Annotated in this window: 93 protein-coding genes and 1 tRNA gene (2 of these 94 cut by a window edge); 48 read left to right on the forward strand and 46 right to left on the reverse strand. The window is 61.4% G+C overall.

The window, feature by feature from the left end; all coding sequences use genetic code 11:
- The 3 genes from BSZ35_RS07285 to BSZ35_RS07295 form a co-directional block, all read right to left on the reverse strand.
- Window positions 1-1,278 carry the 5' portion of a glycoside hydrolase family 3 N-terminal domain-containing protein gene (locus BSZ35_RS07285; RefSeq protein WP_105011815.1) on the reverse strand. Its footprint begins 1,185 nt before the window's first position, so 1,278 of the gene's 2,463 nt are visible here — the first part of the coding sequence; the start codon lies at window positions 1,276-1,278; its stop codon lies off the left edge, out of view.
- A gap of 477 nt (window positions 1,279-1,755) precedes the next feature.
- A complete protein-coding gene (locus BSZ35_RS07290; RefSeq protein WP_105011816.1) occupies window positions 1,756-3,738 on the reverse strand; it encodes a RagB/SusD family nutrient uptake outer membrane protein in 1,983 nt (660 codons plus the stop codon).
- Between the two features lie 60 nt (window positions 3,739-3,798).
- Window positions 3,799-7,023, reverse strand: coding sequence for a TonB-dependent receptor (locus BSZ35_RS07295; RefSeq protein WP_219846604.1), 3,225 nt, complete (start codon window positions 7,021-7,023; stop codon window positions 3,799-3,801).
- Window positions 7,024-7,665: 642 nt separating this feature from the next.
- On the opposite strand from BSZ35_RS07295, the gene BSZ35_RS07300 reads away from it, so the two are divergent.
- On the forward strand, window positions 7,666-9,216 hold the full coding sequence (locus tag BSZ35_RS07300; protein WP_105011818.1) for a VCBS repeat-containing protein: 1,551 nt from the start codon (window positions 7,666-7,668) through the stop codon (window positions 9,214-9,216).
- Window positions 9,217-9,220: 4 nt separating this feature from the next.
- Here the strand turns inward: BSZ35_RS07300 and BSZ35_RS07305 are convergent, their stop codons facing one another.
- Window positions 9,221-10,225, reverse strand: coding sequence for a LacI family DNA-binding transcriptional regulator (locus BSZ35_RS07305; RefSeq protein ID WP_105011819.1), 1,005 nt, complete (start codon window positions 10,223-10,225; stop codon window positions 9,221-9,223).
- A 306-nt stretch (window positions 10,226-10,531) separates the two neighbouring features.
- Here BSZ35_RS07305 and BSZ35_RS07310 point away from each other — a divergent pair, with 306 nt between their 5' ends.
- The 4 genes from BSZ35_RS07310 to BSZ35_RS19225 all read left to right on the forward strand — a co-directional run bounded on the left by BSZ35_RS07310 (window position 10,532) and on the right by BSZ35_RS19225 (window position 15,702).
- A complete protein-coding gene (locus BSZ35_RS07310) occupies window positions 10,532-11,821 on the forward strand; it encodes an MFS transporter (protein WP_105011820.1) in 1,290 nt (429 codons plus the stop codon).
- A 189-nt stretch (window positions 11,822-12,010) separates the two neighbouring features.
- Window positions 12,011-13,030 (forward strand): AFG1/ZapE family ATPase, encoded by a 1,020-nt coding sequence (zapE, locus tag BSZ35_RS07315; RefSeq protein ID WP_105011821.1) that lies wholly within the window; start codon window positions 12,011-12,013, stop codon window positions 13,028-13,030.
- A gap of 1,157 nt (window positions 13,031-14,187) precedes the next feature.
- The gene (locus BSZ35_RS07320) at window positions 14,188-14,877 is read left to right on the forward strand and encodes an outer membrane beta-barrel protein (RefSeq protein ID WP_105011822.1); all 690 of its coding nucleotides are present in this window, start codon (window positions 14,188-14,190) and stop codon (window positions 14,875-14,877) included.
- A gap of 183 nt (window positions 14,878-15,060) precedes the next feature.
- Window positions 15,061-15,702 carry a hypothetical protein gene (locus tag BSZ35_RS19225; RefSeq protein WP_146110025.1) on the forward strand — a complete coding sequence of 214 codons (642 nt, stop codon included), beginning with the start codon at window positions 15,061-15,063 and terminating at the stop codon, window positions 15,700-15,702.
- A 467-nt stretch (window positions 15,703-16,169) separates the two neighbouring features.
- Here the strand turns inward: BSZ35_RS19225 and BSZ35_RS07330 are convergent, their stop codons facing one another.
- Together BSZ35_RS07330 and BSZ35_RS07335 are read right to left on the reverse strand one after the other, a co-directional pair.
- On the reverse strand, window positions 16,170-16,682 hold the full coding sequence (locus BSZ35_RS07330) for a hypothetical protein (RefSeq protein ID WP_105011824.1): 513 nt from the start codon (window positions 16,680-16,682) through the stop codon (window positions 16,170-16,172).
- A gap of 614 nt (window positions 16,683-17,296) precedes the next feature.
- Window positions 17,297-19,291, reverse strand: coding sequence for a carboxypeptidase-like regulatory domain-containing protein (locus BSZ35_RS07335; RefSeq protein ID WP_105011825.1), 1,995 nt, complete (start codon window positions 19,289-19,291; stop codon window positions 17,297-17,299).
- A 1,858-nt stretch (window positions 19,292-21,149) separates the two neighbouring features.
- Here BSZ35_RS07335 and BSZ35_RS07340 point away from each other — a divergent pair.
- The 4 genes from BSZ35_RS07340 to BSZ35_RS19500 all read left to right on the forward strand — a co-directional run bounded on the left by BSZ35_RS07340 (window position 21,150) and on the right by BSZ35_RS19500 (window position 25,511).
- Window positions 21,150-22,208 carry an SDR family oxidoreductase gene (locus BSZ35_RS07340; RefSeq protein ID WP_258096125.1) on the forward strand — a complete coding sequence of 353 codons (1,059 nt, stop codon included), beginning with the start codon at window positions 21,150-21,152 and terminating at the stop codon, window positions 22,206-22,208.
- A 499-nt stretch (window positions 22,209-22,707) separates the two neighbouring features.
- On the forward strand, window positions 22,708-24,012 hold the full coding sequence (locus BSZ35_RS07345) for an ammonium transporter (protein ID WP_258096126.1): 1,305 nt from the start codon (window positions 22,708-22,710) through the stop codon (window positions 24,010-24,012).
- Between the two features lie 44 nt (window positions 24,013-24,056).
- A complete protein-coding gene (locus BSZ35_RS07350) occupies window positions 24,057-24,776 on the forward strand; it encodes a TorF family putative porin (protein ID WP_181149228.1) in 720 nt (239 codons plus the stop codon).
- 573 nt (window positions 24,777-25,349) lie between these two features.
- Window positions 25,350-25,511, forward strand: coding sequence for a hypothetical protein (locus BSZ35_RS19500; RefSeq protein WP_181149229.1), 162 nt, complete (start codon window positions 25,350-25,352; stop codon window positions 25,509-25,511).
- On the opposite strand, the gene BSZ35_RS07355 is transcribed toward BSZ35_RS19500, so the two are convergent.
- The 3 genes from BSZ35_RS07355 to BSZ35_RS07365 form a co-directional block, all read right to left on the reverse strand.
- Window positions 25,508-26,266, reverse strand: a complete 759-nt coding sequence (locus BSZ35_RS07355) for an SDR family oxidoreductase (protein ID WP_105011829.1) — start codon at window positions 26,264-26,266, stop codon at window positions 25,508-25,510. The two genes, BSZ35_RS19500 and BSZ35_RS07355, sit on opposite strands and share 4 nt — an antisense overlap.
- A gap of 105 nt (window positions 26,267-26,371) precedes the next feature.
- Window positions 26,372-27,538 (reverse strand): DUF2914 domain-containing protein, encoded by a 1,167-nt coding sequence (locus tag BSZ35_RS07360; protein ID WP_105011830.1) that lies wholly within the window; start codon window positions 27,536-27,538, stop codon window positions 26,372-26,374.
- A 92-nt stretch (window positions 27,539-27,630) separates the two neighbouring features.
- Window positions 27,631-28,206, reverse strand: coding sequence for a DUF2480 family protein (locus BSZ35_RS07365; RefSeq protein WP_105011831.1), 576 nt, complete (start codon window positions 28,204-28,206; stop codon window positions 27,631-27,633).
- A 132-nt stretch (window positions 28,207-28,338) separates the two neighbouring features.
- Between BSZ35_RS07365 and BSZ35_RS07370 the strand changes: the two genes are divergently transcribed.
- On the forward strand, window positions 28,339-29,007 hold the full coding sequence (locus BSZ35_RS07370) for a dienelactone hydrolase family protein (RefSeq protein ID WP_105011832.1): 669 nt from the start codon (window positions 28,339-28,341) through the stop codon (window positions 29,005-29,007).
- Window positions 29,008-29,043: 36 nt separating this feature from the next.
- Here BSZ35_RS07370 and sulP read toward each other — a convergent pair whose 3' ends face one another.
- Complete coding sequence (sulP, locus tag BSZ35_RS07375; protein WP_105011833.1) at window positions 29,044-30,822, reverse strand: sulfate permease; 1,779 nt, start codon at window positions 30,820-30,822, stop codon at window positions 29,044-29,046.
- 731 nt (window positions 30,823-31,553) lie between these two features.
- Here sulP and BSZ35_RS07380 point away from each other — a divergent pair.
- The 3 genes from BSZ35_RS07380 (at window position 31,554) to BSZ35_RS07390 (ending at window position 34,893) form a co-directional block, all read left to right on the forward strand.
- Complete coding sequence (locus tag BSZ35_RS07380; protein WP_181149230.1) at window positions 31,554-33,467, forward strand: SLC13 family permease; 1,914 nt, start codon at window positions 31,554-31,556, stop codon at window positions 33,465-33,467.
- Window positions 33,468-33,514: 47 nt separating this feature from the next.
- Complete coding sequence (locus BSZ35_RS07385) at window positions 33,515-34,195, forward strand: NUDIX hydrolase (RefSeq protein WP_105011835.1); 681 nt, start codon at window positions 33,515-33,517, stop codon at window positions 34,193-34,195.
- Window positions 34,196-34,353: 158 nt separating this feature from the next.
- Entirely contained in the window at window positions 34,354-34,893 is a 540-nt protein-coding gene (locus BSZ35_RS07390; protein ID WP_105011836.1) for an OmpA family protein, read from the forward strand.
- Between the two features lie 41 nt (window positions 34,894-34,934).
- Here the strand turns inward: BSZ35_RS07390 and BSZ35_RS07395 are convergent.
- From BSZ35_RS07395 to BSZ35_RS07405, 3 genes are all read right to left on the reverse strand, one after another.
- Window positions 34,935-35,008 (reverse strand) — tRNA-Pro (locus tag BSZ35_RS07395).
- Between the two features lie 207 nt (window positions 35,009-35,215).
- Window positions 35,216-37,108 carry a long-chain fatty acid--CoA ligase gene (locus tag BSZ35_RS07400; RefSeq protein WP_105011837.1) on the reverse strand — a complete coding sequence of 631 codons (1,893 nt, stop codon included), beginning with the start codon at window positions 37,106-37,108 and terminating at the stop codon, window positions 35,216-35,218.
- A gap of 122 nt (window positions 37,109-37,230) precedes the next feature.
- Window positions 37,231-38,331 (reverse strand): quinone-dependent dihydroorotate dehydrogenase, encoded by a 1,101-nt coding sequence (locus tag BSZ35_RS07405; RefSeq protein ID WP_105011838.1) that lies wholly within the window; start codon window positions 38,329-38,331, stop codon window positions 37,231-37,233.
- Window positions 38,332-38,481: 150 nt separating this feature from the next.
- On the opposite strand from BSZ35_RS07405, the gene BSZ35_RS07410 reads away from it, so the two are divergent.
- Entirely contained in the window at window positions 38,482-39,288 is an 807-nt protein-coding gene (locus BSZ35_RS07410) for a PhzF family phenazine biosynthesis protein (protein ID WP_105013771.1), read from the forward strand.
- Window positions 39,289-39,489: 201 nt separating this feature from the next.
- On the opposite strand, the gene BSZ35_RS07415 is transcribed toward BSZ35_RS07410, so the two are convergent.
- Window positions 39,490-42,621, reverse strand: coding sequence for a peptidase S9 (locus BSZ35_RS07415; RefSeq protein ID WP_258096127.1), 3,132 nt, complete (start codon window positions 42,619-42,621; stop codon window positions 39,490-39,492).
- A gap of 461 nt (window positions 42,622-43,082) precedes the next feature.
- Here BSZ35_RS07415 and mrdA point away from each other — a divergent pair, with 461 nt between their 5' ends.
- The 3 genes from mrdA (at window position 43,083) to BSZ35_RS07435 (ending at window position 49,003) form a co-directional block, all read left to right on the forward strand.
- Window positions 43,083-45,026 (forward strand): penicillin-binding protein 2, encoded by a 1,944-nt coding sequence (gene mrdA, locus BSZ35_RS07425; protein ID WP_105011841.1) that lies wholly within the window; start codon window positions 43,083-43,085, stop codon window positions 45,024-45,026.
- 27 nt (window positions 45,027-45,053) lie between these two features.
- On the forward strand, window positions 45,054-46,316 hold the full coding sequence (gene rodA / locus BSZ35_RS07430; protein WP_105011842.1) for a rod shape-determining protein RodA: 1,263 nt from the start codon (window positions 45,054-45,056) through the stop codon (window positions 46,314-46,316).
- A gap of 959 nt (window positions 46,317-47,275) precedes the next feature.
- A complete protein-coding gene (locus tag BSZ35_RS07435; RefSeq protein WP_105011843.1) occupies window positions 47,276-49,003 on the forward strand; it encodes a sulfatase-like hydrolase/transferase in 1,728 nt (575 codons plus the stop codon).
- Window positions 49,004-49,042: 39 nt separating this feature from the next.
- Here BSZ35_RS07435 and BSZ35_RS07440 read toward each other — a convergent pair whose 3' ends face one another.
- Entirely contained in the window at window positions 49,043-49,744 is a 702-nt protein-coding gene (locus tag BSZ35_RS07440) for a hypothetical protein (RefSeq protein ID WP_105011844.1), read from the reverse strand.
- Between the two features lie 144 nt (window positions 49,745-49,888).
- Window positions 49,889-51,127 carry an MFS transporter gene (locus BSZ35_RS07445; RefSeq protein ID WP_105011845.1) on the reverse strand — a complete coding sequence of 413 codons (1,239 nt, stop codon included), beginning with the start codon at window positions 51,125-51,127 and terminating at the stop codon, window positions 49,889-49,891.
- A 261-nt stretch (window positions 51,128-51,388) separates the two neighbouring features.
- Here BSZ35_RS07445 and BSZ35_RS07450 point away from each other — a divergent pair, with 261 nt between their 5' ends.
- Window positions 51,389-52,105: a hypothetical protein gene (locus BSZ35_RS07450; RefSeq protein ID WP_105011846.1), complete on the forward strand. Its 717-nt coding sequence runs from the start codon at window positions 51,389-51,391 to the stop codon at window positions 52,103-52,105.
- A gap of 46 nt (window positions 52,106-52,151) precedes the next feature.
- On the opposite strand, the gene BSZ35_RS07455 is transcribed toward BSZ35_RS07450, so the two are convergent.
- Together BSZ35_RS07455 and BSZ35_RS07460 are read right to left on the reverse strand one after the other, a co-directional pair.
- Window positions 52,152-53,696 carry an outer membrane protein transport protein gene (locus BSZ35_RS07455; protein WP_219846606.1) on the reverse strand — a complete coding sequence of 515 codons (1,545 nt, stop codon included), beginning with the start codon at window positions 53,694-53,696 and terminating at the stop codon, window positions 52,152-52,154.
- A 210-nt stretch (window positions 53,697-53,906) separates the two neighbouring features.
- Entirely contained in the window at window positions 53,907-55,046 is a 1,140-nt protein-coding gene (locus BSZ35_RS07460; RefSeq protein ID WP_146110026.1) for a hypothetical protein, read from the reverse strand.
- Between the two features lie 449 nt (window positions 55,047-55,495).
- Between BSZ35_RS07460 and BSZ35_RS07465 the strand changes: the two genes are divergently transcribed.
- The 6 genes from BSZ35_RS07465 (at window position 55,496) to BSZ35_RS07490 (ending at window position 60,052) form a co-directional block, all read left to right on the forward strand.
- A complete protein-coding gene (locus BSZ35_RS07465) occupies window positions 55,496-56,071 on the forward strand; it encodes a carboxymuconolactone decarboxylase family protein (RefSeq protein ID WP_105011849.1) in 576 nt (191 codons plus the stop codon).
- A 45-nt stretch (window positions 56,072-56,116) separates the two neighbouring features.
- Window positions 56,117-56,638, forward strand: a complete 522-nt coding sequence (locus BSZ35_RS07470) for a carboxymuconolactone decarboxylase family protein (RefSeq protein WP_105011850.1) — start codon at window positions 56,117-56,119, stop codon at window positions 56,636-56,638.
- A 147-nt stretch (window positions 56,639-56,785) separates the two neighbouring features.
- A complete protein-coding gene (locus BSZ35_RS07475; RefSeq protein ID WP_105011851.1) occupies window positions 56,786-57,943 on the forward strand; it encodes a glycosyltransferase family protein in 1,158 nt (385 codons plus the stop codon).
- 119 nt (window positions 57,944-58,062) lie between these two features.
- Window positions 58,063-58,395 carry a metalloregulator ArsR/SmtB family transcription factor gene (locus BSZ35_RS07480; protein ID WP_105011852.1) on the forward strand — a complete coding sequence of 111 codons (333 nt, stop codon included), beginning with the start codon at window positions 58,063-58,065 and terminating at the stop codon, window positions 58,393-58,395.
- Between the two features lie 29 nt (window positions 58,396-58,424).
- Window positions 58,425-58,862, forward strand: a complete 438-nt coding sequence (gene arsN2 / locus BSZ35_RS07485) for an arsenic resistance N-acetyltransferase ArsN2 (RefSeq protein WP_105011853.1) — start codon at window positions 58,425-58,427, stop codon at window positions 58,860-58,862.
- An 80-nt stretch (window positions 58,863-58,942) separates the two neighbouring features.
- The gene (locus tag BSZ35_RS07490) at window positions 58,943-60,052 is read left to right on the forward strand and encodes an endonuclease/exonuclease/phosphatase family protein (RefSeq protein WP_258096128.1); all 1,110 of its coding nucleotides are present in this window, start codon (window positions 58,943-58,945) and stop codon (window positions 60,050-60,052) included.
- Between the two features lie 93 nt (window positions 60,053-60,145).
- Here the strand turns inward: BSZ35_RS07490 and phoU are convergent, their stop codons facing one another.
- The 3 genes from phoU to BSZ35_RS07505 form a co-directional block, all read right to left on the reverse strand.
- Window positions 60,146-60,841: a phosphate signaling complex protein PhoU gene (gene phoU / locus BSZ35_RS07495; protein ID WP_105011854.1), complete on the reverse strand. Its 696-nt coding sequence runs from the start codon at window positions 60,839-60,841 to the stop codon at window positions 60,146-60,148.
- Window positions 60,842-61,121: 280 nt separating this feature from the next.
- Window positions 61,122-62,291 (reverse strand): glycosyltransferase family 4 protein, encoded by a 1,170-nt coding sequence (locus BSZ35_RS07500; protein ID WP_105011855.1) that lies wholly within the window; start codon window positions 62,289-62,291, stop codon window positions 61,122-61,124.
- A 60-nt stretch (window positions 62,292-62,351) separates the two neighbouring features.
- Window positions 62,352-63,599 (reverse strand): glycosyltransferase family 1 protein, encoded by a 1,248-nt coding sequence (locus BSZ35_RS07505; RefSeq protein WP_105011856.1) that lies wholly within the window; start codon window positions 63,597-63,599, stop codon window positions 62,352-62,354.
- Between the two features lie 420 nt (window positions 63,600-64,019).
- On the opposite strand from BSZ35_RS07505, the gene BSZ35_RS07510 reads away from it, so the two are divergent.
- Window positions 64,020-65,423: a TIGR01777 family oxidoreductase gene (locus BSZ35_RS07510; protein WP_105011857.1), complete on the forward strand. Its 1,404-nt coding sequence runs from the start codon at window positions 64,020-64,022 to the stop codon at window positions 65,421-65,423.
- Here the strand turns inward: BSZ35_RS07510 and BSZ35_RS07515 are convergent.
- The 7 genes from BSZ35_RS07515 to BSZ35_RS07545 are packed head-to-tail and all read right to left on the reverse strand — an operon-like array spanning window position 65,413 to window position 73,065.
- Window positions 65,413-65,955 (reverse strand): Na+/H+ antiporter subunit E, encoded by a 543-nt coding sequence (locus BSZ35_RS07515; protein ID WP_181149231.1) that lies wholly within the window; start codon window positions 65,953-65,955, stop codon window positions 65,413-65,415. The genes BSZ35_RS07510 and BSZ35_RS07515 overlap by 11 nt on opposite strands.
- A gap of 13 nt (window positions 65,956-65,968) precedes the next feature.
- Window positions 65,969-67,477 (reverse strand): Na+/H+ antiporter subunit D, encoded by a 1,509-nt coding sequence (locus BSZ35_RS07520; protein ID WP_105011859.1) that lies wholly within the window; start codon window positions 67,475-67,477, stop codon window positions 65,969-65,971.
- 25 nt (window positions 67,478-67,502) lie between these two features.
- Window positions 67,503-67,871, reverse strand: a complete 369-nt coding sequence (locus tag BSZ35_RS07525; RefSeq protein ID WP_105011860.1) for an NADH-quinone oxidoreductase subunit K — start codon at window positions 67,869-67,871, stop codon at window positions 67,503-67,505.
- A gap of 12 nt (window positions 67,872-67,883) precedes the next feature.
- Entirely contained in the window at window positions 67,884-70,712 is a 2,829-nt protein-coding gene (gene mbhE, locus BSZ35_RS07530) for a hydrogen gas-evolving membrane-bound hydrogenase subunit E (protein WP_105011861.1), read from the reverse strand.
- 46 nt (window positions 70,713-70,758) lie between these two features.
- Window positions 70,759-71,139, reverse strand: a complete 381-nt coding sequence (gene mnhG, locus BSZ35_RS07535) for a monovalent cation/H(+) antiporter subunit G (RefSeq protein WP_181149232.1) — start codon at window positions 71,137-71,139, stop codon at window positions 70,759-70,761.
- Window positions 71,140-71,146: 7 nt separating this feature from the next.
- Window positions 71,147-71,419 (reverse strand): monovalent cation/H+ antiporter complex subunit F, encoded by a 273-nt coding sequence (locus BSZ35_RS07540; protein WP_105013773.1) that lies wholly within the window; start codon window positions 71,417-71,419, stop codon window positions 71,147-71,149.
- A 14-nt stretch (window positions 71,420-71,433) separates the two neighbouring features.
- On the reverse strand, window positions 71,434-73,065 hold the full coding sequence (locus BSZ35_RS07545) for a universal stress protein (RefSeq protein ID WP_146110027.1): 1,632 nt from the start codon (window positions 73,063-73,065) through the stop codon (window positions 71,434-71,436).
- Window positions 73,066-73,562: 497 nt separating this feature from the next.
- Between BSZ35_RS07545 and BSZ35_RS07550 the strand changes: the two genes are divergently transcribed.
- Both BSZ35_RS07550 and BSZ35_RS07555 read left to right on the forward strand, forming a co-directional pair.
- Entirely contained in the window at window positions 73,563-74,813 is a 1,251-nt protein-coding gene (locus BSZ35_RS07550; RefSeq protein ID WP_105011864.1) for an NAD(P)/FAD-dependent oxidoreductase, read from the forward strand.
- A gap of 28 nt (window positions 74,814-74,841) precedes the next feature.
- Window positions 74,842-75,273, forward strand: coding sequence for a hypothetical protein (locus tag BSZ35_RS07555; protein WP_105011865.1), 432 nt, complete (start codon window positions 74,842-74,844; stop codon window positions 75,271-75,273).
- 74 nt (window positions 75,274-75,347) lie between these two features.
- Here BSZ35_RS07555 and BSZ35_RS07560 read toward each other — a convergent pair whose 3' ends face one another.
- On the reverse strand, window positions 75,348-79,364 hold the full coding sequence (locus tag BSZ35_RS07560; RefSeq protein WP_181149233.1) for an ATP-binding protein: 4,017 nt from the start codon (window positions 79,362-79,364) through the stop codon (window positions 75,348-75,350).
- Window positions 79,365-79,968: 604 nt separating this feature from the next.
- On the opposite strand from BSZ35_RS07560, the gene priA reads away from it, so the two are divergent.
- Window positions 79,969-82,449: a primosomal protein N' gene (gene priA / locus BSZ35_RS07565; RefSeq protein WP_258096129.1), complete on the forward strand. Its 2,481-nt coding sequence runs from the start codon at window positions 79,969-79,971 to the stop codon at window positions 82,447-82,449.
- A gap of 354 nt (window positions 82,450-82,803) precedes the next feature.
- Window positions 82,804-83,184 (forward strand): fluoride efflux transporter CrcB, encoded by a 381-nt coding sequence (gene crcB, locus BSZ35_RS07570; protein ID WP_105011867.1) that lies wholly within the window; start codon window positions 82,804-82,806, stop codon window positions 83,182-83,184.
- A 231-nt stretch (window positions 83,185-83,415) separates the two neighbouring features.
- Here crcB and BSZ35_RS07575 read toward each other — a convergent pair whose 3' ends face one another.
- From BSZ35_RS07575 to BSZ35_RS07595, 5 genes are all read right to left on the reverse strand, one after another.
- Complete coding sequence (locus BSZ35_RS07575; protein ID WP_105011868.1) at window positions 83,416-84,138, reverse strand: TonB family protein; 723 nt, start codon at window positions 84,136-84,138, stop codon at window positions 83,416-83,418.
- A 95-nt stretch (window positions 84,139-84,233) separates the two neighbouring features.
- Window positions 84,234-85,067 (reverse strand): L,D-transpeptidase family protein, encoded by an 834-nt coding sequence (locus BSZ35_RS07580; RefSeq protein ID WP_181149234.1) that lies wholly within the window; start codon window positions 85,065-85,067, stop codon window positions 84,234-84,236.
- A 131-nt stretch (window positions 85,068-85,198) separates the two neighbouring features.
- On the reverse strand, window positions 85,199-85,951 hold the full coding sequence (locus BSZ35_RS07585) for an HAD family hydrolase (protein WP_105011869.1): 753 nt from the start codon (window positions 85,949-85,951) through the stop codon (window positions 85,199-85,201).
- Window positions 85,952-86,004: 53 nt separating this feature from the next.
- Complete coding sequence (locus BSZ35_RS07590) at window positions 86,005-86,844, reverse strand: enoyl-ACP reductase (protein ID WP_105011870.1); 840 nt, start codon at window positions 86,842-86,844, stop codon at window positions 86,005-86,007.
- Window positions 86,845-86,931: 87 nt separating this feature from the next.
- Window positions 86,932-87,768: an inositol monophosphatase family protein gene (locus BSZ35_RS07595; protein WP_105011871.1), complete on the reverse strand. Its 837-nt coding sequence runs from the start codon at window positions 87,766-87,768 to the stop codon at window positions 86,932-86,934.
- A gap of 282 nt (window positions 87,769-88,050) precedes the next feature.
- Here BSZ35_RS07595 and BSZ35_RS07600 point away from each other — a divergent pair, with 282 nt between their 5' ends.
- The 3 genes from BSZ35_RS07600 to BSZ35_RS07610 all read left to right on the forward strand — a co-directional run bounded on the left by BSZ35_RS07600 (window position 88,051) and on the right by BSZ35_RS07610 (window position 90,606).
- A complete protein-coding gene (locus BSZ35_RS07600) occupies window positions 88,051-88,830 on the forward strand; it encodes a hypothetical protein (protein WP_258096130.1) in 780 nt (259 codons plus the stop codon).
- 127 nt (window positions 88,831-88,957) lie between these two features.
- Window positions 88,958-89,758 carry a biotin--[acetyl-CoA-carboxylase] ligase gene (locus BSZ35_RS07605; RefSeq protein WP_105011873.1) on the forward strand — a complete coding sequence of 267 codons (801 nt, stop codon included), beginning with the start codon at window positions 88,958-88,960 and terminating at the stop codon, window positions 89,756-89,758.
- A 65-nt stretch (window positions 89,759-89,823) separates the two neighbouring features.
- Window positions 89,824-90,606, forward strand: coding sequence for a type III pantothenate kinase (locus tag BSZ35_RS07610; RefSeq protein WP_105011874.1), 783 nt, complete (start codon window positions 89,824-89,826; stop codon window positions 90,604-90,606).
- 9 nt (window positions 90,607-90,615) lie between these two features.
- Here the strand turns inward: BSZ35_RS07610 and udk are convergent, their stop codons facing one another.
- From udk to BSZ35_RS20200, 3 genes are all read right to left on the reverse strand, one after another.
- Window positions 90,616-91,251: a uridine kinase gene (gene udk / locus BSZ35_RS07615; RefSeq protein ID WP_105011875.1), complete on the reverse strand. Its 636-nt coding sequence runs from the start codon at window positions 91,249-91,251 to the stop codon at window positions 90,616-90,618.
- A 146-nt stretch (window positions 91,252-91,397) separates the two neighbouring features.
- A complete protein-coding gene (gene yaaA, locus BSZ35_RS07620) occupies window positions 91,398-92,222 on the reverse strand; it encodes a peroxide stress protein YaaA (protein ID WP_105011876.1) in 825 nt (274 codons plus the stop codon).
- Between the two features lie 74 nt (window positions 92,223-92,296).
- Window positions 92,297-92,638, reverse strand: coding sequence for a YtxH domain-containing protein (locus tag BSZ35_RS20200; protein WP_105011877.1), 342 nt, complete (start codon window positions 92,636-92,638; stop codon window positions 92,297-92,299).
- Between the two features lie 500 nt (window positions 92,639-93,138).
- Here BSZ35_RS20200 and BSZ35_RS07630 point away from each other — a divergent pair, with 500 nt between their 5' ends.
- Together BSZ35_RS07630 and BSZ35_RS07635 are read left to right on the forward strand one after the other, a co-directional pair.
- Window positions 93,139-93,954 carry an alpha/beta hydrolase gene (locus BSZ35_RS07630; protein WP_105011878.1) on the forward strand — a complete coding sequence of 272 codons (816 nt, stop codon included), beginning with the start codon at window positions 93,139-93,141 and terminating at the stop codon, window positions 93,952-93,954.
- A 504-nt stretch (window positions 93,955-94,458) separates the two neighbouring features.
- The gene (locus BSZ35_RS07635) at window positions 94,459-94,986 is read left to right on the forward strand and encodes a single-stranded DNA-binding protein (protein ID WP_105011879.1); all 528 of its coding nucleotides are present in this window, start codon (window positions 94,459-94,461) and stop codon (window positions 94,984-94,986) included.
- 105 nt (window positions 94,987-95,091) lie between these two features.
- Here the strand turns inward: BSZ35_RS07635 and BSZ35_RS07640 are convergent, their stop codons facing one another.
- Complete coding sequence (locus BSZ35_RS07640) at window positions 95,092-97,827, reverse strand: PVC-type heme-binding CxxCH protein (protein WP_105011880.1); 2,736 nt, start codon at window positions 97,825-97,827, stop codon at window positions 95,092-95,094.
- Between the two features lie 370 nt (window positions 97,828-98,197).
- Between BSZ35_RS07640 and BSZ35_RS07645 the strand changes: the two genes are divergently transcribed.
- The 6 genes from BSZ35_RS07645 to BSZ35_RS07670 all read left to right on the forward strand — a co-directional run bounded on the left by BSZ35_RS07645 (window position 98,198) and on the right by BSZ35_RS07670 (window position 103,386).
- Window positions 98,198-99,730 carry an acyl-CoA dehydrogenase family protein gene (locus BSZ35_RS07645; protein WP_105011881.1) on the forward strand — a complete coding sequence of 511 codons (1,533 nt, stop codon included), beginning with the start codon at window positions 98,198-98,200 and terminating at the stop codon, window positions 99,728-99,730.
- A 194-nt stretch (window positions 99,731-99,924) separates the two neighbouring features.
- Window positions 99,925-100,638, forward strand: a complete 714-nt coding sequence (gene purQ, locus BSZ35_RS07650; protein ID WP_105011882.1) for a phosphoribosylformylglycinamidine synthase subunit PurQ — start codon at window positions 99,925-99,927, stop codon at window positions 100,636-100,638.
- Between the two features lie 39 nt (window positions 100,639-100,677).
- A complete protein-coding gene (locus BSZ35_RS07655; RefSeq protein WP_105011883.1) occupies window positions 100,678-100,896 on the forward strand; it encodes a hypothetical protein in 219 nt (72 codons plus the stop codon).
- Window positions 100,897-101,062: 166 nt separating this feature from the next.
- A complete protein-coding gene (locus BSZ35_RS07660; protein ID WP_258096132.1) occupies window positions 101,063-102,487 on the forward strand; it encodes a DUF2851 family protein in 1,425 nt (474 codons plus the stop codon).
- 218 nt (window positions 102,488-102,705) lie between these two features.
- Window positions 102,706-103,038, forward strand: coding sequence for an antibiotic biosynthesis monooxygenase (locus tag BSZ35_RS07665; protein WP_105011884.1), 333 nt, complete (start codon window positions 102,706-102,708; stop codon window positions 103,036-103,038).
- 69 nt (window positions 103,039-103,107) lie between these two features.
- Window positions 103,108-103,386, forward strand: a complete 279-nt coding sequence (locus tag BSZ35_RS07670; RefSeq protein WP_105011885.1) for an Lrp/AsnC ligand binding domain-containing protein — start codon at window positions 103,108-103,110, stop codon at window positions 103,384-103,386.
- Window positions 103,387-103,548: 162 nt separating this feature from the next.
- Here the strand turns inward: BSZ35_RS07670 and BSZ35_RS07675 are convergent, their stop codons facing one another.
- The 3 genes from BSZ35_RS07675 to BSZ35_RS07685 form a co-directional block, all read right to left on the reverse strand.
- Entirely contained in the window at window positions 103,549-104,232 is a 684-nt protein-coding gene (locus tag BSZ35_RS07675; protein ID WP_105011886.1) for a sulfite exporter TauE/SafE family protein, read from the reverse strand.
- An 82-nt stretch (window positions 104,233-104,314) separates the two neighbouring features.
- Entirely contained in the window at window positions 104,315-104,809 is a 495-nt protein-coding gene (locus BSZ35_RS07680; protein ID WP_105011887.1) for a copper chaperone PCu(A)C, read from the reverse strand.
- Window positions 104,810-104,811: 2 nt separating this feature from the next.
- On the reverse strand, window positions 104,812-105,441 hold the full coding sequence (locus tag BSZ35_RS07685) for an SCO family protein (RefSeq protein WP_181149236.1): 630 nt from the start codon (window positions 105,439-105,441) through the stop codon (window positions 104,812-104,814).
- 255 nt (window positions 105,442-105,696) lie between these two features.
- Here BSZ35_RS07685 and BSZ35_RS07690 point away from each other — a divergent pair, with 255 nt between their 5' ends.
- From BSZ35_RS07690 to accD, 4 genes are all read left to right on the forward strand, one after another.
- Entirely contained in the window at window positions 105,697-106,194 is a 498-nt protein-coding gene (locus BSZ35_RS07690; RefSeq protein ID WP_105011889.1) for a DUF411 domain-containing protein, read from the forward strand.
- 19 nt (window positions 106,195-106,213) lie between these two features.
- Window positions 106,214-106,846: a DUF1684 domain-containing protein gene (locus tag BSZ35_RS07695; protein ID WP_105011890.1), complete on the forward strand. Its 633-nt coding sequence runs from the start codon at window positions 106,214-106,216 to the stop codon at window positions 106,844-106,846.
- A 142-nt stretch (window positions 106,847-106,988) separates the two neighbouring features.
- Window positions 106,989-107,693 (forward strand): tRNA (adenosine(37)-N6)-threonylcarbamoyltransferase complex dimerization subunit type 1 TsaB, encoded by a 705-nt coding sequence (tsaB, locus tag BSZ35_RS07700; protein WP_105011891.1) that lies wholly within the window; start codon window positions 106,989-106,991, stop codon window positions 107,691-107,693.
- Window positions 107,694-107,925: 232 nt separating this feature from the next.
- Complete coding sequence (accD, locus tag BSZ35_RS07705) at window positions 107,926-108,771, forward strand: acetyl-CoA carboxylase, carboxyltransferase subunit beta (protein ID WP_105011892.1); 846 nt, start codon at window positions 107,926-107,928, stop codon at window positions 108,769-108,771.
- Between the two features lie 60 nt (window positions 108,772-108,831).
- On the opposite strand, the gene BSZ35_RS07710 is transcribed toward accD, so the two are convergent.
- Window positions 108,832-109,602 (reverse strand): tetratricopeptide repeat protein, encoded by a 771-nt coding sequence (locus BSZ35_RS07710; protein ID WP_181149238.1) that lies wholly within the window; start codon window positions 109,600-109,602, stop codon window positions 108,832-108,834.
- Window positions 109,603-109,642: 40 nt separating this feature from the next.
- Here BSZ35_RS07710 and BSZ35_RS07715 point away from each other — a divergent pair, with 40 nt between their 5' ends.
- Complete coding sequence (locus BSZ35_RS07715) at window positions 109,643-109,897, forward strand: GIY-YIG nuclease family protein (RefSeq protein WP_105011894.1); 255 nt, start codon at window positions 109,643-109,645, stop codon at window positions 109,895-109,897.
- A 30-nt stretch (window positions 109,898-109,927) separates the two neighbouring features.
- Here the strand turns inward: BSZ35_RS07715 and BSZ35_RS07720 are convergent, their stop codons facing one another.
- Together BSZ35_RS07720 and BSZ35_RS07725 are read right to left on the reverse strand one after the other, a co-directional pair.
- The gene (locus BSZ35_RS07720; RefSeq protein ID WP_105011895.1) at window positions 109,928-110,293 is read right to left on the reverse strand and encodes a hypothetical protein; all 366 of its coding nucleotides are present in this window, start codon (window positions 110,291-110,293) and stop codon (window positions 109,928-109,930) included.
- 20 nt (window positions 110,294-110,313) lie between these two features.
- Window positions 110,314-110,577 (reverse strand): hypothetical protein, encoded by a 264-nt coding sequence (locus tag BSZ35_RS07725; protein ID WP_258096134.1) that lies wholly within the window; start codon window positions 110,575-110,577, stop codon window positions 110,314-110,316.
- A 235-nt stretch (window positions 110,578-110,812) separates the two neighbouring features.
- On the opposite strand from BSZ35_RS07725, the gene BSZ35_RS07730 reads away from it, so the two are divergent.
- Window positions 110,813-111,823: an alcohol dehydrogenase gene (locus BSZ35_RS07730; protein WP_105013777.1), complete on the forward strand. Its 1,011-nt coding sequence runs from the start codon at window positions 110,813-110,815 to the stop codon at window positions 111,821-111,823.
- Between the two features lie 30 nt (window positions 111,824-111,853).
- Here the strand turns inward: BSZ35_RS07730 and BSZ35_RS07735 are convergent, their stop codons facing one another.
- Window positions 111,854-112,702, reverse strand: coding sequence for a DUF5694 domain-containing protein (locus BSZ35_RS07735; protein WP_146110030.1), 849 nt, complete (start codon window positions 112,700-112,702; stop codon window positions 111,854-111,856).
- Between the two features lie 167 nt (window positions 112,703-112,869).
- Between BSZ35_RS07735 and BSZ35_RS07740 the strand changes: the two genes are divergently transcribed.
- Window positions 112,870-114,162 carry an MFS transporter gene (locus tag BSZ35_RS07740; RefSeq protein WP_105011897.1) on the forward strand — a complete coding sequence of 431 codons (1,293 nt, stop codon included), beginning with the start codon at window positions 112,870-112,872 and terminating at the stop codon, window positions 114,160-114,162.
- Window positions 114,163-114,229: 67 nt separating this feature from the next.
- Window positions 114,230-114,952, forward strand: coding sequence for a 7-carboxy-7-deazaguanine synthase QueE (locus BSZ35_RS07745; RefSeq protein ID WP_105011898.1), 723 nt, complete (start codon window positions 114,230-114,232; stop codon window positions 114,950-114,952).
- Window positions 114,953-115,091: 139 nt separating this feature from the next.
- On the opposite strand, the gene BSZ35_RS07750 is transcribed toward BSZ35_RS07745, so the two are convergent.
- A protein-coding gene (locus tag BSZ35_RS07750) for an arylsulfatase (protein WP_105011899.1) crosses the window boundary here: on the reverse strand, window positions 115,092-115,343 show its end. The gene runs 1,203 nt beyond the window's last position; the window shows 252 of its 1,455 coding nt (coding positions 1,204-1,455); its start codon lies off the right edge, out of view; its stop codon occupies window positions 115,092-115,094.

A 115,343-nucleotide genomic window follows, 5' to 3' on the forward strand; every position in this document is an offset into this window, starting at 1 on the left:
ATCTTCGAACAGGCCCAGGGCAAACTTAACTGAGAGAATACGGCGCACGGCCTCGTTGATGCGCGCCTCCGGGACCTCGCCGTCCCGCACGAGGTCGAGCAGGTGGGTGTAGAAAGAGTAGTCCGACGGCACCATGCTCATGTCGACCCCGGCCATGACGGCCTGCTTCGTCGCCTCCCGCTCGGTGGTCGCCGTGTGGTGAAAGTCGACCAGCTTCTTGATGTCGCGCCAGTCGGATACGACAAGCCCCCGAAAGCCCAGCTCCGTCCGCAGTAGGTCCGTCAACAAATAGTGGCTGGCGTGGGCCGGCACGCCGTTCACCTCGCCGGAGTTGACCATGATGCTGAGTGCTCCCGCATCCACCGCTTCGCGAAACGGCGGCAAGAATTTCTCCCGCAGTTCCGATTCGGTGAGACGGGCGGGCGTGCGATCCATGCCTGTCTCCGGCCCCGAGTAGCCGACGTAGTGTTTAAGTGTGGCGGCCACCTTGTCGGGGGCCGATGTGTCGGTTCCCTGATAGCCCCGTACCATCGCCAGTCCCAGCACGTTCGACAGGTACGGATCTTCGCTGAAGGTCTCGTAAAGGCGGGGCCATACCGGCTCCCGCCCCACGTCCAGCACCGGCGAAAAATTCCACGGGATGCCCGAGGCCCGCACGTCGCGTGCCGTGATGGCGGCGGCTTGCTCCACGAGCCGCGGATTCCAGGTGGCCCCCATGCCCAATTGTTGCGGAAAGAGCACTGACTCCTGCGTGTAGTTGGCCCCGTGGACAGCGTCGATGCCGTAAATCACCGGAATCTGTAGACGCGTCTCCTGCGCAGATTCCTGAATGGCGGTGATCGTTTCGTGCCAGTGGTCCAGTGAGTACGCTCCTGCTCCGACATTTAAAATGGAGCCAACGTGATAATCCTGAACGGCTTTTTCGAGCTTCTCGGGATCGATCGTTTCCGGATGCTCTCCCCCCGTCACCATCCCGATTTCAAGCTGAGTCATCTGACCGACCTTCTCTTCAAGGGTCATCCGGGCCAGGACCGAATCGACCCGGCCCTGGACATCGTCCGGCCAGTCGGCCGAGCCCCCAGCCCGATAATGATCGACAAACTCACTACTGGTACGAATGGTGTCGTTGGCAATGCCGAACGGGGCGCCTCCCCATTCCCCCGACGGGCGCAAACCGGTCCCTCCCACGAGAAGGACCAGTCCGAGAAGACAGGCCCCGACAAGGCCTGTCGCCCGAAACGAGAAGAACGCGAGACCAGAAGAGATGTGCTCGTTCATGAGTCCAATGTATCTATCGAAAAAGATGTGTGGGTCGTCTGTGTCTCCGTGAGACCTCCGACCGGCGTATTTCCTTGGTGGAACGCCTCAATGAAACCGATTTCAATCACCGTACGCGAACGAAATTTTCGCTCTATACAAGTCAGGCTGTCCGGGATTACTTCCTCACTTCGTTCGGGGCGCAGCCCTAAACTACTTCCTCACTTCGTTCGGGGCGCAGCCCTAAACTACTTCCTCACTTCGTTCGGGGCGCAGCCCTAAACTACTTCCTCACTTCGTTCGGGGCGCAAAAGAAGCCGTGCCCGCCTCCGCGCTCCTTGTGAGGGGGGCGCTCCGTGCCGAACGCCCATCCCGCCCTCCAAACAACGAAAAGGAGGCCCCAAGGGCCCCCTTTCCGGTTTGGAAACAAGATACATACTCCCTCGCCCGCCCGGCTGGAGCGATCCAGCCGGGAACGGGGAAGGAGGAGCTCCACCTCTAGTATTGCGGGTTTTGCTGCAGAATCTGTTCTCCATCGACGGTACTGATGGAGATCTGCGACTGCGGAATCGGGAAGATTCCGGCCCCACGATAGGTGTCTGAGGGGTCCACGTCCGTAGTCTTCTCTCCCTGATAATCGAAGTACTCGTTCATCCGCGTTTCGGCTCGATCCCATCGGACGAGGTCGTAGAAGCGATGTCCTTCCATCGCCAGCTCGAGCTTCCGCTCGAAGTGGACCTTCCGCAGAGCCCCAACACCGGAGGTGAACTCCGCCATCGTGTACGGCTCGATGTTGTAGTTCGACACCGGGTTCGGATACTCATTCCAGTTGTCGATATTGCCCGCCCCGCCGCCGTTCACGTCTCCAAGGTACATGAACGTGGAGTTGCGATCGGTGCGCACGACCCAGTCGAATGCGCTGGGACTCGTGTCCAGCATATCCGCCTCGTTATCCACCACGGCGAGGGCGTAGGCCTCATTCATGCTGTTGTTCACGTACCCGTTGCTGTTGGCGGCGCGGGTCCGAACGTCGTTCACGTACTGGCGCGCCTGCTCCACCGACCCGTTGCCGGCCTGGAGCTCAGCCTCGGCCGCCATCAGTTTCACGTCCGCGAAGCGCATGGACGGATAGTCGACGCCCGTACCCGGCGCCCAGGAGTTCGGGTTATTGGCGATGTCCGTGTTTGCCCGGCGCCACACGTGCTTCTTCGCCGTATACACTCCGGCATAGCTTTCATCGGCCCGGATGTACCGGGTGCCCGGGTGCGGGCCGTGGTCGTGGAACGGAACGCCGCGGCGCCCGACCGTCCAGTCGAGCCGGGGGTCGAGGCTGGCATTTGTCGCCGGCGTGAATTTATCCGTCGGCGCATCGCCCTGCGTGTTCTTCAGGTACTTGTCCATGCCGTTGAAGGCCGTATTGAAGCCGTCCGGCCTCGGCAGACCGTCACTGTCGGTCTTAAAGGAGTTGACCAGGTCGTAAGAGCCGAGGAAGAAGCCGCAGCACCCGAAGGGCGCAACGCCCTGCGGATAGTTCAGCTTATATCCGGCCCAGGAGTTCGCCATGTCGCCGCTGCCGTCGGTTCCGGTCATCTCCACGGAGAAGATGATCTCCGAGTTGTCGCTTCCCTGCGTGGCGGCGTTGAAGTTCGTGGAGTACTGCTCCTCCAGCGCGTAGGGGACGCCGCTGGCCGTGGCTCCATCCTGGATGATGTTCTGTCCCCCGAGCAGTTCGGGACTTCCGTTGAAGAGGGCCTTTGCCGCTTCCCAGTCTTTCTGATACACGTGCGCCTTCGCGAGGAAGGACGCCGCCGCCCACTTGTTGGCTCGGGCCTGGTCGGGCATTTCCACCGGCAGGTTCTGTGCAGCAAACTGGAGGTCGGCCTCAATCTGCGGCCAGATGATCTCGTTCTCGATGTCGTTGGGCTGGTTGAGATTCTCCGTGGTGTCGGTCACCAGCGGAACGTTCCCGAAGTTCTTCTTCAGGTCGAAGTAGAAGTACGCTCGAAGGAACCGTGCCTCCGCCCGCATGCGGGTAGCCGTTTGCTCCGGAATGCCCTCCGCATTGTCGAGCGCCTGCAACACGCTGTTGGCGCGCGCAACCCCTTCAAACCGGTTTTGCCAGAGGCCGTTGAAGTACCCGTTGGTCGGGGTCCACGTGTGGTCCATCAGGCTGTTGGCCTCCTGCTGGTCCGTGGGCTCCGATCCTTTTTGGGCCACGTCGCTCGCCACCGCGCCGTAGGGCCAGTGGGCGGGGTCGGCCGTCCAGGCCAATCCCCCCGCAATCGCGAGCGTTCCCCCGTCGGTCGGGCTCAGGGCTGAGTATGCCCCAATCAGAAGCGTCTCCACGCCCTTCTCGTTCTCGACGACCCCTCCGCTCAGTGATCCCTTCGGCTCTTCGGAAAGAAAGCTGTCGCAGGAGGTCAGAAGTCCCCCGACCGATAAGGCGACGAGGATGGTGAGTGTTGTCTTCAGGTATGACATATTTATGATCTCAGTATGTGCTCGTATCGTGTACAGTGGGGTGCAGGGGAGAGGAGACCGTTAGAAAGAGAGGTTAACCCCCACCGTAAAGGTCTGCGGTCTCGGATATGCACCTCCGTCGATCCCAAAGTTGGTGCTTCCCGCACCGCCAGAGTTGTCGGCGCTCTGCGTGAAGCCAATGTCCGGATCGAGCCCACTGTAACCAGTGATGGTCAGGAGATTCTCGGCCTGAGCGTATAGCCGCAGGCTTTGGATCCCAGCGTTGCCCACGAGAGACGACGGCAAGGTGTAGCCGAGGCGAACGCTCCGGACGCGGAGGTACGACCCATCCTCCACGAAATACGAGTTCGGCACACCACCCGTAGCAAAGCCGAAGTAGTCGGCCTCCTGAATCGGAGCAGAGACATCGGACATCGTGTCCCCTTCCTCTTGCCAGGAATCGTAGAGCGCGGTCTTGCTCTTCGCGCCCTCAAAGCTGGAGCGGAAGTCGGTCCACCACTTCGTCTGGTTCCAGATTTCCTTTCCTTGCTCCCCGTACAGCTGCATCGAGACGTCGAAGTTGCTGTACGTGAAGTTCAGGTTCAGGCCGTAGGAGAAGTCGGCGTGCGGACTGCCAAGGTGCACGCGGTCCTCATCCGTAATCTGGTTGTCGCCATTCGTATCCACGTAGCGGAAGCGGCCCGGGGCGGCCCCGTCCATGTACGTCGCACTGGAATTTCCGGTCGCCTCCTGTGCCTGAGCATTGGCCTGATCGATCTCCTCCTGGTTCTGCCAGAAACCCTCGATCTTGAACCCATAGAAGGAGGAAATGGGGTGTCCCACCTCATTTCGAATGATGGGCAACCCAAAGCGACGGAAATCCTGACTGAAGAAGTCTTGTCCCTCGGCGATGGACTCGATCTCGTTGTTGTACGTCGTGAACGTCAGGCGTCCACTCAACGAGATGTCGTCGGAGAAGTCCTGAGAGCCCCGAAGGGAGAGGTCGATGCCCCGATTGCGCATGCTCGCCACGTTGCGGAAGGGCGCATCCGCCGCACCGGCCGTCGCGGGCAGTGAGGGGTTGTACAGAAGATCCTCAATACTCTTCTGATAAAAGTCGACCGTACCCTCCAACTGACCGTCCAGGATGGCAAAGTCGACGCCGATGTTGATGTCCTCATTGCGTTCCCACTTCGCATCCGGGTTTCCAATCCGCACCTGCCGGAAGCCCTGCTGGACGCTGTTGTTGGTGCCCCCGATCGCGTAGTACGAGTTGTTGATCGTCCCGCCGTAGAGGGTGTAGGCGTTGTTGGGATCAACGTTCAGCTGATTCCCCATGACGCCGTATCCTCCACGGAGCTTCAGGTCGGTGAGCCACCCGATGTCCTGCAGCGGCCCGAGGTTCGACAACCGCACGCCCGCCGTCGCGGCAGGGAAGGTACCCCACTGATTGTTCAGAAACTTCGACGAGCCGTCGCGTCGAACGGTGAGGCTCAAGAGATACGTGCTGTCGTAGTTGTAGTCGACATTTCCGACAATGGAGAGCAACTGGTTAATGGAGCGGTCGGACCCGTTGATGGTCGTCGTCCCCGATCCCGTCGCCAGCTGCGTGTAGTCCGGATTGAAACTGAAGTATCCCTGTCGCCCCACGGCGTCGAACCGCGTGACGTTCTGAACGGCTTCAGCGGCCGCCAGCACCGTCACGTTGTGATTCTCCGCAAAGGTCCCGTCGTAGGTGACCTGATTAGACCACGTCCAGCTCCGGTCGTTGTAGACCTGCTCGGTGTACGCGTTGGTGGACGTGTTCTCGGAGTTCTCGTACGTCGGATAGGTAAAGTACTTGAAGTACCCCGAGTTGATGTCGGCGCCGAAGTTGGAGCGGGCCGTAAAGTCCTCGAGGAAGTCCACTTCCATAAACACATTTCCGAAGAGGCGCCGATCCTCGTCGTCGTCGGTTCGGGCCCGGTGGCGAATGGCAACCGGATTGGACGCATTTCCGAGACTGGCATTCGCGACGGCCGTTCCGGCGAAGTTCCCCTGGATGTCCCGTACCGGAATAATGGAATGCTGGCGGTACGCCATCCCGAGGGCCTGGCCCTCCTGAAGCGTCCCCGCCTGCAGGTTTTCACTCACCGTAAACGCGAGGTTCTCTCCAATCCGGAAATTATCCGTAATATTGAACTCCGTGTTGGCCCGAATGGAGTACCGTTCGAACGAGGTGTTCATCACGGTTCCCTCCTGGTTCGTGTAGCTCACCGAGGTGAAGTAATTCCCCAGATCGCCGCCGCCGCCCACGCTCAGGTTGTGGGAGGTCTGCATCGCCGGATCGGTGATCTCGTCGAACCAGTTGGTCCCGTCTTGATTCGAGCGTACGTACTGCGTGAAGTTGCCGAGCGCGCCTGGATCCGTGTACTGCGGGTTTACGAAGTAGTCGTCCGTGTTCGGATCCTCCGCCCCGACCGGCTCAAGCCACGTGGGCACTCTCGGCTCGTCGCCGTCGCCCCACACGGTGGAGGACGGGTCCTGGCCGGCGTTCCGCTGGGCCATGAAGACGAGCTCGCCCTGCTCCTGCGGAGACAGAATATCGTACACGTTGCCCGACTCCGGAACCTGGTAGCCAACACTGGCACTGTAGTTGACGGAGACATCCTCGTCACCCCCGCCCTGACTGGTCGTAATCACGACCACGCCGTTGGACGCACGAGCACCATACTGCGAGGCAGCTCCGGCATCCTTCAGTACCTGAAGGGACTCAATGTTCTGCGAGTTTAAGAACGAGATGTCCTGCGTCGGCACCCCGTCGACCACAAACAGTGGCTGGTTGTTGCCGAAGGTGTTGAAGCCGCGAATGTTAATCTGCGGCTCGTCGCCCGGCTGGCCCGACGTCCGAACCGTCACCCCGGCGAGCTGCCCCTGCAGCTGTTCGGTCACCTGCGCGGAGCTTAGCTCCTGCATCTCGCCGACGTCGGCCACATCGACCGATCCCGTGAGGTCGGCGCGACGCTGCTCGCTGTACCCAACCACGACAATTTCCTCACCGGTCAGGGTCGACGGCTGCAGGGTCACGTCAATCGTCGTCCGCCCCTCCACGTCAACGGTTCGCGTATTGAATCCGACGAAGGAAAACTGAAGCGTCGAATTCTCGCTGGGTACCGTGATCTCGTAGCCTCCATCCGCTCCCGTGGTCGTTCCGATTTGCGTTCCCACGACCTGAATGTTTACCCCCGGAAGCGACTCCCCGCTCTCCGCATCGGTGACCGTCCCCGACACTGTGGGACCATCCTGCGCCCGGACGGCACTCGGCACTGTACAAAAGGCAAATAAAACCGCGATCCCGAGGAGCAAGACCCCGCCCCCTCGCGAAGCGGCTTTGAATGAAAGGAAAGGTTGTAATAATTGCTGCATGTCATCGTTGCTGGCTGGAAGAAAACTAGATGGCCCCCGACGAACACGGCGAGGCATTTGTGCAACCGGTTTCAGCAGGAAGAGCCGTCCCGACACGTCCTTGGGACCGGTTCCAAATGTCCTCCGTCCAAAAGGGAATACCTCTTCCGCTTGAGATGGGAAATTCCCGTTTTTATGGACGAAGAATATTCAACCAGGGTGTGAGAAACCGTTTTCAGTTGCACCGCGCTCTAAATGAACGTATGAAGTTACGCAAACTCAACGCTTTATTATAACAATATATGAAGTTTTATCGAACAAAAGGAGGGTAGTGTCATTTTCCGCCCCTCCAGGGTCGGTATTTTCTCCCGGTTCTGCCCCTTCTGCCGTCCGTTTCTCCCCAGTCCAATTTAAACCATCCCTTCCAGTCACTGTAGAGTCCTCACGACTCTGACCCTCAAAGGATCGACGCTTTCATTCCGATGTTACTTTCACTGTCGTGCTTTCTCCATATAGGGTCTTTGACCCGCGAAACCGATTTCTTTTGACTTCTGCTGGAGACCGATGCGCCTGCATTCTCTTCTCTTCCTTCTTTTCCTGCTCTCCTGTACCCAGCCAGATCCCTCCGCCAACGAATCACAAAGCGTGCGGGACGGCCGTCGGCTCGCCAATCAGCATTGCTGGACCTGCCATACGCCGGCCTCTCCTTCCACCCTGGACAAGGAGACGTGGACAAACGGCGTGCTCCCCGCCATGGCCCCAAAGTTGGGCATTCAGGTGATGTGGGACGATAACTACTACAAGCCCGACGCCCGCCCCGACAACACCCCCCGCGACTCGGTCCTCAGCCTGCAAGAATGGCGCAAGATCGTAGCGTACTTTCGTGCCCAGGCCCCCGACTCGGTCACCCTTCCTCCTCCCCCCGCCACCCTGCGCCGCTCTCTTCCGCTCTTCTCCATACGGACACCGCCTCCCAATCGCCGCCGCTCGCCGTCCACGGCAATGGTCGCAATCGACACCGCCCGGCACCGCCTGTACACCAGCACCGTGTCGGCTGGACGTCTGGCCCGGTGGAGCCCGTCGTTTGAGCGCACCCCCCTGGAACTCCCACCACTGAAGGGGGTCGAAACGCAGTTCGTCCGGGACTCGACGGGGGCCCGGCAAGTCGTGTTTACGGGCATCGGTACCATGCGCGCCGTCAACTCTGCCCGCGGACGCGTCGAAAGACTGAACGTGGAAACGGGACGTCACCACACCATTGCCGACCAGTTGCCGCGGCCCGTCTGTGCGCGTCCTGGCGACTTCAATCAGGACGGACGCCGGGACTGGCTGGTCTGCGGCTTCGGCCACGACCGCGGTGGACTCTACCTCTTTGAGCAGCAGCCCGACGGGACGTACCGGAAACGTGTGCTTCGCTCCGTCCCTGGAGCCGTTGACGCCCAGATCGGCGATTTCAACGACGACGGGTGGACGGACGCCATGGTCCTCTTTGGCCACTCGAAGGAAGGCGTCTGGCTCTTTTTGAACGACGGCACAGGCCACTTCGTGCAGAAGAGCGTCGTGCGCTTTCCGCCACACTATGGGTCGTCCAGCCTTCAGGTCGTCGACTTCAACGGCGACGAGCGCCCAGATCTGCTATACACGAGCGGAGACAACGCCGACTACTCCACCATTCTCAAGCCCTTCCACGGCGCGTACATTTACATCAACACCGGAGATTTCCAGTACGAGAAGCGATTCTTCTACCATTTCAATGGAGCCACCGAGGCCGTTGCCCGAGACTTTGACGAGGACGGCGACCTAGACATCGGGATGATCGGGTTTTTTGCCGATCTCCGATCGGACGCCGCGCAGGATTTCGTGTATTTGGAGCAGGATGGCCCCCTGGAATTTACTCCGCATGCCCCCCCTATTGCGCACAAAGGACGATGGATCAGCATGGATGCCGGCGATTACGATGGCGACAACGACGTGGACCTCGTCCTGGGCAATTTCCCTCGACGCTATTCATCCTCACGCCGCACGACCGACTCCACATCTTCTCGTCCTCCCTTCCTCATTCTGGAAAATCAACTCCGGGCCCCCACCCCAACCGACGCCCCGTCGGCCGAATAGGAGATTAGCGCGTGCTCGACGCCCGAATGCGGAGAACCGGATCCAACTGCTTCACCCGGCGTGCCGATTGACCATCGTCCGACGTTTTGATGAGATCGAGGAGCATGGTAATGGCCTCGGAGCCGAGATCCCGCATCCGGGCATCGATCGCCGACAGCGACGGGGTGAAGTACTCGGCGCTCGGGACATCGTCGAACCCAACAATTGCCATATCGTCCGGCACGTGGAGGCCTCGCTCTCGGAGAACACGAACGGCTCCCATCGCCATGTAGTCGTTCGATGCGAACACGGCTGTCGGCCGCGGATCCGCCTCCAGCACTTCACAGATGGCCTCCCCGCCCGACTCCCGCGTGAAGTCGCCGGTCGCAATCCACTCGTCCCGCCCCGACAAACCCGCTTCCGCCATCGCCGAGTGGTATCCGCCCAGACGCTCGCGGGCCTCATAGTTGGCGAGGCTCCCCGTCAGGATCCCAATCCGTTCGTGACCCTGCTCAATGAGATGGCGCGTCGCCATCCGCCCCCCTTCGTGGTTGTCAATCGAGAGCACGTGGAATTGGTGTCCCCCGGGAGCACAGTTTAGGAGTACGACCGGGAGATCGTCCGAAAGGTAGGCCTCAAAGTCCGACGCCGAAAGCTGTGGGAGCATGAGGACGAGGCCGTCCACACGTCCATACATGGAGCGAAGTGCCTGCTGGAGATCCTTGGACGTATGATGAGAACTCGAAAGCAGGAGAAACCGGTCGTGTCGCTGGGCTTCCTCATCGAGGCCCCGAATCACCTCGGGAAAATACTCCCCCGTTAAGTACGGCATCAACACCCCAATCGTCGCCGTCTCTTTGATGCTCAAACTTCGAGCCGTTGCGTTCGGCACGTAGCCCAGTCGCTCGGCGGCGTCGAGAATGCGCTCCCGAGTAGACTCCTCGACAGGCGCTGTATCGTTAAAAACACGGGACACGGTTGCAGGCGATACATCGGCTTCCTCTGCCACCGCTCGGATGGTTGCCGCCATAGCATCGATGGTTTTCGTTTGCCTTCACTGGGCTGAAATCGATTTCATCTATCGCTTGCAGAAAATATTGTTCTCCTTTTTCACCATTACCCCTCGTTTTCTATTTCTTTTGGAAGATAAGAGAGTCGCCGCTCTCCCTCCTCCCCATACTCACATTTCAGATTATTGCAATGGTGAACGAGCCCGAAACGCTCCACTTCGGTTGAAAGCGCTTGTAGAGGAGGGAATCCTTTCTTAACGTATGGGGTCCGGCGTTATTCATGCGATTTCCCACCCTCGCGTTATTCATAGACTCCCTATCCTCTTATGAATCGTACGATTCAGGCTCGCCTCAGCGCGATGATGTTTCTGGAGTTCTTCGTCTGGGGGGCGTGGTACACCACCGTCGCGGTTACGATGACAGCTCACGGCATGGAGGGACTCACCCACTGGCCCTTCACCGTGAACCCCATTGCGGCGCTCGTCGCTCCCTTCTTCGTGGGCCTCGTGGCCGATCGGTACTTTGCCACGCAGCGTGTGCTCGGGGTTCTTCACCTCCTGGGAGCTGCCTTTATGTTTGCGGCTCCGTCCGTCATTGGATACCCCACGATCTTCATCCTGCTCCTGCTGGCGTACAACCTATGCTACATGCCCACCATGAGCCTGGCAAACACGCTGGCGTTCCACAACATGACGGACCAGGAGTCGCAGTTTCCGGTGATCCGCGTCTTTGGAACGATTGGCTGGATCGTCGCCGGGCTGCTCGTCAGCTTTGCCGGAGCCTACTTCGTGCCTGAAGGGGTCATTCCGGAAGAAACGACCTTCCCGCTCTACCTCACGGCAGGTGTAAGTGCCATCTACGGCCTGTACAGCTTCACGCTCCCCCACACTCCTCCCCCCGCCAAGGGCGAAGAGGTGTCCGTCCGGAGCATTGCCGGCATTGATGCCCTGAAGAAGCTTGGAAGCCCCTCGTTCTACGTCTTTCTCGCCAGCTCCTTTCTGATTTCCATTCCCCTGGCGGCGTACTACAACTTCACGCAAACCTTCCTCGCCAACTCGGGCTTTCAGGACGTTGCGGCCGTTCAAACGGTCGGGCAGGCCTCCGAGGTCATCTTCATGCTCCTCATGCCGATTTTCTTCATCCGGCTGGGCGTAAAGTGGATGCTGGGTGTAGGCATGCTCGCGTGGGTCGTCCGCTACGGGCTCTTCGCGCTCGGCGCTCCGGATGCCGTCACGTGGATGATTATCTCCGGCATTGCCCTGCACGGCATCTGCTACGACTTCTTCTTCGTCACCGGGCAGATTTACGTCGACAAGAAGGCAAGCGATGACATTCGGGGACAGGCGCAGGGCCTCATTATCCTCCTCACCTACGGCGCTGGCATGCTGATCGGCGCCCAGCTCGCGGGCTGGCTCTTCAACTTCATCCGCACCGGCGAGCAGCTGTCTCCCGACCAGTGGCTGACCTTCTGGTGGGTCCCGGCCATCTTTGCGGGCATTGTCTTCCTGCTCTTCATGTTCTTCTTCGACGACGAGGTGGAGGTGTCCGACCAGTCCGTCGCCTCCGTGATGGGCGCTGAATCCGAAGAGGAGACAGAAAAAGAACCGGCGGCCTAACAAGCCAGTAGGGAGGTCCCCTCGATTCCAAATTCGTACCTCGGCGGCGGCCTGCTTCACGGCGGGTCGCCGCTTTTTTTGATTCCCGTGGCCTGATTCTCGAAGGAGCGTCGGGCAGCAAACACGTGTCTCTGTGCCGCGTGTCTCTTCTTCGCATATTGCCGTGATCGTCGTCTTCGCGTCCCCGAAATGACGCCTCCCGACCGTTTTCGCTCGGCCACATTCGACACGTATACCCCCATCACGCCCAGCCAGGCCGAGGCCCTAAGCACCGTGCGCTGGTTTACCGCTCGCGTTCTCACCTCCCCGACGCTCTACGAACGGACCAAACGGTTCTTCGGGCTATCGGCTGCGTCGGCGCCGAACGGGCTCTATCTGGTCGGCCCCGCCGGAACGGGCAAAACGCACCTGCTCGCCGCCACCTACCACGCACTCTCCCCTGAGGTGTCCTGCGCCTTTCTGCACTCCAGCACTCTCTTTCGGCAAACGGAGCCCCCGGCCGATTTCGCGCACGCACTGGCCGACCAGCATACGGTCTGCTGTCTCGATGAGGTCGAGATCGACGATCCCGCCAATGAGATGCGCCTCGTGCAGTTCATGAAGACGCTCGCCGCGCGCAACGTCCCCCTCCTGGCCACGAGCAACATTACGCCGGACACGTCCCTGTCGTCTCAGCTCAGCAGCGGTCGCCTGCATCGGTTTCTCCAATCGGAATTTTCGGAGCGGTACCACATCGTGGAGGTGAAGGGCGCGGACTATCGACGGACACAAGACGTTGAGCGGACTGGGGAAGGATGGGTCGGCCCTCCAGAGCATACCCGCCCTGCGATGCAGCAGGCCTACCGGGCAACCGACGATGCCTCCCGCTGGTGGTCGTTCGATGACCTTCGGCGGGCGTCGACCGAAATGTCCCACCCTCGGCTTATCGATACCCTCTCGGCAGTCGACCACCTCTTCATCGCCGACATCTCGATCTCGAACACCGACGACGCATTGCGATTGCTCCGCGTGATCGATGCGCTTTACCTCCGCGAGGACGCCCCTGCACTGTACTTTACAGCGACAGCCGCCCCTGATGCCTGGTTTGCCCCCGATGCCCACGCCGGCGTCGCGCAGGCTGTGGCCGAAAAATTTGCACGAACCGTGTCCCGCATCTATGCTTTGTGCTCGGTCCACACGGTCGACCCCACGCCGTCTGAAGCCTGCTGAGGCCGTTTTTCAGATGAGTCATCTGAGACACTCAGTGCACTCACGTCTGAAGGGGATACCGAGTCCTGCTGCAGACTTCAAATAGGAGGTACAGCGGTGCAATACGCAACTCCCTCTCGTATCGTCGGCGCCGTCAAGGAGGGCACCAGAAGCGTCGTTGGACTCCACCGGCGATACGGACGCCTGCGTCCTACCTGAATAGAGAGAGTTCCCGGAGTTGGTATGAAGCCTCCGCTTTGCCGTATCGAACACGTTTCGAGACGAACCCGCCGCGAGGTGTCCCTCGGGGCGGGGATTCCCAACTCCGACCAAGGGACTCCTTTCGATCCCGACGGTTGCTGTTGCCATCCCGTAGTACCGGCAAGAAACTCATCCCAGATGCCGAGGATGGTTATGCAGTTTGCTGGAAGAGTTTCGAAACGAAAGGGTCACGAGACGTGCCTCGTGGCAGACTTCCGTTTTGAACGGGGACATCGATCCTTCGGAGATGGTATCAGTCCGAAAGCATCACGCCCCCTCTTGTCGCCTTTTGCCTAGTGAACGTCGCACCTACGACAACCGCAGCGGCTCCCGTACACAGCTCGCCATATTGCAAAGAGATAATCGCGCTGATCCCTCCACTTTTTTCTTCAATTTGATGTACCCCCGAAGAGGAAATGAACCATGAGGAAACAGGAACCATCTCACTCTAGCTCCTTCGGGTAGCAGCCACACGGCGTCAGATCGACTCATTTTGGTTCGTCTCGCCGCTCCCAATTCGGCGTCCAACCGCCTTTAGCCCAACAGAACGACGGTACAGCCCGGATTTTGGCCTTCGAGCGGACGGTTACTGCCGAACAGAAGAGATGCCTTTTCCCTGTCCCCTGCCCGGACATTCGACCAGGGCGGCTCCCCTTTCTCTAGGTGTTCTCTTCAGGCTCATTTTTTCGATTCAAACGGAAAAGCATGTTCTGATTTTTCGCTGGCGTGCCTGTAAAATTCCTTGGGATAGACGTGTATTGACTATTGGCCCAAAGATTGCAAAATAATCCAGAGGATTCACACCAGAACAGGGAGGGCTGCTTGCCTTTCCCTTCGTTCTTGGGTTACGTATCGACACTATATGCATGTGAACGTCTCCAGCATCGCTCTTTCTGCAATCAAAGAACAGTTTACCCATGAAATTCAACTCTCGCCTCCTTCCAACAGGGTTGTTTTGCGCGGTCCTCGCCTTGTTTTTAGCAACTCCTGCGAGTGCCCAGATCCCGACCGGACAAGTGGGGGTTTCCATCGGTGGAAATTTTGAAACGCTCGATGACGTTAGTGGAGGAAATACCGAGGCATCCTTCAACAGTGCGGTCGGATTTCACGCTGGCATTACGTACGATCAGCCTGTTTCTACTACGGAGCCGCTCAGCAACCTAAGCGTGCGCCCGGGTGTGTTTGCCCGTCGGGTGGGCCAGTATGGATTCCCTGGCTCAATTGAGGGCAGTGGGGCCGGCCTTCTCGAGAACGAGGAGTTCACCCTCTGGATGTTCGAGGTGCCCGTCGACCTCCGGTATCAGATTCCAGTCGAGACCGGCCCGGTTTCTCTTTACGGTCTGATTGGGCCCCAAATCTCGATTCCGCGGGCGGACAGCGACTTCGAAGCCACGCTGAACGACGTCTCCTACGCAGTGAATCTCGGCGTGGGTGGGGAAATCAGCCTTCCCGCAGGCCTCACGCTTATGCCGGAGCTCCGCTATGAGCTCGGCGTGACCAATGCCTTCAAAGACGAGTTCACCTATCGATTTCGGGAGTTCTCGATCGAGGACTCTCCCAGCTTCGGTGGACCGCAGCTTCGCGTTCACCTGACGTATGGGCTTTAATCCTCTCACTCCTCTTCTCAAAAAGGCAGCACGAGCCGACGATCGGCTCCGTGCTGCCTTTTGTATGTAAACAGCTTTTTTCGTCGACCCAGCTCTAGTCCAATTATTCGATTGACTCGGTCTCTTCTTTCCATCGTCTTCTGTTTGTGCCTAATTGGGAGCGGGCCCGTCTCTGCCCAAGAGGTGTCTCCGGATACCACGGAGGAGAAGAGAAACACAGCGTACGTAGCCGCTGGAATTGCGCATCCCCGCATTGTCCTTCTCAACCAAACCCTAAACAGGGCAGGATACCCTATCTTCAGCGCAACCGCTCCTTCGGTGGGCGTACGGGTCGACCGCAGAATCGGCCCTCATACTCGCGTCGGGGCAACGGGGCAGGCGTACCTGTGGGGAAGTGGGATAAGCCAAACCGGACGGGCCACCACGTTGCAGGGAGGATATGGACTCTTGACGGTCGGATACGAGTTCCGTCCGCTCTCCGCCCTTCCAGCGCTCCGAATCACACCACGGGTGGGCGCTGGGGCCGGCCTCTTGCAGCTCCGCATCTCGGGCGTGGCCTCCTCTGTTACGGAGGCCCTTCTGTCTCCAGAAAGCAGCTCCGGAAGCACCATCCGCCGACGAAGTCTGCTCGTGTCCGCAGGGGGCACCGTCGAATACCATCTGTTCCGCAACACGGCCGCCCACCTCCGCCTCGGCCTCGAGGGCGGCTACCTGGCGGCCCCGTCGTCAACGGCATGGGGTATCGATGGCCGCACAAGCTCTCCCGGCCCCGACGCCGGGCTTGGCGGACCGTTCGTGCATCTCGTGATTGGACGCAGCTGGTAGTCGGACCTGCCAACCCTGAACCGATCCTGTGGGGCAGTGGCGCAGGGGACACAGATGAATAGCCGGTGCTATTGGATCCGGCTTGGAAGAACCCAAAAAATGTTAGACACGGTATCGTCGCTCTGAGCGTAACTCAGGGTCTACCTGACGATCGCCGAGTCCTCCTCATTCGGCTGCAGGGACTCTGCAATCTAGATTGCCTAGATCAAGTCTGGACACCTGAGATGTCCAGGAGCGACGATGATGGCCGTTTCTGGCGGCTGAAAGCAGATACACGTGCAATCCACACGTAGCACAGCCCGTTCTGAGACGAACGGTGAAGCACAAACGATAGGAGCCGCTCTTCGAGGCATTGCGGGCCGAAGCGCAATGCCCGTAAGCCTCGGACGTCCGGTCCATTCCCTTACGCTCACAGAAAGGCCGTCAAACGTCGAACGCCCCCAATGTCCAGCCAATTGCAGGGGGGGTTATTGCTGAGTGGACCGAAACACCGTAAACTGAACGAGTGTGGAGTCCGCCTCTGTGTTTTGGTATTGCTGGTCCAGTGTCCCGCGCACCCGAATGGAGTCGCCCCCTGCAACGGTGTCCCGCCCGAGCCGAAACTGGTACTCCGTCTGGAACGAGTCGGCGTCGACGGACACAAACGGGGTTACCAGGGTATCGGTCGTCATTTCTTTCGGCTCGCCCGTCGTTCGGGCGCCGCGAGAAGCTCCGTTCTCTTCCCAGGACAGCTCAAGCGGCTTGAGCGATGAGTCGCGGACCCCAACGGTAAGGGTGGGTTCGATGTCGATGGGCGCACTCGACCGCGGTCCGTAGTAGTCCGTCTCCTGGCCGGTGCCGTCATACGTGCCGGTCCAGGCCACGGCCAGAGGCGACGCCCCACCCGGCCCGTCGCCCTCACTTCCCCCAAAGGCGTCGCAGCCTGCGAGAACAAGTCCAATGCCGAGAAGGAAAAGCAGAGGGAGTCGTACGCGATCCATTGGACGAGTAAGGTCTGATATGAAACCGAGGGGCTCTCCTCTTGAAAAGAAAGGAGCGACATGAGACTAGAGAAAGCGTACGGCTCACGACAACACGGTTCCTCATGGACGCCATACCCCGACCGGACAGGCCCGCAAAATCTTGAAAAAACGGCCCCGGCTACTTCTCGCTTCCGAACGGAGGAGACATCGGAATGCTCAGAAAACGCCTACGAGCCTGTAAGCAGGCGAAAATGAGCGCCGCGCGTCGCCTCCAAGGCGCGCGAAACAGGCGATGCGAAGCAAGTGCTTTTAGAGACTGTTTTGACACACGATGGCAGTTCGGGGCGAGCGCGACGACCACCCACCGGGATCCCCTGCTGAACAACGGACGGCCATCCACTCCCTGCGACATATCTCGTCGACTCTCAACCCGCTCAACAATCAAAACAGTCTCTTAGAGTGCGGAATGATGGAAGCGCCGTGCAGAGCCATTTGCAGCCTTTCCGATTCTGTTTGAATACAGGCTCTACATCCCCCATAAACAAAAAAAGGGCCTGAGCCGGCGACGGCTCAGGCCCTTAGTCGTGTACTGTTTACTGAACGGAGACATCCCGCTCAGACGGATGGGAGGTTTAGAGGTCCACCGCGTTGTCGTCGTCGCCGGTCGTCGACGGGTCATTATCACCAACCTCAACCGGGGTGCCGGAGAGATCCGTCACACCGGTGTCGACGATCACGCGGTCATTGGCAGTGTTGCTACCGTCGTCGGTAACCTCAACGACAACCGTGGTTCCACCATCAACCTCAAGGACATCACCAATCGAGGTCGCGGTCCCGCTACCGGTCTCGTTGATCGTGAAGTAGTCCGAGGCGGAATCACCGCGCCGGATGTCGGCAACCGGCTCATCGAACTCCACAACGAGCTCATCGCCGTCAACCTCGCTATTCTCGTCGCGGTACTCGGTGCTGGCATCGACAACACCCAGCGAGTCGGTGTCCGAAAGCGTCTCGGTCGCCAGCGAGCTCTCAACCTCGTTCAGGCTTGTAACCTTCGCGGCGATCTCGATGTCTCCGTACTCGTCCGCGTCGGCCTGGAAGGGGAAGCCACTGATGGTCACCGACTGAACGGAAGACTCACCAAAGTCCATGTCGGATGCGGGGATCGTCGCCACCGACGTAAACTGATTATCTCCCGCCGCCTTGTAGAGAACCTCGGCGGCCGCTCCGGTCTGCTTGAGATCAATGTCGGAGGTGTTGTTCACCCGGACATCAAGACTGACCGATCCGTCGGTAAAGTCGAGGGGTGTGTTTTGCACGTTCTCAATCACGAGCTCCGCGCTCGGCTGCCCCATCTCTTCTCCAACATCAAAGGCAATCGTGTTGTAGCCGCCGAAGTTGTTGAATGGAGGCACATTAGGAACTGTCGGGGACACCCCATACTTCGCATCCACGGCAGCATTGAGAAGGTCTTGCAAGCCCTGCAGCTGGTAACCTTCCGTACCATCGGAAAGCGATTCGGTGGCCGTCAGGGTGAGCGTGTCCCGATCCGCATCGAAGCTTGCTTCGAGCGTCGGGTTCCCGTTTTCGTCGAAGGCCTTCTCTGTTGCACCCGCGACATTGAGAGAGACGATTTCCTCAACCGTTTCGGCCGTAACCGCCTCCGAAATCGGACGGTTGAACCCATGGACGAACTCGGGGGTCGTGCTCTTGTTCTCGAACGTAGGCGGCACCACGAGTTCGAAGGCCGGCACGCTCACAGAAAGCTCTCCGAGTGAAATGTCCGGATTGCCCGCGTTGGAGAACGGTACGGGCTGAAGGCTGGGGCTAGAGTTGAACGTCGTCTCCGCTCCTTCGACGTTGAAATCAAGCGTGTAGTCGTTTGCTTGAAGTCCCTCCGGAACCGCATCGAAAGCAAAAGAGCCGTCCGCAGCTGTCGTCGTGGAGTCGACTACAACATTACCCTCGGTGTCGCTCACACTTCCGGAAGCGTTGTACTCAATATCGAGGTCTCGCTTGAGCGCGACGGACGCCCCCTCGATGGGTACCTCTCCAAACGAGAGAGCCATACCGGAAATCGACCCACTGAGCTCGGCGAGGGGAATCGTCACGCTGGCACTAATGCCGGTGGCGTCCCCGTCACCGCCTGCTTCATTCTGAGGATAATACAGCGTAGCCTCAGCCCGAAAGTTTTCCGGATAATTACCGTCGGCTTCTGCCGTATTGAAGTGAATGGAGTAGTCACCCGATGCACCGATAAAAGAACCCTCCTCTGACTGAGCCGGAACGTCCGTAAAGACAAACTCGCCGGCCTCGTTCGTCGAGTCCGAGAGCGGCTCGCCGTCGGCGTTCACGGCGTCGATGGTCACGGCCACGTCGGCAATCGGTTCGTTAGAGGCCTTATCGACCAGACGGCCCGTGATGTTGCCGGTGACGTCGTACGGCCCCGGCGGCGGATTATTAATGGTTGTCGATGCATCGGTTGAGTCACCCGCAACCGATACGGGGTCGCCTTCCTCGTTCACCGTCGTGTCGCACCCGGTGAAGACGAGAGACGCCGCAAGCACAAAGAGTCCTACCGTCGTCCCAAGACGACCGAGGACCTGCTTGTCTGGTGAGCGTAATCTCATAATTCAAGTCGTAGATGTGTTTTCAAGAAAAGCGAGTGTAAGGAAAGAGCTAAGAGGAGTGAAGGGCGTGCCCCCCTCTTGGTCGTTCCCTAATGGAGCATGTCCCAATATTCCCGAAACGGAAGCTATTGTCAACCAAGCATAGATGTTCTTCTGCGAAGAGTACAGAAAATGAACATTAATGTAGCGAGGAAAAATCTCTCCTCTGTGCATCGCCGTCCATTTTCGCGGCCGGGAACAAAACCAGGCAATGTCCTCGCATGATGATCCTCGCGTCCGGGATTCGCTACTGGGACTACACAACTGCTCGGTACTATCACGTATCAAACTTTGCGCCAAACCGATTCTTTCGTGCTCCTCATAGAATGGCCTTTTTTAAGAAAACGATTTGGGTGTCGAATATGCGACATAACCGACCCAAAATGCGCCTCACATCCAGAGACTTTTCGTCCCATCGGGTTTTGGCAATGTCTGGAGTATTCTCCTATCGGCCCGCACGCGTTATAAAGACGGATTTTGCAAACGCGACCAGCATATCCGATGTGCGCCACCCCGAGTCGTTGTCCCCTTCTGTACTCTCGTCCATTCTAACCGGTTTTTTTGACACTAATCGTTTCGAATACTCATGGAGGCCCCGGAGCCCTGACCTGTAGAAACTGACGCTTCCTGGCATCGACTTGTAACATCCCTGTTGCCTTTCCCCGAACGGGCGACCCCCTTCCCAGAGGGCACCGCTCGGATCCTCCTTCGTCCTAGATGCTTCCCTCATCACCTCATATATACTGTCTGCGCCCGTAGGCGTATATTCGCGACTCAATATTTCTCTGTGACTGTCCGTCGTTTCTGTTCGGAAAATCCCGAAGCCCCTCAGGTCGCCCTTTGCCTCCGCCAGCCATGCATCCCTGTATAAGTCCCTCTGTGAACCGTCTCCATGAGACGGATGTCCACGCCTGCTGAAACCGTCTTCTCGTACTTAGAACCTGTTTTAATTTACACCCGTCTCCACATCCGATGCCGATATTTTCGTAGACCAAAAGCACATCGGAGCGTATACGCCTGCATCCCCGGCGGGGAGAAACGGGTCCGCAGTCGTAGCGTCCTGCCGAACTCACAGCGTGTGAAATTAAAACAGCTTCTTAGAGTCCCCGCTTCTTCGCCAACCGCGCACTAGTTCACGCCGGCTCGGAGACCCCAGACAGAACCGGAGACTCGTTCTGCGTCAGGATTACCACAACTGGGTAAAACCTTCTCACTGTCCTAGCTTCGGCTGCCACCAGAAGTCCCGAATTGCCTGCCCTCCCTGAAGCAACCCTTAGTCTTCGTCGACGTTGAAGCATAACCCTTCCGCTCGCGATGTACTTGACCTCTCCGGTACACATCCAGGCGAGGTCGACCTCGCTCAAAACAAACGTTTCCTCTCCCTACCAAATGTCCACAGTCTGTCTCCGCTGATCTCCCCAATTTTGAGCTCCCAAACAACGCTGCTCTTGAATCCAATGCCCTCGGACATCACTGTTGGTCTCCAGACGTCGCGGACCGGTGCTCGGCCCCTCTCAGCACCGTTGTGCCACGTATCGATGACATGTGCGGCCCCCTGACCACGAAAACACACCACGTTCGTCACTCCTGGACATCTAGATGTCCCAAAGCGACGATATGGCAAAATTTCGGGGATGGCGACAACTTCATAGACAGACCCTCAGATGGCCTGGGCAACGAGAATGATGGTTTTTATTTTTAAGGACTGCACATCTCAATACTGGACAGGGACTGAAGGACGCCCCCACTGCGATAATTGATGTCGAGGATTCGACATTTTCTCCTCGTCTCGTTCACTCCGCTTTTTCCCTTCCCGCTCATGATATTTCTCACCGGCGTCCCCGGCTTCCTCGGCACCCGTCTCCTCCGCTCGCTCGCGGCTGAATATCCGGACCGATCCCTCGGCCTCCTCGTCCAGCCCAAGTTCGAGAGGACCACTCGGCAGGTTCTGCGCAATCACGCCCTTGCAGACCGCACCACCGTCCTTCCGGGCGACATCACCGAACCGGACCTCGGCCTCGGGGACCGCTACGACGATATTGCCGACCGGATCACGATGGCGTGCCACCTGGCCGCCGTGTACGACCTCAGCATTCCGCGGGACGTGGGGTGGCGCATTAACGTGGACGGCACGCGCCACGTCCTCGACCTGCTCGCCCAGTGCCCCAACCTAGAGCGATTCGGCTACGTGAGTACTGCCTACGTCTCCGGGCAGCGAACAGGCACGCTCTACGAGAACGAGCTCATCCACAACACCGGATTCAAGAATTTCTACGAGGAAACGAAGTACCACGCCGAGGTGCTGGTGCAGGACCGCATGGACGAGATCCCGACGATGATCTTCCGTCCGAGCATCGTGGTCGGAGATTCAGAAACTGGAGAGACGGACAAGTTCGATGGACCGTACTTCGTGCTCCATGCCCTACAGCAGTTGCCACGCTACACGCTCATGACGCGGATCGGCTCTGGCACCGAGCCGGTCAATCTCATTCCAGTCGACTTTGCCATCGCGGCCATGAGCCATCTCTTGGGTGAGGACGACGCCATCGATACGGTTTTTCACCTCACGGACCCGCAGCCACTCACGACCCAGGCGATTCTGGAGCTCTTCAGCGACCTGCTAGACAAGAATGTGGCCTATGTGCCTGTGCCCTCCAGTGTCGCACGCACTCTCATGGGAACGGGAATTGGGCGATATCTCGGCATTGCACCGGAACTGATCGATTACTTCGACCATCCCTCTCGCTACGACAACAGCAACACCCAGTCGGCACTCGCGGGAACCGGCATTTCGTGTCCTCATCTCCCGGACTACGCACCGAAAATGGTCGAATACATGCACCGACACGCAGACGTGCGATCGGAAGCCATGTACTAGTGGTCAGTCAAGCTGAGGGGGTCGGGTGCTGAATTGAACACGGTGTGTTGCATACGGCATTCTGCGGCCTGAATACAGTCCACTGGCCCATCGGTCTCCCCGACATGGAAAACGTGACGCATCACTAGCGCGCCTTTCCGGCAGGATTCGTGCACACAAGGGCATCGGCAATCTAGAGGAACGAGTGTGATGCCCTTCGATCGGATGTCGCCCCTCCCCCTCGCCTAATCACGCACGAGAGATCTCCCACAAATCTCTTCTCTTTCAGGGCCGCCCCTCCCAATGAATTCGTGATAATTGTTTACATTACACGAAGAACCCAGCGGTAAGCGCTTCCGAACGTTTTGGGAGCGCTTTTCTTTTCCCGCAACTTTTGAGTCTTTTCTCTCAATTTACTAGAGTTGCTGTCGTCGAATGCGCCAAAACCAAAAAAATAGCCGACGACAGAATGCGTACAGCCACGTTGTTCTTGCTCGCGATCGGATCTCTTCTCACTCCGATGAGCGCAGAAGCACTCCCCGTCGCGGCTCCGGCCGACCCGTCCCTCCCGCAAGCCGCTTCGGAGGTGCAAACGAATCTCAACTACGTGTGGACGATTCTCGCAGCGGCCCTGGTGTTTTTCATGCAGGCGGGCTTTGCCCTGCTGGAGGCCGGCTTCTCCCGCGCCAAAAACGCGGTCAACATTATCATGAAAAACGTGATGGACGCCTCCGCCGGGGCGCTGGTCTTCTACTGCGTTGGCTTCGGGATCATGTTCGGCACCTCCTGGCAGGGGCTCGTCGGCACCGACGGCTTCTTTCTTACCGGCACCGGCGAGCAGCCGACCACGTGGGTCTACGCCTTCTACTTCTTCCAGGCGGTCTTTGCGGCCACGGCGGCCACCATCGTGTCCGGGGCCGTCGCCGAGCGGATCCAGTTTAGCGGCTACCTGATCTTTTCGGTCCTCATCACGGGGCTGATCTACCCGGTGTTCGGGGCCTGGGCTTGGGGCGGGCTCTTCAACGGCAGCGGCTGGCTGGAGGGGCTCGGCTTCATCGACTTTGCCGGCTCGACGGTCGTGCACTCGGTTGGGGGCTGGGCGGCCCTCGCCGGCGCGCTGGTCGTGGGGCCCCGCGTGGGCAAGTACGCGGCGGACGGCACCCCGCGGGCCATTCCTGGGCACAGCCTTCCCCTCGCGGCCCTGGGCGTGTTCATCCTGTGGCTCGGCTGGTTCGGCTTCAACGCCGGCTCGACGACCGCCGGCTCGACCGCCATCGCCCTCATCGCGATGAACACCTTCCTCGCCGCCGGGGCGGGCGCGGCCACGGCCATGGCCGTCACCTGGATCGACACCGGCACGCCCGACGCCACCATGACGCTGAACGGCGTGCTCGGCGGCCTAGTCGGCATCACGGCCGGCTGCGCCACCCTCACCGGGCCGTTTGCCATCCTCACCGGCGCGGTCGCGGGGCTGCTGGTCGTCTACGCCACGCGCTTCATTGAAACGTACGTCGACGACCCGGTGGGCGCCATCGCGGTGCACGGCGTCTGCGGCGCGTGGGGCACGCTCGCGGCCGGCCTCTTCGACAGTAGCGGCTTCAGCCTCTCGCAGGTCGGGGTGCAGGCCCTCGGCATCGCCGCCGCCTTCCTCTGGACGTTCCCCGTGAGCTACGTCGTCTTCTCCGTCGCCGACGCCCTCGTGGGCGGCCTCCGCATCAACGGCGAAAAAGAACAGCTCGGCCTCGACCAGCTGGAGCACGACGTCGACGCTTATCCGGAGTTCGGACCAAACGACAACGCAAAAACTCCGACTCCTGCAGTCTAACCGTTTTGTGCCTCTTCTTTCCCCCCTCAACCGGACCCATGAACATGACGCCTTCTCCTATGACCACGTATGCCCGCGTTTTTCTCCTCCCGCTCATTGCACTCTGTCTAGGCGTCTTGCCCCCCGCCCCCGTCCAGGCACAGTCGTTCGATCTGGGAGCGACCCTCACCAATCGGTACGTCTGGCGGGGCCTGGACTTTGGGGACGCAGCCGCCGTACAACCCAGCCTCTCGTTCTCTCATGCCGGATTGACGATTGGCGCCTGGGGCTCTTTTGAGATGAGTCCACAGGCCGGATCAGCGGTGAACGAGAATGACCTGTATGCGAGCTACGCTGTCCAGACTTCCGCCGGCACCTTTTCGGTAAGTGTCACGGATTTCTATTTCACAAACCCTGGAAGTGACTTCTTTGACTACAGCGACGACGGCTCGCACGTAATCGAGCCAGGGATTGGTTACAGTGGTCTCGTATCGCTGTCGGCCTCCCTCAACGTCCATGGAGCCGACCGCGAGGTCTGGCTGGAGGCCAGCTATCCGTTCACCGTCGAGGAGGTCGACCTTGCCCTTGCGGTCGGCGGCACCCCAAACGACGGCTCTGGATATTACGGCACCGACGCGGATACGGATGCGGCCATTACTAAACTCAGTCTGTCGGCCTCGAAGAGCGTTGAGATTACCGATTCGTTCTCACTGCCTCTTCGTGCATCGTACTACGTGAATCCGTACCTGGCCCGGAGCTACTTCCTCTTCGGCATCAGCCTGTAACTGATGGCCTTGCATTCGCTTTCAGCCAAACGACCGGCTCCAGGGCAACTGCTCTGGGGCCGGTCGTACGTGCATGACCCGGCTCATACCGGGTCCGGATGTAGACGTCAGCTATTGGGCGGAACGTCAGCATGAGCGTTCAGACGTCGAATGCTGCTCCTTCCTTCAAGAGAAGGCCACTGGATTCCAACGGTACTACGGATTGGATTCTCATACCTACCGGACACTTTTCAATTTCGCGGTCGTCGGCACCGAAAAATCCCTGGCGATTCCGCGATCTTCCCTTCGAAGTCGCTATTTATGGGCGAAACTGCTGAAAATGCACCAACGATTTTCCATTTTTCTAACGTCGCTCCTGGACATCCGAGATGTCCAAACTGGATTTGGGCAATCTAGATCGGGGTCTGGAGCGACGGTTGGAGAAGATTTTTCAGTGCCCTGAGCAAACTGTCCGGTAGCTAGTTCTCATACACAACAATGCGGAAGGATTTAGCATCAGGACCATCCCCTCCGGGCTTCGGTGACATCCGGTTGCAGGGGAATACATGCCCTCCTCGGAAGCCGATGTATCGAATGTCCTTCCACACTCACCCCGAGAACGTTCGAGAGCGGAAGAGGGTACAGCTTAATCAACAGATCGGCCCAGACGGACTGCTCGCAGGGCCGTCCGGGGCCATCGTTGCCGACGGCTGTTCTCCCGGTTCCGGCCCCCAGCGGGAGCCGCGGCGCGGCTAGTGCACGTAGCTGCCGGCATTTACATCGATCGTAGCCCCGGTTGCGTGATCGGCCTGGCCGCTGGCCAGGAACACGACGAAGGGGGCTACATCTTCGGGCACGGTGAGATTATTGAGTGCGAGATCGCTCGTCGCGTGCGCCTCCCCGTACTCATCGATAAAGTCCTGCGCCATGTCCGTGCGCACGAAGCCCGGCGCAATCGTGAACGCCCGGACGCCGTCCTCCCCAAAGCCGCGCGCCACCGAGCGGGTAAGGGCTACGAGCCCGGCTTTCGAGGCCGCGTAGGTCATGTACGCAGGGGTATCGCCCCGGAAGGCTGCACGGGAGGCAATGCTGATGAGGCGCCCCCCGCCATGCTGCCGAAAGTGCGGGAGGGCGTGACGACAAAGGAGCTCCGGCGCCCGCAGATTGACGTGCATCGTGTCCGTCCATGCCGCGTGCCACTCGTCCGTATCGGCCTCCAGCGGCGTCGGCTCAGCCACGCCGGCATTGAGAACAAGAGCGTCGACCGGGCCAAGGACATCTACGACCCTACCGAACAACCGGTCAGTGGCGGTCAGGTCCGTAAGATCGGCCTGGATCGGCTGAGCCCCGTGCCCGCACTGCTCCGCCACTTCCGCGGCCGCGTCGCGGCTCTGCCCGTAATGGACGGCCACCGTCGCCCCCACATCGGCCAGGGCAAGAGCTGTGGCTCGTCCAATTCCGCGGCTGGCGCCGGTGACGAGGATGGTGTGATCGGAAAGATCAAGCCTCATGGTCAGAGCTAAATGCGATTGGTGTACAGAGCAAAAGAGACGTAATCAAACGTGAGGCGCACCGCGCGATTGTCTTCTCTCCCCTCAGGTCTTCTAGATCACTCATCACCGGTAGCGCCGGGTCGTGTAGTGCAGCCCTTCCGACGTGTCGGCTTCCACCACGTCGAAGCGGATGCGGGCAATCGGGCGACGATCGACCGTTTCGACCGTCACGCGCCACTCGCCGGGGTGCACGTGCCGCTTGAAGGTCACCCCCCGATAGCCGTTGCGCCGCCCCCCTACCACCTCATACCCAATGCGGTCCGTGTCCACCCAGACGTCTCGCTCCTCGTTGTAATACTGCCAGTGATGGTAGACTTTGGTCTGAAGATCTGTCGGCGCAAAGACGGCAGCAAAGCAGTGAACGGTGTCGCCCGGCGCGTATCGGAAGGGATCGTCGTCATTCTTCCACGGCCAGTACCAGGCCGGCTCTTCGTACCGAAGGACAAATGCCCCATTGTCCCGTTCCACGTCATGGTACACCCCGCCCTCCTTCATCGCAAGCGGCACCGGGGGTATCCAGTGATTCACGTAGAAAAGAACGACGAGTCCCAGCAGTCCCAGCACCGTGCCCACGGCCCCGCTGAACGCCCACGAAGTCTCGAATACGTCGTGCGTGTCGAGATATAGGATGAGACTGATGACGAGCCCGGCACTCAGGAAACCGCTGGTAAGAAAAACCCCGAAGCCCATCTTGCCCAATACGGTGGGCAAGAAGAAGGTAAAGTAGCAGAAGACGGCCAGAAAGTAGACGCCGAGAAGCAAGTAGGAACTCAACACCCGACTCCAGAGCAGTTCGTTGGCCACCAACAGAGCCACCAGCACGAGCAAGAAGAGCGACGCCGTGCTAAAGGAGGCACTTCGGGTATAGTAGATCACGTAGGCACTGAAAAGCCCCCCCGCCAAAAACTGAATCATCCCCGGCGCCCATCGGCTCAGCTTCTGCAGAGGCCCGGGCATGGGACGATCATTGCGGTCCAGTGTGGCGATCACCACAAAGCCCCCGAGCAGGACGAGGTAGGCCCCCAGAATGAGGTTATCCAGCACCGCGTCGATGCGCTGGAGCGTGAGAACATCCCAGGTCACGCCGCCCAGAAACAAAGAAGGAGGCACGGCGTGCTCGTGACGATGGAGAAAAAGCCGTGCCCATCGGTAGCGCCGGTTGTGCTCCAACCAGTCCAACAGTGTCCCCAGCCACTCTGTGAGACGAGTGGTCCAAGCCGCCGTGCTCATAAAAGCGGTGCGTGATGCGTAATGAGTGAAGCGTGAAGGGAAACGGCTACGTCGACTTCACGCCCCACGAATCGCGACTCACGAATTCCGGCTCATGATCCCGGCGACGGCAAATCGGGCTTCTTCACCCCCACCGCCTCGGCATCAGGCTTCGTCTCCTCCTTCTGCGGACGGCGCCAGAGAGGGACGGACGAACAGGGCTCGCCGTACATCAGCTTCCGCGCCACCTCCTGCAGCTTCTGCGTGGCCCGCACGTACGCCATTTCCGGCACCACGTCGCTCCCACAGCCCTTAATGACGACCGGCCGATCCTCGTAGACGGACCAATCGACCGTGTCGAGCGCCTGCACGTAGTACTCCCGCCGCAGGTCGTCCGCACGCCCAAACGTCGTCGATGCGGCCACATCTTTCAGCTTTGAGGCAATGAGCATGTAGCCCCAGGTGGGGACGATGGCATCCGTCGAACAGTACAGGGCCACGTGCTCATCGTCATATTGCGACCAGTCGTGCTCCTTCACTCCCTCCCGAAACGATTTTTCCTTCAGCATGAGGCCCTCGACTAGGAAGGTGCTGATGTCGAATTCCGTCACGACTCGGTCGTCCCAGAGATCGGCGAGATTAAAGACCTGAATCTCACTGTCGGCGACGCTATTCTCAATGGGCTCCATGGTCGAGCACAGGATTCTGTAAAAGGAGCTCGGATCGCTATCATGAACCCGTACGGCAAGAGGTGGGTTTCCTACGGGCCTACGCTACGGCCCCGGGAACGCCTCGCCGCCCAGCACAAGTCTCATCCGTCCATGACCGCCGCCCCCACGCCTTCGCTCTCCTCTCTCCAGGTCCCCCGAACTGCACGCATCGCGACTCTTGGCTCGCCGGAAGAGGCATCCGTTTGCTGGATCGTGCTCCACGGATACGGCCAACTGGCAGCGGACTTCATCGAACCGTTTGGGCCCAGTGTTACGGCCCACCGGTGCGTCGTGGCTCCTGAGGCTCTTTCTCGCTTCTACGTCGATGAGATGGATGCCCACGAAGAGGTCGGCGCCTCCTGGATGACTCGAGAAGCCCGTGAGGACGACATTCAGGACTATCTACGCTATCTCGACCGCGTCGTTGAGCACCTGTACGCCGGCTCGACCACGCCCTCCATTCGCGTGCTCGGATTCTCGCAGGGCACCGCCACCGCCAGCCGATGGGCCCTGCTGGGCAACACGACGGTCGATCGCCTCGTGCTCTGGGGAGGCGCCCCGGCCCATGACCTCGACCTGGAAACACACGCCCCCGCCCTGCGCCAATTGGATCTGACGATCGTTCTGGGCACAGAAGATCCGTATGTGACGGACGACCATCGGTCGGCCGTACGGGCTCAACTCGCCCGACACGACATCCCCGTCACTGTCCACACCTACGAGGGGGGACACCACCTGCACCGAGACACTCTTTCCCAAATGCTGAGGGCAGACCACTGACCTTTCGGGGATCCACGCCCTCCCACTCTCACAATATCACGACGCTGCGGGCGTCGCCTCTTTCTTCTCCGGCTCCGTCGTTGCAAAATATCGCTCCACCCGGTTCTCGTCGTCCTGGGCGTCCCATCGCTCCAACACCCCCACCACTGCTTCGTGCGGATCGAGGTGAAAATGATCTTCCCCCAGAAGCCCGTAGAGTCCCGACCGCCGCACCACCTCCCGGACCGGCCCGATGAGGCCGGTGATGTGGAGCTCAATGCCCATCTCCTCCAGCGACTCAACCACCGAGAACAGGGCCCCAATGGCCGTCGTGTCGAGATCGTTGATGCTACTGCCATCTACCACCACGACCTCGACGTTGCGTCCCTCTCGCTCGCTCTTCTCCAGAATGAAGTCCTTGAAATACTCTGCGTTGGCAAACGAGAACGAAGCATCTACCCGCAGCACCATGATGTCTTTCAGGCGCACGGCCTGTTCAAACCGCTCCATGTCGCGGAAGAGGCGAGTGCCAGGCACGTGTCCCAGCTCCGCCACGTTGGGCCGACTAATGCGAAAGAGCACCACGATCACCGACGCCCCGATGCCGAGCAGGATACCTTCCTGCAACCCGATAAAAAGGATGCAGGACGCCGTAAAGAGGGCAATGTAGCCATCCCGACGGCGGGCCCGGAAGAGGTTTCGCAGTTCGTGAAGGTCAATGAGCCCTAGGCCCGCCACAATGATGATCGCCGCGAGGGCAGGCACAGGTAAGTAGTAAAACAGCGGCGTCAGGAAGAGCAGCGTGAGCGCGATGATGATCGCCGCAAAGATGTTGGCCAGGGGGGTTTGGGCGCCCGCCTGGTCGTTCACCGCGGAGCGGGAAAAGCTTCCGGACGTTGGAATGCTTTGAAAGAGACTGCCGAAGAAGTTGCTCGCCCCCACCCCCACCAGTTCGCGATTGGCGTCAATGGTGTATCCGTGCCGCGCCGCAAAGACCCGTCCCAGCGACACGTTCTTCATGAACTGCACCAGTGCAAGAGTGATAGCGACCGGAAGAAGTGCATTGAGGTCCGAAAAGCTCGACGCCCACACCTCCGGACGGGGCAACCCAGTGGGAACAGCCCCAATGATCTCGACCCCGTACTCGTCGAGCTCAAAGAACCAGCTTGCCAGCGTGGACCCGCCCACCACAACCAGCGCTTCGGGCACCAGCGGCATCCAGCGCGGCAACAGGATGAGGGTAAGAATGCACACTCCTCCGATGCCGAGCGTGAGCAGATGTGTGCTCGCCACATTCTGAAGGGCTTCCTGCAGAAGCACGTGCACGTACTGCGATCGGCCCAGCTCCATGCCCAGCAGATTGCCGAGCTGACTCGTACTAATGATGAGGGCCGCGGCGGACGTAAGTCCGGCAATGACAGGTCGTGAAAGCAGATTGGCCACGAAGCCCAACTGCATCATCCCCATCATCATCTGCATGAGGCCCACCATCGCCGTCAGCAGAATCGCAAGGGCCACGTACCGCTCCGTTCCAGCCTGCGCCAGCGCCCCAATGCCCGCGCCCACAATCAGCATGTCGATGGCGACGGGGCCGAGGGCCAGGTGCTTCGAACTTCCAAAGAGGGGATACGTGAGAAGCGGGACGAGGCCGGCGTAGAGCCCGTAAATGGGCGGCATGCCTGCAATTACGGCGTAGGCCATGCCTTGTGGAATCAGCATAACCCCCACCGTGAGGCCCGCCATTGCATCGGCTCGGAGGGTATCGGTCGTGTAGTCCGACAACCACTCCGTGATGTAGAGTGCGTTTTCCAGGGTTGCCCACACTCGTTGCCACATGGCATTCGGCCCGTCGAGCGAGCCCGATTCGCAAAAGAATCTCGCAGTGCCCCCAGCACCAATTTGGGTCCGAAGGCGCGTTTCGATTATGCGAGGAGAAGTGCAAATTGTTGAGGACCGGAAAACCGGCGGGACCGTCGTTGATCCCGTTTTCGTGTGAAGTGGGTGCAAGAAATCTACACTTTGAGTCGACTATCACACTTCATTTTGGCCTTACGCGATCTCAAAATCCCCAAAGTACGGCACGTCATGTCGAGCACGGGGATCTCGACTTTCCATCGTCGAGAAATATCCCCAAGAGAGTTGCTGGCCTCTGAACGGCTCCTCACCCCCCGGTGCAATCTGCACCCCCCTCTCGTATCGTCGGCGCCGTCAAGGAAGACACCAGAAGTGCCGTTGGAGTGTGCCTTTGCGAAATAACCGCAGGAGCGACACACCCCAGCACTGAATTTACCGTCTTCTGCAAAGGTCAATATTCTCTGTGTAGCGTCGTTGGACTCCAACGACGCTACACAAGGGCATCCATCACGTCCGGTGGACAATCTCGCAATCCTATAGTCCAACGGCGCTACGGACGCCTGCTTCCTACCGGAATAGAGCTCCCGGAGTTGGTATTTGGGCCGTGAGAAACGCCGGCGATGATGCCTGACATGCCTGCTTGGATCCGTCCGTGCATTTTGGCGGTATCCTGTGATGAGGCATTGTGTTACACCAAATCGGATTGCGGTTTCATGAGCTTCGACCTTCTTCTCACGCTGGGGGTACTGGGGGCTATTTTCGTCGCGCTCCTGTTCGACGTTCTCAGTGCCGACGTGGTGCTCCTCAGTGGATTGATGGTGGTCATCCTCGGGGGCGTCGTGGACCTAGAGCGAGCCCTGCAGGGATTTGGCAACTCTACCCTCCTCGCTCTTGGCTCCCTCTACGTAGTAGCAGCGGGCCTCCGAGAAACGGGCGCCCTCGACCGGGCGAGCAATTACGTGCTGGGAGAACAGACAAACATCCGCCGTCTCCTGCTTCGGATGTGCCCCTCCGTCACGGTGTACTCCGCCTTTCTCAACAACACACCCGTGGTCGCAATGGGCATCCCCGCCATCCGGGGCTGGTGCCGCCGCCACGGCGTCTCTCCCTCGAAACTGCTCATGCCACTGTCCTTCGCTGCCATTCTCGGCGGAATCTGCACCCTGATCGGCACCTCCACCAACCTGGTGGTCCACGGCCTTCTGCAGTCGCACGGCATGAAGGGATTCAGCTTCTTCGAGCTGGCGTGGGTCGGGGTGCCCTGTGCTGTCATTGGCCTGCTCTACGTCATTTTCGTCGCGCCGATGCTAACGCCCGAGCGTGCCGACATTCGGGACGAGGAGGAGGACGAGCGAGCAGATCTGATCGAAGTGGAGCTGGCGGCGGACTCGCCACTGGTGGGCGAAACGGTACAGGATGCAAACTTCACGCTCCTGCCCGGCCTCACCCTGGTACGGATTGAGCGAGGGGCCGAAACGATTGCTCCGGTCCAAACCAGCGAATCCTTGCATGCGGGCGACCGCCTCTTGTTTACGACGACCCAGATCGATGAGGAAAAACACAGCTCGTCCATTGAGCCTTCCCCCCTTGAGACAAACAACAACGGAGGCCCCCGCGGTTTGGACAAACACGAGCGTCTCCAGGCGTCTCCTCGACGCGACCTGGACCTCAGCGCGTTTCCGGGCCTGCGTCTTGCGTACACGGACGTCGAGCAGACGCGTGACCGGGAACTGCATCAGGTAGTGGTGCGAGAAGGGTCGTCGCTCATCGGAGAAAACATTGGCGAGATTCCGTTTCGTGAACGCTTCGGGGCTGCGCTCACAGGCCTCCGCCGCGACGGCCGGCGCCTCGATCCTCCCTTTACCGACGTGAACATCCATCCAGGTGACGTGCTCCTGTTGGATACCCGGCAGGGCTTTCGCGAAGTGCACGAGGAAACGGAGGAGTTTTTCGTGACGAGCGAGGCCGGAGGCGAGGCCGATAAGACGGAAGAGGAAGCGCGCCAACAGCGCGAGGCGATGCGACAACACGGAGGGGGATGGGAGCTCCGGCTTGCCGTGGCTGTGATCATCAGCATCGTTGGTCTTGTGGGCTCCGGCCTCCTACACGTGGCCGTCGCCGGCCCCCTGGGCGCATTTGTCATTATTGCCGCCGGTATCCTCTCTCCCGGCCAGGCCCGCGAGGCCGTGGACTGGAATGTCCTCATTGTGATTGGGGCGGCCCTGGGGCTCGGACAGGCAATGGAAGTGAGCGGCGCCGCCCGGATGATTGGACGAGGCATCGTAAACATCACGAAAACGTTCGGCCCGTACGGCCTCCTGTCCGGGGTCGTCCTGGCCACCGCCCTTCTCACAAATATTGTCACGAACAATGGCGCGGTGGCCCTCATGTTTCCGATCGCCCTCTCCGTTGCGGAGAGCCAACAGATGGCCCCGCGTGCCTTGATGGTAAGCATCACACTGGCGGCCTCAATGGCCTTCATCACCCCCATTGGCTACCAGACCAACCTCATGGTCTATGGACCCGGCAACTACCGCTTTCTCGACTTTGCGAGGGTCGGGGGCCTGCTTCAGGTCGTGCTGTGGATCGTGATTCTCGTCGTCGCTCCGCTGGTCTGGCCGCTGTAGCCACCCCATGCTTCTGCGCGAGCACAGTCATTCCGGTTTCTGCACCCATGCTGCTGTTCTATCCTGTCCCCCCTGCCCTCAACCTCGACACCGTCTGGACGCAGGGCCTTCGCAATGCCAACGACGCCCCTGTTCATCTGCACGTGTCGCTCGACGCCGCACAGCAGGAAACCGACGGACCGATTCTGGTCGTTGACGCTACGGCTCTTCCCTCCGTGCCTTCTGATCCGATCACGAGGGACGGTCTCGTCCAGGTGTCTCACGTGCCATCGGCTGCGGTTCAAAACCTCGATCCGTATCGGCCGCCCCATCCCGTGGCGGCGGGCGGGGGATATGTCACCCGCTCGCTGCCTGAGGACATTGCCGTGCTCTTGATTCATCGGCGTGGCGTGTGGGACCTGCCTAAGGGCCACCAGGACCCAGGCGAAGACCTCGAAACCTGTGCCCTGCGCGAGGTGAAAGAAGAGGTTGGCATCAAAACGCTGCACCTGCGCCGCCCTCTTGGCACCACGCAGCACGGATACCCGGACGGGGACATGTACGCCGTAAAGACCACGTATTGGTATCTTATGCAAACGCCGGAGCGCTCGTTTTCCCCGGAGCAGAATGAAGGCATTCGGCGTGTAGCCTGGGCACGATGGTCCGTGGCGTCTCAACACATCGGATACGAGACGCTGCGCCGACACATGGCACACGTCGAATCTGCTGTGCGAACAGCGCTCGGCTGAGAGCTCCTCTCCAGCAGAGACGTAACGATTTATGTGCTCGCGCTACGCCAACGGCACTGGAGGTTTGCAATCCCCTGCGCCAATGATGAATATCGGGACACACGTGTTTATCTTTTCCTCACACCCTGCCGTTCCCTATCCAAGCGTTCCGTTCCTCTATGCGACTCTCTCTCTCATCTCTTCTCGTCTTCTTTGCCCTGCTCGGCTGTCAGAGCAGTCCCCAGGAAAGCCGTCGGGGGTCGGTCGACTCGCTGCAGGCCGTGAACCAGAATCTGGAACGCCAGGTGCGCCTGCTCCGGGATTCCCTCCGCTCACTGAACCCCCCGGAGACCACGCTCTCCCCTCCGGTGTACTTTCCCTCGGGCAGCGCGTGGCTCTTCAACGAGGCCAAGAAGCGACTCGACCAGCACGCCCAGACCCTAGAAGAGCAGTACTCGAACGCCGACTTCCGCATTAAAGGGTACACCGACAACGTGCCCATTGGGCCAAGCCTGCAGGATACCTACCCGAGCAACTGGTACCTGTCGGCTCAGCGAGCAGCCGCGGTTGCCCACTATCTGGACGAGGAGCACGGCATTCGGACCGAGTCGCTTGAGATTGAGGCCTTTGGCCCCAAGGCGCCCGTCGCGCCCAACGAGACCCCACAGGGCCGTCGCCAAAATCGCCGTGTCGAAATCGTGGTGGAGAACAGGCCCTAAAGAAAAATGGCTCCCGCCATGCGGCGAGAGCCATTAGTCAGTCGGGGCAGCCGGATTTGAACCGGCGACCTCTTCGTCCCGAACGAAGCGCGCTACCGGGCTGCGCCATGCCCCGAGGATTCGTAATTGCGTGTATTATAGCCGTCCCCTTCGATCGAGATCCGATCCCCCCGCCTGCTTCCGAACCGGTCTGCGGGGAGTTCAACGTGAATCCACACGGACGAATCCCGTTGGGGACTATCGAATGGCGAACCTGGGATGCTGAACGTGCCGCCAACAACGGCTGCTCGCGTTCATTCGCCACTCGTCATTGCCCAAATTCTCATCGCCGAAATTCCTCGTACATCGCGTCAATGCGATCGGCGTAGCGCTCGGTAATCACGTTGCGGCGAAGCTTGAGGGTCGGCGTGAGCGTTCCGTCCTCTACCGTAAACGGCTCCGGCAAGAGGCGGAAGTTCCGAATCTTCTCGTGCGCCGCCGCTTCGTGGTTGAAGGCAGTGAAGATTTGATCCATGGCCTCCTGTACGTCCTCGTGCTCAATTAGCTCTTCGTCGCTGTAGGCAGACTCGTCGATGCCGTGGTCCCGGGCGCGCATCCGAAGGGAATCGAAGTCCGGAACCACGAGGGCCGACAAAAAGGGACGATCCTCTCCGATGACGATGATCTGATCGATCCAGGTCTTCGTCTTGAAGGTCTCCTCGATCGGACCGGGATAGATATTCTTTCCTCCTCGGGAGACAATCATGTGCTTGAGGCGGTCGGTGATCTTGAGGTATCCGTCCTCAAAACGTCCGACGTCTCCACTGTGGTACCAGCCGTCAGGATCAAACGCCGCTCTCGTTTCCTCGGGACGCTCCCAGTAGCCCTCCATCACATTCGGTCCCTTCACGAGAATCTCGCCCTCTTCGGTCGTGGGACGGGTAGGATAGTCGTTGCCATTCACCTCCGCGATGCGCGTCTCATCGTCCAGCGACTGAATCGCGACCGACACGCCCGGCAAAACGTGCCCCACCGTGCCGTACCGGGGGGCGTCAAGCGGATTGACGGAGAGAACGGGGGCCGTCTCCGTGAGCCCATAGCCCTCTATGATCGTCACCCCCGCCGCCTGGAAGAACGTGCCGATCTCTTCGGGCAGCGCCGCGCCCCCCGAGACGGCAAAGCGAAGGTTGCCGCCGAGCTTTTCGTGAAGCGTCGAGAAGACGAGCCGATGCGCCACCGCCTTCTGGGCCTTCAGCAGCGGCCCGGCCCCATCCCCCTGTTCGGCCTCAGCGTATTCCTCACCGGTACGCACGGCCCACTCGAAGAGCTTCTGCTTCACAGCTCCCCCTTCACCTACCTTCTTCGTGACCCGGTTGTAGACCTTCTCGAACATCCGAGGCACAGAGATCATGACAGTGGGCTGCACCTCCTTCAGATTCTGACTCACCGCCTCTACACTTTCCGCATAGCTGATCGTGGCGCCGGCAGCGAGGACGGCGATGTGCCCCGCGGTCCGCTCAAAAGCATGGGCAAGAGGTAGGAAGGAGAGGTGATGATCGTCCTCGCCGAACGGCACGCGCTGGAGCGCCGCCTTTACGTTTGAGCAGAAGTTTCGGTTTGTGAGTACCACCCCTTTCGGCTCGCCCGTGGTCCCGCTGGTGTAAATGATGGCACTCGGGTCGTCGGGGGTCACCTCATCGGCCAGTGTGCCGAGGCGTCCTTCATGGGCGTCCCAGTACTCCCGGCCCGTGGCCAGTGCCTCGTCCCAGTGCTTCATGTACGATGGCGGATCATCCGGCAATTCGCTCATCACGATCACCGTGTCGAGCTGCGGACACTCATCGAAAATCTCCTCGATCTTTTTGCGCTGCACCGGTACCGACACGATGCAGGCAGTAGCGCCCGAGTCGCGGAGAATGTATGCCACCTTGGACGGAGGCAGGGAGGTGTAAATCGAAACGTTGACGCCCCCAATCAGCTGCGCCCCGAAGTCCGTGATGGCCCACTCTGGACGATTCTCTGAGAGAAGCGCCACCCGGTCGCCTTTCCGCACGCCGCTTTTGTGGAGGGCTCCCGCAAGGGCCTCCGCTCGGGCCTCAACCTCGTCCCACGTGAGATCGTGCCACCCTTCCCCTCGCTCTTTGTACCGCAACATTGGGCGGTCTTGCCCTTCGTAGTGCGTACAAAGGCGACGAAAGAGCTGCGGAATGGTGTCGAATTCGACCTGCGCGGGCATAGGACAACAACAAATCGGGACAACAAAATCGGGGTGCGCATTCGGCTACGCGGATCTACAGACGAGCCCGAGCGCTGTTTCTCTCTCCCACCACTCCCGCGGCTTCCCCCAATGCAGACGGTCTACGTCTTCTCCCCAACCGCATCCTCAATGGAAACGTGCCCGTCTTCTCGCAATCGCTTGACGAGCCCTTCCTTGATGCGCTTCACGAGCCCCGGCCCCTCATATACAAGCGCCGTGTAGAGCTGTACCAGAGACGCCCCCGCCTGAATCTTTTCGTACGCAGAGGCGGCGTCCCGTACGCCTCCCACTCCAATGATTGGGACCTCCCCGTCCGTCGCCCGATAGAGATAGCGAACCAGACAGGTGGCCCGGTCGGCGAGTGGCGCCCCACTGATACCGCCGTCGCCGAGAGCGTCGAGGGTCGACTGCGGCGTGTCCAACCCCTTGCGGTCCGACGCTGTATTGGAGACAACAAAACCGTGTACCCCGTAGGCCTGAGCCACCGATATGATGTCCTCCGTCCAGGTATCGAAAATGACTCGCTCACTCACCGGAGGGCTGAGCTTCACGAGCACGGGGATTTCCAACCCCGGCGCCTTCTGCTCGGAAAAAATGGTGGAGAGCAACTCATCGAGCGCATGCGGCTCCTCAAAGGTCTTCCCGTCGCTCGTATTGGGACAGGAGACGTTGAGGACCACATAGCTGGCGTGCGGGGCCAGCAGGCGAAAGCTCTCCCGAAAATCTTCGAGCGCCGCCTCGCCCATCACCCCTGGATCGTGCGTCTTCACGAGGTTAATGCCCAGCGGACGCGTCCGGTCGTTGCCCCCTGCCTCCAGCCGCTCGGCCATCGACGCCGCCCCCTCATTGTTGAGCCCCATTCGATTCAGAAGCGCACGGTCGTCCGGCAGACGAAAGGCGCGGGGCTTCGGGTTGCCGCTGGCCGCCATGGCACTCACAGATCCCACCTCGACAAAACCAAACCCCACGGCCTCCCAGAACGGCACGAGCTTCGCGTTTTTGTCCACCCCCGCCGCAAGGCCCACGGGATTCGGAAAGACCGTGCCCCAAAGGCGCTGCTTCAACCGCTCGTCTTCGTAATGGTATTGCGGCTCTATGAACGACGGCGCCACATTCTGCACGAGCGTAGCCGCTCGAAGGCTGATGTCGTGCGCCCGCTCGGCGTCCATTCGAAAAAGGAGGGGACGGAGGAACCGGTACATTCGCGTCTGGAGGCTCGACCTGGAAAAAAGGGACCGCAGATGAAAGGGCACACAATCCCATGTCCGCATTGTCTCTCTCTTGGACCCGGACCGAGGGCATTTCGTTTCCCCCTGCCGTTGTTGCACCGCTCCAAAGATGCTCAGCCCCCCGTGTCCGTTTCCTTCTATCAGGTTGACGCCTTTACGAACACCCCGTTCGCCGGCAATCCTGCAGCCGTCTGCCTGCTCCCTGCGCCCCAGGACGACGACTGGCTCCAGAAGGTGGCCGCAGAAATGAATCTCTCCGAAACCGCCTTTCTGCATCCGCGCCCCGACGGCTCCTACCAGCTCCGCTGGTTTACCCCAACCCACGAGGTCGCGCTCTGCGGGCACGCGACTCTCGCCAGTGCACACGTGTTATGGACGGAAGGCCTCCTTGCCCCAGAGGCGTCAGCCCAATTCAAGACCGAGAGTGGTCCCCTCGTCGCACGACGCGACGGATCCTGGATCACCATGGACTTTCCCACCGATTCGGTCACGTCAATCGAGCTGCCCGCCTCACTGCTTGAGGGACTGGGCCTCTCCGCCCCGACATTCATGGGAGACACCGGCCGGGACTACCTTGTGCACTGTGACTCCGCCGCCTCGGTCCGCCAACTTTCTCCCGACATGGCTCCCCTATCCGAGATCGACAGGCGAGGCGTCGTCGTCACGGCTCCCGCCGCAACGGAGGAGGCCGACTTTGTATCGCGATTTTTCGCCCCGGGCGTGGGCGTCCCTGAAGATCCCGTGACGGGCTCCACCCACTGTGCACTGGGCCCGTACTGGGCAACGCAAACCGGGCGCACCACTCTCGTCGGACATCAGATCTCTGCACGGGGCGGCACTGTGCGCGTCGACCTCGATGCGCCCGACGCCGACCGAGTCACGCTCTCCGGACAGGCCACCACGGTGCTGCGCGGCCGCCTGGATCCTTAAGCTGTGTTCATTTCATACGCGGTGCGTCCGGCAGGACGCACCGACTGCGAACCCGTTCCTCCCCGGCGGGGGGGCAGGCGTATACGCTCCGATGTGCGTTCGGTCTACGAACCCATCGGCATCGGATGTGAAGATGGACGAAAATGAAAACAGGGGCTTACTTCCCGATCGCAGGGCCTCCTTCTCATCCGGTCTCGCCACTCACCATCCCGGTCGCAGAATGAGCCCAAAGTCCCAGGGCTGGGAGCGTTGGAACGTGCGAGCGTAGAACATCTCAAAGACAACCGCCCCCAGCAAATTGACGCGGGCCGACACCCCGGCACTCGTCACCGGCCGTGCCCGCCTCAGCTCGTTGACTCCGCCGTCCGTCCCCTGCGGCGTCACCTCGGACACACTGGTGCGAAGCGCAAGGTCTTCGATGCTCTCGTCGGTCCAGGCAATCCCAGCATCCGCAAAGAGGACCAGATCGGTCGGGATATACTCAAACGTCGACAGCCCGAGCACCTCCGGCCCCAGCAGGGGCACTCGCACCTCTGCGCTTCCCAGTGCCACCCGCGTCCCGTAGAGCCGTTCGAGGCCACAGTTGGTTCGGTTGATCTGGCACGACCGTTGGCTGAAGATCGAATTGAAACTGTATCCCCGCACAAAAGCGAGTTGGTACGGATCCCCCAGCGTCTCCCGAACGAAGAGATCGCCGAACCCGCCCGTGAATCCATTCTGGGTTGCCCCGTAGTTCCCCTGATGCAGTCCCCGAATGGCAAATGTGAACGGCTTCTGATAATAGTACCGCCGGTAATCGGCAAGAAAAGAGACGAAGTTTCGAGACCCGAACTGAGGCGTGACCTGGAATCGGTAGCGCCCTCCCTGCAGAGGCGAGGTCAACCCCGAGCTCGAAAAGTCCCCTACGTACGCCAGTCCAACCTGACTAAGATAAAAGGGATCGGGAAGATCGCCCCCTGTCCCCTGGATGGCAGACGGTGATATTTCTTGCCCGAACTGGTTGCGTACGGTGAGCCCAAACCCATACCGAGTTCCCCCCACACTGAGCTCAAACCGGTTGCGCTTTGAGAGCGGATAGCTCGCCTGCGTAATCACCTGTGATCGATAAATCCGCTGGACGAGCTGGACGAGCTGAACGGTGTTTCCACGGCCTTCGACGAAGCCGAGCTGTCCGTAGGCCGAGGGAATGTGCGACACTCCAACCCCGTAATTCAACCGACTATCCTGATTGGAGTAGAACGCTCCCCCCCCAATGTCCTTGACCGTACCGTTCGCCTGAACCACAACGTTCAGGTTCTGATCGCCCAGAATGTCGCTGAAGTAAAATCCGACGCCCCCCTGCACCTGCGTTCCAAAGGGACCGCCCACGGATGTCCCAATCGTCGGCGGGGCAATGCGGTCGAGGTAGAGCCGATCACTGGCCTGCGACACCTCGACCGATCCTAGCTCCGGCAATCCCGTCAGGGGATCGTCGAGATAATTGCCCACAATGCCCGTTTCGGTGGTCTGCACGGGCGGAAGAAGCCCCGCCACCTCCGCCTGCTCGAAAGAACTCGGCGGGACCACCCGTTCGCCCTTCGTCTTCTCCGACGGCAGGGCGACAATGGAATACCCGCTGTTGGAGAAGACAGAAAACATCATTCGCCCGCTCTGGCGCGCCACGGACATTGCCGGCGAGGTCGCGGTGATGCCACTGATGCCCGTCTTCACTTCCGTCACCCGGTAGAGCGCCTGATCGTCGAGACTGTACCGGTAGATGTCCTTGAATCCGTCGTGGTCGGAAATAAAATAGAGGCTCTGCCCATCCGGGCTGAACTGCGGATTGTGCTGCATGCCCCGATTGAAGGGACGGACCGTGCGGATTTCCTTTGACTGAACGTCGATCAGGCCAAGGCGGTAGTCGCCGTACTCCAGCGTACCGAAATTCGTGCCCTCGGGCCCCCGATCCGTTGTGAATGCAAGCGTCTCCCCGTCGGGCGACCAGGTGGGCTGCAGCTCCGCATACCGGTCGTTGGTGAGCTGGCGGACTTGCTTCTTTTCCAGGTCGTACAGGTAGAGATCACTCACTCCGCCCTCCAGTCCCGAAAAGGCAATGTATCGTCCGCTGGGCGACCATGCGAGATTCTGGATCGCCCCAACGCCCTCCACGGCCGTTCGCATCTGAATCTCGCCCGACTGGACGTTGAAGGTGTTGATCTCGTTGGTCCCCTCCGCAAACGTGACAAACGCAAAGCGCTGCCCATCCGGCGACCACGACCCGGCCGAATCGATAAACCGCAGCGCATCGAAGTGAGGATTAGAGCGCGTGCCTTCCAGCTCCTGCACGATTTTTCCAGTCTCCGTATCGGCCACGAAGAGGTTGGTGTTGAAGATGTTGCGGCGTGAAATGAAGGCCACGTAGCGCCCATCTGGGCTCACCGCCGGGGAAATGTTGAGTTCATTATCCGCCCCCGGCGTACCAATCACCGCCCTGCCCACCGAGTCCACCGGCGTACGTCCCCTCATCTTCGGCAGATAGGTATCGCGAACGGACTGCTTCCATTCCGCCGACAGCGAATCGGTTGTGATACCCAGCGAATAGACGAAGGCAGAGTCCACCCCCACTCGCCCGCTCAGCTTGTAAAGGTCTGTGACCGCCGCGTCGCCGTACTTGCCACCGACGTAGGCCATGTACGCCTGCCCGTACCGGTACGGAAAGTAGTCGCGCATATTGCGCGTCATCTGCCGAATGGTGGGGAGATCCTCCCGCAATACCGCGTCGCGCAACCACATTGACGTGTGCGGGTCCCGGCTCCCAATCGAGAGATACTCGGCCATGCCCTCGACCATCCACAACGGCAGATTGCGGAGGGAGAAGTTGCGCGTGTCCTTGCGGAGCGCAATGTCGTACTGAAAGGAGTGCACGAGTTCGTGCCCCAATACGTGATCGGTCTCCTTGTAGCTTCCGGTGAGGGGCATAATCACCCGTTCTTTGATGCTCTCCGTGACCCCGCCGGTTCCCTGCCCCAGCTGTCCACGAACGGCATTCGTTTGCTGAAAGTCTGCACTATTGGCGTAAAAAATCAGCGGCTTGCGCTTCCGAAACTCCCGCAAGAAGGTACGGGAGTGGCGCTGATACCACCGCTCGGCCATGCGACCGGCATCCATCACGGCCTGCCGCTCCTCCGGATAGAAGTAGATGTCGAAGTTTTCCGTGTTAAATGTCTTAAACTCAAAATTATCGTACTGCACCTTGTTCTGCCCGAAGTACTGAGCCGAGGCAGGAGACACGGCCCCGAATGCCGTGAGCACGGCGAGAGCAAGAACGGCGGCACGGATCGTGAGACGTCGCATGGCGCTGAGGGATTCGGGGGAGCTTAACGAAAAATACACGTCACAATGAGAAGTACGTACTAGTTGGGGCTGCGAAAAGTTCGTCTGAGGCGCCCCTCGGAGAAATCGCCCCCGGACGCTATTCGGCATTGCCCTTGCCCGTCCCGTAGAGGACCTGCATACGAGCACATCCGGCCCCCTCTACACACAACTAGATCTCCGCAAACAACGGGACGTTCTCTCTCCGAGCAAGGGAGGCGCCTGCGGACTCGCTCGTTTTAATTTCCGCATCTTGCAGATGGTCCAGGCAAAATGGAACGGGTTTATTTCGGTCCTCTGCCTGATCTTCAACGAACTCCACGATTGTGCAACCCACGGCGGCTCCTTCCGTTCGTGAATGTACCTTCCAATCAATTTCCGTTCCTCCGCGGAGACGACTTCCCCAATCGGCATCACCGGTTCCGCCTGCACCTTTCCATCCCATGGATGAATATCGGATTCGAGTACGGATCTACGCTGGGGTCGTAATCACGGTCTTTCTCATCCTTGGTGTGCGGCTGGCCCAGCTCCAGCTCGTCGGCCCGGCTGGGGAGTCGGCCGCCTCGGCCAATGCTGTTCGGGAGCGCCCAGTCGAGGCAGCCCGCGGAGCCATCTACGGTCGCGACGGCACGCTCCTGGCCGACAACCGGCCGTCGTATACGATCATGCTCACGCCCCGGTACTTCGACCCGTCGAAGGTGCCGCTGCTGGCCAACCTGCTCGGCGTGCCCGACTCGACCGTGCAGCGCAAGCTGGAAGAGGCTCGCGAGTGGAGTGCGTTCCGTCCCAGCCGGTCCTTCCGCGGCGTCTCGTTCGAAACGTTCAGTCGCGTGCAGGAGCACAAATACGAGCTTCCGGGCGTCTCCCACGAAATTGAGCTTCGACGCCGCTATCATACGACCGCCCATGCCACCCATGCCCTTGGCTATGTGCGCGAGATTGGGGATGCGACCCTTGCTCGGCTGAAGGACAAGGGCTACCGCCCCGGAGATTACATCGGGAAAACGGGGCTGGAAAAGTCGTACGAATCGGCCCTGCGGGGCGAGCGTGGAAGCGAATTCGTTCTCGTGAATGTGCGCGGCACGGAGGTTATGCCGTACCGCAACGGCAATCAAGACGAGTCGCCCACCGGCGGCTACGACCTGCACCTCGCCCTCGACCACCAGGTGCAGGCCCTCGCCGAATCCCTCTTCGTAGGCAAACGCGGGGCCGCCGTCGCTCTCGACCCCGACAACGGCGAGATCATCTCGTTTGTGAGCAAACCGGACTTTCCCCCGTCTCTCTTTTCCCGTTCCGTGAGCGACACCGCCTGGGACAGCCTCCAATCGGTGCGCTCCGACCCGCTGTACAATCGGGCCACGCGGAGCGGCTTTCCCCCCGGGTCCACCTGGAAACCCTTCATGTCACTCGTGGCCCTTGAAACGGGTCAGATTACCAAGAACGAACGACTGGACTGCCCCGCCGGCTACCGCATCGGTCGGCGCATCTTCAAAAACCACGGGGGGCAGGACGAGGGCATGATCACGGTGCAGAAGGCAATCGAGGTGTCATGTAACACCTTCTTTTACAAGGTGATGGACGAAATGGATCTCGGCACCTGGCACAGGTGGGCCAACGAGTTCGGCTTCGGGAAGAAGGTGCCGCTCGACATCGGCGAGCAGGCCGCCGGCCTCATCCCCGACTCGTCGTACTTCGACCGCATGTATGGACGCTGGACGGAGGGATACACCATCAACCTCGGCATCGGACAGGGCGACATGTCGACCACGCCCCTCCAGCTGGCCCGCTATGCAGCTGCCCTTGGCAACGGTGGGACGCTCGTCAGCCCGCACTTCGTGCGCAAGATGGTGCACCCACAGACCGGCAACGTGCGTCGGCCGGACGTGCCGCCCCCCGAGCAGATCCCGATTGACTCGGCCCACTTCGCGACCGTGCAGCAGGGCATGCGCCGCGTAATGACTGACGGCACCGGCCGATGGGTGCAAATTCCGGGCATCCCGAGCGCTGGGAAAACGGGTACGGCCCAAAACCCCCACGGGGAAGACCACTCGCTCTTCATCATGTTTGCGCCGTACGACGACCCCGAAATCGCGATTGCCGTGGCCGTGGAGAATGCCGGATATGGTGCTACGGCCGCTGCCCCAATTGCCAGCCTAATGGCTGAGCAGTACTTGAAGGGAGAGATCGCGGACGAGTGGATGCGGCAACACTGGATTCAGCGCCTGCGCGATTCGGTACGCAGTGCTCCCCCGAAAGGCTTCGGCGGCGGCTCCCCGGAAGATACGGCGGCGCCCTCCTCCCCACCCGACCGCATCAACACGGAGGCGCCCTCTGACGCCTCCCCCGATACGATGACGACAGCCTCTGCCGCCCGACGCAACGAATAGCCCGACGTTCACGCCGCCCTTGGTCCCATGCGCAGTTCGAATCAAACGCTCGACGTCTGGACGCTGCTTACCTGGCTGGCCCTTGTGGCGATTGGGCTCGTTGCGCTGTATAGCACGACTCACGGCCCCGCCGCCGACTACTTGAGCCAAAGCGTACGGGACAACTTCTACCGCCAGCTGCTGTGGGGAGGACTTTCGGCCATCGGCATCGGTATTATTCTTCTGCTCCCCGTCCGGGTACTGCGCACCCTCGCGTATCCCATTTACGGCGGCACCGTCCTGCTGCTCATCCTTGCCCTAATTTTTGGGGTGGAGGTGCACGGAACAAAGGCGTGGCTCGCCGTGGGTCCGTTCCGGCTTCAAGTCTCGGAATTTGCAAAGGTAGGCACTGTCCTCGCCGTGGCCCAACTCCTGTCGGAACGCCACACCCACGCCACACAAAACCTGAGCTATGCCCTAAAGGCCGCTGGTCTCATCGTCGTGCCAGCCATCCTCATTGTACTGCAGAATGATCTCGGGACGGCCCTCGTATTCTTCGGTCTCGTCCCCATCATGCTCTTCTGGAGCGAACTACCCATCCCGGTTATTTTGCTGCTCATCTCCCCCGCCCTCGCCGGCTACCTGTCTCTTCTTTCCATACCGGTGGCCATCGTATTTGCGATCGTGTTCACCCTCGGGTTGTGGTGGACGTCCGGGCAACGCCTTATCGGAGCCCTCGCGGCCACCTTCACCGGCGGCGTGACGGCCATCGTCTCGTTCGTCCTCACAAAAATCCTCCAGCCGTATCAGGTAGACCGCCTGCTCTCCTTCACGAATCCGAGTGCCGAGCAATTCCGACAGGGCGTGGGCTTTCACCTCGTCCAGTCCAAGGCCGCTGTTACGTCCGGGGGACTCTGGGGCATGGGCTTCATGCAGGGCACTCAAACGCAGGGCGCCTACGTACCAGAGCAGACAACCGACTTCATCTTCAGCGTCATTGCGGAGGAGTTTGGGTTCGTCGGTTCAATCATCGTCTTGCTCCTCCTGGCGACGCTCCTTCTGCGTCTCGTGAAACTGGGATCGGACGTGAAGCACCCCTTCGGAAGCATCGTCGCCGCTGGCGCCGTCGGGGTCTACCTCCTGCACATCTTCGTCAATGTCGGGATGGTGACGGGCATGCTTCCCGTCATTGGACTCCCGCTGCCCTTCCTGTCGTATGGGGGCTCGGCCATGCTCGCCAACACGGCCCTACTGGCCATCGTTCTCAACACCCACATGCGCCGCGACGACCTGTCGATTTATGGATATTGACCTAGCTACCGGACACTTTTCAATTTCGCGGTTGTGGGTACCGAAAAATCTCTGGCGATTCCGCTGATCTTTCTTTCGAGATCGCTACCTATGAGCGAAACTGCTCAAAAGTGCACCAACGATTTCCCGGTTCCCTAACGTCGCTCCTGGACATCCGAGATGTCCAAACTTGATTTGGAGCCTATAAATTCGTAGGTCAGATAGGCTCTGGCCATCTAGATGGCCTAGATCCGGGTCTGGAGCGACGGCTGGAGAAGATTTTCGGTGCTCTGAGCAAACTGTCCGGTAGGTAGGGTATTGCACTGTTCAGCTGGAGCTTGTACGTTTTGGCATCGGGCGGCCCCATGAGACGGGCTGAGATACATGACACGTCCTGCGCCCAACTGACATTCCGACCGCTCGCTTCCGAACGATTCTAAGAGACTGTTTTGGTTTCACACGATCGCATTTCAGGCTGAGCGTAACGACCGCAGGTCGTCGAAATCTCTCTGTGTTAGGGGCTTCCGAATTATGAACGGTCCCCTCAGGTCGGCGAAACACCTCTGTGATTTTCAATCCGGCCAAAAATCAAAACAGTCTCTAAGGAGCTGCTTCAATTTCAACCGCCGTGGCTCCGGCGGGGCGTAACGACTTCAGAACCGCCCGCTCAGCCATTCAAGTTGAGGAGAGCTCTCTGGCCCTTCCCCGGAAAAAACATCGGCCTCGAATGGAGAGATAATGACACACTGAAAGCAGGTTCTAAACTACTACCAAGCCCCCCCCTCTCCCCTCCATTCTCTTCGTTGAGAACACCCTCCGACTGGCCCCCGGTGCCGAAGTACCGCCCCACTACAATTGAGACTGCCCCCACCAAAACGAGGGCGGAGTTCCGAACCAGCATTCAACCTGCGCTGAGCTACGCGCCGGATCACGCTCTCCAGTAGCGATATCGTTCCCCCTCCCTCCTGCACCTCGACTCAATGCTCCGTTTCCGCCCCCGCCTAAGCGGCCTTCTCCTCTTCGTGCTGGTGTTCATCTTCGGGGGCTGTAGCTCCTCCGCCCCCGACACGGATGCCTCCTCAACCGTCGCGAAGTGGCCGGAGCGCCCGAACATCGTCTGGATTTCCGTGGAGGACATCGGGCCGCGGCTTGGGGCCTACGGCGACTCACTGGCCCGCACGCCCACGCTCGACCGCCTGGCGGAGCAGGGCATGCGGTTCACGAATGCGTTCACGACCGCGGGCGTCTGCGCCCCCAACCGGGCGGCCATCATCACCGGGATGCACCAGTCCTCCATTGGCGCTCATCACATGCGGACGACGCATGAGGCTCCCGGCTTGCCCACCCCGTACTCGGCCGTACCACCACCGCACGTGAAAACGTTCACCGAGTACCTGCGGGACGCCGGGTACTTTACCACGAACGACGGCAAGACCGACTACAACTTTGAGACGCCGGAAACGGCCTGGGACGTCAACCGCTACGACTCGACGGCCCACTGGCGCAACGAGCGCCGACGCGACGAGCAGCCCTTCTTTTCGGTCTTCAACATCAACACGACGCACGAGAGCCAGGACTGGCGAAGTGCGAGCGATACGCTCATCACCGACCCGTCGGCCGTGTCGGTGCCGCCCTACCTGCCGAACACCGACTCGGTACGCCGCCATTTTGCCCGGCACTACGACAACATTGCGGAGATGGACGCGCAGGTGAACCGCATTCTCCAGCAGCTGGAGGCGGACGGCCTGGCCGACGAAACGGTGGTCTTCTTCTGGAGCGACCACGGTGCCGGCTTTCCGCGACATAAGCGCTGGGTGTACGACTCCGGCATCCACGTCCCTCTGCTGGTGCGGTGGCCGGACGTGATCGAACCTGGCCCCGTAAACGACGAGCTCGTGAGCTCGGTGGATTTTGGCCCGACGGTGCTGTCGCTGGCAGGCGTGGACGTGCCCCGCCACATGCAGGGACGGCCGTTCCTCGGCCCGCAAGACGAGGGCGAGCGCGACTACGTCTACGCCGCCCGTGATCGGTTCGACGAATCGTACGACCGGGTGCGGGCCGTACGCGATGACCGGTACAAGTACATCCGCAACGACTTTCCCCAGAAACCCTACGTTCTCCATGTCCCCTACCGCAACCGAAACGTAACCATGCGGGCCCTCCTCCGCGGCGACCGCAACGGGACGCTCACGGACGTGCAAGAGCTCTGGATGCGCGACACGCGTCCGGCGGAGGAGCTCTACGACACGCAGGCCGATCCGCACGAGATCAACAACCTGGCCGACGATCCTGAACATCAGGAGGTGCTGCGGCGACTGCGGACCGAGCTGGACGACTGGATGAATCGGATCGACGACCAGGGGCGGACGGCCGAAGACCAGATGGTGGCAGACCTGTACGCTCCGGGAACGGACGGCGAGCAACCCACGACCCACACGCCGGTGGTGGTGCCCCGGATGAGTCAGGAGATTCCCGTGCCGGTACAGAATGAAATTCGCCTGCCCGGCCCTCGGAAGGTGCGGCTCTACTCCGGCACGCACGGCGCCTCCATCGCCTACACGTTCGAGACCGGCGACAACCCGTACTGGAAGCTCTACGACGGTCCCCTCCGGATCGACTCTTCCACCACGATCCGCGCGAAAGCCATCCGCTACGGCTACGAGGAGAGCGACGTGCGGACGGTGGACCTCATCGTGAAGCAGGAATGACAATGTCGCCTCCCTAACGACACCTGCTCATCAAGAGCGTCAGTACAGCGGCGTCGACATGAACGTAAGCCCGACCGTCGCCCACGTATTTCGATCGTCGAACGGCCCCCCGCGCGTCATCGACACGTCCATCTCGATGCGGTCCGGCAGCAGCACGGTGCGGAATACGGCCTGAAGAGCAGGATCCGAGCGCCCCTCTCCGTACACCTCTCCAATCACCGCGAACCGGTCGGCCAATGCCCAGTCGAGCCGCGCTCCCCACGTGAGCTGGTGGGGGCCGTTCTGTTCGTGAATCCAGCCGACGTTCTGGTAGGCCGTGAGCGTGCCGGGCACCAGTTCCTCACTCGCGATCCCGTAGCCGTAGACGGTTGACGGGCGTCCGCGCGGCACGCCGAGCTGTCGAAGGCCCGCCCCTCCTACCATCGCCACTCCGATGCGGTGCGTAGACCCGGGCCGCAGAAGGGCCTTTCCCTCTACGCTGTACTCAACCGTTCGTCGATCAGCAGGGCCGCCGGCCCGAAGAAACGCCGCTCCCGCCGCCACCTCCACTGCCGAGTGCACCCGAACAGCAGGCGCAATCCAAGACTCTTCCGTGCTGTGCCACGCCTCCAGCTGCGCGGCCCCGGCGGCGACGCTCGTCGGATCATCGACGAGCACCTGTTGCGCCATGACGACCGGCCCCAGGGCCCAGCCGCAAACCAGTCCGAGGAGAAGACCCGTAAGCGACAAGCGTCGAAGCATTGAACAACAGGTCGGTGATCAATGAGACGACCACGCGCCCTATTGCCATGCCCAGCAGCAGTTCCCCGTCTCGTTTGGCCTTCGGGCTGCGAGGCGTTTCCATTGAAGAGATGTTACATCTGCACGCCCCCGTCTTCGATCGATCTATGACGCCTCCGACACAGCATCCACCGACGGACGGCGAAGCGCCAGCCAGGCACTCAGGCCTGCCCCAAGACCGGCAGTACCCGCCAATACGCTGAACAGAAGAAACTGCCCCGCATACTGGAGCAACGCCCCCGCAAGGGCGGCCCCCAATGCCCCTACCCCAAAAACGGCGAGGTACGTGTATCCATACGACAATCCTCGCGCCTCGGCGGGGCTATACTCGGCGACCGTAGCCTGGTACAACGGCTGTATAACGAACAGAGCAAATCCCAGCACAACGCTCGCCGCGAGCAAACCCACTGTCCCCGTTTGCGAGACCGGAAGAAAGCACAGTGCTACAACGGAGAGTCCGGCAAAGGCGCCCGCCAATCCACGCTCCGGCGCCCCCCGCTCGGTCAGCCGCCCCCCCACATACTGCCCGAACACCCCGACCATTAACAGGCCTGCGTACACGTATCGCCCAGCCTCGACATCAATCGGCAGATCGATCGTAACGAGCGGCGTGAGAAGGTCGGGCAAGAAGGTAAGTACACCGCGGTAGTAGAGCCCGGAGAGGGCAGCCGCTCCAAAAACAACTGCAAAGCTCACCGTGAAGAGGGTGGCTGTTCGCGCCCCGAAAGCCCGGAGGCCTACCGGAGACGACGCTGGCGCTTCCGATTCGTCTGCGTCGGGCCGGACGGCAGCTCGTTCGTCGAAGGAAGCGCGAAGGGCCAAAGCGGTCCCTCCAAGGGCGGGCACGGCAAGCATCCACGCCACGACCGACCAGTCGAAGGCGAGCAAGAGCAGAGCGGTAATGAGCGGTCCGCCGGCGATGCCCACATTCCCCGCAATTCCATGCCAGGCCAGACCTCGTCCCCGCTGCCGCACCCCGGTACTGATGAGCGAGAGCCCTGCAGGATGGTAGACGCTCGCTGCCGCTCCCCATAGCACGAGTGCCCCCGCTACGGCCCACACGTCCGGAGCCCATCCAAGCAATACAAAGGCTCCTCCCATGCCCGCAAGGCATCCGGCAATGAGGCGTCGCGCCCCAAACCGGTCAACAAGCACTCCCCCCGGCAAAGCCCCAACTCCGAAGAGAAAATACCCGGTTCCCACCAGGCTTCCAAGCACAGCCTCCGATACCCCAAACTCCGCGAGCCATACGGTCATGAAGATGGGAATGGACAACTCGTAGGTATGCACGAGGCCATGGGCCACCATCACAAGCCCGATAATGGACCGGTCATTCGAATTCATCGGCATGACGAGGACGTCTATCCGGAGAATCGCACATCTGCCCAACGACCTCTCGTTCTTTCGGATCCCCCCTCTTCCTTGCGTCCGGGCCTCTGCCTCGATGCCTCACTGAGAAGTGGCGCACGGTCCGCTGCGCCAAAAATCCCCACCGCCCAGCGCAATTTGCAATTTGCGTGTGCACTGAAAACTGACGGGAGGCCCCCAGCCAATCGATATTCTTTGTACGCGTCATACAATATTGTCCCCGACCTCCCCCTTCCCATGTCCAACCGACTCCGTCCTTCTCCTGTACTCCTCGTGTGGCTTTTCTTGGGACTACTGGTCGTCCCGACCCGTGCGCAGGAGTGGCAACAAGAAGTCCAAATCATCACGACTGTTCGTCCCGGCGAGCCGACCTACGTGTTCCTCGACTCGCTCAGCGCCGTGCTCGACCGCACACCCGACGCTCGTCTCCGACGTTCCGCCGAACGCCTCGAAGCCCAGTCGTACGACGAGCTCCGTAATGCTCTTCTAGATGAGGGAATGGACCTCACCAGCGCCTCACACGCATTCATCCGATACCGCTTTGTCCTTAACAATCAGGGGACTCGCCTTGTCGAATCCATAGAGGACATTTACTTCATCTCTCGGTTCGACGAGAATTACACGGACCTGCCGATTCTGTACGTCAGCACCCAGGACCCAATCGTGAGCGACGCGCTCATGAAGCGGGGCATCCCGAACATCGTAAACCTGAAGTCGATCACGACCTTCCGGGAATTGCTGGCCTTCCCCCTTCTCCACAAGCAGCAGGAAACAGCAATGGTTGAGTTCGGGGGGCGCCCTCTTCGAGACAACTTTCTCCCCCAGCGGGAGACACTGTTGGAGTTCCTCACCAACCACACGACCCTTGGATCGGGTGCCTACGACCTCACCACACGCTACGAGCAAACGATGCAGTCTGCCCTGAACACGACGACCGCTGCCTCACTCCAATAGACCAGGCCTCCTTCCGGTCCGATACCAGCATGGGTGTACCCACCCGCTACGGCCGATACGTAATCCCAAGCTGAAACTGGCTTCGGGCAATGCGTTCTCGTACAAACGGGGGACCATCGGCGTATGAAACAAACTCGTCGTCGAAGCGCTCCTGGAGCCAATTGACGTGAAGAGCCAACTGATCGTCGGGCGTGTAGCTAAGCCCCGCCGACAGGAAGAGTCGATCTCCATTCGTCGTCTGCCCATCGATATCCTGAAAGTCCAGGGTTCGGGGATCGGGCCGATACGCCACCCCGGCGCGAAGGACCGCCTGACTAAGGGAATACGCCGCTCCAATCCGGGAATTGAAGGTCGCCTCCAGATCCTCAATCTGACGGTTGAGGGCCGTGAAACTAGCGTCGTCGGCACGCACTCGCGCCTGCGTCCAGTCTATCATCTCCACATCCCCTGCCACCGTGAGGTCAGCGAGACGGTACTGCAAGCCCACCCCAAGCCGCCAGGGCGTGCGAATCCGGTATTCCCGATCGGCCCCGGTGAGATCTCCACTTTCCAGTCCCTCGATGCCCCCTTGCGGGCAGGCAGCCCCGGAAAGCGAAAAGTCGCAGTCAAAGTCCGTCTGAATGAGCGTGCCGTATGTTCTCGTCAAACTGAACCAGGTCGGCGACTCGATCCGGAGCCCTCCACGGAGCGCGGAGGTCATTTGTGCCGAAAGCCCGAACCGCAGGTTGACCCCATTGATTTCGGTGTCGATGCGCTCTTCCAGCCGAACCGTGCGGAATCCTTCGAGGGTCGTCCCCTCCAAGAAGTAGGGATCGTAGGGCGTCTGCGGATTGTTGGGATCTTCGGGCGGCAGGAGATCACTTGCGTCGGACTCCTGGTAAAAGCGCTCGAAGGTGTACGTGCCAAACTGGATATTGACGCCCCCTCCCAGCATAATGCCCGAAGCGACCTCCACCGCACCTCCGGTCGCCAGTTCGTTCACCTGTCCCGATCGACGAATATTTTCCTGCTGACGAAGCTCCATTTGGCTGCTTACGGCCGGGGAGCGAGGGTTGGCCGCCGCAAAGAACGGATACTCCTCATTCTCAAAGACCGCCTGTGAGAAGTCGATGGCCCCGGCCTCGTAGGCAATGCGAGAACGCACGTCGTCAAAAACGATCTCGTTTCCATCCACCTCAAAACTGGTCGGCAGAAACGTGCCGGTAATGGAGGTAGACCGGTTGCTTCCGGATACGTCGCTGCCCCGTTCGAATGTGGTGATGGGATGGAGCGAAAGGCCCAGCACCAGGGATCCCCGCTCGGTAGGAAAGGAGTAGGCCCCGGCGAGCGATCCAAGCTGGTAGTCGCTCACGGTCCGCTCTGCCGATGTGCTGACACTAGGGGTGACGAACTCCGCGTTTGATCGTGCCCGCTGCACGGCAAAGTCGACCCCAAGCGCAGAACCCGACAGCCATCCAAGCCCGGCGGGATTGCCAAACAGAGCGCCCAGTTCCCCAACGCCTGCGAGAAGTCCCGCTCCCGCCATGCCGGCCCGTTCGCCCCCAGCCGCAGGAAGCCGCTCCGAGTAACGGGTCACGTCGGTGAGCGTCACGTCTCCGGGGGTCTGTCCTGCGGCCGCTCCGGCCAAGAAGACTCCCAGAAGGAGAAGCAGCGAGCATCGGCAGAATCGGAGACACATGAATCGTTACGACGGAAAAATCAGGAGACAACGAACGACCCCGTACCCGACAGACATACGACAGGTGTTGTTGTCGAGCCGGGATCGGAACGGAAGGAGAATGGAAGAGACGACGCGCAACGTCTACCGGGAGCCGTTGTCGTCGCTGTCCCCCCCTCGATCGCGAGAGCGGTCGGATGAGGACGAGCGCGAGCGGTCCCGAGAGGACGAGCGCGTCCGCGTCGTGGAGCGGTCCGATGACGATCGGACGCGTCGGGGAGATGTTGCGCGGGATCGATCATTCGACCGCCCCCGACCGACCGCCTGTCCCCTGTTCGAGGAGCGGGAGCGGTCGCGGATGCGTGAATCGGAGCGGTTTGAGGGGAGCCGGTATCCCGAGCGACGGTCGTCATCAAAGGACCTCCGTACTCGGTCGTCCGAGCGCGTCCGGGATCGATCCATCGTTGCGCGACGGGAACGTCCAATACGCCCGTCCCCCATGCGCTCTAATCGATCAATCTCCCAGCTGCGAGCCGTGCGGTCTCCCACTCGCCCGCGCTGAGACATAGACGCCTCCCGCGACCGGCCGATGCGCCCCCCAGAGGACGAAGAGTGACGCGCTCGCTCGACCGACGACGCCCTCGCAGTGGGACCCCGACTAGCGGATTGGCCCGCATCCGTCGTGCCTCGAATCGTAGCCCGGCGCGAGAGGTAGTCTCGCTCGTCCTCCCGCCAATCCGCGTCGCCGTAGTAGTAATACTGGTTGCCGAAGTAGTAATTCGAGTACGGCCATCCCCCGTAGCGGTAGCCATACCACGAGGAGTAGTACCGCCGTCCCCATGGGCGGTGATGGTAGTACGGGGTCCCGAAATGAAACGAGAGAGAGAACCGGGAGCCGTAGGATGGCCCGCACTGAGAATAGTAGTACCACGGATCATGAAAAAAGGCATCGTCGCACCATCCGCCGTACAAAGAGCGGTATGGGGACAACGCTCCATACTTGTACTTGTATTGGTACTTGTACTCGTACAGGTCATTGTACCCCGCGTATCCGTAGTCGTCGGTCCCCTCCATTCGATACTCACGCCGGTACTCGTTGGCATACATCGGGGCCTCGGACGACCGCTGTGCTGCCTCCGCCTGGGAAGTCCGGGCCTCAGCCCCCGGGTCCGTCGTTTTGAGTTGCGTGTAACATCCCGTGAGCCCAATCCCTAGGAGACTTACCGCAAGAACAACAACCGCGTGAGGGACAGTGGATAATGCAGTGCGAGCTGAATCATTCATGGGACTTGTGCCTCCGACCTTGATGAAGGGGGATCTACAGGAGGGTAGATGTCTTCCGTTGTACGTTCACCCTGTATAAAAGTTTAACTCCATCGAGTTATTCGGTCGGCGTGTCGATACGTGCTTCCATTCGATCCTGAGGCATATCGCCTACTTGGGCGGAGCGAAGCGGTGGTTTTTGGTATACCGGCCCGGATCAACGCCGTAGAGGGCCCGCGGAGCACATTCGCCGAGCCAGAGTCTTCCCCACAACCTGTTGGTTTGCACTCGAGCGACCGGATCGATCCCTCCCCCGGTCGCTCTCTCCATCGCCCACGCTCCCTCTTCACGTCTCGCGTCCCGGTTTGACAAACTTTCAATAACTCCGCCCCAGAGCAGGCATAGAATTCGTTCACATTGTGCGTTCTTCTACGCAAACGTGAGGACTTCCCCTCACAACGTCTGCCGCTATGTCTTCTTCCCTCACCGACGACGTGCGCCAGTCTGCGCAGACGGCGTACGGAGGCGTGCCCAACTTTTTGGATGCCATGAACGCCCACACCGGCGTGCCGGGGGCCGTATACGTGGCGGCCGATGAGGCCCTCATGGACGGGCTCCTCTCCCCAGCCGAGCAACAGGCCGTTCTTCTGACCATCTCGGCCCACCACGATAGCCGGTACGACAGCGTGGCACACGCCCGCCTTGCGATGGATGCAGGCCTTTCTCCCACGGTCGTGAACCGGCTTCTCGCTGGCAAGTTGCCCGAAGACGAGCGACTGCGCGCACTCGTCGAGGCCACGCGCCAGACCTACGATGAGCGCGGCTGGCTCGACCCAGAGATCGTGCAGAACCTCGAGGACCGAGGGGTTGGTCGCGGCGAGCTGTACGAGATCTTTGCGCTCTACGGCATGAAAACCTTCAGCAGCTTTGTGAATCATATTGCGGACCCGGAGATCGACCCGTCCCTCAAGTCGACCGAGGACGCGCTCGACAATGTGCCGGAGAAGCCCTCAACCCTGGAAATGAGGCGACTCGTGATTGGATGACCCTCAACTCTGTCTCATGTCCCTGCGCATCACCCGTCTCGTCCCATGGCCCGCGCTGCGTCTGCCTCCACCACACAAGAAGTCCAAAATTCGGCTCGTGAAGCCCTCGGGTTCTTACCCAACCTCATCAAAGAACTGAGTGAGCATAACCCTGCTGCTGCCAAGCTCTATCTCGCCACGACGAACCTTCTCGACGAGGGCGGCTCACTCACGACACCGGAGCAGGAGGTGGTGTTGCTCACCGTTTCCCGCTACAATGATTGCCATTACTGCACCAGTGTACACGGCAAGATGGCCATGTCGGTGGGGCTCGACCGTGAAACCGTCGAGACCATCAACAGCGGCGGCCTTCCTTCCGACGACCGGCTGCGGGTGCTCGTACAGGCCACGCGTCTAATGCTCGACAAGCGGGGGTGGCTCGACGACGAAGACCTCGATACCCTGAAGCAAAAAGGAGTCGACCGGGCTGAGCTCTACGAGATCAATGCCCTCATCGGCATCAAAACCTTTAGCAATTACGTCAATCACGTAGCTCAGACGGAAATCGACTCGCAGTTTGAATTTTAACTTCGAGAAGACGGCGGAGTGGGTGCGCCTACACTCGGGACGAAGTGGGCTCATGCATCCGTTTCTCAACTCTCGCGTCTCTTTTGTATCTTAGCGGTGTATCTTAGCGGACACGCGTTATTTTCTCCGGAGCGGACCCGAAGTCGGATGTCTGTGCGCTGCCTCTTTATCGTACAGGGGGAGGGACGGGGACATCTCACTCAGGCCCTTTCCCTGCGTCGCCGGTTGAGAGTGGCCGGCCATCAGGTCGCCGAGGTCATTGTCGGGAAGAGTCAGTGCCGAACCGTACCGTCCTTTTTTCGGGACGGCTTTGACGCTCCGGTTTCCTTCGTGGACAGTCCCAGCTTTGTGCCCGACGAAGACGACCGCTCGGTCCGCCCCTGGGCGACGCTCGTGCACGAGCTCACCCGCACCCCCACCTTCCTCGACAGTCTCGCCACAATTCAAGCGGCGACGGAACGGCACGACCCGGACGTCATCGTCAACTTCTTCGAGCCCCTCGGCGGCTTTTTTGCGGCCCGCTACCGCCCCACGGTGCCCATGGTTGCCATTGGGCATCAGTACATGTTTCAGCATCCGGACTACCAGTTTCCGCCCGGTCGGTGGTGGAAGCGAATCGTGGCCCGCACCTTCGCCTCGGTGACAGCATGGGGAGCTGCTCGTCGGCTGGCCCTTTCCCTTTATCCGGTACGCTCCTCTTCGAACGGACCGGTCGTGCTTCCCCCTCTGCTCCGGGAGGCCGTCTTCCAGCAATCGACTGAGCACACCGCTCCTTTCTTCCTCGTCTACATCCTCAACAGTGGCTACGCCCGCGAAATTATCCAGTGGCACGAACAGAACCCAGCCGTGCCTCTACACTGCTTCTGGGATCGCCCCGACGCCGCTGAGGTGGACAAATACGACGATACCCTTACCTTCCACCAGCTCGACGACGAGAAATTTCTCTCGTTCATGGCCCGCTGCCGGGGCTTTGTATCAACGGCCGGGTTTGAATCCGTCGCTGAAGCCCGGTACCTGGGCACGCCGGTGCAGGTCGTTCCGGTCGAAGGTCATTTCGAACAGCTCTGCAACGCGTTCGACACGGTCCGTGCCCGCGCCGGCATCCGAAGCCGGCGCTTCGACCTCAGCCAGCTGCAGGCCTTTCTGCCCCACTACACCGTTGACCCGTCCGCCTTCCGGGAGTGGGTTAAGCATTCCCGAGACCGATTTGTGTGCCACATTGAGGCCGCCGCAGAACGCCGAACGGCGCCGCAGTCTCCGACGGTTCCGGACCGCGCCCTGTCGGTGATGAAGCCTGCTCCGTAACGGACCCATGCCTTCATCGATACAAAGGGCGACACGCAGCCTGCTTGGCATCCCACGGGAACGAAACTCCCCCCGGCTGTTTGACTGGTATCGAAATATATACACGAAAGATTTTGTCTATGGAGGACTTAAGTCAGGCATTTAAAGCACTTGGGCATCCGCACCGACTGGCCCTGGTCCGTCGGCTCATCGATCAGGCGGTTACGTGCGAGGAACAGTCTGAGACGGACTGCGAGTTTGCCTCTAATTGCTGCGACTTCGGTGAGCTCGCCCAGGAAATTGGGGTCGGAAAGCCGACCGTCTCTCATCATCTGAAGGTCCTTCGGCAAGCGGGCCTGGTGGAGCGTGAACAGGACGGCCGTCGGGTGCACTGCCACGTCAATGCCGATCGGCTGAATGAGCTTCGCTCTTTTCTCGACCTCGAATCCACGCCCGCCCCCGAACCCGCATAGACGCACCGATCCTTTGCGTCTCCATCGCCATGCCCATCGTTCCGGCAACCTCCGCCGACCGACCTTCCATTGTCGATCTGCTCAGCAGGGTCGGCCTCCCGCACGACGACCTCTCAAACAACCTGCTGTCCCACTTCTGTGTGCTCCGAACGAACGGGGTGGTGCAGGGCACCGTGGGACTTGAACCCGTCGAGCGGGCCGCCCTGCTCCGGTCCCTGGCCGTTCACCCGAACGTACGCGGACAGGGACACGGCACGGCGTTGGTGCAGGCAGCAGAAGCACACGCGCGGACACAAAACCTCCACACGCTCTACCTGCTGACCACCACGGCGGCCCCGTTCTTTCGAGACCGAGGATACACTCCTCACCCCCGGAACGCTGTGCCCTCCCCAATCGCCCAGACCGACGAGTTTTCCCGGCTCTGCCCCGACTCGGCGGTGTGCATGCAAAAATCACTAATCTCCTAGAGACCGGACTCGTTTAGAGGGTGTGTCTCAACACCTTGCAGGGACACGCCGCTCGCCTCCCCGAACCAGCAGGCCCATCCGTGATTTTTCTCCGTCGCACACTACGGGCGCTGGGCTGGGGCCTCTCGATTGTGCTCATTGCTGCGTTTCTCGTCGGGTACGCCGCACCGTATCTCTCGCCCACTTCGTTCTGGTGGACCGATCTCTTCGCCGTAGGGGTGCCCGCCCTGAGTGTCCTCATCGGGCCATTAAGCCTTTTGATGTGCGGGTGGGGTTGGTATCATCGGACCCGAGGTCGTCTCCTGCTCGGCATCGGACTTCTCGTGTTGTTGCTCCTCCGCTTCGGTCCTCGCCTCGTCGCCTGGACCGCATCGGAGTCGGAGCCGACAGCGCTCCGCATCATGACGTTCAATGTCCCTCGCGCATTCGCCCAAACGAACTCGGGGACCGCCATGGCCCGATTCGTGCGTGACGAAGCTCCGGGCGTGCTTGCCTTTCAAGAAACCCACCTCCACACAACCCGCCATTCTCCCGTTGCTCTCCGTCGGGTCTCCCCGACCATTCAGGGCATCCTCGATGATTCGATCGGCTACGAGCTTCCCCTTCTTCCACACTCCACCACCCTCCAACAACCCGTGCTCGGGCGGATCCCGCTCGACTCGATGAGTGTGCACCCGCTACCGCCAGACGGGAAACAGAACGCTCGATCGCGCTACACGCGCACCACGTTCACCTGGCGCGGACGATCGGCCGTACTCTACAATGTGCACCTGCACTCCGTGGGGGAGGCTCGTCCCTGGACCCTGCTCCCTGAGGAGTGGACCTCGTGGTCGCGCTGGAACACGTTCCTCCGAACCTACCGGGAGGGCGCGCTCCGACGCGCCCAACAGGCCCGGCTCCTCCGCCGCCGGATTGCCCGTGAGTCGCGGCCCGTATTGATCGTAGGAGACTTCAACAGTACGCCCCATCAGTGGGCCTACCAACACCTTGCGGAGGGGCTGCAAAATGCGATCCTCCGACGCGTGCGCGGCTGGGGCGCCACCTTTCCCGCCCAGCGGCCCCTGGTACAGATTGATCACATACTGGCGGGTCCAGCGTGGCAAATCACGGCCGCCCACATTCCCCCTCCCACGCCCCAATCTCCTCTCTCCGATCACCGACCCGTGGTTGCTCACCTCCAATGGAAGTAGTGCCTGCCCTGATTTGAAGCGGTTCGCCTCCCCGAACCCGCGTCATAGGCACCGGGGGCTCCAACTCTGCGAATCTGTTTCTGTGTTCGGGCTCTACCGGGACGAGACTTCTCCATCGCCGGTGGACGCTTCCTGAACGCCGGCGTGGCGGATATCGACTCCCTCAATAAGGAAAACCACGCCCTTTGCGATGTTGATGGAGTGGTCGGAGATGCGCTCCACCGCCTTACTGGCCGTTATCAGATGGGCGGCCACCTCGGCGTGCTCGGGATGCTCCTGGATGTATTCAACGAGCGCCTGAAAATTCTTCTCGTGCAGGCGATCCACCTCGTCGTCCAGCTCCGGGATTCGCCGCGCCAGGTCGGCATCCTGATCCAGAAAGGCCTGCTTGGCATCATCGAGCATCCGCCGAGCGGTTTCGCTCATCTTCCGAAGGTGGAGGGAATTCAGAATGCTGGGCACCTCCGTTACGTGCTTCGTATTGCGCGCCACGTTGCGGCAGTGGTCGCCGATTCGCTCCAGATCGGTATTGATCTTCTCCACAGTAAGCAGGGTGCGCAGGTCGGTGGCCACCGGCTGATGACGCGCCATGATGCGCTCGCACGACTTGTCGACCTCCAGCTCCAGCCGATCCACTTCTCGATCGCGCACCACGACCTGCTCGGCAAGAGCCTCGTCGTGCGTCATCAGAGCCTCAACGGCGTCGGTGAACTGTTCGGCCACGATGGTGGCCATGTCGAGCAGACGACTGCGCAGTTCGGCAATCTCGCGGGTGAGGCGGGTGGGCATAGGCGAATCCCAAGTCAGACAGATGTGACAGCGAACAATGAGAGGAGTGTCCCTACGCCCCCGTCCGCCCAATTGTGCCGACGCATTTTCGGAAATCGTCAATTGCCTCTGAAACGACACAGACGGTGGCCCTCGTCCCCTTCCTCCAGACGACGGTTCCCTTCCCCCGGCCGTACGCCCATTTTTCTGTCGCTGCCTACCGTAGAAAACGGCTCAATGAACGGATCTGAACGACCCCCAATCGACACGCTCTCCCCGCCCCGCCATCGATTGCTCCCTTCTAGGTGGTGCTGGGCAAAGGGTCCTCCACAGGGGCCGACACCGATGGCGCCGGGGGCGTGCCGGACTCGTACAGCGTCCGGAGCGCAGAGACGTACAGATTGGCGACCGACGGCCAACTGAACGTCTCGACCGTGTGCGTGAGCGCTCGCTGGGCAGCCTCGGCCAGGGCGTCCGGGGCCTGTCGGTACTGGAGAATGGCGTCGCGGAAGGCCGCCGGATCCTGTGGCTCTACGAGGTGCCCATTCACTCCATCCGTGATGACATCCTGGATCCCCTCAAGCCGCGCCGCAACGGCGGGCGTGGCGCACTGTCCGGCCTCCAGAAGCACAATTCCAAAGCCCTCCAGGTCATCTTCGACAGGAATGTTGGGCATCACAAATAGGTCGGCCCCGCGGTACAAACGAGCCAGTGCCTCATTCGAAATGCGACCGAGGCGACGCACACGCCCCCCCAGGTCGTGCCGATCAATGGCGGCCTGAATCGCCTCGTCCTGCGGACCGTCTCCGGCAATCCAGTAGTGCACATCCGACGGGAGCGTGGGCATCACCTGATCCACAAACCACGCCGTTCCTTTTCGCTTCACCTGTCGCCCGACGCTGCAGAGCAGAAGAGCATCAGCCGGAGGAGGCGAATGTATGTCCTCCAGTGCCTCCCGAGCGGCGGCTCGGCCCTGAGGCGCGTCGAAGCGGTCGGTATCGATGCCATTGGGCACAACGTGCACCTGATTGGTCGAGGCGCTCCGCTGGAGACATGCTCGGGCCGTAGCCCGACTTACGGGAAACACAGCATCGAGAGCCTCGAAGACCTTTGGGACAAACCACTGGTACGGCGGGAAGGGAGTCGTGACGTCCAACCCGTGCACGATTGCGGCCGTCCGCACCCCGTGGCGCCGAAACACGCCCTGCAGCGGAGCGGCCAAGGCAGCGGTTACCATTGAGGAAAACAGAACCACGTCCACCTCGTCGCGACGAGCCGCCCGAACGAGACGAGCAGCAGTCCCGGCCAAGAAGAAGGGCGTGCGCACATGCACCCAACGCCAACTGCTCCGGAGCAGGAGTGAGTCGTAGTGAAACGAGTCGCTCGGGGACTGCTCCGCCTCACGAGCCTTGTCCGTCAGTGCGTCGTGGAGTTTGAGGGCCACGCGTTGCATGCCCCCGAGATTGGCCATGGGCCGGCCGACGGGCGGGATCGAATGAGAAACGAAGCAGAGGCGCACAGGCAAAAGTCGTTACGAGACGGCGTCGCGCGTGGTGGGAGCGGCAGCGGGAACCGCCACATGGCGGGCCTGCACCTCGTCGTAGTACTCGTTCATCCGTCCGAGGATTGCGTCCCACGTGTAGGCCTGCGCCCGCGTGTGTGCTGCGGTGCTCATGCGCTCCCGCAACTCCGTGTCGAGCACGAGTCGACGCGTGGCCTGTACGAACGCATCGGTGTCGTCCGGAGGACAAAGAAGTCCCGTCGACTCATCATTCACAAGGTCGCGACTCCCCACGGCGTTTGCACAGATGGTAGGAAGGCCCGAAGCCATCGCCTCCAGAGTTACGTTGCCAAACGTTTCAGTATCGCTGGGAAAGAGAAATACGTCGGAGGACGCATACGCTTGGGCGAGCTCGTCTCCTTCCAGGAACCCCGTAAAGACGGTGTTCGGAAGGCGCTCCTCCAGCTCGTCGCGAGCCGGCCCATCGCCCACTACCATGCTTCGGTGCGGAATTCCTTGTTGCTCCAGTCGCCGAATCACGTCGGCATAGACGTCGAGCCCCTTCTCCCACACGAGCCGACTCACGAAGGACACAACGATTTCATTGTCGTTGATTCCTTGTTCTCGCCGCCACTCCAGCGAGCGGCGCTCCGGGGAAAACCGATCCGTATTAACGCCTCGCTCCCACAGGCGCAGCCCGTCGGTGATGCCGTGCTCCTTCAGAATCTCGGCCATGGCCGAGGACGGCACGTACACCTGTTCGCACTGCTCGTAAAAGCGACGCAGGTAGCTCCACAGGGCCGACTCGAACAGGTCGAGGTGGTAGTACTTCAGATACGAGCTGAAATGGGTGTGATACGATGCAACCACCGGCGTCCCGGTATCGTGAGCAACACTGAGCGCGTGGCGGCCCAGCAGGTCCGGGGTCGCGATGTGGTAAAGGGTGGGATCAAAAGCCTCCAGCTCCTCTCGCACCGATGGTGTGATGCCAAGGGTCAATCGGTAGTCCGACCTCCCAGGCAGCGACACAGAGGGAACCGGCACAAGGGTGCCCGCATGATCGATCGGGGGATTCTCAACAGTTGGCGCAAAGACGCGCACCGCAACTCCCTGCTGCTCCAGATAGTCCACCAACCGATTCAGCGTGAGGGACACGCCGTCGGCAATGTGGTTGTACGCCCCTGTAAAGAGTGCCACCCGCTTCGGGACGGAAGGCCGCAAGCGATCCGACGAGCGGGGCGGACGGATCGTCTCGGAAAGGGAAGAGGCAGAAGCCATCGGGAACAGTGCGCCGGTGGGAGAAAGTCAGAATGCCGGACGTCGTTGGAGCCAGATGCTAAATGTTCAGCAGCGCGCTCTATCGACACAAAAGGGGTGCTTCCATCATGTCGTCACGTAGCCGCAAAGAGGGTCGTCCGTGGTAACAGCAAATCGTGTGGGTTTTCTGTAAACAAACGATCCGGATCCGAACAAGCGCCGTACTGTTCATCCTCTATCGCCCTATAAACACAGTTCTGGGGGCGCACAGCAATAGCAAAGGCCTTGCGTGCACCATACGGCCGCAGAAACAGATGCCTACGCCATCGTTGAGATTCCTCTCTCACTCTCATCCACGTGCTTTTCCAAGAATTTCGTCGACCAAGATCACGGGAAACGCCAACGACGCTTCAGACCTCGTGCAACTGACACTTCGCCTGCATGAACACCCTCACCTTCACGACTGAACTAGACGCCCCTGCCGAAACCGTCTTTGCATGGCATGCCCGTCCCGGGGCCTTTCAACGTCTTGCCCCTCCGTGGGCACCGGTGCGCCTCGAATCGTTTGAGGGCATTCAGGAAGGAGACCGTGCCGTGATCCGTCTCGGGCCTGGTCCCCTGGCCCTGCGCTGGGTCGCCGAACACCACGATGTCATCGAGGGGCGGCAATTCTGTGATCGGCAGGTGCAGGGACCGTTTGCCCATTGGAACCACACCCACCGATTCGAGCCGTTAGACGAAGGGAGGTGCCGGCTTGTAGATCAGATCGAATATGCCCCGCCGGCGGGGACGGTGGGCGCGGCCGTCTCCCCGTATTTCCTTGAGCCGGAGCTACGCCGACAGTTTGCCTATCGTCATCGCGTGACGCGCCGCGATCTGGCGCTACATCGTCGCTACAACTCGGACGAGCAGTCCCTCACAATCGCGGTCAGCGGCACGTCCGGCCTCGTCGGCTCGCAGCTCGTGCCCTTCCTCACGACCGGCGGGCACACCGTAAAGTCGCTGGTGCGGTCGCGTCCGGTAGGCAAAGACGACATTCTCTGGGACCCGAAGTCCGGAACCGTGGAGACGGACAAGTTGGAAGGGGTAGACGCAGTCATTCATCTCGCGGCGGAGAGCGTCTTCGGGCTCTGGACGGCCGCCAAAAAGCAGCGCATCTACGACAGCCGGGCCGCGGGCACGCGACTCTTGGCCGAGGCCCTTGCCACCCTCGACGATCCGCCGGATGCATTCGTCTCTGCCTCGGCGATTGGGTACTACGGCGACCACGGCACGGATGTCGTGACAGAAGAAAGCGAACCGCGCACGCCTGGCTTTCTCACAGAAGTATGCCGGGCGTGGGAGGCGGCCACGGAGCCCGCAGCGGCATCGGACATTCGTACCATACAGGCCCGCATCGGCGTGATCCTCTCTCCGGCGGGCGGGGCCCTGCGCCTCATGCTGCCCGCCTTCTGGCTGGGACTTGGCGGCCGCGTGGGCGCACCGGACCAGTATTTCCCCTGGATCGCTCTGGACGACGTGATCGGCGGCCTCTACCACACGCTCTGGGCCGATGACCTCGATGGCCCCGTCAACCTCACCGCCCCCCACCCATCCCGAATGGACGACTACGCCCGCACACTCGGCGATGTCCTCAACCGTCCAGCGCCCCTCGCGGTGCCCGGCTCTCTACTCCGGTCTGTGGCCGGAGAGGTAGCCACCGAAATGGCCCTCAAGAGCGCGAGGGTCGTGCCAAAAAAGCTGCAGAAAAGCGGCTATGACTTCAGCTACGACACGCTGGACGATGCCCTTCGGCACCTCCTCGGCCGCACTGCCGAAACAGACGCTCCGTTCCTTATCCCGTAACGGGTGGAGAATGCCCCGTCCCCTCTGCTCCCAATGAACGGGCCCCGGCCGGCCCCCGCAGCAACGTCAGCACGCGGTGCTCCAGGGTCTCGTGGAGGGCCTCCCGCAACCCGTCGGGACCGCCGTCGGTCAGGTCCATCGCATGCACGTAAAGCGTGCGTCGATCCGGCGACACGTCGAGGACCAGCGTCCCCGGCGTGAGGGAGATCAGATTAGAGAGGACCGTAATCTCCGCGTCGGACCGGGCCTGCGTGCGCACCCCCACGACGCCCGGTCGCACATTCAGTCGGGGCCGACACACGTCGATCGCGACGAGCACGCTCGACCAGACGAGGCCCGCAAGGTAGAGGCCCACGAACCGAACGAAGCGGGCCACGCCGCCGACGTAAGCGGACGGCCCGAGCGCGGGCTGAATCGCCCAGATCACGCCGTAGCCCACGACGTAGCCGGCGGCCAGCGTGGCCGCATCGAATGAGCCCATGAGGGCGCCCCAGACCGTAGCCAGACCGATGTTTAGCAGAAAGAAAAGCATGGGAGTGCAAACGCTATGGCTGTGTGGCAGCAACGGGGGCATCCGCGCCAAGGACAGCGGTGATGTAGGCGGACGGGTCTAATAGCTCGGCGGCGGACCGCTCGGCCAGCACCGCCAGCGGCTCGGCGTAGAGGCCGATCGCTATCGTCACGGCGGCCAGCAGGACGACCGGCACGAGAAGCCCGCGTACCGACACCGGAGCCCCGGTTGCCTCGACCGGCAGCGGCTTCCAGAACGCCTCACTCCAGATCTTGGTCATGGAGACGAGCGTCAGAATTCCGGCGATCAACGCCGCCCCCACAGCAAAATACGCTTCTGCCTCCAGCCCCGCTTGCAGAATGATGAGCTTTGCCCAGAAGCCGGAAAGCGGCGGCAGCCCGGCTAGCGACAAAGCTGGAACCAGAAACAGCACAGCTAGCAGCGGACGGCTTCGGTAGAGGCCGCCCATCTGTCCAAGGTCGAAATGACCAACGATTCGCTCCGCCACCCCACCCACCAGAAAGAGATTCGTCTTCACCACGATGTGATGCACGATGTAGAAGATCGCGCCCAGCAGCGCCAGCGGGGTGAAGAGGGCCAACCCCATCACCATGTAGCCAATCTGGCTCACGATGTGGAAGGACAGGATCTTCCGCACGTCGGCCTGTGCCACGGCCCCCAGCACCCCCGTTACCATCGTAAGACTGGCCACGACGAGGAGAATCGTATGCGTGTAGCCGACGTCCTGCGTAAAGAGCAGCGTGAACACCCGGATGAGGGCGTAGACGCCCACCTTGGTGAGTAGTCCGGCAAACAGGGCCGAGATAGCAATGGGGGGCGTGTGATACGCCGCCGGGAGCCAGAAAAACAGCGGAAAGACCGCGGCCTTGATGCCGAAGGCCACGAGGAACAGCATCGCAATGGCCGTTACGAGGCCCGGAGCGCCCACCTCCGGCAGCCGCACGGCCAGATCCGCAAGGTTGAGCGTCCCCGCCATGCCGTAGAGCAGCCCCACGGCGAGCAAGAAGCAGAGCGATGCCACCAGATTCACGAGCACGTACGTCACGCTGCCCCGCACCTGCGCCCGGTCGGTGCCCAGCACCAGGAGGACGAACGAGGTGATCAGCAACACCTCGAACCAGACGTAGAGGTTGAAGAGGTCGCCCGCAAGAAAAGCCCCAGCAACTCCCATCAGCAACAGATGGTAGAGTGCGTGGAACCCGCTGCGCTCCCGCCCGGCGTCGATGGTCCCCATAGCGTAGAGCAGCACGGCGACGCCCATGAGGCCCGTCACCACGAGCAGGACGGCACTCAAGAGATCAGCCACCAGCGTGATGCCGAACGGCGCCGTCCAGGTCCCCATTTGCACGTGCTGAATGCCGTGTCCCCACACGCCGTGGAGCAGGGCGATGGTCGCGGCGAGCAGGCCCACACTCCCGAGCAGACTCCACGTCCGCTGCAGCCGCGGCACGCGGGTGCTCAATAGCACCGCGATGGCGGTCACGAGCGGAATCAGTATGGGAAGAACCAAAAGATGCATCATTGCGAGCAGAGAACAGGGGTGAACGTCAGAAACCCACAGCATCGCCGTCCTCGGACTCCTCCGAAAGGACGTCCACATCCAGCGTGCCAAAGGTGGCGTAGGTGCGGTACAGGAGCACGAGGGCAAACGCGACCAGTCCGAACCCGATCACGATGGCGGTGAGGACCAGGGCCTGGGGCAGCGGATTTGCCATGGTCGCCTCAGGGGCAGAGAGCCCCTCCGGCACAATGGGCGGCGCGGCCCGCAGTGTGCGCCCCGCCACCAGCACGACCAGGTTTACGGCGTTCGATAGCAGAATGACACCGAACAGCATCCGCAGCATTGATCGCTGGAGCAGCAGGTACACCCCTGCCGCCGTGAGCACGCCGACCAGAAGAGCAAGAAGCGTATCCATTTCAGAAGCGGGTTACAGTGAGGAAGAGGACGGAGCCCCTTCGATCTTGTGTGGAGAAGGAGGAACCGAACGACGGTCCGTTGGAGGGTCCGAGCCCCGCTCCTCCTCTGCCGGACGAGCATCAAGCACCCGATCCAGCGCCAGAATGATTGTGAGCGTGAAGCCCACGACGACACTGAACACGCCAATGTCGAACAGCAGCGGCGTGCCGAGTTTGATGCCGCCGAACGAAATCCACTGCCCCGTCAGGAACGGAAGGTTTGCAGTAAACACGCCGACGAGTCCGCTCGCGACGGCAATGGCGAGGCCCACGCCCAGCGCCGTTCGGGGCGATCCGCGCAACAGTCGCTCAGTGGCCGCCCGGCGGTGGGCCAGCAGGTAGAGCACGACGGCCGACGCCGCAAAGAGCCCACCGATGAAGCCGCCGCCCGGCTCGTTGTGGCCGCGCCAGAGCATGAACAGAGAGGCCAAAATCAGGAGCGCCAGCAGCAGTCGCGCGCCCGTTCGCAGCACAATGGACGGCACCGCGATGGGCGGCAGGGACGGCCCGGCGACCCTCAGCCCGCGAAGAAGCACGAGGGCCCCAAGCGCCGCAATCGCGAGCACCGTAATCTCGCCGAGCGTGTCCAGCGCCCGGAAGTCCACCAGAATGACGTTTACCACATTGCGGCCAAAGCCCTGCGGCACACTTTGGGTCAGGAAAAAGTCCGAGACCCGTCCGTCGAACGGCTGCTGCAACACCGCCAGTAACAGAAGCGTCACCGTCCCCCCCACACCCAGAGCAAGCGGAACGGCGTAGCGTCGTCGTTTTCGGGGCTCGCGCTGAGGCATCCGTCCCGTTGCCGCCAGCACCGCCAGCGCAATCACGACGAGGAGAATCTCCACCAGCACCTGCGTCATCGCGAGGTCCGGGGCACTCAGCAACACGTACAAAAGCGCCAGGCCGAGGCCCGCCACGCCCAGGCTGGGGAGCGCCACCAGTGGCGCGCGCGCCCACGCTGCCGCCAGCGCCGCCGCCGCGATGAGAAGAGCGAGTCCCGCCTCGTGCGGCAACACCTCCGACAGCCCCGAAAGAGACACGAATGTGCCGGTGCGTAGCACGAGCGTTCCGCCCACCAGCGCCACGATGACGCCAAAGAGGATCCCGAGATACCGGCGCACGCTGGACACCTCCACGAACCGGCGCAGCCTCCCACCGAGCGCGAATGCCCCCTCCAGCACCAGAGCATAGCCCCGCGCCGGCCCCGCCACGGTCAGCCGATCGAGCGTCGTCAGCCGCGCCCGAATCCGAGGCCACAGCAGGTACCCCCCCACGCCGAGCACCATCGTGGCGATGCTCAGATAGAAGGCCGTATTCACGCCGTACCAGAGTGCAAGCTGAATCTCCACCGGCTCCCCCGCCACGACCGCCACCGCAGGCGCCACTAATTCTGCCATCAGCCCGGGCGCTATGCCGAAGAGCAGACCCGCCGCCCCAACGAGCAGCGGACCAATCCACATCGCCAGCGGGACCTCGTGCCCGTTTCTCCCCTCCGGCGTTCGTCGCGATCCGAAGAACGGCCGCAGCACGAGCATCCCCGCTGCCACCACGGTGAGGGCATTTGCAGTTACGGCGATGGTGGGCAGCAACCAGTCCAGATTCTCCACGCCCAACTTTGCCTTGTAGGCCAGTTCTTTTCCCACGAAGCCAAAGAGCGGCGGCAGTCCAGCCATCGATAGCCCGGCCAGCACCGCCGCCAGGGCCGTCCACGGCAGCACGGACCGAAGCCCACTCACCTGCAGGAGGTCGCGGGTGCCGGTGCCGTGCTCCACCGATCCGGCGACCAAAAACAGCCCACTCTTGTAGAGGGCGTGCACGAGCAGAAAAACGATCGCCGCCTTGATGCTCGCGTCGTAGCTGAGGCCGAGGAGCACTACAAGAGTGCCGAGCGCCGTAAGCGTCGAATACGCCAGTACCTTCTTCAGGTCGGTGTGGCGTAGCGCCCCGATCGCCCCGACGAGCATCGTCGCCCCGCCCACGACGGCCAGCGTCCAGATCCACGCGCCCGTGCCCCCCAACACCGGGTCGAGGCGGGCCAGGAGGTACACGCCCGCCTTCACCATCGTCGCAGAGTGCAGGTACGCACTCACCGGCGTCGGCGCGGCCATCGCGTTCGGCAACCAGAAGTGAAACGGCACCTGGGCCGACTTCGCAAACGCCCCGATCGCGATGAGCACGAACGCCGGCAGATACAGCGGATGTGCCTGCACGTCCGCTCCCCGCGTCAGGAGCGTCGACAGTTCGAACGAGCCGCCGGCCGCGCCCAGCAGGAGAACCCCCGTGAGGAGCGCCAGTCCGCCGCCGCCCGTCACCAGGAGGGCCTGCAACGCCGCTTTTCGGGCCGTCTCGCTCTCGTGCTTAAAGCCGACGAGCAGATACGAGCAGAGGCTCGTCCCCTCCCAAAAGACAAACAGCAGGAGCAGGTTGTCCGCCAGCACCACCCCCAGCATCGACGCCAGGAACGCAAAGAGGATCGCAAAGAAGCGGCCGAGGTCGCGATGCCCGTCGAGGTACCGTCCCGCATACACCACGATGAGCGTTCCAAGGCCGGTAATGAGCAAAGCAAACAGCAGGCTGAGGCCATCCAGCAGAAAGGACAGTTCCACGTCAAGGGTGGGCACCCAGGAGACCGCCTCGCGAAGGCCCGTCCCTGCCGTGGCCTCGGGCAGATAGGCCAAAAACCAGACAAAGAGCCCCACGGGTCCGAGGGCGAGTGCCCAACCGGCCTGTCGACCCGCAACACGGACGAGGAGTGGAGCGGCCGAAGCCCAGAGCAATGTGAGAAGAAGTGCGAGCGCCATGAGGAATCGAAACGCGAGCGAAGGGGACGGAAACTGTGGAACGGACTTACCGAGAAACAGGCATTGTGCGCGCTTCAGACTCGGCGAGATCGTCGGCAAGGTCGTCCACCTCCGTGTGCTCCCAGAGCTGTGCCTCTCCGGCATGGTAGGCCGCGTGGGCAATCACGTGGGCCGCGATGGGGGCCGTGAGCAGCAGGAAAATGAGCGTTGCCAGGGCACGCGCCACCACGCTTGGCTCCGGCATCGCCACGGCGACGGCCACCAGGCACAGCCCAGCCCCCAGCGTACCCGCCTTGGTGGCGGCGTGCATGCGCATCAGGAGATCGGGAAGGCGAAGCAGGCCCACGGCCGTCACCAGTACGAAGAGCGCCCCAAGCAGAAGTAGAAGATTGGCAATCATGAGCGAAGAACGAGAATAGGAGAGCATCTCCGCCTCACCGGTGAACAGAACGCCGCTCGACGAAGTGACCGAACGCCACGGTGCCCACGAATGAGACGAGGGCAATCACGAGCGCCGCATCCAGCAGCGCCGTGGTGCCCGCCGCCACGGTGTAGGTGGCAATCAGTCCGATCGCAACCGCCGAAAGGACGTCCAGGGCTACTACGCGATCGGACACGGTTGGCCCCCGAATCAACCGAACCAGAATCAGGCCCATCGCAGCAACCAGGAGGGTGAGCCCAATGAGGGGGACGAGGGGAAAAGACATCGGCAGCATCGAGATTATTCCGTGGTCTCAGCTGCCTCAATCGGACGCCGATCCCTACGATCTGCGAGGCGTCGGGCCCGATCGATTACGGCGAGCACGGAGTATTGGCCCTGGGTTAGCACGGAACGGACGACTCGTGAAAGGGGGACGCGCCCGGCCCGACTCTCAGAGTGAGCGGCAACAATGACGAGATCCGCCCCCACCCGCGCCGCCACATTGGGAACAGCAAACCAGGGGTCCTGCAATCCCAGCATCACGTTGACGCGATCAACCGGCAGGCCGGTCAGACGCACGCGCTCCTCCAGCCAGGTCTCCATGGCCGGCACCACCGTTGCCTCCACGTTGTCCGTCCAGGCAGAAAATCCGGGGACAAATTCGCCCCCCGGCTCACGCCGCACGCGCCCCCGCATCGACAGATCGATGGCATGGAAAATGGTTACCTCGGCGTCGTATCGCTCAAGCAGTAGCTTCGCCCAGCCGAACTTCTCGTACCAGATGTCGCCGGTGTCTACTGCCACCAGGATGTGCCGAATGCCGTCGCTGGGGGGCTCGCGAAGGAGAAGTACCGGGATTGGCGTGCGCTCCAACAGACGCTCCACTGTGGACCGCTGCAACGCCTTGTCCTCGGGGGTCGACACAACCAGCAGGTCGGCCGCCATTTTGCGGATTTCCTGCACAAGGTCGACCTCTGGATTCACCGCAGTCAGGGAGAGTCCTTCTTGCAGCGTCGGCAGATGCCGAGTCATCCACTCCTGGAAGCGCCCGGTGGAATCTGAACCAAGGGCAGCCGTCGCCACGCGGCGCAGACGCAGGGGCGCTCGACGCCACAGTGCCGGCGGCACAAGGAGCGTTGGGCACGCCACCTGCAGCGTTAGTTCCGTCGCCGGACTGCCAGTCCAAAGCCGCTTGAGTCCTCGTCGGGCTTCCGCCGGAACCACCAGCAGGTCGACCGCCGCTGCAGCGGTCCACTCCGACACGGCCGTCACCGGATCGGGTCCGTCACACACCACCGCCTCTACCCTCGTCTCCGCGATGAACGAGGCCTCGGGACCTGCCAACGTCACGATGCGATCCCACTCCATCGCGAGCCGGTCGCTCTCGTCGTCCTCGGACGACACGTAGACCAGCGAGAGATACGCCTCGGGGGCATTTGCACTGAGGAAGGGAAGCCACTCAGCCGCCAGCCACGCCGCGCCGCGGGTTGCCGGAGAAAAATCGACCGGAACGGCCACGTGTCGAAGCGGGAGGGCAAAGGGCTGCGACACTACGAGGCAGGGCACATCCGCAGAGCGGACGACCCGCTCGGCTGTGGTGCCGCGCCAGCGAGCGGTGGTGCCGGTGCCGCGGTGCGGCCCCATGACGATGAGATCGGCGTGCACGGCCGCGGCCCGGACCAAAATGCCGTGGAACGGTCGATCAAACTCAACGGCCAGGTCGATTCCCTCGGCAGTGCCGAGGAGCTCGTGAACGTGCCTCTGCAGCGCATCGGCTAAGCGGTCTTCACTGGCATCCTCCCCAAGTGGACCGACGTGCACAACGTGCAGTGAGGCGTCGAACGCACGCGAAAGGACAGCTGCAGCCTGAAGGGCAGAGGTGCACTGCTCGGTTAGATCCGTCGCGGCGAGCACCGAACGAACAGCAATCATAAAAATCTCCTCAGGAAAAGTGGTCCGTCGCTCGGCGATGGAAGCGGCCGATCCGGCCTCATTCCGAGAGCGACGCGGTTGAGAAACGCCCAATCCTCGACTGAGCAGGGCATACGGACCAAGAAGGACGTGACAGCCTCGCCATTACGTCCCTGCACGACGTTCAAGCAATACATGACTAACGGCCAAGCGCCATTGCCGCACATTCGCGCGGTCCCGATGTGTCATCCACGTGTTGTAGCGTCGGGTGCTCATCGTTCGTGCAAGAAGAGCCAAGAGAAGATTCTCCGCAGTGAATGTTCGAGCCGATTCAACCCCCAACCCATCCCCCGGTTGCCAACAGGGACCGACGTTTCCCCGAAAGACTGCAACGGACATGACAATTCAGCAGAAGAGGGCGGGGCACGGAAACGTAACAAACCCATGGGGCGGAATTTGCATTTCTACTGTATGTTCTTCGCACCGCCACTTTCAGCTTCTCCTGTTTCTTCAGAGACATGGACACCCCCGACGTGCTCGTCATTGGGGCCGGCCTCGCCGGGCTGGCCTGCGCCCGCCATCTGCATCGACGCGGCCGGTCGGTCCAGGTGTTAGAAGCATCCGATCGCGTTGGGGGACGCGTCCGCACCGAGCGAGTCGACGGGTTTCGGTTAGATCGGGGCTTTCAGGTGATGCTGACGGCCTACCCGGAGGCTCAGTTGGCCCTCGACTACGATGCGCTCGATTTCCATGCCTTCTACGATGGCGCATTAGTGCGGTACAATGGCCGCTTCCACCGCATCGCCGATCCGTTCCGGCATCCCTTCGACGTGCCGCAAACCCTCTTCAGTCCCATCGGCACGGCAGCCGACAAGATTCGCGTGGCACGCATTCGCCGCCGCCTCATGCATCTTACGGTACCGGAAATCATGGAACGGGAGGAGCAAACCGCCCAAAAGGCACTGGAAGAGCGCTGGGGGTTTTCGTCGAGCATGATCGACCGGTTTTTCCGTCCGTTTTTCGGGGGCATCTTTTTTGACCGGACCCTGGGGGCGTCGAGTCGTATGTTCGAGTTCCTGTTCAAGATGTTTGCGGAGGGGCGGACGGTGCTCCCGGCGGGCGGGATGGAACAGATTCCCAAGCAGATGCGCGCGCCTCTGCCCGACGAGGCCGTTCAGCTCCACACGCAGGTCGAGGCGATTGACGACCAAACGGTCATCCTCGCGAACGGCAAGACGATGGAGGCCTCCTCCATCGTGGTCGCAACAGAGGCCCCGGAGGCCGATCGGCTCGTGGGCGGGATCGAGACGAGAACGGGCCGCTCAACGGTGTGCCTTTACTATGCAGCCCCAACCTCCCCTCTCGACGACCCAATTCTCGTCCTCAACGGCGACGGCGTTGGTCCCCTTAACAACGTTGCCGTTCCGTCGGACGTGGCTCCCGGCTACGCCCCGAACGGGAGGACCCTCATCTCGGCTGTGGTGGTGGACCCTGCTTCGGAATCCGACGACAAACTGGAACGGGAGGTCCGGGCGCAGTTGATCGACTGGTTCGGGCTCGACGCCGGCGGATGGACACACCTCGATACCATGCGCATTCCGTACGCCCTGCCCGATCAGTCCCCGCCCTTCCTCTCCACTCCCCAGCCCGAGCTGCGCCACCGTCCCGGCCTCTACGTCTGCGGCGACCACCGGCGCACCGGCTCCATCAACGGCGCCATTGCAGCGGGACGCGATGCCGGCCGGGCCGTGATTGCCGACCAATCGTGATCGCTCTTCTCCGTCGTCCCACTTTGGAATGATACTTCTCCTGGTGCACGCCGCTGCCACCCTCACCATGTGGGGCGTGATCCTGGTGGTGCAGCTGGTGCACTATCCGCTCTTCCGGCACGTAGGCCCCACGTCGTACGAGACCTACCAGTCCGAGCACATGCGGCGCATCACCTGGATTGTGGCTCCCGTCATGACGACCGAACTCGTTACGGCTGGGTGGCTGGCCTGGCAGGTCCCATCCGGCGTGCCGACAGGGTTGGCCTGGACGGGCCTTGGCCTCGTGCTTTTCATCTGGGCCACGACCGGCCTTCTGCAGGTTCCCCTCCACTCTCGTCTGCTCCACGGCTTCGACGCGGAGGCCCATCGCCGCCTCGTGCACTCCAATTGGCTCCGAACGGGGGCCTGGACGCTGCGGGCCGGCCTTGCACTGTGGATGCTCGGGCACGTCCTTCCCTGACGACCTACCGCCCCACCGTCAGCTTGCGGGTCTTCCAGTGAGACACGTTCTACGCAACACGAGAATGGATCCACTCACCCCACCGCCTCGACGTACTCGGAAGGGGGCTGTCCGAAGTGCTTGCGAAAGCTGCGGCTGAAATAGGAGAGACTACTGAAGCCAACCGCATAGGCAACCTCGCTGATCGTCCCCTCGCGTTCACGCAGCAGCCGGGCGCCATGCTCCATTCGCACCTCTTGGATGAACTGCGACGGCGTGCAATCAATCTGATCCTTGAGTCGCCGATAAAGCGTCGACCGGCTCACCGCCACGCTGCTCGCTAGCTGGTCGACACTGAAATCAGGGTCGGCCAGGTGTTCCTCAATCGCCTCGCGTACCTCGCGCACAAAAGCAGACTCGTTCGCCGTGGCCGTGGGAATCACGAGTTGCGGCGGATCGTCGTCGGCTCCCCTTTCTCCATCCCCCTCCGCCGAACCCCCTCCGTCCCCCCGTTGGTGCTGCAACTCCTCGCGAATGCGACGGCGAAGACGTCGACGTACGCTAATCATACCCGCAACACGAGCCCGGAGAACATCGGCATCGAACGGTTTCGCAATATAGTCGTCGGCCCCCGCCTCCAGTCCTTTCTGCTCGTGCGCGGATTCGGCCCGGGCTGTAAGAAGCACAACAGGGATGGACTCGGTGGTTGCCTCTTGTTTGAGCTCTTGCACCATCGCAAGGCCGTCCATTCCAGGCATCATTACGTCGGCCACGATGCAGTCGGGAAGTACGTCACGGGCCGTTTCCAGGCCATCGGCCCCATTGGCGGCCCCGACAACCGTGTACTCCGGCTCCAACACGGTGCGCACGTAGCGGCGCACGTCGGCATTGTCATCAACGACGAGGACAACCGGCGAATCATGGGTATCGGACTCCGAGCGGGAATTGGGGGAACCAGTCGCCTCGGGAAACGAGGCTCCTTCCGGCGGCGAGGCCTCTGCGGAAGACGAACCGCTGTCCTCTGTCGTTTTCTCCTCAGTAATGTGCTCGTCGGGGAGATGATCGGAGCCATGGGGAAAGCATACTGTGAAGGTGGCTCCCGCCCCCTCTTCGCTGTCGACCCGGATGGTGCCTCCGTGCAACTCTACAAGGTCGTTCACGAACGACAGTCCGATCCCGGCGCCCGCGCGTTCGCGAGATGCAACTGAAGATCCGGCCTGTTCAAACCGATCAAAGATGGTGTCCTTCTCCTGCTCAGGGATGCCGGGCCCCGTATCGGAGACGGCGACACTCGTTTCCGCATCGGCCCGACGCACCGTTATCGTGACCCGCCCTCCCTCGGGGGCAAATTTGATGGCATTGGTGAGTAAATTGCGAAGGATGTGCTCCAGGGCCTCTCGGTCCACGTACACCGGTGAATCCGTCTCGGCCGCCCCCTCCCTCTCCGCCTCAATCGTAAGTGTAAGCCCCTCCCGCTCGGCCAACGGTTTAACGGAACGCGCAATGCGAGCCGCCGCGCCCCCCACGTCGGTCGGACGCGCGTTGAGGTCGTAGCGGCCGGCCTCCATCCGGGACAGATCCAGAAGCTGGTCAATGAGACGCTGGAGACGATCGGTATTGCGTTCAGCCACTGCCAGCGGCGCCGGGTCCGGTGCATCGGACTGTCCGGAGAGGCGATCTCGCATCTGCTGTACGGGACCGCGAATGAGCGTGAATGGTGTGCGAAACTCGTGACTAACATTGGCAAAGAAGCGACTCTTCGCCGCATCCAACTCCTTCAAGCGCTCAGCCTGCTCGGCCAGCTGCTGTTTTTGAGACTCGATTTCTTCCGTACGCTCGGCGACCGTTTCTTTCAGCCGTCGCTGTCGCTGACGGAGGCGACGCGTACGCCACTGCACGGCCCCCACTACAAGCCCAAGGGCACACAGGCCGTAGAGGCCATACGCCCACCAGGTGCGGTACCACGGAGGGAGCACTGACACCGTGTATCGAGCCGTTTGGGTTGTGTCCCCGTAGGCCGTACGGGCACGAACCTCAAAGGTATACGTGCCTGCTGCGAGATTTGCAACGGTCTGCTCTGTCCGATGCGTCCAGGAAGACCAGTCGGCCGTGCGTCCGCGAAGTCGATACTGATATTTGACGGCCGCCGGACGCGAAAGGCTCGGCGTTCCATAACGAATCCGAAGACCGTTCTGCTCAGTGGGTAGGACCGGCCCGCTCGCCTGCCCTCGGAGGGACAGCGCCGAATCTGCCTCAAGGGTAGAGGCCTGCCGGATGCGCACGCGCGGCGGCATGGGCGAACGAGACGCCTCGGGCACGTACCGGATGAGTTCATCCTGCATCCCAAACCAAAGGGTCCGCCCCTGATCTTCTGTCCAAATCACATTCGCCATACGGGATTGGAGGCGATGCAGCCCCCCCGGCGTCCACTGCCACGTTGTGTCGCGCTGCGTCCAGCGGCCCGGCCCTCGGCTCGTAACCCCCCACGTTCGTCCCCGTGCGTCTTGCGTGAGGCGCGTGATGCCGTTGCGCTCGGCGGGCGGGACCTCCACCGACGCGATCGGGGCAAACTGGGGCGTCGGAGCAGAAGAGAATTTCATCAGACCGGTACTCGTGCCAAAGACGAGACGCTCGTTCCACCGCAGCGGATCGACCCGATCCGGCGGAAGACCATGCTCGGGACCAAAATGGTCCACGACGGTCGAATCGCCCTCAACGGGCATACGAATCCGGTATACCCCATCAAAGCTCGTCCCGACCCAGAGCGTGCCATTATCGGCTTCCGCAAGCGTGCGCGCCTCCGTATCAAGCTTCGGCACACGCATCCCAACCCGCCATCCCGTCTGGGTGCGCGTGATCGTCTGCACACCTCGACCGGTTGCCACATAGACTCGTGACGAGTCCCGTCGCGACCGGAGCAGACTGTATACATGATTTGCCTCCAAAAGCGGACGCATCGTCCCGTCCAGGCCCCGTACGCTGAGCCCATTCACCGTCCCGACAAGCAACTCTTTGCCCATCGAGAGCAGGGTCCAGCTCTGTGTATTGACGGCCGTCCTGGAAAATGTCGCCGTCGAGTCGTCCGACGGCTCCAGGCGGAACGTGCCCTCGAGGGTGGCAGCGTACAGCGTATCTCGGTGTCGCGTAATGTCCTCGACCGCCCCGTGTAGACCCACGGAGGCTCCATACTCCGTAAATGGGGCCGCAAGGTCGTAGCGCAGGAGCCCTCCGTCCATGAGTGCCCACAGCCCTCCCTCCCGATCAGCGTATACGCCGGGTACCGGCTGATTTCGTGCCCGCAGCCGCCGCCGGAGGTCGCCATCGGGACCCAACAAGAGCAGCCCCTTATCGATGGTCCCGATCGCGATGCTCCCATCGGGGCGCGTCGTCACCTTGCTGATCCACGCCGAACGGAGAAGGTCATCAGCAGTGGTCTCCAGGGACCGGAAGGTCCCTCCCTCCCGCACGAACATTTGCTCCGGCGTCCCGACAAGCAGGCCGTACCGCTCATGCCCCGTAACGTACGACACGGTTTTGTCGGCGAAAAAGGCCCCACCCGGCGCACGGCGAAGAGAATCTCCCTGTACAGTCATGAGGCCACGCCCGGGCACTCCGACGAAGAACGTATCGCGGGCGACCCCGCCCATATCGAACGCCACCGAGTCGGGCGCCCACGACTGCATTGTATTCGTGTCCGACTGCCAGCGAAAAAGACGACGATACGACTGAAAGTACACGCCCGTGCTCGTCGTCTCAGTCCGCCACACGTCCGTGAAGGTCCGGTGCGATTCAGGGACGTGGTCCAGCAGCGAAACGTAGCGAACCTGCCCGACAGAATCGCGCCGAAGCCGTCCAAAATCCCGCTGGGCCCCTACGTACACCCGTCCCTCTTCATCCGCCGCAATTGAACGCGCGATGCTCCGGTTCGCTGTGGGCACCGACTGCCAGGTATGGCCGTCGTAGACAAGTATCCCCCCGGTGTTGGCGACGTAAAAGACTCCGCTCGAATCCTGGGTCGCGTCCCAGTTTTGACGGTGGGCCCCGTAGGTGTCCGGATCAACGTACCGACGGAAAAGGTGTCCCGCCTCGGGGACAAAGTGGGCCCGGGACATTTCAGCCCGCGTTGTATCGGGACCCCCCTGACCCCAAGACGGGGTCGGTAAGAGAACGGGCAACAGAAACAGCCCGAGCACAACGACCAGTGCAGTCCTCCTGCTTTCCCCTCTCCTCGTTGGTCGACGACGTCTGGCCTCACGGACCATGACACTACACGACAATGGAAAGAGCGACAGCCCTTATCCTACAAAACCATTGCCTTCTTCGCCACCTTCTCCCTCACTGTGTAAAACTGAGCCCCATTTTCGTAATTTCTCCATTATAACTCAGTACACCTCTCCGACACTTCGCTGCGGACAGAGGAGAACTCCTAAGAGGGGCGCGTGGTGCTTCTCCAAACGAATCCAAACGCACGGGAACCCTCCCCCAGTAGAGGCAAAAGGCTGAGGAGCATGTAAAAAATTAAGCTTAAAACAGAAATAAAAAAAACATTCAGGAGGGCGTGCTCCCCATAGGTAGCCCACTCTCGTCCGACCATTTTTTGCAAGAGGGAACGGCGCCTTCGACGGCCAATTCGAGAATGACAGTCATTTTTGGACCATAGCCTTGGGTTTTCGGCTGCGGATCCAGAAACGCATCTTCTTTCTCGAATTGTGCCTCGTGCCATTGACCGTTAATGTCGTCCTGCCCATCCCACTCGACCGGGCCTACACGTACCACCTCCCCGATCCCATGACCGATGCGGCACAGGTGGGCTGCCGCGTACTCGTCCCTCTTCGCAACCGGCGCCTGACCGGCGTGATTGTGGAAGAGGGGCCGCCCGCCGACACGCTCGACTTCCAGGTTAAGGACGTTATTGACGTACTAGACGACGTGCCTGCCTGCACGTCGGAGTTGCTCGACCTTACAAAGTGGATTGCCGACTACTACGTTTGTAGCTGGGGCGAAGCGCTCAAAACCGCCCTTCCCGCCGGTACCACCGTCGAAAGCCAGCGCAAGATTCGTCGCACCAACGCTGATCCCGGCGACTGGACTGGGCACGACGTGGGACGTCTCGTCCTCCAAGATTTGCACGAGCACCCCACCACCACTCTCTCCGCTGTCCGCAAGCGGCTCGGTCCCGCCGTGCCGCTGAGTCTTATCCGCCGCATGGCCGCAGACGATGTGATCGAGGTCGAAACGACCCTCTCCGACGAAGCAGTCAGTGCCAAGACGGAGACCCACCTGCGATTCGCCCCGGCGTTTCAGCACCGCGAGGCCGCCGCCGATCTGATCGAGCAGCTACGCGGCCACAAACAGCAGGCCGTCATTCGTGCTCTCGCGGGCTTCCGAGAAGAAGGCGTGGCCGAACCGCGTCAGGCCGACGTGGTCGAGCGCGCCGATGCCTCCTACTCCACCATCCGCAGCCTCGTGGACAAGGGCATGATCGAAAAGGTCGATAAAGAGGTGATGCGCTCTCCCCTCGACGACCTCCCCGACCCGGAGCCGCCCCCCGACCACGATTTGATGGCGGACCAGCAGGACGCCCTCAACGCAATCACCGACGCCGTCGACGCTCATCGCTACGGGACGTTTTTGCTTCACGGCATCACCGGCAGCGGCAAAACGGAAGTCTACATCCGTGCCCTCATGGCCGTGCTGAAACAGGGTCGCAGCGGCATCATCCTCGTTCCCGAGATCGCCCTTACCCCGCAAACGGTGCAGCGCTTCCGTTCTCACTTTGGCGACCAGATCGCCGTCCTGCACTCGCAGATGAGTATGGGGGAGCGCTACGACGCATGGCGGCAGTTGCGCACCGGTCGGGCCCGGATCGCCATCGGCCCGCGCTCCGCCGTCCTGGCCCCACTCGACGACCTTGGCCTCATTGTCGTCGACGAAGAGCACGAAACCTCGTACAAGCAGTTCGACCCAGCGCCGCGCTACCACGCCCGGGATGTGGCCGTGATGCGGGCCCACCTCAACGAGGCAGTCTGCGTTCTGGGCTCGGCCACTCCCAGCCTAGAGAGCACGATGAACGCGCGCTGGGGCAAGTACGAGCGCCTGCCCTTGCCAGAGCGGGTGCCCGACTCGTCGGGCCGCACCGCCACGCTGCCGGAGGTGCGGGTGCTCGACCTCACCGTGCAGCGCAAGAAACATCAACTTGACGGGGCCCTCGCCGACCCGCTGCGCAACGCGATCCGACAACGAGTGGAACGGAATGAGCAAACCATTCTCCTCCAAAACCGCCGCGGCTTTGCTCCGGTGCTGGAGTGCGAAGACTGTGGATGGGCCCCGCACTGCGACGACTGCTCCGTAACCCTGACGCTGCACCGGGGCGGCGGACGCGGACAACTCCGCTGTCACTACTGTGGCCATGCCGCGCAGGTCCCCCGCCAGTGCCCACAGTGTGGCGGCCATGACATCAGCCAGATCGGCGTGGGCACGCAGCGGGTGGAGAACGAACTGGAATCGGTCGTGCCCGAAGCCACCGTCCTCCGCATGGATCGGGACACCACGAGCCAGAAGCATGGGCACCATCAGATCCTGCGACGATTTCGCAACGGTGCCGACATCCTGCTCGGCACGCAGATGATTGCGAAGGGACTCGACTTCAGCCGCGTGACGCTCGTGGGGGTGGTGGACGCGGACGTGGGCCTCCTCTTTCCCGACTTTCGGGCCGAGGAGCGCACGTTCCAGCTTCTTACCCAGGTGGCGGGGCGAGCGGGCCGAGCCGACCTTCAGGGCGAGGTGATCCTACAAACGCGCAATCCCGACCACTCTGCCATCCGGTACGCTACGTCACACGACTACGAGGGCTTTGCCGAAGAGGCCCTCGCCGAACGCCGTCAGTTAGGCTATCCCCCGTTCGGGCACGTAGCGACGGTCGAATTTCGAGGGCCACAGGAGGATCGCGTGGAGCGTCTGGCAGTGAACTGGACCACCACGCTTCGCACTCACGCCGGCCCGGTCGAGGTGATGGGACCGGAGCCCGCCTTTATCCAGCGCGTGCAGAAGCAACACCGCTACCGTACCCTGCTCAAGTCACGAAGCGGCGGGGCCCAGCCGCTCCAAACAGCTCTCCGCCGTTCCCGCAAAGCCGAGGGAACGCCCCCCAACGGCTACCACGTGGCCATCGACATGGATGCACTGGGACTACTCTAAGACGAATAGTGTTCGTGGAAGACGTGGATGCAGAGAGTTGAAGGAAATTGAGACCTCGAAATAATACGGCTTACCGAAGATCATTGTGCATCTGATACCTGCTGCCGAGAATGGGTATGCACTTTGCCGGAAGAGTTTCGGAACCAATGGGTCACGCAGCGCGCTTCGTGACGGACTTCCGTTTTGAATGGAGGAGAAGGGGGGCAAAAGCCCATCGATCCTCCGAAGACAGTATTACTTCGAAACGCTGAACCTTCGTTTTTAATAGCCCCACTCGTTCTAATTGGCGAACAATCCTGCGATTCCCTGTCAGTATAGCGCGAAGGCTTTTGTCTCATCCATCTACTCCGTCCTATGCCCCCCGTCGTATTCGTTGCCCTCGGCGGTGCCTGTGGCGCACTCGCCCGCTACGGCGCCGGCCGCCTCGTCGCCTCGCTGGTCGAGCATCCGTTTCCCTGGGGTACCTGGACGGTCAACCTGCTCGGATGCCTGCTTATCGGCATGACGGTGCCGCTCTTCGGAGCGCTGAGTGGAGCCGAGCGCGCACGGTTCTTTCTCGTCGTTGGCTTTCTCGGGTCATTCACGACCTTCTCCACGTTCAGCCTCGACACAATGGCCCTCTGGAGCAGCGGCCACGGCCTGCTGGGCCTCGCCAATGCTGTGGGAAGTCTCGCCTGTGGCCTCGTCCTAGTGGCCGTAGGACGTGCGTGTAGCGCCTGGCTCCTCGGTCTGTAGCCGCCACAAAAAAAAGCCGAAGCCCAACGGATTGAATCCGCTAGGCCTCGGCTCTATTGCTCCGAATCTCAACAAGACTCGGTACGCAAACCGTCAACTCCGGTCTCGACTAGTAGCAGGCACGCTGGGGGGGGTCGGGTGCTGAATTACACGCTGTGTTGCGTACGGCATTCAGCAGCCTGAGCACAATCCACAAGCCAGCGTTCTACCCGACCTGCCCCCCCCGTCCCACTAGCGCGGAGCGGGAAATGTAGTCGACAGGCGGCCCCACCCGGGATGCGCCGTCTGCTGACCGTCTTCCGTCACGTAGGCCGGGTTCCACTTCGTCTGCGTGGCCGCCTTCATGACGATGGCGTCGAGGATGGGGTGCGTGCCGTCAATAACCTCTACGGCGTCGACCTGCCCGCTCGCCGTCACGTGGAGTTGAATTTCCACATCCCCGCTGTTCTCCTCAGTGCGGAGACTGTCCGGGTACGGAAGGCCGGTGATGCCCTCTTGAATGGCCGGCTGCTCGTAATGCTCGTCGATGGCCTTGAAAGCCGCGGACTTGTGCTTATCGAGCAGCTTCTGCTTAAGCTTGCCACCCTGAACGGCATCGCTGCCCAGCTCCACATTTTCGAGCTCCGGCACAGCATACGTCTCAAAGAGAGAGTCAACAATGGTGGGATTGCTTCGATAGAGCTCCACCAAGCTCCGCTTAACGGCTTTTTGAAACTGTTCCTGGGTAATCGAGCCCCCACTCAAAGCAAACTCTTCGTCGAGAATGCCCATTTTCGACAGGCTCTGCATGTTTTGAAAGACCTGAGACGTATCAACGCCTTGCTTCCACATGCGGGCCTGGTTGCCCTCCCAGCCCGAGGGCGGCGCGGCAGGATTTCCACCGCCGCCCCCACATCCAGCAAGGGCAAGAAAAAGGCCGATGAGTGTGGGGACAATCCAGCGTGGTGCAACCATGAGCGTATAGAATCAGTGGTAGTAGATCGAATGACAACGCCGAGCGGCCAACCATCGTCGGGCCGGTCGCAATGGGTCGTCAGCAACGGTTGTAACTACTCAATCAGTACGGGCGTGCCGACCTCCACAATGGTCCAGAGCGTATTCATGACCTGATTCTCCACAGCAACGCAGCCCTGCGTCCAGTTGGTCTCCCCCCCGGTTCCTTCGCCGTGAATTTCGATCCAGCCTCCGAGTTTGGTATTCATCGGTGGCATCTGTGCCCGTTCTTGGGCCTGCACAATGGCCTCATACTCGCTTTGGGAGATGAGCCCCTGCTTCAGCCCCCGCTCGGCGTCGGCGGTAGTAGGATAGTTGAGAACGAGCGCCTTGTAAAATTCGCTCTGTGGTTTTTTGGCGACGACGTAGAACGGCCCCTCCGGTGTACGCCAGTGATCTCGTCGGTCGGGGGACCCCCGTCGAATCTTGTCGGCGTACGTGTTGTACCCGATGTCCATCTTGTAGGTCTCAACGAGGCGCGGCCCGCGATACACGTGCAGCTGTCCTTCTGCCTTTGAAATTCGGATCCAGACGTTGGACAATGCCGGAGCGGGCACGTAGCCGGTGCGCCCGCCGTCGGTTCGCACGCGGCACCAGTTCTGTTCGCACCCAAGACGACGAAGGGGCGTGCGAATGGGCAACTGCATGACGGGCGCCGTGGAATCGGAGCGGTTGTACAGGGTGGCCCCGCTTCCCACGACGTGCGCAAGGGAGGCGATGTCTGTCTCTTCTGCCCCCACCAGGGCAGCATTTTGAAATGGCGACGTCGCGCGCGCCTCCTCTGGAGCCGTCGCCACCGATCGCTGCGCAGAAGCGGGACGCCCGACTCCCATCATCGCTAGGCCAAGGAGAAAAACGCCGGTTGTGCGAATCCAAAAAGCAGGGGCCATGACGAAGAGTGCTGCGTGCAATACGGTAACAGTATTTGTTGCCAAAGCTCAATTTCTAGCGTATGGGAATGCCCTCCCACAAGCAAGATAGGGACTTCTCGCTGCAAAAGGAAGTTTGAACGCCGCTGCCGTCATCCTTCGTTCAGGTCGAGGCAGTGCTGGTACGCCTCCAACGTCCCGTCGAGCACCGTGCCATCGGTAACGTGATCCACAGCTTTGAGCACCTCCTCGTCGGCGTTGGCCGGGGCAAAGGACGTACCGACCGCAGAAAGGGCACCAAGATCGGAATCGGTGTCGCCGATATAGGCCACCTCCGCCATTTCAACCCCCAGATGCTCGGTCAGCCACTCCAGGCCGTTCCGCTTCGTGATGCCCGGCGGCACCACGTCGACGGACACATCCGTCGAGAAGACGCGAAGGTCCGGCACGCGCGCCTCTACGAATCGCTCCGTCTCCGCGCGCGCCTCTACGATCTCGTCAGGGTCGGGAGAGATGATGCCGGCCTGCGTCCGCTTGGCATGATCGATCGACATCTTGCTGCCGGGAATGCACTCGGTCACGAACCAGTGGTGCACCTCTTCGACCTCCGTCGCGATCTCGTCGGTAAACCGGGGATTCCAGGTCGTCTGGGCCTCGACCGGATCGAAGCGCCCGCCGCCCCCCTCAAACAGCACCGGGACCGTCAGGTCCAGCGCCTGTGTCATCGCCTCAACGTAGGGATAGGGCCGTCCGGAGCAGATCGACACGGCAGGGGTCGGGTGCTCGGCCGTAGGCCGCCCGGCCTCGGCCGCATGGCGCTGGAGCGCCGCCAGTCCCTCCAAGTCATATCCGGTATAGGGTTGGGCCAGGCAGCCGTCAATGTCGGTGACGAAAAGCTTGATCATGAAGACGGGAATGACAGATCATCAAAGCGCGGAGTCGTCCTGCCGGGACGACGTTACTCTTCCTCTTCCACTTCCTCCGCAAAGGAATCCTCCATTGCCTCCACAATCTGGTCAGAGATGCCCATGCTGGAGAAGCCCCCGTCGTGATAGAGCGTCTGCATGGTAACCATGCGCGTGAGGTCGCTGAGGAGCGTCACGGCGTAGTCGGCACACTCGTCGGCGCTGGCGTTGCCGAGGGGCGACACACGCTCGGCAAACTCATACATCGCGTCGAAGCCCTCAATGCCGGACCCGGCTGTGGTCTTCGTCGGGCTCTGCGAAATCGCATTGATGCGAATGTCGCGCTCGCCCAGCCGGTAGCCGAACGAGCGGACGATGCTTTCCAGCAGCGCCTTGGCGTCGCCCATCTCCGAGTACTTCGAAAAGATGCGCTGCGCGCCGATGTAGGTCATGGCCAGAATGGACCCGCCGTCGGCAATGGCCTCAGTGTCGAGCGCATGCTTGACGATGCGATGCAGGCTCACGGCCGAGACGTCGAGCGTCTGCTCATACCAGTTGTAGTTGAGATCTTCGTACGGCACGTCCTTCCGTACATTCACGCCCATGCCGATGGAGTGGACGATGAAGTCGATCTGTCCGTACTCGTCCTTGACTTCTTCGAAGAGCGCCGCGATCTCCTCCTCGTCGGTGGCGTCGGCCCAGATGATGGAGCTCCCGGTCTCGTCGGCCAGTTCGTCGAGATCCCCGAAGCGGCGAGCGACGGGGGCATTCGAGAGCACAAAGTCCGCACCCTCCCGATCGCAGGCCTGCGCAATGGACCAGGCAATGCTTTCCTCGTTGAGGGCCCCGAAGATAACGCCGGTCTTTCCGTCGAGCAGATCGTGTCCAGCCATGGTAGAAAATTGGTCGCTTAGAAAGTTGAAAGACGAATTGCGGGTCGGTCGTGAAAATATGGGCTCGGGCCCCGACGGGGACTCCCTCTACAGTCGCACGTCCTTCATGGAAGACAGATGGGCGAGGAGAGAGCGATGCACCGAGCCGTTGGTCGCACAGACTTGCTGATCGAAGAGGGGCGCGAGGCCGCTGCCGTCGTCGCGGTAGTCGGTAATCCGCCCCCCGCCCTCCCGTACGAGCACAATGCCCGCCGCCACGTCCCAGGGCGACAGTCCCGTTTCAAAGAAGCCATCGAACCGTCCACAGGCCAACCACGCCAGATCGACGGCCGCCGCCCCGTGCCGACGCACACTTCGTGCGTCCCTCAGGATCGTCCCCAGCACGTCCAGGTACTGCTCGGTATGCTCAAAGCGGCGGTACGGAAAGCCCGTCGCCAAAAACGCATCCGAAAAGTCAGATGTGTCTGACACGCCTGCAGGGGCTCCGTTCCGCTGCAGGCCGTGTCCCGCCACAGCAGTAAAGAGTTCGTCGTGCGAAACGTCGAGCACAACCCCACTCACCAGAGCATCGTCCTCCTGCAGCGCGATACTGACGGCGTAGGGGGGAACCTGATGCATGAAGTTTGTCGTGCCGTCAATTGGGTCCACGATCCAGCGCCGCCCGTCTACGGACTCGGAATATGCATCCGGCCCGGATCCCTCTTCCGCGAGCACCGGGACCTCTGGGGTCGCGTCATTGAGCGTTTCCAGGATCGCCTCCTGCGCCGCTTCGTCGGCTTCGGTCACGAAGTCGTTCGTGGTCTTCGCACGCACCCGGTGGTGTTGCCCCACATATTCTCGGATGACCGCCGCCCCGCGCCGGGCCGCCGCCACGGCCACTTCGAGCACAGCGTCATACGGCGAATTGTGTACAGGTTGGTTCATGCGCAAGGCGGAGTGTCATTCGTCCGAGGATCGAAAATCGGCGTGCTGTGCCGACAGGGGCGAAGACTTCACGAAGCCGGTTTGGGAAACCGAAACTTTTGGTCCGGTTCTGGCTAGCGGTACATCCCGGTCTGTCGCAACCACGGAGGTCCATTGATTCTTTTCCTCCCCCTTATATCGTGGGGGCGACCCGGATGTGCTGCGTCCAAACATATAAATCGACGGCCAGTGATGCATCCGCCACGGTCCGAACACGCTCGTTCTTTACACATCCTCGTGGCGATGCTCCTTCTTTCGGGCAGCCTTCTCGGCTGCTCCTCATCGCCTCGCCCGACCTCTCCGTTTCTGCCTGCCGATACGATCGCGACCACTGTTGATCGCGACTCGGCACTCGCCGTACTGTCCTCAATGCGCCGGACGGCCTTCGACTCGGCCTTCACGGCCCTGAACGAGTACGCCGTCACGCGCTCCGTGCGCACCGAACAGATGGATCCCTCCGGGGCCGTCACGGCAATGCAGTCGTACGTGCTTCGCTACCCCCCTGGTAGTGGACAGGGTACCATTCAGGAACGCGACTCGATGGGCACGTTCCGAAGCGGCGGAATTCTGGAATGGTCGACCCCGGCCCAGACGCCCACGGCTCGTCCCAGCAACGTAGCCGAGCAGGTGCTCTCCGACGAGCCGGCCTTCATCGAGCCTCGCACCCGAGAGGGCTACCGGTACGCCCTGCGTGCCGACACGCTCCGAGGGAAAACGCCGGTGTACCTGCTCGAAGCCTTCGCTCGGAACCAAGGAACGGGACGTGATCAAAGTGTGCGGTACGTGCGCCTCGTGCTGCATCGCGGCACGCGCGAGCTGATTGGGCTCCGGATGGTGCGCGCCGGTCGAGTGCTGCTCTTTGAGGAAAACAGCCGGATGAGCGTGCGTCTTCGGCGTGCGCCCGACGGGCAATGGGTGCCGCACGTGACTCGGGTTCGCGCCCTGGTGGACGTCCCATTCCGTACGCCCCGCCAGTTCCGTACGGCGTCGGACTACTACGCGTACGAGTCGTCCCCGGCGTGAGCGGCACCGGCTCAACGAAGGGCTCTGCCCCCTCGCTCCTACCTTCCGTGTGGCATCGTATGCTGCATGGAAACGATCCGGAAAATGCTGGTTTTATCTCGCTTCTATCCACCGACGATGTTCCCCAATGCCACTTCCGCTCGTCAATGACGTGCAGACGATGCTCGACACCGACCGCTTCGGGCAGTCGATGCGCGGGTTCAAAACGGTGGGCTCCACCAACACGGAGGCCGCCGATTGGGCCCGCAACGGCGCGTCGGAGGGAAGCGTGATTGTTACGGAGTACCAGTCGGAGGGGCGTGGCCGGCACGGTCGTACCTGGAACGCGGAGAAGGGACAGAACCTCATGTTTTCGGTCGTCCTCCGTCCGGCGCTGGACGCCGACCGGTTGGGGCTCATCACTGTGGCAGCCAGCGTGGCGGTAGCGGAGGCGATCGATGCCTTCGTATCGCCTCATCGGGCTGCCCTCAAATGGCCAAACGACGTATTGCTTGAGGGGCGAAAGACGTGCGGTATGCTTCTGGAATCATCTATTTCGTCGCCCCAAAACGCCGAGGTCGTGATTCTCGGGGTGGGCCTCAACGTAAACCAGACGCACTTCGGCAAGGACCTTGCCGAAACGGCAACGTCGCTCCGCCTCACGACGGGCCGCGCCGTACCACGTGCTCCTCTGTTTGCTCGCCTCTTGGATCGACTGGAAGTCCGGTACGACGCCATACAGGCCGGGGATGACCCGTCCGTGCGCAACGCCTTCCACAAGCGCCTCACCCAACACGATGACCCAGTGACCTTCCAAGTGCCGGACACAGGTCGTACGGTATCCGGCGTGGTCCGCGGCATCACCAACACGGGGGCGCTTCGCCTCGACACTGCCGACGGCCCAAAAGTCGTCCACGCAGGGGACGTAACGACACGACGGGAAGCATAACTGCCTCCCCCAGGCTCCCCATCGTGGAGCACAAACACGCCTCCCCCACGAATTCGCACTCGGGCATGCTTCTCGCGCTCGACATTGGAAACAGCGCCGTCAAGGGCGGCCTGTTCAACGACACTGAGCTCGTCCACGTCTTCACGGTATCGACGAATGAGGAGGACCTCCCTGCCTCTGACGCCGACGCCTGGACGCGCGCCCTGCGCCCCCACCTTCGCACGGCCTCCATTCAGCAGATTGGCCTTGCCTCGGTCGTCCCCTCCACCGCCCGTGTCCTGACAGAGGCCCTTGAACGCCTCACACAGGCCCCGATCGCACGGATCCGCCCCAACATGCCCCTTCCATTCACGATGACGTATGAAACGCCCGACACGCTGGGCGCCGATCGATTGGCGGCAGCTGCGGCAGGATGGGTACAGTACGGCCGGTCGGCCTCGTCCCCCCAGAGCATACTCGTCGTAGACGCGGGCACCGCGGTGACGTGTGAAGTCATCCATCGCGACGGCATCTACCAGGGCGGCGTGATTGGGGCCGGCCCCGCCCTCGTCCGCAACGCCCTGCAAAGGGACACGGCCCAGCTCCCGGAGGTGCCCCTCTCGCTGCCCGAAGACCTAGTGGGACAGTCCACCCAGTCCGCCCTGCAAAGTGGCATCATGTGGGGACTGGTCGACGGCGTACGCGGAATGATTTCTCGTCTTTCAACCTCCCTTCCGGACCCGCCCCGCATCATTCTGACGGGCGGATGGAGCGCACTTCTAGCTCCTCACCTCGACCGCGTCGACCACACCGCCCCTCATCTCGTCCTGGAGGGCATTCGCATTCTGGGAACCGGGGCCGTGGACTGATGAGCGCGCCTACGCTTCCTGCTCTACCCCCGAGAGCAAATCCTGAATTCGGGACATCACCATCTGAATGGCCACGCGGTTGTGCCCCCCACGCGGGATAATCACGTCGGCCTCCCGCTTTGAGGGCTCCACAAATTCGAGGTGCATGGGGCGCACGGTGCGCTCGTACTGCTCTAGGATTCCCTCGATGGAACGATCCCGTTCCTCAAGGTCCCGGCGAATGCGGCGCATGAGCCGAATGTCGTCCGCCGCGTCTACAAAAATCCGGATGTCCATCCGCTCTTCCAGCAGCGCCTCAGCCAGCACCAGAATGCCTTCGATGATGATAACAGGCCGCGGCTCCACGGTCTCCGTTTCCTCTCGGCGCGTGTGGGTGGTAAAATCGTACACCGGCTTTTCAACAGCCTCTCCCGCAATGAGGCGATCAAGGTGCTCGCGCATCAGGTTCGTTTCCAGCGCGTCGGGATGATCAAAATTGAATTGCCCCCGCTCCTCCGGGGGAAGATGGGACAGGTCCTGATAGTACGCGTCGTGGTCGAGGACGGCTATTGGATCGGCGCCAAACTCCTCAATGATCTGTTCCAGCACCGTGGTTTTTCCAGACCCCGACCCGCCCGCAATGCCAATGACAACCGGCAAATCCATAACTATGCGCGCGCTGGGGATGAGGCAAAAATGTCCATGGGCGTGCTCGGCCGCCCGGGGCTAGCGACTCGACACAGGCAACGCCGACGAACAACAGCCGGCAGACTCTGCAGTCTCGTCAGTGCCCACTGCAAGCGTGAGGAGCCCTATTCCTGCACCATTACGATCGACCACGTCTTCGTCTCCTCGTCGTAGGTAGAGGCCGCCTCATCGAACGAAAGGTCGTCCGACTCCTCCTCCGCCCACTCGCGCAGATCCTCCATCTCCTCGGCGGTCTCCTGCACGATGAAGTTTACGAATTGCCCGCGTTGCACCTCCAAGTCCTCGCCGGTAATCTCCACGCGTTCCCCTTCTTCCTCACGCTCGAAGGTCACCTCCACCCGCGCCTCGTAGGTGTGCTCATCGGTCCACGCATTGCGGTGCACCTCAGGCAACAGGTCCCACACCCAACGGTCTTCGAGGCTATCGTTGAGGATGGGACTCACCACCGGCCGCCAATAATCAGCGACCGGTCCAAGGTCCGGAATCGACGCTTTCATTCCGAGCTGGTAGTTCGGAATGAGATCGTCGGGCCGGAGCAGCCCGAAGAGGCCCGACAAAATGACCCCGTTTTCCAAAAGGCGGCGCTGCGCTCCCGTCGGGAGATTCGCAAAATCCATGGCGGCGTACATGACGCCGGGACTATACCGGTCGAGAGCCGACATGAGCGGAGCGTCATAAATCTCGGAGTTGACCCGAACGGCCTCTTCGAGCTCGTAGCCCTCAAGCCCAAACAGGTCCGCAAGGGCGTCCTCTTCTTCTTCGTCAATCACCTCTTGCAACGTATCGATGAGCTCTCGACGCTCCGGATTGAGGTCATCAAAATAGTTAAACGTCCCGGACGTTCGGTAATCGAACATGTCTGGGGCGAAGGGATTGCCTCCGGGTTGCTTGCGATCGGCCGGAGACAGAAGAACAGTGAGGTTCGGCATGTAGGCGGGAGGCGATCAGTAGACGTGCGAGTAATGGAGTAGAGGGGTGCCGTTGACACGCGGGAGCAACAGCGTTAGTCGGTATCACCATTTTTTGCCGACGCAGCGCTCTGCTTTCGAAGCTCTTCTAGCAGGGCGTCAATGTCGTCGCGAATGTGGTCGGCCCGGGCCTGTGCATCAGCCACAAGTTCCTCTCCCGACTGGTCGGCTCCCCCTTTCGGGGCTGATTCCAGAAAGCGACGGAGGAGGTCTTCTGTCTGGGCGGCCAAGTGCTCAAGCTGGTAGGCGAGCCGGCGACGCGTATCGGGGCCGCGCTGGGGCGCGAACATCATTCCGAGCGTAAACCCGAGGGCGCCCCCGGCCAGGGCACTCCATAGCCCGACGTGTACGGTGCGTTTTCGTGACGTATTCTCCATGGAGGTCGTATGGTATTGGACGAAAGAGCCCGTGAAACATACCTCTAAACGTACCGAGCGAGTAGAATCCGGTTTCTCGTTGCAGTCGGGACCGTCGCAATCTGCAAGAAGCATCGCTGCTCTTTCTCGGGGATGCCCTCCGGACCGAGAAAGCACCTCCCCCACGCGAGGGAGAAGGGAATCGCACGGCTTGACGTATCTTTCGACGGAACCGCTTTGAATGTTACCGACCTCGTACGTTTCTTGCAACATGCTCACGCGAAATGTACGAGTCCTTTCCGTACTGCTTACTGAAGCCTCGAGCTTCGTAGCCGTGCACGGATCTGTTTTGGCGCCTCGTACGCCTCGCCACGAGCGAACAGGCCTGCCTCCTTGCATTGTCGGATGCCGCCTCCACACTGCTCCGGCCTTGGGGACAGTTCCTGTAACGCCTCGTGTCGCCGTACGAGCCCGGCAGATCGGTGCCGCACCGCCGGCTCCCACTGACGACGCGTCCTTTCATGCATGACACTCCTTTTCCCGTCCACGAGACGGGTGACTTTCAGTATAACGACGAAGGGCCGAAGGATTCCCCAGTGCCCCCCATCGTGCTTTTGCACGGCATGCTGGGTGACCTGAGCAATTGGGTCGATACGGTGGATCGTCTTTCCAACAATGGATATCGGGTCTTGGCTCCGATTATCCCGGTATACGACTTTCCGATTTCGGAAACGGGCGTGCCCCGCCTCACCCAGCACGTGCACGAGTTTGTGGAGGCCATGGGCCTCGATCGCACAATTCTCGTGGGCAACTCTCTGGGAGGACACATCGCTCTGCTCTACGCCCTTGACCACCCGAATCGCGTAGAAGCGATGGTCCTGTCCGGCTCGTCCGGCATCTACGAAACGACCATGGGGACCACCTTCTTCAAGCGGCAGGATCGGGAGTTCATCCGTGAACGCACCGAGATGACCTTCTACGACCCGGAGCACGCCACCGAGGAGCTGGTCGACGAAATGTTTGCGATCGTGAACGATCGCCCCCGCGCCCTCCGGCTGCTCAAGATTGCTCGCTCGGCCGACGAGGAAACGGTGACCGATCAGCTTTCTGAACTCGAGATGCCGACGCTCCTGATTTGGGGTCAGGACGATGTCATCACGCCCCCGGATGTGGCCGAGGAATTTCGTGATCGGATGCCCAATGCCCGTCTTCACTTCATCGAGGAGTGTGGGCATGCCCCTATGATTGAACACCCGGAGGCGTTCAACAACCTGACGCTCGACTTTCTGAGCGAACGGGCCGAGTTGACCCACGCCCCGTCGCCCTCCAACCGATAACCTCGGATGGCAAAGACGGGCCCGTGGATGTCCACTACCCCCAACACCTGTGTGGAGCAGCCCACGCCGCTCGATGGGGGGCTCCGAAGTATGGGACGTCACGCCCCATCTATCGACGACTGGCACACCTGTTGCCGCTCGTACGACCACGGTGGTGAGCCTGATTTTGGGTTCACACTGTCCCCGGGGACCTGTAGCACCACGGGGGCCTCCGTTTCGGCCGGGCAGGTGCGTCCTCTGGGTGAGCGCGCCTGTCCGGCATCTTTATGTCTCCCGCCTCCGTACGCCAGCGAGATGAAGCCTCTTTAAGCTTCACGTTATATTTTCCTGCCTCAAGTGTCTATGGGGACGAACGGCGCAATGACGTCTCGACCGAGACGTCGTCCCTGCTCTTCTCCTTTCCCATCCCGGACCAGGGATACACTTCCGTTCTGAGACGTATCCGTACAGGCAACAGAGGCATCGCCCTCAATTGCACTCCCTTTCCTAACTACGCTTAGTACCATGGCACGCGGTGTCAACAAAGTCATCCTCATTGGCAACCTCGGGCAGGAGCCCGAACTGCGATACACCGGCAGCGGCACGGCCGTCTGCAACATGCGGCTGGCCACGAACGAATCGTACACCAACCGCGACGGCGAAGAAGTCCAGAAAACGGAGTGGCACAACGTCGTGGCCTGGGGACGACTCGGCGAGGTCTGCAACGAATACCTGGACAAGGGGTCGCAGGTCTACTTCGAAGGCTCCCTCCAGACGCGCTCCTGGGAAGATCGCGACGGCAACACTCGCTACACCACCGAGGTGAAGGCCCGCGAGATGATGTTCCTCGACAGCAACCGGCAGGGCGCCCCAGACGGCGGCTTCGATCAGGAGCAGGGCTACCAGGACGACGACTTCGATCAGCGCCCCCCTCAACAGCAACCGGCCGGACCGGGTCCGAAGCAATCCGGCCAGGGAGGACAATCTGGCGGAGGACAATCCGGCGGGAACGACGAGGAAACGTTCGAGCCGGACGATGAACTCCCGTTCTAGCTCACCTCCCCGACGTTTTGCCCCCAGTGGAACGCCGAAGGAGCGCCCCGGACGGCCGGTCGCCCCTTCGGCGTGTTCTGCTTTCGCCCCGATGACGGCGGCACTCTACAGCCCAAGCCGGTTGGCCGCGTATTGCGCCGCCGCTTTTACGTCTGCAGTGCGTCCATCTTCCAGGTGCTGGCGCACCTGCGCGGCATAGCCCTCCATTTGTGTGTATCCAATTGCCCAGAGGAGCGACGCAGACTGCACCGGATCGTTCCACCCGTCCTGAATGGCCGTCTGGACGACCGTTTGCGCAGACTCGTCGATCTCATCGGTATTGGCGAGATGAAGAAGGATCGCAAAGGCCAGCTTTCGCTCGGACGCTGTTCCCGCAGCGGCCTTCTCCGCATACCAATTGGCCTGCTCTCCGTGCGCCCCCCCTCCCACGTAGTCGCGAATGGCCTCGGCAACCGGAGCAGAATGCCCCCCCTCATTGAGCACGCGAGCATAAACGGTCGTCACGTCCGCTCGCGTTTCCTTTCCCAAAAGGCTCGCAAGCGTCCGGAGGGCGTCTGCCCGTGCCGTTGGCCGAAGGGCAGTCTCACGCGCTGCCTCCCCGAGCAGAGACACGCTGGCCGCCGGCAATTTGCGCTGAACCGTCAGTAGATCGGTGACGGCACGCTGGAGGGCAAAAGACTGGCCCGCGAGAGTGTCGAGGGATGGCAGCATGTCTTCTGTCACCCGCGCATTGCCGAGAAGAGCGTCAACGGCCTGTGCCCGCACACTGTCGGAGGCCACCGTCAGAAGCCCGGCCGCGCCATCCGGTACGACCCGATTACGCTCAACCAGCTGAACGCGACGCCGGTACTCGTAGCCTTCACTGTCAAGAAGGGCCGTGCGAAGCAGTGGTCGTATGCGATCGCTTCCGGCCCACTCAACCGGTTCATGATACGGACCGCGTGGGCTCGGGGTCGTCCCCCACCAATCGTCCTCCGTCCATGTCGCCGCCTCCTTGTGGTAGAGGCGTGCCAGCCCTCCAATCACTTGCCGCCGCGTGAAGGGATCCGGCGTGCGGTCCAGCACCTTCCGCAGTCCCTCGACCGTCTCGTCCCGATGCAATCGCACGAGCACCTTCATTCCGCCCCGAATGAGGCCGGGCGAGCCGTGTCGCACAGCCCGGAGGGCAGCCGACACGGCCTCAAGCTCAACCAGCGTCCGCACGGCCACGTGCGAGACCGTACGATCGGGATCGGCCACAAGTGGCACGATGTCGCCTGCCGCGCCCGAAGCCCCTAGCCGAGCCAATCCATTCACGGCGTGAAGACGCACCCGTGGATCCTCAGCAGAAAGCGCCTTGACGAACGGCGCCGTCGACACGGCATCGGTCTGCGGCCGTCGGTCAGCAAGGGCGCGAAGGGCAAATTCGCGAAGTTCCGGATCCCCTGTGAGCTCCATGAGCACCGCGTGGCTGTCGGCTCCTTGCCACTGTTTCAGCGTAAAAAGCGCCGCTACCCGTACGTCCGTCGGCCCGTCTTCTCGGGCCAGGGCCGCCACCTCTTCGACCGCATCCGGGGTGGGGGATCGACGCAACAGCTCCCGCTGGGCATGCAAACGAAGACGACTGTGCTCCCCCGCAAGCACCGTCAGCAACTGCTTCGTGCTCGCCTCCTGAAAATGAGGAACCCTCGGCGGATCAGCATCCTTCCGGCCTAGTCGAACGATAAAGCCCACATCCTCCCCGGCGTACGTAAAGCTTGCCCCCATCCAACTGCTCACATAGAGATTCGAGCGTCCGTCGATCGTCAGGTCGGTCGGCTGGGGCATCCGCAGAACAAGCTCCTGCGTCGGCTCGTAGCTCGCGCCCTGCGCCGTGAGCTGGTGTCGGAAAACCGCGCTCCGTCCCCAATCGACGGTGTAGAGCGACTGCTGAAGCGAATCGGGCAGTCCGGGAGCATCCACGTAAAGAGCCCCGGTGCCCGACCCTCCCCCGTAGTCCGCCAGGGGCGGTTTCACCTCATCGGCGAAGTGGTGAAACTGGCTTGGGTACCCGAAGTGGGCCTGCGGCACCACGTGTTGCAGGCGCGTGCGCCACCGGTACCCGTCGTTCGTATTCCCGCGCACAAACCCGTCAAGCGTGGGATTGAGGGCGATGTCATAGGAATTGCGGAGCCCCGTCGCATAGATTTCCAACTCCGATCCGTCCGGCCGCACGCGAACGATTCCGCCCCCTCGGTTGCTGATCTGCCGTCCATCCGTCCCGGTCGCGTTCAAAAAGCCGTAGTCGCCGACGGAAACGTAGAGCCACCCGTCAATGCCCATCTGCATGCCGTTGGTGGTGTGGTCTGCCCCCCGAAAGTCGAGCCCAAAACCCAGTCCGTCTACCAGGGTCTTGCGACGATCCGCTACCCCGTCGCCATCCGTATCCGTGAAGGCCGTGAGCGTCGGCGGGTGCATCACGTACAGGGTGTTCCCGTCGTAGACGAGGCCGCGGGGGCTGTCCAGGCTGTCAACGAACACCGAGTAATGGTCGGCCTGCCCGTCGTTGTCGGTATCCAGTACTTTCAGAATCTCGCCGCGGCCTGGCTTGCGGTCCAGCGAGCCGTTTCGATCTACCCCGACGAACAGATTCCCCTGTGGGGTTGCGGTGATGGCAGCGGGGTAGTTGACTTCCGGGGGGGCAGCGAAAAGCGAAAGCGTCAGCCCCTCCGCCCCTTGTACCAGGCGCGTTTTTTGCTCTACCTCGTTCGTAGAGAGATCGATGGGACGCGCCTCGGATGGCACCTGAGCCTGAACGGGCAGGCAGACCGCCCCTCCAACAACGATGAGCGCGATCGAGAAGAAGTGGTGGAAACGAGTCAAAGGAGAAGGAGTCGTCAATGCAGGGAAAAGAGGACCGTCCTCAAGTGAGCGGATTCCCCCAACGGAAGCCCCCGTACCCGTCAAACTTGAGTCGGCCCGGTAAAATCATCATTCTCAGTATTGATCCCTCCTCTTTTCCTTCCTCGCCTGCGTCGGGACTTCCCCCACCGGGCCGCCCGGTTTCTTTCCGAGCTGTCATTCTCCGTGTTCGTATTGCCAATTTGTTTCAGTTTCGTTTGCAGATCCCCGACGCACGCTTGATCTTTTATTGTTCTCGCCCGTTACGGCAGCACCTACACAATCGACGGCTACGGTTTATTCCCTGCGGGACCCCGTAGCCCTGCTGTTTCGCTGAGACCCTCCCCGTGTCATGAGCATTGCCTCGTATTTGTCCGAAGAGCTTGGTGCCTCGGTCGAGTTTGAAACGTTCCGGGACGCCTTTCGCGAGAAGCTGCGCACCGTCTTTTCCCAGCGGGCCGACTTCAACGAATTAAGTACGCAGCGGGGGCTTCCGCCCTTTGTGATGCGCGAGATTCAGTCGCTCACCCCTCTCTCGGTCTTTATTCCGGAGGAGTACGGCGGACGGGGAGGACACGTCCACGAGTGCCAGGCCATTCTTGCCACCGCCTCCTACGAGTCGCTCGCGCTCTCGCTCACCCTCGGCATCAATGGCGCGCTCTTTCTGCAGCCCCTCACCAAATACGGGCACGAGGCCATTAAAGGCCCGGTGTTCGAGCGTTTCATTGAGGACAAAAACATGGGCGGGCTCATGATCACCGAGCCCGACTATGGCACCGATGCCCTCAACATGAAAACCTCCTACACCAAGGAGAACGGGACCTATCATGTGGAGGGCACAAAGCACTGGGCCGGCCTCACCGGCTGGGCGGACTTCTGGCTGATCACGGCCCGCCGACAAGGCAAAAACGGCGACCTTGGACGGGACATCGATTTTTTCGTGGCGGACATGAACCAGTCCGAGCAGATGGTCGAAGTCGAGGAGTTCTACGAAAACCTCGGCCTCTACATGATCCCATACGGGCGCAACAACGTGGACATCCGGGTGCCGGAGGAGCACCGCCTCCAACCCGAAAGCACCGGCATCAAGATGATGCTGGATACGCTGCATCGCAGCCGCATCGAGTTTCCGGGCATGGGCATGGGATTCCTGCAACGCATGCTCGACGAGGCCCTGGAGCACTGTAAGAAACGCTTCGTCGGAGGGAAGCCGCTCCTCGACTACGACCAGGTGGAGCGCCGCATCGCAGAGATCCAGGCGGCGTTCACGGCGTGCTCGGCCATGTGCCTCCACACAAGTGAGCATGCGGGCACGGAGAACAACTTGGCCGGCGCCACGCTGACGGCCAACTCCATCAAGGCGGTCGTCACCGACCTCATGCAGGACGCCTCACAGTCGCTCCTCCAGTTGATGGGCGGCAAAGGCTACCGGCTCGACCACGTGGCCGGGCGCTCGGTCGTCGACAGCCGCCCCTTTCAAATCTTCGAGGGCTCGAACGACGTGCTCTACCAGCAGATTTCAGAGTCCGTCCTCAAGTCGATGCGGCAAATGAAGGAGAGAAACCTGCGCTCCTTCCTTGCCGATCACGACCTCACCGCCCGGGCGGTAGAGTATTTCAACGACTCCCTCAACTTCGAGGTTGACCAATCGCTACCGCAACGCAAGCTCGTGGAACTCGGGCGCATCCTTGGGCGCGTGGTGACAATGGAGATGGTAATCGAACTCGGTGATCGTGGCTTCCGCAGTGATCTGATTTCGAACTGTCTCCAGGTCTTTCGCAAAAACGCGCAGGGCCTACTGACCACCTACCGCAACGACGAGCCCGCAACGGTCATCGAGGATTACGTAGAGGGCAGTGCCTGGATTGATTTTGTGAAGGCGTAACGGAGACACGTTCTCCCGACCGAGCAGCCAATTTCCCTTTCTTGGTCGCCTTCGATTTTTCATCGGCGGTACGTATTGCGTGTTGCGTAATTTCTTACCCGCACCGGTCACGAAATACGCAATACGTTCCCGTGAGTAGGACAGCCGCGGCACAACCATCTGTCCCCTTTTCATCCACTCAACTTCTTTCTCCCATGCCCGTCCGTTTCGGAGTTGTCGTCTTCCCTGGGTCGAACTGCGACCACGACGCCTACCACGCCGCCAAACACGTCTGTGAACAGGACGCCCGTTTTATCTGGCATGAGGAGGAAAGCGTCGGGGACGTGGATGTCGTGATCGTGCCCGGCGGATTCTCGTACGGCGACTACCTGCGGTCCGGTGCCATCGCCCGCTTCTCGCCCATCATGCAGGACGTGGTGCGGTTTGCCAACGAGGGCGGGCTCGTGCTCGGCATTTGCAACGGCTTTCAGATTTTGTGCGAAGCTGGACTGTTGCCGGGCACCCTCCTGCGCAACGAGTCGCTCCGTTTTGTAAGCAAGCCGGCGACACTCCGCGTGGAAAATGCTGAGACCCCGTTCACCGGGGCACTGCAGGCCGGACAGGTCGTCACGTTCCCGGTGGCGCACGGCGAGGGCCGGTACTTTGCGGAGGACGACGTGCTAGATCAGTTGGAGACCAACAACCAGATCCTCTTCCGCTACAGCACGCCCGACGGCGACCTCACAAATGACGCCAACCCGAACGGCTCGGTGCGCAACATCGGGGGCCTCATCAACGAGGAGGGAAACGTCTGCGGCCTCATGCCCCACCCCGAGCGCTGCGTTGAAGCAATGATCGGCGGCACGGACGGGCGCTTTCTCTTCCAGTCGCTCATCGAGCACGTGGAGGCCGAGCACGCGGTTGCGTGAGGTACGGTACGTATCGCGTGATGCGTATTGCGTGATGGCATGCGGAAAGGACTGGAGAACCAGCATTCCATTTCCATGCTGGGCGATGCCTTTCCGCAGACAGATGATCTGCTGAAGCAGGACTTCGAAGCCATGATGGCGGAGGATGCAGACCGTACCGATGTGCTCCAGGAAATCCTCAAGCACTTCGATATGGGCCGTGCACGGTACAAAAACAACTCCTTCGACTCCTTCTGCTCTGCCGTCTTCGACGAATAGCGGCGTCACCCTTCTTTGAAAGACGGGTCTCAACCGTCAAATCTCTCCTCGTCTCCCCTTGACGCTTCCCCGTCTCGCAGGGGACCAGAGGACGTGCCGTTAGATTTGCGGGCGCGAAGGTGTCTACTCGGTAGACCTCAATTCGTCTACCGACTTCACGTCCGTCATGTCCTCCTCTTCGTCCTCCGTCTCCGCCCCCCGCGACCAGTACGAGATTGACGACCAAACCGTGGCCGTCTCGTTGCAGGAGCCGCGCCCCGATGTCCAAGTGCCCGAGGCTCTCGTCCACGACCTCTGGCAGCACCAGCGCTTCGACACAAGCGGCCTGACCACCACAGACGACGAGCCGGTGCGCATCCTCGACCCCGGACGCCCAAACGCCGATGCCGGACCCGACTTTCAGAATGTGCACGTCCGGATCGGCGCGATGGACTGGCGCGGGCACGTGGAAATCCACACGGCGTCTGGCGACTGGTTCGAGCACGACCACCACACCGATCCGCGGTACGAAAGTGTCGTTCTCCACGTCGCCCTCCACACGGACATGTGGACCGGCGGCCTCCTCCGCTCCGATGAGTCCGCCATCCCGGAAATCGTCCTCTATCCGCGCCTTGATGCGCCGCTGCGCGAGCTGCTGCACGCCTATCACACCCGCCCCGACGACGACACGCTGCCCTGCGCCGCACGCTGGGACAAGGTGCCCGAACAGCACAAGCGAACCTGGATCGCTGCGCTTGCCCGCGAACGTCTGGCCGTGAAACGGGACCGGCTGGCACAAGCCTCCGACGCAGACCTGGAGGCCCGCTTGCAGGAGCGGCTGTACGCGGGTCTCGGCTACGCAAAAAACGATACCCCGATGGCCACGCTGGCCGAGCGCCTGCCCCCAGAGACCATTCGATCCGTAGCGGAGCCGCGGAACCGGGAGGCGCTCCACTTGGGCGTGGCCGGGCTTTTGCCAGAGCCGAAAGATCTACTGGACGCGGATCGGGAAACGGCCGACTACGCAATGAGTCTGCGCGACCGCTTCCGGCGTCTGCAGGTACAACACGACATTCCCGAGATGGCGTCTACGAGCTGGACCTTCTTCCGTCTGCGTCCCAACAACTTTCCGCCACTGCGCATCGCCCAGGCCGCTGCCTGGTACGACGAAAATGCCCTCCTCGCCTCCGACCCGATCCCTCTCCTCCGCACAGCCCTCACCGGCGATGATCCCGTCGCCGACCTTCAAACGGCGCTCGCAACGACGCCGCCCCCGTTCTGGCGTACCCATTACCATCTCAAGAAGCGCGCCTCGGAGCACGACCCGAGCCTCGGAACCTCCCGCCGCAATACACTTCTTGTCAACGCTGTCCTCCCCATCCTCCTACTTGATGCGAAACGCCGGGAGGATTCTGCCCAGGCCGACGCGGCCATCGATGTACTGCACTCTCTTTCTGCCGCTCATGACAAAATCATTCGCCGCTTCCGCAACCTTGGCCTGAATGCCCGCTCGGCCTTTGAAGCGCAAGGAATGCATCAACTCTACCGCGAGTACTGTATGGAAGGCGGATGCCTCGACTGCCAAATCGGCCAGTATCTTCTGAACTCTTAGGGGGCCTATGCCTATTTTCTCCTCTATCTTTTAACCCGCCTGGTGCTTGAGTCCGCATGGAATAGCTCTCCAAACGTAATGCGACCCGTCCTCATCGCTCCTGGACATCTTTGTGAAACTGTGAGTGTAATCGTAGGCCGTTGGACTGGCCTGTTCGGCTCTTGAAGAGGACTGTCCCTCCCCCGTAGCACCAATCGCTCTCACCGTCCAACCGCTCCATGCTTATCCGGATTGTGCGCATGACCTTCGCCGAGGATACCCTAACGGTGTTCCTCGACCACTTCGACGAGGTGTCTCCAAACATCCGACAGTTTCCGGGCTGCCAGCACCTAGCGCTCTGGCAAGACGCGGACGCGCCGACTGTCTGCACCACCTACAGCCACTGGGACAGTGCCGCGGCCCTGGACCGTTACCGCGACAGCGAGCTTTTCCGAGACGCATGGGCCACCGTCAAGCCTCTCTTCGCAGATCGTCCCGAAGCCCACAGCTACACCGTTGCGCGCTCGGCCGAAGCAATCGAGCAGCTCCCCCGCCCCAATTCCTCTCGCTGAATGCGGTTGTGATCCATCGGACATCACCGTATTTTTGGGCGTATCCTCTTCCCACAAATATACATTCTCATGGTCACCGCGATCGTCCTCCTCAACACCAAGCGCGACAAGGTGAACGATGTGGCCGACGAGATGGCGGCCCTCGACGGCGTAAGCGAAGTGCACTCCGTAGCCGGGCGCGTCGATCTCGTCGCGATTCTCCGCGTCGCCGAAAACGATGCCCTCGCCACCCTCGTCACGAGCGAAATTCGGCAGATCGACGGCATCACAGATACGGAGACCCTCATCGGCTTCCGCGTTCACTCCAGCCACGATCTGGAGCAGATGTTCTCGATTGGGATGGACTGAGAGACGGGGCCCCTCGGGAAAAGAGTATCTTCCCGACCTTGTCGGAAATGATCCGAGAACGCTCGGATGGGGAGCAGGACGCCATTTTCCCCTCATGCATATCCTCCTGCTGAGCCCCACCCACCGCGCCGCTACGGTCCCAGGCGCCGCTCAGCCTGCACCTCACGACGGCGTCCCAAGAAGAGGGCTCCACATGCCCCCGATCCCCAACCCGCGCAGGACGAGGAGAAGTCCCACCACCACCAACCCCACCGGCACGAATCGCTGGAGGCGCGCTCGCCACGTGCTGCTCGCCACGCGACCGACCAGACTCACCGCCAGAAGGGCAGGCCCTGTGCCCAGCCCAAACGCTGCCATAAACGCCATGCTACGAGGCACCGTGCCGGCCGTGAGAGCCGTTGCGAGGGCCGCGTAGACGAAACCACAGGGCAGAAGGCCATTCAGAAGTCCGATCAGAAGCATAGCACCTGCCCCACCTGAACGATACAGCTGACTCAGCGGCGTCATCACACGTCCAAGCAGTGCGGAGGGGGCCTGTTCGAGACGGCTCACCTGCCGACTGACCCACGGCACGAGGGCCGTGAGGATCATTAGGATCCCGATGGTCACAGACAGGCCTTGCTGAAATCCCGCAATCGACACAACACGACCGACCCCCCCCACAAGTCCCCCGAGAAAGGTATACGTCAGGGCCCGCCCAAGATTATAGAGCCCCCGATCGACCAAAAACCGCCCGGGCAACTGATCTGCCCCTGGGAGGCTAAGCGCAAGCGGTCCACACATGCCCACGCAGTGCACACTTCCCAAAAAGCCGAACGCGAGGCCGCCAAGAATCCAGCTCGTCATAACGAAAGGCCTGAACTACACCCGAGTACTCGGGATTGTCCAGGCCCACCTTCTATGAGACGGAAATCGTACATTTCTCTCATCACTGCTGGCCGGGAGGCGAGGATTGCACAGGCACCCGTACCCGTTGGAGCCCACTCTGGGCAAACTCAAGATTGAGAATCAAGGTGCTATTCTCGTCAAGCGATTGTCCCAGATTGACAAGCTTCACGTGGGTACTTCCGGGCGCAAGCGTCACTCGCGTGCGGGCCGGCACAGGCAGTCCGCTCCTGCTGCTGGTATCCGCGGCCGTGATGCGATGCACCTCTGAACTGTCGATGATTGGGGCACTGGCTTCCACAAGCGTGTCGGCCCCCTGACGCCCATTCGCGATGGTCATGTAGAGGGCACTCGTGCTCCCGGCGGAGGCGGGCTGAGCCCAGGGATTCTCGATGGCGAGTTCATCGTCCGGTAGGGGCGGAGGCCCAGATGCCTCCTGCTCATCCTGCGATCCCGACTGGCACCCAGCCCCCAGGAGCAGCGCAACACAAAGGGTGAACGTCCCAAAAACAGATCGAACCTCCAGTGAACGCAACATGGTTACGACTGAATTTTTTGGAGATCGCTGATAATGAGTTTCGGAGGAGTCTGGCTCCCGCCATATGTGGCCCGCATCCGGCCCTCTGCGTCAATCAGCGTGATCTGATTTGAGTGCGTGAAAATGTAGGAGGAGTCTGTGTCCGGCGTTGGAAACTCACGATCGGTCCCCTTGATCGTATGGCGCACGCCGAGCCGATCCATGAGTCCACCAATCGTGGCAGAATCGCCTGTCAAAAACTGCCAGGATGAATTTTCAATCCCAAAGCGAGCCCGGTAGTCCGAAAGTCGGGCGGGCGTGTCTCGATGGGGATCGAACGTCACCGTAACAAACTGTACGGATGACGAGTCCGCAATTTCGGACCGGATGTCTTTCATATTGGCGGTAATCTTCGAGCACACGTTCGGGCAATGCGTGTAGATGGTCCCCAGCACAACCGGCGTCCCCACAAACGCGTCCGGAAATTGAATGTCCGCCCGATCCTGATTTACGAGCGTGTAGGACGTGTCCGTAAGCACCGTGTCTACGTCGAGCGACAGCGTGTTCTTGGCCCCTCGGTTCGATTTCGACTCGCCTCCACAGCCCGCCGTGAACAGCAGGAGGCCGAGACAAACGAGCGCCACGACGTGCATTTGCCTGCCCGAATGCCAAACATAGAGACCAGACCCCATATCGCTGTCTATTAGGAACACGAAAACGAGATAACGGCAATGCTTGGCGCCGCCGAGCGATGACTCAGACGGCACAGTGGATTTTCTTTTACCCGTCAGTACCTGTACTTCCAGAGCGAGGCATCGTTCAAGCCTCCGCTGGCATGAACGAGGAACCAGGCATCGAAGATACAGGTTTGCCGCATGTCGTACTCTCCCCACTGTTCTCCCACTCTCGTGTCCACGTTTCCCTCCTGGAGTACCCACGCAAAGGCCTTCGGTCTCGGCATTCTCCTGGCCGCTATCGGCATTGGAGCGTACCTGCAATGGGGATCAAACGCCTCCGCTGACCTGCCCCCCGTCACGGTCTACAAGAGCCCCACCTGTGGTTGCTGTACCGAGTGGGTCAGCCACCTCCGAGAGCGGGGATTTCAGGTAAAGGTGGAAGATCGCGTAAACGTGCAACCCGTGAAGCGCCAACTGGGCGTTCCGAACGGCCTTGCGTCGTGCCACACCGCTACGGTGGGCAATTACGTCGTAGAGGGACACGTGCCCGCCGAACAGATCAAGCGCCTTCTGCAAAACAAACCGAACCTGAAGGGCATCAGTGTGCCCGGAATGCCCATCGGATCGCCGGGCATGGAGCGGGGCGACCGTGTGGAACCATACGCCGTGGTTGGTTTCACGGGGTCGGGCGACACGACCACTGTTGCCCAGTACGGCCCGCGCAAATAAATCGACACCGCCCCGCGTTATGTCCTGTTCCTCCTCGCTCCAAACTGGTCTTGGCGGCCTGCTGCTTGTCCTCCTGCTGAGTGGCTGCGGTGACGGATCGGCCTCGCAAAGTTACGAGCAGCGAATCATGCAGGCCCGCGTGCAACGCGACATGCAGATGCGGGAGAAGGAAAGCGTGCTTCCCCCCAACCGTCGTGCGGATTTTCGGGGACTTGACTACTACGGCGTGGACTCCACGTATCGCTTCGTTACGCCCCTCCAACGGCTGGAACAGCCCGACACGATGATGCTCGCCGAAAACACGGGCCGCATCCGTGCTCAGGTGCGCATTGGACGCGTGACGATTCCTCTACCGTCCGGCAACAAAACCCTGACGGTGTTTCGGGGCGCGAGTGACGACCCGCGCGGACGGTTCTGGATTCCCTTTGCGGACGAGACGAATGGAAACGGAACGTACGAGGCCGGCCGGTATGTCGACCTCGCCCAGGCCCCCAACGACTCTGTGGTCGTGGACTTCAACCGCGCCTATAATCCCACCTGTGCCTACAATCCGGAATTCGCCTGTCCGCTCCCGCCGGACGGCAATCGGATCGATGCCCCCATTCCCGTCGGGGAAAAGACCCCGAAGTTTGGGCAAAGTGCCTCATCGTAGCACGGCAGAAGCACTGGGATGGATGCCCGACTCCGCCTCCGGGTGCTCACTGCTCACGCTTTCCGGGCAATGGGAAGACGAGCCCAAAAGAACAGCGAGTGAACACAGTCCGCAACGCTTCTTTTGACCAACCGCTATTGTCGTGACGCTGCTCGCCCTCGAAACGGCCACCTCCACCTGCGGTGTGGCGCTGTTGCACGACGACACGGTCGTGGCAGAAGCCCATCTGCATCGCCCCCGCATTCATTCCGAGCGCCTTACGCCCCTCATCGAAGACGTGCTGGCCCACAGTGGCGTGGAGGCGTCCACACTGGACACGGTGGCGGTCTCGATGGGACCGGGCTCGTACACCGGCCTCCGAATCGGCGTGAGCACGGCGAAAGGGTGGGCTCTTTCTACGGGCGCCAACCTGATCGGCGTGCCGACGCTGGACGCCTACGCAGCCCAGCTCCGCCCCGTTGCCCAACCGGGAGACGTGGTCTGCGCCCTGCTCGACGCCCGCCGCGATGAGGTGTATGCCGGGGCCTTCTGCTGGACGGAGGGACGGATCGAGCCCCACGCTCAGACGAAAGCCCTGACGGTCGATGTTCTTCCTGATTGGATCGGCGAGGTGAGCGGTCAACTCTGGCTCGTCGGTGATGGAGCGGCGAAGAGCGCGGACGCTCTTTCCAACGTTGGCTCTGCACACACGATGATTTCTCCCACCGACCTTCCTCCCTCCGCTGCCTGGGTGGGCCGCCGCGGTCGCGCCCGCATTGCCACCGACGGTCCCGACGACGTCGCGTCCTTCGAGCCGTTCTACGTGAAGGACGTCCACGCCACCCCTGCTCCGTCTCCGTTTGCGTAATGCCGCTGCACGGGCCGTTCGCCGGGCCGCCTCCGTCGACGTCGACGACCTCGGCACGTAACTACGCCAGACAGGCCCATTAGCGGTGGAGATTGTGTACGGATTTGGACTTTGCGCTCGCCGTTTCGGATCTTCAGCGAGCCTATGGGGCCTGCAGGAGAGACGATTTTCCTGATCCACGGGCTCCGCGGGTACATTCGTCATTCGCCACTCGCAATTCGACCCTGTTTGTATGCCTTGGTTTCGGCGCGAGAAGGCCGGCATTCGCACCACGCGCGAAGAGCAAAATGAAATGCCCGAAGGGCAGTGGGTGAAGTGTCCCGACACGGGCGAAATCATCAACCGGCGGGAGTTGGAGGAAAATCTCCTCGTCTTCCCCAGCTCGGGGTACCACTTCGGGATGGACAGCCACAAGTACTTCGACTTCCTCTTCGACGACGGGGACTACACGCTCCACGATACGGACCTTCGGTCGGTGGACGCCCTTGAGTTTACCGACCGGAAGGCGTACGCGGACCGACTCGAAAAAGCCCGTGAAGAGACGGGGCAAAACGAGGCCGCACAGGCCGCCACCGGAGCCTTGGGGGGACACGAGGTGTCGATGGTGGGCATGGACTTTAGCTTCATCGGCGGCTCGATGGGATCGGTCGTGGGGGAAATCGTGGCGCGGGGCATCAAACGAGCCTATACGGAAGATCGCCCCCTCATCACGATTGCTCAGAGCGGCGGTGCTCGAATGATGGAAGGAGCTCTTAGCCTGATGCAGATGGCCAAAACGAGCGCGCATCTCACGCGCCTGGACGAGGCTGGCCTACCCTATATTTCCATCTTCACCCACCCTACCACCGGAGGGGTCACGGCCTCGTTCGCAATGCTGGGCGACATTCACATTGCCGAGCCGGAGGCCCTCATTGGGTTCGCGGGCCCTCGTGTCATCCGGGAAACGATTGGATCGGACCTACCGGAGGGCTTCCAGCGATCTGAGTTTCTGCTGGAGCACGGCTTCCTAGACATGATCGTGGACCGCCGGCGCCTGCGTCATCGCCTCATCCATCTGCTGAACCTGCTGATGGAGTAGGGCCCCTGAAGCGGCCGAGCCTCCACGTCCCGGGCTGAACGGCCCCACGGACTCTCTCGGTTATATGTCCCCAAGTGCCTGTGCCGAGACCCAACCGGTAGTCCCATCGCGCAGCCGCACCTTACTCCACTGTACTCGACGCGACCGCACCTCTAGCAGTGCCCCCTCCGGCAGGGTCGTGTCGGATATCGCTTCGGGACTTGGAGCCGCGCGGAGCGGGGCCTCGCCGGCCACCACCACCGCCCGGTGGTCGAGCGACTGGACGTAGGCGGTCCCGAACGCCGTGGCAATGCCCAGCAGCCCAACAAGAACCCCTCCCCCCACGAGCAGGAGACGCCCTCTTTGCCCCAGGACCGATGCCCCCCAGGCTACCGCTGCCACCAGTCCGCCGATCAGCACCCCCCATCCTCCCCAGAATATCGCCCGGGGCGACCAGCCTCGCACAATGCTCTGGAATCTTCCCGGGAAAGGACGCTGAACGGGGGAATACACGCCAGCACGGCGACGGACCTGCTCCAGATTGTGCCCTACACGCGGATCGGCAGGGCGGAGCCGACGTGCTTTCTCGTAGTAACGAATGGCCTCGCCCCATTGATTGAGCCGGACATACGCGTTTCCGAGATTGTAGTACAGCGCTCCGCTCTCCCAGTCGCGGCCCAGAAGCCGCTCGTACAGATCCACCGCCCGGCCGTACTGCCCCTGAGCATAGGCCGCATTGGCCGCCTGGAGCCCCCGCGAGAGGGAGTCGGGCTGGGCCCACACCGATGTGCAGCAAATCCCCATCCCTGCGACCAGAAGAAAAAGCCAGCGCAGAGGAGGCCGGTGTGTCATAATCTCATTTCGTGTTTCAAGGATGGACGCTCTTCCCGTCATGGCCGACGCTAATCACTACGTCTACGTTGTTGAGTGCACCGACGGTACCTATTACACGGGCTACACAACGGACGTGGAGCGGCGCATCACAGAACACAACGACGGCACCGGCGCCCGATACACACGAGGGCGGCGCCCCGTTGAGCTGGTACACGTCGAATCGTTCGACACGCAGTCCGACGCCATGCAGCGCGAGTACGCCATCAAGCAGCTGCGTCGGTCGGCCAAGGAAGCCCTGGTGAAGGACAGCTGATCTTCTTGAGCTCCGGAGCACGCCGCGGGGTCAGAAGTAGCCGTGGAGTTGATCGTGCCCTTCAGGCTTGACGCTGAGCTCGGCCTCGTTCTGCTCGCCGAGATGCGGCACTTTGCTTACCCCGACAGGCACGTCCGATATCACCTCGTCTACGTCGTCGAGTCGAATCGTGACCGTAGGGGGGTCAAGGTCGAGCATGGCCTCCTGGAGCGCGTCTGCGAATGCAGCCCCGTCGGGGCGAAGCGTCAACTTTACGGAGTAGCCTTTCGGGTGATCGATATTGTCGTCGGGGTGCGGGGTGGCGGACACGACGCCCGCTGCGATCGCATCGGTCACGTCGGTAGGCGCGTCGTCGTCCGCTCGCTTCCACTCAAGCGCTCGAATAGAATGATCCATGACGAGCGTGGACTGTGTGACTATTCGTTCGTTTCGACACCGAGGGTAAACTCCGCTCCGCAGTGGTCACACCGAAGCTCGATTGCCTTCTGTGGCCCATCGTCGAGACCGGTTTCCCGAAACTCCGGCGTCCCGTCGGGACTGCTCGAAATCGGCGTGACGTCCTCAAAGGTGAAGTCTCCCGTGAGTACGTTTGCGCGGCCAACGGTACGGTCGCACTCAGGACACGAAAAGGGCTGCTCGGCAGCCCCGTCTCCGGATACAGGTTGGGTGGGTTCGTCCATGCGTAAGGGGCAAAAAGCGTGAGTGAGAATCGGTGGCAGTGCAGCAGCATAGGGCATTGTGTACGCAGAGCCACCATTCAGTTCTCCATGAAAGGGGCGTAGGGAGACGGCTTCTTCAATGTTCACGTTTTCGATACGACGGGGGTCCTGAGGGAAACGGCGGACCCACTCCGGAATATAGTCCATCGTCTTTTTGTTCTATCGCATCCAACGCCCCTGATTTCTCATGTCCACCATGCACGCTGTTCAGGTTCCCGAGGCCGGCGGTGACTTCGAAACAGTTGAACGCCCGATCCCCACCCCTGCCCCCAACGAGATCCGCGTTCAGGTGGACGCCTGTGGCATCTGCCACAGCGACGCCTTCGTGAAAGAGGGGACCTTTCCTGGCATCGACTATCCCCGCGTCCCGGGTCATGAGGTCGCTGGAGTTGTGGACGCCATCGGTGAGAACGTCTCCCAGTGGCAAGAGGGGGACCGCGTGGGCGTGGGCTGGCACGGCGGCCACTGCTTCACCTGCGATGCGTGCCGCGAAGGCGACTTTGTAAACTGCGAAAACGCGCTCATCACCGGCATCAGCTTTGACGGGGGATACGCCGAGTACATGACGGCCCCGGCCGAGGCCGTCGCAAAAATGCCCGACGATCTGTCCGCAGAAGAGGCAGCCCCACTTCTCTGCGCTGGCATTACAACCTACAATGCGCTTCGCAACCAGGGCCTCCGCCCGGGCGACCTCGTGGCCGTGCAGGGCATTGGCGGACTGGGCCACCTGGGAGTCCAGTACGCAGCGGCGATGGGCTGTGAGGTGGCTGCCCTTTCGACGAGCGCGGACAAGGAGGACCTCGCCCTCACCCTCGGGGCCTCGCACTTTATCGACGCCTCGTCGGACGACGCCGCAGAGGCCCTTCAGGCGCTCGGGGGCGCCGACCTCATTCTCGCGACCGCGCCCAATTCGGATGCGATCACATCCGTCGTTGGCGGGCTTGGCCGGGACGGCTCGCTCGTTATCGTAGCCGCAACTGGAGACCCCGTAGAGGTGCCTCCGATGGCGCTTATTCAAGGCCGAAAGTCTGTCTCGGGCTGGCCTAGCGGCAGCGCCAATGACTCGGAGGACACGCTCGACTTCAGCGCGCTCACCGGCGTCACGCCTGAGATTGAAACCTTTCCCCTCAACGAGGCGGGCACAGCCTACGACCGTATGATGACGAACGAGGCTCGCTTCCGCGCTGTGCTCACAATGAATCATTAAACGAGTCCTCGCCCGGCTTCCGCCCACCCATTAAAGGTAGTCGCGCGGCTCTACAAGGGTCATATTCGGGTGGCCCCGAACAAACTGCCGAAGAAAGGCGGAATGGCCGGCCCCGAAGAGGACGATTGCCCGGTCGCCGGGGGCCGTGACGGCGGTCAGATTGGCAAAAATGTGCAGGTTGCGGTTGTAGTACGCCCGCACGGGACGAACCCCGATGTTCGTCGAGTCGGCTCCCACTTCTAACATGCGCATGTACGGCGCGTAGAGGGTTTGGATGACATCGGGGTCGTTCAGGTGCCGCAGCATGCTCCCGATCGGGGCCTGCCCGATACTGTCGAACTCGGCCACCAATCGGCGGCCGTACCGTTTGTAGTATTGGAGGAAAGAGGGCCTGTGCGTCTGCGCGTAGGCCCTCACCGTATCGATCGGAAACGAACGATCATGATGGTCAACTGGGTGGATGTAGTCGTGGTCGGCCCTGTCAGCGAGGCGAAAGCCGAGCTGCTGCCGCTCATTGGGCGTCAACTCATGCCCCCCCGTCCGGTAGGCCTGGTACACGCTATCGAGCGTCGCTGCCTCACGCTCCGGCCACTCGACAGCGATCACTGTCGGCCGGAAATCCAGCAGAGAATCGACCACCGTCTGGATCTGGTTCTGCCGCTCCGGGGTGGTCACGTCCCCGACGCGAGGATTGAACGTGTCCTGTCCCGGATTGGCAAAGTGCAAGGACCCAAGCACCATGACGTGGATCGTGGAGTCGGGCGCCGGGGACGCACGGCCAGCCTTCCCTTGTCCCCTTGCGGATAACTCCCCCGATACGGCCCCTCCCCCTGCCACAATCCACAGAGCGACAAACACACGGAGGATCGTATGATGCATTGATCAGCGATTCTTTCGTTACGATTATCGGATGGGAAAAACGTAACGGCCGCGAAGGGAGGATAAAAGTCCCACCAAGACATCTTGAGGGCTCCTCAACACAGTAACCCGGGGTCCCAGATGCCGTTGAGGAGGCGAGCGCTGGACTTTTCTCTGCTTCCGTGCCCATGGCGTCCTCGCCCAACCCTGCTGTTTCGTCTGCGCTGATTCGCCGAAGTCCTGTCTACTACGGCTGGATTGTCCTGGCCATCTCGACGCTCGGCATGGCAGCGACCCTTCCGGGCCAGACGGCAGGGGTCTCGCTCTTCATCGATGCCTTTATCGAAGACCTTGGCCTCTCACGGTCGGCCGTCTCCTGGTTCTACACGGCGGCTACGGTGCTCGGCTCTCTCGCCCTGCCCCTCGTGGGACGGCTGCTGGACCGCTTCGGACCGCGTCGCATGGCGGTGGGCATTATTGCATGCTTTGCCGCTAGCTGCGTAGGAATGAGTTGGGTAAGCGGATGGATCGGCGTGTTTGTGGGCTTCGTGTGCCTGCGTGGATTCGGACAGGGAGCGCTCGGCCTCATCAACAACCACTCGGTCAACCTGTGGTTTGAGCGGCGGCGCGGACTGGCTGTTGGCATCCTGGGCCTTGGAATGGCCGGAGCCACAGCGCTCTTTCCTCCGCTCATTGACGAAGGCATTCAGGCCTACGGCTGGCAAACAACCTACCTCATCATGGGCGGCCTCTTGGCGGTCACCATGCTGCCGCTCGGGGCACTGCTCTACCGCGACGCCCCGGAACGCTACGGCCTCTCGGCCGACGAGCCGGCGGCCCCCGCAGAGTCGTCGTCCGAGGACGAGGCAACTGTGCGCGGGGTGAAGCCGGACACGGCCTATCGAACGTGGACCTTCTGGCTCTTCACCGTGGCTGGAGTGTGCACGGCGGGCTTCGGCACCGGTCTTCTCTTCCATCATTTCTCGATTCTGGAGGAGGTCGGCGTGGGCCGCGACTTGGCCGCGCAGTTCTTCATTCCGCTCGGCGTGGTCACGGCCGCCTTCAACGTCGGCACGGGCTGGCTCGTGGACCGCTACCCGCCCCGCTTCCTGCTGGGATTGCAGCTCACCCTCTTCGGCGCCATGATGGGCCTTCTCCCGGTCGTGAACACGACGGTCGAGGTCTGGGCCTACGGCAGTGTCTTCGGGGTCGCACAGGGCATGCAGCAGGCCCTTCTGGGGAGCGCATACGCCTACTACTTCGGGCGCCTGCACCACGGCACGATCCGCGGCCTCGCCAATACCGTCTTTATCGGCGGCACGGCCATCGGCCCGGCGGTATTGGCCCTGGGCCCCGATTTCATGAGCGGCTTTGCCCCAATCCTCTGGATCATTACGCCCATCCCCCTCCTGCTTGCCCTTGCGTCTTTTGGGGCATGGGTCCTGAACTGGGACGCGTCGGTGCTGGTAGAAACAGACTAACAGCCTCTGTGCCGTTCCCGAGCGCAGGGGCCTCGCACATGTCCCTTCCCAATCGGCCTCTGTCTCCATGCCTCGTCCGTTTTCTGCCCCCTCCTACCGGGTAAAGCACGTCTTCCAAACGGTGCAGGGAGAAGGCTTTTGGGTGGGGCGGCCTGCTCTGTTCGTCCGGCTGGTGAGCTGCAACATGTGGAGCGGCTACGAGGCTGACCGCGCCCGTGACGCCGACCGCACCGGGGCCGACTGCCCGCGCTGGTGCGACACGGATTTTACCAAGGAGGGCGCCTCGACCCTCACGGCCGACCAGTTGACCGATCAAATGCGTGAGATTGGAGGCCCTGCCATTGACTTCTGTGTGCTGACGGGCGGAGAGCCGCTTCTCCAGGCCGACGCTGCGCTCGTTCATGCCCTGCACGAGGCCGGATACGAGGTCGCCCTTGAAACCAACGGCACGGTCCCGCTCGCCGACGCGTTCGGCAACGACAATTCCGAACAGTTGCATACGCCGGACTGGGTCACGTGCAGCCCGAAACGTCCGGAAGACCAACTCGCGCTGGAGCGGTACGACGAACTTAAGCTCATCGTCCCCGACTATCGACCGTCCAACTACGCTCAGTTCGCCGAGCACGCAACACCCCATTCCATCAACGGTCGGGAACGACGACTGCTCTGGCTCCAGCCGGAGGACGGCCCGCGGTTGGAGGAGGCACAAGCAATGGCCGTTGACCTCGCACTGAAGCACCCCGAGTGGCGTGTAAGCACGCAGACGCACAAGGTATTGAACGTGAAGTAGGGCCCCGTCCGCCCGCCGTTCTCGTGTGTGATTTCCTGTTCTTGAAGCGTGATGCGTGTGAGCGCGACGGACGTCCGATCACGCCCTCCCGGTCCCGCATTTCGATCCCTCCGTGCTCGCGTCCGACAGAGGAGATCCTCTACCGCGGGGTATGCGCCTCGTTCATGAGCGTAGTCATGCGCGTCACGATGTCGGGATGGGCATCCGCCACGTTCTCCGACTCCGCCGGATCCGCATTGAGATTATAGAGCTCCGGTGTGCCTCCCCCAATCGAGTCGCGCACGGCCTTCCAGGGCCCCTGCCGGACGGCCTGCCTCCCCCGAAATTCCCAGTAGAGGTGATCGTGGGCGGCCTGTTGGGCAGAGTCGCCCACCAGCGTGGGAACGAGCGA

The sequence above is a fragment of the Salinibacter sp. 10B genome (assembly GCF_002954405.1).
Lineage (GTDB): Bacteria > Bacteroidota > Rhodothermia > Rhodothermales > Salinibacteraceae > Salinibacter.

What these genes read in the sequence shown, in the direction of transcription:
- BSZ35_RS07290 (WP_105011816.1), bottom strand. Translation starts at nt 3,738, where the DNA reads ATGTCATACCTGAAGACAACACTCACCATCCTCGTCGCCTTATCGGTC.
- BSZ35_RS07300 (WP_105011818.1), top strand. Translation starts at nt 7,666, where the DNA reads ATGCGCCTGCATTCTCTTCTCTTCCTTCTTTTCCTGCTCTCCTGTACC.
- BSZ35_RS07305 (WP_105011819.1), bottom strand. Translation starts at nt 10,225, where the DNA reads ATGGCGGCAACCATCCGAGCGGTGGCAGAGGAAGCCGATGTATCGCCT.
- BSZ35_RS07310 (WP_105011820.1), top strand. Translation starts at nt 10,532, where the DNA reads ATGAATCGTACGATTCAGGCTCGCCTCAGCGCGATGATGTTTCTGGAG.
- zapE (WP_105011821.1), top strand. Translation starts at nt 12,011, where the DNA reads ATGACGCCTCCCGACCGTTTTCGCTCGGCCACATTCGACACGTATACC.
- BSZ35_RS07320 (WP_105011822.1), top strand. Translation starts at nt 14,188, where the DNA reads ATGAAATTCAACTCTCGCCTCCTTCCAACAGGGTTGTTTTGCGCGGTC.
- BSZ35_RS07330 (WP_105011824.1), bottom strand. Translation starts at nt 16,682, where the DNA reads ATGGATCGCGTACGACTCCCTCTGCTTTTCCTTCTCGGCATTGGACTT.
- BSZ35_RS07335 (WP_105011825.1), bottom strand. Translation starts at nt 19,291, where the DNA reads ATGAGATTACGCTCACCAGACAAGCAGGTCCTCGGTCGTCTTGGGACG.
- BSZ35_RS07340 (WP_258096125.1), top strand. Translation starts at nt 21,150, where the DNA reads ATGATATTTCTCACCGGCGTCCCCGGCTTCCTCGGCACCCGTCTCCTC.
- BSZ35_RS07345 (WP_258096126.1), top strand. Translation starts at nt 22,708, where the DNA reads ATGAGCGCAGAAGCACTCCCCGTCGCGGCTCCGGCCGACCCGTCCCTC.
- BSZ35_RS07350 (WP_181149228.1), top strand. Translation starts at nt 24,057, where the DNA reads ATGACGCCTTCTCCTATGACCACGTATGCCCGCGTTTTTCTCCTCCCG.
- BSZ35_RS19500 (WP_181149229.1), top strand. Translation starts at nt 25,350, where the DNA reads ATGTCCTTCCACACTCACCCCGAGAACGTTCGAGAGCGGAAGAGGGTA.
- BSZ35_RS07355 (WP_105011829.1), bottom strand. Translation starts at nt 26,266, where the DNA reads ATGAGGCTTGATCTTTCCGATCACACCATCCTCGTCACCGGCGCCAGC.
- BSZ35_RS07360 (WP_105011830.1), bottom strand. Translation starts at nt 27,538, where the DNA reads ATGAGCACGGCGGCTTGGACCACTCGTCTCACAGAGTGGCTGGGGACA.
- BSZ35_RS07365 (WP_105011831.1), bottom strand. Translation starts at nt 28,206, where the DNA reads ATGGAGCCCATTGAGAATAGCGTCGCCGACAGTGAGATTCAGGTCTTT.
- BSZ35_RS07370 (WP_105011832.1), top strand. Translation starts at nt 28,339, where the DNA reads ATGACCGCCGCCCCCACGCCTTCGCTCTCCTCTCTCCAGGTCCCCCGA.
- sulP (WP_105011833.1), bottom strand. Translation starts at nt 30,822, where the DNA reads ATGTGGCAACGAGTGTGGGCAACCCTGGAAAACGCACTCTACATCACG.
- BSZ35_RS07380 (WP_181149230.1), top strand. Translation starts at nt 31,554, where the DNA reads ATGAGCTTCGACCTTCTTCTCACGCTGGGGGTACTGGGGGCTATTTTC.
- BSZ35_RS07385 (WP_105011835.1), top strand. Translation starts at nt 33,515, where the DNA reads ATGCTGCTGTTCTATCCTGTCCCCCCTGCCCTCAACCTCGACACCGTC.
- BSZ35_RS07390 (WP_105011836.1), top strand. Translation starts at nt 34,354, where the DNA reads ATGCGACTCTCTCTCTCATCTCTTCTCGTCTTCTTTGCCCTGCTCGGC.
- BSZ35_RS07400 (WP_105011837.1), bottom strand. Translation starts at nt 37,108, where the DNA reads ATGCCCGCGCAGGTCGAATTCGACACCATTCCGCAGCTCTTTCGTCGC.
- BSZ35_RS07405 (WP_105011838.1), bottom strand. Translation starts at nt 38,331, where the DNA reads ATGTACCGGTTCCTCCGTCCCCTCCTTTTTCGAATGGACGCCGAGCGG.
- BSZ35_RS07415 (WP_258096127.1), bottom strand. Translation starts at nt 42,621, where the DNA reads ATGCGACGTCTCACGATCCGTGCCGCCGTTCTTGCTCTCGCCGTGCTC.
- mrdA (WP_105011841.1), top strand. Translation starts at nt 43,083, where the DNA reads ATGGATGAATATCGGATTCGAGTACGGATCTACGCTGGGGTCGTAATC.
- rodA (WP_105011842.1), top strand. Translation starts at nt 45,054, where the DNA reads ATGCGCAGTTCGAATCAAACGCTCGACGTCTGGACGCTGCTTACCTGG.
- BSZ35_RS07435 (WP_105011843.1), top strand. Translation starts at nt 47,276, where the DNA reads ATGCTCCGTTTCCGCCCCCGCCTAAGCGGCCTTCTCCTCTTCGTGCTG.
- BSZ35_RS07440 (WP_105011844.1), bottom strand. Translation starts at nt 49,744, where the DNA reads ATGCTTCGACGCTTGTCGCTTACGGGTCTTCTCCTCGGACTGGTTTGC.
- BSZ35_RS07445 (WP_105011845.1), bottom strand. Translation starts at nt 51,127, where the DNA reads ATGAATTCGAATGACCGGTCCATTATCGGGCTTGTGATGGTGGCCCAT.
- BSZ35_RS07450 (WP_105011846.1), top strand. Translation starts at nt 51,389, where the DNA reads ATGTCCAACCGACTCCGTCCTTCTCCTGTACTCCTCGTGTGGCTTTTC.
- BSZ35_RS07460 (WP_146110026.1), bottom strand. Translation starts at nt 55,046, where the DNA reads ATGAATGATTCAGCTCGCACTGCATTATCCACTGTCCCTCACGCGGTT.
- BSZ35_RS07465 (WP_105011849.1), top strand. Translation starts at nt 55,496, where the DNA reads ATGTCTTCTTCCCTCACCGACGACGTGCGCCAGTCTGCGCAGACGGCG.
- BSZ35_RS07470 (WP_105011850.1), top strand. Translation starts at nt 56,117, where the DNA reads ATGGCCCGCGCTGCGTCTGCCTCCACCACACAAGAAGTCCAAAATTCG.
- BSZ35_RS07475 (WP_105011851.1), top strand. Translation starts at nt 56,786, where the DNA reads ATGTCTGTGCGCTGCCTCTTTATCGTACAGGGGGAGGGACGGGGACAT.
- BSZ35_RS07480 (WP_105011852.1), top strand. Translation starts at nt 58,063, where the DNA reads ATGGAGGACTTAAGTCAGGCATTTAAAGCACTTGGGCATCCGCACCGA.
- arsN2 (WP_105011853.1), top strand. Translation starts at nt 58,425, where the DNA reads ATGCCCATCGTTCCGGCAACCTCCGCCGACCGACCTTCCATTGTCGAT.
- phoU (WP_105011854.1), bottom strand. Translation starts at nt 60,841, where the DNA reads ATGCCCACCCGCCTCACCCGCGAGATTGCCGAACTGCGCAGTCGTCTG.
- BSZ35_RS07500 (WP_105011855.1), bottom strand. Translation starts at nt 62,291, where the DNA reads ATGGCCAATCTCGGGGGCATGCAACGCGTGGCCCTCAAACTCCACGAC.
- BSZ35_RS07505 (WP_105011856.1), bottom strand. Translation starts at nt 63,599, where the DNA reads ATGGCTTCTGCCTCTTCCCTTTCCGAGACGATCCGTCCGCCCCGCTCG.
- BSZ35_RS07510 (WP_105011857.1), top strand. Translation starts at nt 64,020, where the DNA reads ATGAACACCCTCACCTTCACGACTGAACTAGACGCCCCTGCCGAAACC.
- BSZ35_RS07515 (WP_181149231.1), bottom strand. Translation starts at nt 65,955, where the DNA reads ATGCTTTTCTTTCTGCTAAACATCGGTCTGGCTACGGTCTGGGGCGCC.
- BSZ35_RS07520 (WP_105011859.1), bottom strand. Translation starts at nt 67,477, where the DNA reads ATGATGCATCTTTTGGTTCTTCCCATACTGATTCCGCTCGTGACCGCC.
- BSZ35_RS07525 (WP_105011860.1), bottom strand. Translation starts at nt 67,871, where the DNA reads ATGGATACGCTTCTTGCTCTTCTGGTCGGCGTGCTCACGGCGGCAGGG.
- mbhE (WP_105011861.1), bottom strand. Translation starts at nt 70,712, where the DNA reads ATGGCGCTCGCACTTCTTCTCACATTGCTCTGGGCTTCGGCCGCTCCA.
- mnhG (WP_181149232.1), bottom strand. Translation starts at nt 71,139, where the DNA reads ATGCTCTCCTATTCTCGTTCTTCGCTCATGATTGCCAATCTTCTACTT.
- BSZ35_RS07540 (WP_105013773.1), bottom strand. Translation starts at nt 71,419, where the DNA reads ATGTCTTTTCCCCTCGTCCCCCTCATTGGGCTCACCCTCCTGGTTGCT.
- BSZ35_RS07545 (WP_146110027.1), bottom strand. Translation starts at nt 73,065, where the DNA reads ATGATTGCTGTTCGTTCGGTGCTCGCCGCGACGGATCTAACCGAGCAG.
- BSZ35_RS07550 (WP_105011864.1), top strand. Translation starts at nt 73,563, where the DNA reads ATGGACACCCCCGACGTGCTCGTCATTGGGGCCGGCCTCGCCGGGCTG.
- BSZ35_RS07555 (WP_105011865.1), top strand. Translation starts at nt 74,842, where the DNA reads ATGATACTTCTCCTGGTGCACGCCGCTGCCACCCTCACCATGTGGGGC.
- BSZ35_RS07560 (WP_181149233.1), bottom strand. Translation starts at nt 79,364, where the DNA reads ATGTCCCGGGCCCACTTTGTCCCCGAGGCGGGACACCTTTTCCGTCGG.
- crcB (WP_105011867.1), top strand. Translation starts at nt 82,804, where the DNA reads ATGCCCCCCGTCGTATTCGTTGCCCTCGGCGGTGCCTGTGGCGCACTC.
- BSZ35_RS07575 (WP_105011868.1), bottom strand. Translation starts at nt 84,138, where the DNA reads ATGGTTGCACCACGCTGGATTGTCCCCACACTCATCGGCCTTTTTCTT.
- BSZ35_RS07580 (WP_181149234.1), bottom strand. Translation starts at nt 85,067, where the DNA reads ATGGCCCCTGCTTTTTGGATTCGCACAACCGGCGTTTTTCTCCTTGGC.
- BSZ35_RS07585 (WP_105011869.1), bottom strand. Translation starts at nt 85,951, where the DNA reads ATGATCAAGCTTTTCGTCACCGACATTGACGGCTGCCTGGCCCAACCC.
- BSZ35_RS07590 (WP_105011870.1), bottom strand. Translation starts at nt 86,844, where the DNA reads ATGGCTGGACACGATCTGCTCGACGGAAAGACCGGCGTTATCTTCGGG.
- BSZ35_RS07595 (WP_105011871.1), bottom strand. Translation starts at nt 87,768, where the DNA reads ATGAACCAACCTGTACACAATTCGCCGTATGACGCTGTGCTCGAAGTG.
- BSZ35_RS07600 (WP_258096130.1), top strand. Translation starts at nt 88,051, where the DNA reads ATGCTCCTTCTTTCGGGCAGCCTTCTCGGCTGCTCCTCATCGCCTCGC.
- BSZ35_RS07605 (WP_105011873.1), top strand. Translation starts at nt 88,958, where the DNA reads ATGCCACTTCCGCTCGTCAATGACGTGCAGACGATGCTCGACACCGAC.
- BSZ35_RS07610 (WP_105011874.1), top strand. Translation starts at nt 89,824, where the DNA reads ATGCTTCTCGCGCTCGACATTGGAAACAGCGCCGTCAAGGGCGGCCTG.
- udk (WP_105011875.1), bottom strand. Translation starts at nt 91,251, where the DNA reads ATGGATTTGCCGGTTGTCATTGGCATTGCGGGCGGGTCGGGGTCTGGA.
- yaaA (WP_105011876.1), bottom strand. Translation starts at nt 92,222, where the DNA reads ATGCCGAACCTCACTGTTCTTCTGTCTCCGGCCGATCGCAAGCAACCC.
- BSZ35_RS20200 (WP_105011877.1), bottom strand. Translation starts at nt 92,638, where the DNA reads ATGGAGAATACGTCACGAAAACGCACCGTACACGTCGGGCTATGGAGT.
- BSZ35_RS07630 (WP_105011878.1), top strand. Translation starts at nt 93,139, where the DNA reads ATGCATGACACTCCTTTTCCCGTCCACGAGACGGGTGACTTTCAGTAT.
- BSZ35_RS07635 (WP_105011879.1), top strand. Translation starts at nt 94,459, where the DNA reads ATGGCACGCGGTGTCAACAAAGTCATCCTCATTGGCAACCTCGGGCAG.
- BSZ35_RS07645 (WP_105011881.1), top strand. Translation starts at nt 98,198, where the DNA reads ATGAGCATTGCCTCGTATTTGTCCGAAGAGCTTGGTGCCTCGGTCGAG.
- purQ (WP_105011882.1), top strand. Translation starts at nt 99,925, where the DNA reads ATGCCCGTCCGTTTCGGAGTTGTCGTCTTCCCTGGGTCGAACTGCGAC.
- BSZ35_RS07655 (WP_105011883.1), top strand. Translation starts at nt 100,678, where the DNA reads ATGCGGAAAGGACTGGAGAACCAGCATTCCATTTCCATGCTGGGCGAT.
- BSZ35_RS07660 (WP_258096132.1), top strand. Translation starts at nt 101,063, where the DNA reads ATGTCCTCCTCTTCGTCCTCCGTCTCCGCCCCCCGCGACCAGTACGAG.
- BSZ35_RS07665 (WP_105011884.1), top strand. Translation starts at nt 102,706, where the DNA reads ATGCTTATCCGGATTGTGCGCATGACCTTCGCCGAGGATACCCTAACG.
- BSZ35_RS07670 (WP_105011885.1), top strand. Translation starts at nt 103,108, where the DNA reads ATGGTCACCGCGATCGTCCTCCTCAACACCAAGCGCGACAAGGTGAAC.
- BSZ35_RS07675 (WP_105011886.1), bottom strand. Translation starts at nt 104,232, where the DNA reads ATGACGAGCTGGATTCTTGGCGGCCTCGCGTTCGGCTTTTTGGGAAGT.
- BSZ35_RS07680 (WP_105011887.1), bottom strand. Translation starts at nt 104,809, where the DNA reads ATGTTGCGTTCACTGGAGGTTCGATCTGTTTTTGGGACGTTCACCCTT.
- BSZ35_RS07685 (WP_181149236.1), bottom strand. Translation starts at nt 105,441, where the DNA reads ATGCACGTCGTGGCGCTCGTTTGTCTCGGCCTCCTGCTGTTCACGGCG.
- BSZ35_RS07695 (WP_105011890.1), top strand. Translation starts at nt 106,214, where the DNA reads ATGTCCTGTTCCTCCTCGCTCCAAACTGGTCTTGGCGGCCTGCTGCTT.
- accD (WP_105011892.1), top strand. Translation starts at nt 107,926, where the DNA reads ATGCCTTGGTTTCGGCGCGAGAAGGCCGGCATTCGCACCACGCGCGAA.
- BSZ35_RS07710 (WP_181149238.1), bottom strand. Translation starts at nt 109,602, where the DNA reads ATGACACACCGGCCTCCTCTGCGCTGGCTTTTTCTTCTGGTCGCAGGG.
- BSZ35_RS07715 (WP_105011894.1), top strand. Translation starts at nt 109,643, where the DNA reads ATGGCCGACGCTAATCACTACGTCTACGTTGTTGAGTGCACCGACGGT.
- BSZ35_RS07720 (WP_105011895.1), bottom strand. Translation starts at nt 110,293, where the DNA reads ATGGATCATTCTATTCGAGCGCTTGAGTGGAAGCGAGCGGACGACGAC.
- BSZ35_RS07725 (WP_258096134.1), bottom strand. Translation starts at nt 110,577, where the DNA reads ATGGACGAACCCACCCAACCTGTATCCGGAGACGGGGCTGCCGAGCAG.
- BSZ35_RS07730 (WP_105013777.1), top strand. Translation starts at nt 110,813, where the DNA reads ATGCACGCTGTTCAGGTTCCCGAGGCCGGCGGTGACTTCGAAACAGTT.
- BSZ35_RS07735 (WP_146110030.1), bottom strand. Translation starts at nt 112,702, where the DNA reads ATGCATCATACGATCCTCCGTGTGTTTGTCGCTCTGTGGATTGTGGCA.
- BSZ35_RS07740 (WP_105011897.1), top strand. Translation starts at nt 112,870, where the DNA reads ATGGCGTCCTCGCCCAACCCTGCTGTTTCGTCTGCGCTGATTCGCCGA.
- BSZ35_RS07745 (WP_105011898.1), top strand. Translation starts at nt 114,230, where the DNA reads ATGCCTCGTCCGTTTTCTGCCCCCTCCTACCGGGTAAAGCACGTCTTC.